General features: G+C 70.7%; 100 protein-coding genes, 2 pseudogenes and 1 riboswitch (1 of these 103 only partly in view). Of the genes and pseudogenes, 65 read left to right on the forward strand and 37 right to left on the reverse strand.

Features of this window, described 5'->3' with window-relative positions; translation table 11 throughout:
* The first annotated feature begins 206 nt into the window (after positions 1 to 206).
* The 9 genes from AN215_RS30690 (at position 207) to AN215_RS23080 (ending at position 7,283) form a co-directional block, all read left to right on the forward strand.
* Positions 207 to 893, forward strand: coding sequence for a TadE/TadG family type IV pilus assembly protein (locus AN215_RS30690; RefSeq protein WP_275521603.1), 687 nt, complete (start codon positions 207 to 209; stop codon positions 891 to 893).
* A gap of 7 nt (positions 894 to 900) precedes the next feature.
* Complete coding sequence (locus AN215_RS30695) at positions 901 to 1,407, forward strand: TadE family protein (RefSeq protein WP_079123333.1); 507 nt, start codon at positions 901 to 903, stop codon at positions 1,405 to 1,407.
* A gap of 66 nt (positions 1,408 to 1,473) precedes the next feature.
* Entirely contained in the window at positions 1,474 to 2,826 is a 1,353-nt protein-coding gene (locus tag AN215_RS23050; RefSeq protein ID WP_070011177.1) for a TadA family conjugal transfer-associated ATPase, read from the forward strand.
* Between the two features lie 136 nt (positions 2,827 to 2,962).
* A complete protein-coding gene (locus AN215_RS23055) occupies positions 2,963 to 3,907 on the forward strand; it encodes a type II secretion system F family protein (RefSeq protein WP_070011176.1) in 945 nt (314 codons plus the stop codon).
* Between the two features lie 10 nt (positions 3,908 to 3,917).
* Positions 3,918 to 4,817: a DUF5936 domain-containing protein gene (locus AN215_RS23060; protein ID WP_070011175.1), complete on the forward strand. Its 900-nt coding sequence runs from the start codon at positions 3,918 to 3,920 to the stop codon at positions 4,815 to 4,817.
* Positions 4,818 to 5,112: 295 nt separating this feature from the next.
* On the forward strand, positions 5,113 to 5,316 hold the full coding sequence (locus AN215_RS23065; RefSeq protein ID WP_070011174.1) for a hypothetical protein: 204 nt from the start codon (positions 5,113 to 5,115) through the stop codon (positions 5,314 to 5,316).
* A 35-nt stretch (positions 5,317 to 5,351) separates the two neighbouring features.
* On the forward strand, positions 5,352 to 5,903 hold the full coding sequence (locus AN215_RS23070; RefSeq protein WP_070011173.1) for a hypothetical protein: 552 nt from the start codon (positions 5,352 to 5,354) through the stop codon (positions 5,901 to 5,903).
* A 50-nt stretch (positions 5,904 to 5,953) separates the two neighbouring features.
* Entirely contained in the window at positions 5,954 to 6,526 is a 573-nt protein-coding gene (locus AN215_RS23075) for a hypothetical protein (RefSeq protein ID WP_245694658.1), read from the forward strand.
* Between the two features lie 25 nt (positions 6,527 to 6,551).
* Positions 6,552 to 7,283, forward strand: a complete 732-nt coding sequence (locus AN215_RS23080) for an OmpA family protein (RefSeq protein ID WP_420856174.1) — start codon at positions 6,552 to 6,554, stop codon at positions 7,281 to 7,283.
* 95 nt (positions 7,284 to 7,378) lie between these two features.
* Here AN215_RS23080 and AN215_RS23085 read toward each other — a convergent pair whose 3' ends face one another.
* Positions 7,379 to 7,558, reverse strand: coding sequence for a hypothetical protein (locus AN215_RS23085; RefSeq protein WP_070011171.1), 180 nt, complete (start codon positions 7,556 to 7,558; stop codon positions 7,379 to 7,381).
* Positions 7,559 to 7,877: 319 nt separating this feature from the next.
* On the opposite strand from AN215_RS23085, the gene AN215_RS23090 reads away from it, so the two are divergent.
* Genes AN215_RS23090 through AN215_RS23100 form a run of 3 tightly spaced genes read left to right on the forward strand, consistent with a single transcriptional unit; the run spans position 7,878 to position 13,545 of the window.
* Positions 7,878 to 8,309 carry a hypothetical protein gene (locus tag AN215_RS23090; protein ID WP_070011170.1) on the forward strand — a complete coding sequence of 144 codons (432 nt, stop codon included), beginning with the start codon at positions 7,878 to 7,880 and terminating at the stop codon, positions 8,307 to 8,309.
* The gene (locus AN215_RS23095; protein WP_070011169.1) at positions 8,306 to 8,875 is read left to right on the forward strand and encodes a hypothetical protein; all 570 of its coding nucleotides are present in this window, start codon (positions 8,306 to 8,308) and stop codon (positions 8,873 to 8,875) included. Before AN215_RS23090 ends, AN215_RS23095 begins: the two co-directional genes overlap by 4 nt.
* A complete protein-coding gene (locus AN215_RS23100; protein ID WP_070011168.1) occupies positions 8,875 to 13,545 on the forward strand; it encodes a putative T7SS-secreted protein in 4,671 nt (1,556 codons plus the stop codon). Before AN215_RS23095 ends, AN215_RS23100 begins: the two co-directional genes overlap by 1 nt.
* A 761-nt stretch (positions 13,546 to 14,306) precedes the next feature.
* Here AN215_RS23100 and mgrA read toward each other — a convergent pair.
* On the reverse strand, positions 14,307 to 15,359 hold the full coding sequence (mgrA, locus tag AN215_RS23105) for an L-glyceraldehyde 3-phosphate reductase (RefSeq protein WP_070011167.1): 1,053 nt from the start codon (positions 15,357 to 15,359) through the stop codon (positions 14,307 to 14,309).
* A 304-nt stretch (positions 15,360 to 15,663) separates the two neighbouring features.
* On the opposite strand from mgrA, the gene AN215_RS23110 reads away from it, so the two are divergent.
* The 4 genes from AN215_RS23110 (at position 15,664) to AN215_RS23125 (ending at position 21,290) form a co-directional block, all read left to right on the forward strand.
* Complete coding sequence (locus AN215_RS23110) at positions 15,664 to 16,464, forward strand: isoprenyl transferase (RefSeq protein ID WP_070011166.1); 801 nt, start codon at positions 15,664 to 15,666, stop codon at positions 16,462 to 16,464.
* 581 nt (positions 16,465 to 17,045) lie between these two features.
* Complete coding sequence (gene phoH2 / locus AN215_RS23115; RefSeq protein WP_070011165.1) at positions 17,046 to 18,368, forward strand: RNA 5'-3' helicase PhoH2; 1,323 nt, start codon at positions 17,046 to 17,048, stop codon at positions 18,366 to 18,368.
* Between the two features lie 479 nt (positions 18,369 to 18,847).
* Complete coding sequence (locus AN215_RS23120; RefSeq protein ID WP_070011164.1) at positions 18,848 to 19,540, forward strand: aggregation-promoting factor C-terminal-like domain-containing protein; 693 nt, start codon at positions 18,848 to 18,850, stop codon at positions 19,538 to 19,540.
* 217 nt (positions 19,541 to 19,757) lie between these two features.
* On the forward strand, positions 19,758 to 21,290 hold the full coding sequence (locus tag AN215_RS23125) for an AI-2E family transporter (protein ID WP_079123334.1): 1,533 nt from the start codon (positions 19,758 to 19,760) through the stop codon (positions 21,288 to 21,290).
* A gap of 21 nt (positions 21,291 to 21,311) precedes the next feature.
* Here AN215_RS23125 and AN215_RS23130 read toward each other — a convergent pair whose 3' ends face one another.
* Positions 21,312 to 23,360: an alpha/beta hydrolase gene (locus tag AN215_RS23130; protein WP_079123335.1), complete on the reverse strand. Its 2,049-nt coding sequence runs from the start codon at positions 23,358 to 23,360 to the stop codon at positions 21,312 to 21,314.
* Positions 23,361 to 23,539: 179 nt separating this feature from the next.
* Here AN215_RS23130 and AN215_RS23135 point away from each other — a divergent pair, with 179 nt between their 5' ends.
* The 7 genes from AN215_RS23135 to AN215_RS30910 all read left to right on the forward strand — a co-directional run bounded on the left by AN215_RS23135 (position 23,540) and on the right by AN215_RS30910 (position 30,105).
* On the forward strand, positions 23,540 to 24,385 hold the full coding sequence (locus AN215_RS23135) for a helix-turn-helix domain-containing protein (protein WP_070011163.1): 846 nt from the start codon (positions 23,540 to 23,542) through the stop codon (positions 24,383 to 24,385).
* Positions 24,373 to 24,696, forward strand: a complete 324-nt coding sequence (locus tag AN215_RS23140; protein ID WP_420856164.1) for a DUF397 domain-containing protein — start codon at positions 24,373 to 24,375, stop codon at positions 24,694 to 24,696. The genes AN215_RS23135 and AN215_RS23140 overlap by 13 nt, the downstream gene beginning before the upstream one ends.
* Before the next feature lie 180 nt (positions 24,697 to 24,876).
* The gene (locus AN215_RS23145) at positions 24,877 to 25,404 is read left to right on the forward strand and encodes a PadR family transcriptional regulator (RefSeq protein WP_070011162.1); all 528 of its coding nucleotides are present in this window, start codon (positions 24,877 to 24,879) and stop codon (positions 25,402 to 25,404) included.
* Positions 25,401 to 26,168, forward strand: coding sequence for an ABC transporter ATP-binding protein (locus tag AN215_RS23150; RefSeq protein WP_079123336.1), 768 nt, complete (start codon positions 25,401 to 25,403; stop codon positions 26,166 to 26,168). The genes AN215_RS23145 and AN215_RS23150 overlap by 4 nt, the downstream gene beginning before the upstream one ends.
* Positions 26,165 to 28,636: an FtsX-like permease family protein gene (locus AN215_RS23155; RefSeq protein WP_245694660.1), complete on the forward strand. Its 2,472-nt coding sequence runs from the start codon at positions 26,165 to 26,167 to the stop codon at positions 28,634 to 28,636. Before AN215_RS23150 ends, AN215_RS23155 begins: the two co-directional genes overlap by 4 nt.
* A gap of 174 nt (positions 28,637 to 28,810) precedes the next feature.
* Positions 28,811 to 29,797, forward strand: a complete 987-nt coding sequence (locus tag AN215_RS23160; RefSeq protein ID WP_070011161.1) for an SPFH domain-containing protein — start codon at positions 28,811 to 28,813, stop codon at positions 29,795 to 29,797.
* On the forward strand, positions 29,794 to 30,105 hold the full coding sequence (locus AN215_RS30910) for a type II toxin-antitoxin system antitoxin (protein ID WP_070011160.1): 312 nt from the start codon (positions 29,794 to 29,796) through the stop codon (positions 30,103 to 30,105). The genes AN215_RS23160 and AN215_RS30910 overlap by 4 nt, the downstream gene beginning before the upstream one ends.
* A gap of 52 nt (positions 30,106 to 30,157) precedes the next feature.
* On the opposite strand, the gene AN215_RS23170 is transcribed toward AN215_RS30910, so the two are convergent.
* Complete coding sequence (locus AN215_RS23170; protein ID WP_070031242.1) at positions 30,158 to 30,436, reverse strand: ANTAR domain-containing protein; 279 nt, start codon at positions 30,434 to 30,436, stop codon at positions 30,158 to 30,160.
* A gap of 429 nt (positions 30,437 to 30,865) precedes the next feature.
* Here AN215_RS23170 and AN215_RS23175 point away from each other — a divergent pair, with 429 nt between their 5' ends.
* Positions 30,866 to 31,210 (forward strand): hypothetical protein, encoded by a 345-nt coding sequence (locus tag AN215_RS23175; RefSeq protein WP_070011158.1) that lies wholly within the window; start codon positions 30,866 to 30,868, stop codon positions 31,208 to 31,210.
* 70 nt (positions 31,211 to 31,280) lie between these two features.
* Here the strand turns inward: AN215_RS23175 and AN215_RS23180 are convergent, their stop codons facing one another.
* The 3 genes from AN215_RS23180 to AN215_RS23190 form a co-directional block, all read right to left on the reverse strand.
* Positions 31,281 to 31,595, reverse strand: coding sequence for a DMT family transporter (locus AN215_RS23180; RefSeq protein ID WP_070011437.1), 315 nt, complete (start codon positions 31,593 to 31,595; stop codon positions 31,281 to 31,283).
* A gap of 12 nt (positions 31,596 to 31,607) precedes the next feature.
* Positions 31,608 to 31,672: riboswitch (guanidine-III (ykkC-III) riboswitch) on the reverse strand.
* Between the two features lie 83 nt (positions 31,673 to 31,755).
* The gene (locus tag AN215_RS23185; RefSeq protein WP_070011157.1) at positions 31,756 to 32,625 is read right to left on the reverse strand and encodes an alpha/beta fold hydrolase; all 870 of its coding nucleotides are present in this window, start codon (positions 32,623 to 32,625) and stop codon (positions 31,756 to 31,758) included.
* Positions 32,626 to 32,736: 111 nt separating this feature from the next.
* Entirely contained in the window at positions 32,737 to 33,363 is a 627-nt protein-coding gene (locus AN215_RS23190; protein ID WP_245694663.1) for a DUF4142 domain-containing protein, read from the reverse strand.
* A 299-nt stretch (positions 33,364 to 33,662) separates the two neighbouring features.
* On the opposite strand from AN215_RS23190, the gene AN215_RS23195 reads away from it, so the two are divergent.
* Together AN215_RS23195 and AN215_RS23200 are read left to right on the forward strand one after the other, a co-directional pair.
* Positions 33,663 to 34,217 carry a peroxiredoxin gene (locus tag AN215_RS23195; protein ID WP_070011155.1) on the forward strand — a complete coding sequence of 185 codons (555 nt, stop codon included), beginning with the start codon at positions 33,663 to 33,665 and terminating at the stop codon, positions 34,215 to 34,217.
* Between the two features lie 7 nt (positions 34,218 to 34,224).
* A complete protein-coding gene (locus AN215_RS23200) occupies positions 34,225 to 34,767 on the forward strand; it encodes an alkyl hydroperoxide reductase (protein ID WP_070011154.1) in 543 nt (180 codons plus the stop codon).
* A 128-nt stretch (positions 34,768 to 34,895) separates the two neighbouring features.
* Here AN215_RS23200 and AN215_RS23205 read toward each other — a convergent pair whose 3' ends face one another.
* The 5 genes and pseudogenes from AN215_RS23205 to AN215_RS23225 all read right to left on the reverse strand — a co-directional run bounded on the left by AN215_RS23205 (position 34,896) and on the right by AN215_RS23225 (position 42,812).
* Positions 34,896 to 37,115 (reverse strand): SpoIIE family protein phosphatase, encoded by a 2,220-nt coding sequence (locus AN215_RS23205; protein WP_079123498.1) that lies wholly within the window; start codon positions 37,113 to 37,115, stop codon positions 34,896 to 34,898.
* A gap of 234 nt (positions 37,116 to 37,349) precedes the next feature.
* Positions 37,350 to 37,979, reverse strand: a complete 630-nt coding sequence (locus AN215_RS23210; protein ID WP_070011436.1) for a class I SAM-dependent DNA methyltransferase — start codon at positions 37,977 to 37,979, stop codon at positions 37,350 to 37,352.
* 703 nt (positions 37,980 to 38,682) lie between these two features.
* A pseudogene (fomD, locus tag AN215_RS23215) lies at positions 38,683 to 39,426 on the reverse strand (cytidylyl-2-hydroxypropylphosphonate hydrolase); the annotation flags it as partial.
* A gap of 143 nt (positions 39,427 to 39,569) precedes the next feature.
* A complete protein-coding gene (locus AN215_RS23220) occupies positions 39,570 to 40,964 on the reverse strand; it encodes a class II fumarate hydratase (RefSeq protein ID WP_070011153.1) in 1,395 nt (464 codons plus the stop codon).
* 150 nt (positions 40,965 to 41,114) lie between these two features.
* Positions 41,115 to 42,812 carry a fumarate hydratase gene (locus AN215_RS23225; protein ID WP_070011152.1) on the reverse strand — a complete coding sequence of 566 codons (1,698 nt, stop codon included), beginning with the start codon at positions 42,810 to 42,812 and terminating at the stop codon, positions 41,115 to 41,117.
* Between the two features lie 247 nt (positions 42,813 to 43,059).
* Here AN215_RS23225 and AN215_RS23230 point away from each other — a divergent pair, with 247 nt between their 5' ends.
* The 3 genes from AN215_RS23230 to AN215_RS23240 all read left to right on the forward strand — a co-directional run bounded on the left by AN215_RS23230 (position 43,060) and on the right by AN215_RS23240 (position 44,932).
* The gene (locus tag AN215_RS23230) at positions 43,060 to 43,767 is read left to right on the forward strand and encodes a DUF1707 SHOCT-like domain-containing protein (RefSeq protein WP_070011151.1); all 708 of its coding nucleotides are present in this window, start codon (positions 43,060 to 43,062) and stop codon (positions 43,765 to 43,767) included.
* Between the two features lie 221 nt (positions 43,768 to 43,988).
* Positions 43,989 to 44,360, forward strand: a complete 372-nt coding sequence (locus tag AN215_RS23235; protein ID WP_070011150.1) for a WhiB family transcriptional regulator — start codon at positions 43,989 to 43,991, stop codon at positions 44,358 to 44,360.
* 122 nt (positions 44,361 to 44,482) lie between these two features.
* Entirely contained in the window at positions 44,483 to 44,932 is a 450-nt protein-coding gene (locus AN215_RS23240) for a GNAT family N-acetyltransferase (RefSeq protein ID WP_070011149.1), read from the forward strand.
* A 285-nt stretch (positions 44,933 to 45,217) separates the two neighbouring features.
* On the opposite strand, the gene glpX is transcribed toward AN215_RS23240, so the two are convergent.
* Positions 45,218 to 46,252 carry a class II fructose-bisphosphatase gene (gene glpX / locus AN215_RS23245; RefSeq protein ID WP_070011148.1) on the reverse strand — a complete coding sequence of 345 codons (1,035 nt, stop codon included), beginning with the start codon at positions 46,250 to 46,252 and terminating at the stop codon, positions 45,218 to 45,220.
* A gap of 214 nt (positions 46,253 to 46,466) precedes the next feature.
* On the opposite strand from glpX, the gene AN215_RS23250 reads away from it, so the two are divergent.
* Positions 46,467 to 47,171 (forward strand): DUF4245 domain-containing protein, encoded by a 705-nt coding sequence (locus AN215_RS23250; RefSeq protein ID WP_070011147.1) that lies wholly within the window; start codon positions 46,467 to 46,469, stop codon positions 47,169 to 47,171.
* A gap of 54 nt (positions 47,172 to 47,225) precedes the next feature.
* Here AN215_RS23250 and AN215_RS23255 read toward each other — a convergent pair whose 3' ends face one another.
* The 3 genes from AN215_RS23255 to xseA all read right to left on the reverse strand — a co-directional run bounded on the left by AN215_RS23255 (position 47,226) and on the right by xseA (position 49,544).
* A complete protein-coding gene (locus AN215_RS23255) occupies positions 47,226 to 47,819 on the reverse strand; it encodes a malonic semialdehyde reductase (protein WP_070011146.1) in 594 nt (197 codons plus the stop codon).
* 165 nt (positions 47,820 to 47,984) lie between these two features.
* A complete protein-coding gene (locus tag AN215_RS23260) occupies positions 47,985 to 48,320 on the reverse strand; it encodes an exodeoxyribonuclease VII small subunit (protein WP_070011145.1) in 336 nt (111 codons plus the stop codon).
* Positions 48,321 to 48,329: 9 nt separating this feature from the next.
* Complete coding sequence (xseA, locus tag AN215_RS23265; RefSeq protein WP_070011144.1) at positions 48,330 to 49,544, reverse strand: exodeoxyribonuclease VII large subunit; 1,215 nt, start codon at positions 49,542 to 49,544, stop codon at positions 48,330 to 48,332.
* Positions 49,545 to 49,688: 144 nt separating this feature from the next.
* Here xseA and AN215_RS23270 point away from each other — a divergent pair, with 144 nt between their 5' ends.
* Positions 49,689 to 50,789: a 4-hydroxy-3-methylbut-2-enyl diphosphate reductase gene (locus tag AN215_RS23270; RefSeq protein WP_079123337.1), complete on the forward strand. Its 1,101-nt coding sequence runs from the start codon at positions 49,689 to 49,691 to the stop codon at positions 50,787 to 50,789.
* Between the two features lie 167 nt (positions 50,790 to 50,956).
* On the opposite strand, the gene AN215_RS30700 is transcribed toward AN215_RS23270, so the two are convergent.
* Complete coding sequence (locus AN215_RS30700) at positions 50,957 to 51,811, reverse strand: DUF6542 domain-containing protein (protein ID WP_070011143.1); 855 nt, start codon at positions 51,809 to 51,811, stop codon at positions 50,957 to 50,959.
* 151 nt (positions 51,812 to 51,962) lie between these two features.
* On the opposite strand from AN215_RS30700, the gene ychF reads away from it, so the two are divergent.
* Positions 51,963 to 53,051 (forward strand): redox-regulated ATPase YchF, encoded by a 1,089-nt coding sequence (gene ychF, locus AN215_RS23280; RefSeq protein WP_070011142.1) that lies wholly within the window; start codon positions 51,963 to 51,965, stop codon positions 53,049 to 53,051.
* 227 nt (positions 53,052 to 53,278) lie between these two features.
* On the opposite strand, the gene AN215_RS23285 is transcribed toward ychF, so the two are convergent.
* Positions 53,279 to 54,199, reverse strand: a complete 921-nt coding sequence (locus tag AN215_RS23285) for an NADP-dependent oxidoreductase (protein WP_070011141.1) — start codon at positions 54,197 to 54,199, stop codon at positions 53,279 to 53,281.
* Positions 54,200 to 54,426: 227 nt separating this feature from the next.
* Positions 54,427 to 54,927 (reverse strand): DinB family protein, encoded by a 501-nt coding sequence (locus AN215_RS23290; RefSeq protein WP_070011140.1) that lies wholly within the window; start codon positions 54,925 to 54,927, stop codon positions 54,427 to 54,429.
* A 99-nt stretch (positions 54,928 to 55,026) separates the two neighbouring features.
* Between AN215_RS23290 and AN215_RS29390 the strand changes: the two are divergent.
* The 6 genes and pseudogenes from AN215_RS29390 to AN215_RS23315 form a co-directional block, all read left to right on the forward strand.
* Positions 55,027 to 55,122, forward strand: a pseudogene (locus AN215_RS29390) (XRE family transcriptional regulator); the annotation flags it as partial.
* Between the two features lie 387 nt (positions 55,123 to 55,509).
* Complete coding sequence (locus AN215_RS23295) at positions 55,510 to 56,766, forward strand: phospholipase D-like domain-containing protein (protein ID WP_079123339.1); 1,257 nt, start codon at positions 55,510 to 55,512, stop codon at positions 56,764 to 56,766.
* 444 nt (positions 56,767 to 57,210) lie between these two features.
* Positions 57,211 to 57,963, forward strand: coding sequence for a GntR family transcriptional regulator (locus AN215_RS23300; RefSeq protein WP_070011139.1), 753 nt, complete (start codon positions 57,211 to 57,213; stop codon positions 57,961 to 57,963).
* Positions 57,964 to 58,058: 95 nt separating this feature from the next.
* Positions 58,059 to 58,283 (forward strand): SPOR domain-containing protein, encoded by a 225-nt coding sequence (locus tag AN215_RS23305; protein WP_070011138.1) that lies wholly within the window; start codon positions 58,059 to 58,061, stop codon positions 58,281 to 58,283.
* A gap of 90 nt (positions 58,284 to 58,373) precedes the next feature.
* Positions 58,374 to 60,824 (forward strand): SpoIIE family protein phosphatase, encoded by a 2,451-nt coding sequence (locus AN215_RS23310; RefSeq protein ID WP_245694665.1) that lies wholly within the window; start codon positions 58,374 to 58,376, stop codon positions 60,822 to 60,824.
* A 310-nt stretch (positions 60,825 to 61,134) separates the two neighbouring features.
* Positions 61,135 to 62,928 (forward strand): SpoIIE family protein phosphatase, encoded by a 1,794-nt coding sequence (locus AN215_RS23315; RefSeq protein WP_070011136.1) that lies wholly within the window; start codon positions 61,135 to 61,137, stop codon positions 62,926 to 62,928.
* Positions 62,929 to 62,971: 43 nt separating this feature from the next.
* On the opposite strand, the gene AN215_RS23320 is transcribed toward AN215_RS23315, so the two are convergent.
* From AN215_RS23320 to AN215_RS23345, 6 genes are all read right to left on the reverse strand, one after another.
* On the reverse strand, positions 62,972 to 64,771 hold the full coding sequence (locus AN215_RS23320) for a serine hydrolase domain-containing protein (protein WP_079123340.1): 1,800 nt from the start codon (positions 64,769 to 64,771) through the stop codon (positions 62,972 to 62,974).
* Between the two features lie 426 nt (positions 64,772 to 65,197).
* A complete protein-coding gene (locus AN215_RS23325) occupies positions 65,198 to 66,100 on the reverse strand; it encodes a succinate dehydrogenase/fumarate reductase iron-sulfur subunit (protein ID WP_079123341.1) in 903 nt (300 codons plus the stop codon).
* A complete protein-coding gene (locus AN215_RS23330; protein WP_070011134.1) occupies positions 66,097 to 68,082 on the reverse strand; it encodes a fumarate reductase/succinate dehydrogenase flavoprotein subunit in 1,986 nt (661 codons plus the stop codon). The genes AN215_RS23325 and AN215_RS23330 overlap by 4 nt, the downstream gene beginning before the upstream one ends.
* 30 nt (positions 68,083 to 68,112) lie before the next feature.
* Positions 68,113 to 68,979 carry a hypothetical protein gene (locus AN215_RS23335; protein WP_420856163.1) on the reverse strand — a complete coding sequence of 289 codons (867 nt, stop codon included), beginning with the start codon at positions 68,977 to 68,979 and terminating at the stop codon, positions 68,113 to 68,115.
* An 80-nt stretch (positions 68,980 to 69,059) separates the two neighbouring features.
* Positions 69,060 to 69,365 carry a hypothetical protein gene (locus AN215_RS23340; protein ID WP_070011132.1) on the reverse strand — a complete coding sequence of 102 codons (306 nt, stop codon included), beginning with the start codon at positions 69,363 to 69,365 and terminating at the stop codon, positions 69,060 to 69,062.
* 286 nt (positions 69,366 to 69,651) lie between these two features.
* Complete coding sequence (locus tag AN215_RS23345) at positions 69,652 to 70,596, reverse strand: bifunctional helix-turn-helix transcriptional regulator/GNAT family N-acetyltransferase (RefSeq protein ID WP_070011432.1); 945 nt, start codon at positions 70,594 to 70,596, stop codon at positions 69,652 to 69,654.
* A gap of 278 nt (positions 70,597 to 70,874) precedes the next feature.
* On the opposite strand from AN215_RS23345, the gene AN215_RS23350 reads away from it, so the two are divergent.
* The 7 genes from AN215_RS23350 to AN215_RS23380 all read left to right on the forward strand — a co-directional run bounded on the left by AN215_RS23350 (position 70,875) and on the right by AN215_RS23380 (position 81,331).
* Positions 70,875 to 73,160, forward strand: a complete 2,286-nt coding sequence (locus AN215_RS23350) for an ABC transporter family substrate-binding protein (RefSeq protein ID WP_070011131.1) — start codon at positions 70,875 to 70,877, stop codon at positions 73,158 to 73,160.
* A 205-nt stretch (positions 73,161 to 73,365) separates the two neighbouring features.
* Positions 73,366 to 75,240, forward strand: coding sequence for a translational GTPase TypA (typA, locus tag AN215_RS23355; protein ID WP_070011130.1), 1,875 nt, complete (start codon positions 73,366 to 73,368; stop codon positions 75,238 to 75,240).
* Between the two features lie 294 nt (positions 75,241 to 75,534).
* On the forward strand, positions 75,535 to 77,175 hold the full coding sequence (locus tag AN215_RS23360) for a peptide ABC transporter substrate-binding protein (RefSeq protein ID WP_070011129.1): 1,641 nt from the start codon (positions 75,535 to 75,537) through the stop codon (positions 77,173 to 77,175).
* Between the two features lie 14 nt (positions 77,176 to 77,189).
* A complete protein-coding gene (locus AN215_RS23365; RefSeq protein ID WP_070011128.1) occupies positions 77,190 to 78,113 on the forward strand; it encodes an ABC transporter permease in 924 nt (307 codons plus the stop codon).
* A gap of 56 nt (positions 78,114 to 78,169) precedes the next feature.
* Entirely contained in the window at positions 78,170 to 79,210 is a 1,041-nt protein-coding gene (locus AN215_RS23370; protein ID WP_079123342.1) for an ABC transporter permease, read from the forward strand.
* A gap of 41 nt (positions 79,211 to 79,251) precedes the next feature.
* Entirely contained in the window at positions 79,252 to 80,271 is a 1,020-nt protein-coding gene (locus AN215_RS23375) for an ABC transporter ATP-binding protein (protein ID WP_171904301.1), read from the forward strand.
* Entirely contained in the window at positions 80,252 to 81,331 is a 1,080-nt protein-coding gene (locus AN215_RS23380) for an ABC transporter ATP-binding protein (RefSeq protein ID WP_070011127.1), read from the forward strand. The genes AN215_RS23375 and AN215_RS23380 overlap by 20 nt, the downstream gene beginning before the upstream one ends.
* Here AN215_RS23380 and AN215_RS23385 read toward each other — a convergent pair.
* Positions 81,295 to 82,278, reverse strand: coding sequence for a hypothetical protein (locus AN215_RS23385; RefSeq protein WP_070011126.1), 984 nt, complete (start codon positions 82,276 to 82,278; stop codon positions 81,295 to 81,297). The two genes, AN215_RS23380 and AN215_RS23385, sit on opposite strands and share 37 nt — an antisense overlap.
* A 491-nt stretch (positions 82,279 to 82,769) precedes the next feature.
* Here AN215_RS23385 and AN215_RS23390 point away from each other — a divergent pair, with 491 nt between their 5' ends.
* From AN215_RS23390 to AN215_RS23410, 5 genes are all read left to right on the forward strand, one after another.
* Entirely contained in the window at positions 82,770 to 83,816 is a 1,047-nt protein-coding gene (locus AN215_RS23390) for an ABC transporter permease (RefSeq protein ID WP_070011125.1), read from the forward strand.
* 86 nt (positions 83,817 to 83,902) lie between these two features.
* The gene (locus tag AN215_RS23395) at positions 83,903 to 85,696 is read left to right on the forward strand and encodes an ABC transporter substrate-binding protein (protein WP_070011124.1); all 1,794 of its coding nucleotides are present in this window, start codon (positions 83,903 to 83,905) and stop codon (positions 85,694 to 85,696) included.
* 128 nt (positions 85,697 to 85,824) lie between these two features.
* On the forward strand, positions 85,825 to 86,802 hold the full coding sequence (locus AN215_RS23400; RefSeq protein WP_070011123.1) for an ABC transporter permease: 978 nt from the start codon (positions 85,825 to 85,827) through the stop codon (positions 86,800 to 86,802).
* 10 nt (positions 86,803 to 86,812) lie between these two features.
* Positions 86,813 to 87,886, forward strand: coding sequence for an ABC transporter ATP-binding protein (locus AN215_RS23405; RefSeq protein ID WP_070011122.1), 1,074 nt, complete (start codon positions 86,813 to 86,815; stop codon positions 87,884 to 87,886).
* A 14-nt stretch (positions 87,887 to 87,900) separates the two neighbouring features.
* Positions 87,901 to 89,025 (forward strand): ABC transporter ATP-binding protein, encoded by a 1,125-nt coding sequence (locus AN215_RS23410; protein ID WP_070011121.1) that lies wholly within the window; start codon positions 87,901 to 87,903, stop codon positions 89,023 to 89,025.
* Positions 89,026 to 89,096: 71 nt separating this feature from the next.
* Here the strand turns inward: AN215_RS23410 and AN215_RS23415 are convergent, their stop codons facing one another.
* Positions 89,097 to 91,343, reverse strand: a complete 2,247-nt coding sequence (locus AN215_RS23415) for a S9 family peptidase (protein WP_070011120.1) — start codon at positions 91,341 to 91,343, stop codon at positions 89,097 to 89,099.
* Positions 91,344 to 91,562: 219 nt separating this feature from the next.
* Here AN215_RS23415 and AN215_RS23420 point away from each other — a divergent pair, with 219 nt between their 5' ends.
* From AN215_RS23420 to AN215_RS30705, 4 genes are all read left to right on the forward strand, one after another.
* Positions 91,563 to 91,757 carry a hypothetical protein gene (locus AN215_RS23420; RefSeq protein WP_070011119.1) on the forward strand — a complete coding sequence of 65 codons (195 nt, stop codon included), beginning with the start codon at positions 91,563 to 91,565 and terminating at the stop codon, positions 91,755 to 91,757.
* Between the two features lie 31 nt (positions 91,758 to 91,788).
* Positions 91,789 to 92,787: an N-acetyl-1-D-myo-inositol-2-amino-2-deoxy-alpha-D-glucopyranoside deacetylase gene (gene mshB / locus AN215_RS23425; protein WP_070011118.1), complete on the forward strand. Its 999-nt coding sequence runs from the start codon at positions 91,789 to 91,791 to the stop codon at positions 92,785 to 92,787.
* Complete coding sequence (locus tag AN215_RS23430) at positions 92,784 to 93,290, forward strand: DUF6113 family protein (RefSeq protein WP_253186453.1); 507 nt, start codon at positions 92,784 to 92,786, stop codon at positions 93,288 to 93,290. The genes mshB and AN215_RS23430 overlap by 4 nt, the downstream gene beginning before the upstream one ends.
* Before the next feature lie 129 nt (positions 93,291 to 93,419).
* The gene (locus AN215_RS30705) at positions 93,420 to 95,543 is read left to right on the forward strand and encodes a peptidoglycan binding domain-containing protein (protein ID WP_070031243.1); all 2,124 of its coding nucleotides are present in this window, start codon (positions 93,420 to 93,422) and stop codon (positions 95,541 to 95,543) included.
* A 72-nt stretch (positions 95,544 to 95,615) separates the two neighbouring features.
* Here the strand turns inward: AN215_RS30705 and AN215_RS23440 are convergent, their stop codons facing one another.
* Complete coding sequence (locus AN215_RS23440; RefSeq protein ID WP_070011428.1) at positions 95,616 to 96,431, reverse strand: transglutaminase-like and tetratricopeptide repeat-containing protein; 816 nt, start codon at positions 96,429 to 96,431, stop codon at positions 95,616 to 95,618.
* A gap of 164 nt (positions 96,432 to 96,595) precedes the next feature.
* Entirely contained in the window at positions 96,596 to 97,696 is a 1,101-nt protein-coding gene (locus AN215_RS23445) for a GNAT family N-acetyltransferase (RefSeq protein ID WP_079123345.1), read from the reverse strand.
* Between the two features lie 140 nt (positions 97,697 to 97,836).
* On the opposite strand from AN215_RS23445, the gene fdxA reads away from it, so the two are divergent.
* Both fdxA and dapC read left to right on the forward strand, forming a co-directional pair.
* Positions 97,837 to 98,163, forward strand: a complete 327-nt coding sequence (fdxA, locus tag AN215_RS23450; protein WP_027764481.1) for a ferredoxin — start codon at positions 97,837 to 97,839, stop codon at positions 98,161 to 98,163.
* A 114-nt stretch (positions 98,164 to 98,277) separates the two neighbouring features.
* Positions 98,278 to 99,390, forward strand: coding sequence for a succinyldiaminopimelate transaminase (gene dapC, locus AN215_RS23455; protein ID WP_070011116.1), 1,113 nt, complete (start codon positions 98,278 to 98,280; stop codon positions 99,388 to 99,390).
* 149 nt (positions 99,391 to 99,539) lie between these two features.
* Here the strand turns inward: dapC and AN215_RS30530 are convergent, their stop codons facing one another.
* Both AN215_RS30530 and AN215_RS23465 read right to left on the reverse strand, forming a co-directional pair.
* Positions 99,540 to 100,061, reverse strand: coding sequence for an ATP-binding protein (locus AN215_RS30530; protein WP_245694667.1), 522 nt, complete (start codon positions 100,059 to 100,061; stop codon positions 99,540 to 99,542).
* Positions 100,062 to 100,496: 435 nt separating this feature from the next.
* Positions 100,497 to 101,531, reverse strand: a complete 1,035-nt coding sequence (locus AN215_RS23465) for a VldE C-terminal domain-containing protein (protein ID WP_070011115.1) — start codon at positions 101,529 to 101,531, stop codon at positions 100,497 to 100,499.
* Positions 101,532 to 101,582: 51 nt separating this feature from the next.
* Here AN215_RS23465 and dapE point away from each other — a divergent pair, with 51 nt between their 5' ends.
* Both dapE and AN215_RS23475 read left to right on the forward strand, forming a co-directional pair.
* Entirely contained in the window at positions 101,583 to 102,662 is a 1,080-nt protein-coding gene (gene dapE / locus AN215_RS23470; protein ID WP_070011114.1) for a succinyl-diaminopimelate desuccinylase, read from the forward strand.
* A 161-nt stretch (positions 102,663 to 102,823) separates the two neighbouring features.
* Complete coding sequence (locus tag AN215_RS23475; protein ID WP_070011113.1) at positions 102,824 to 103,576, forward strand: LOG family protein; 753 nt, start codon at positions 102,824 to 102,826, stop codon at positions 103,574 to 103,576.
* Positions 103,577 to 103,619: 43 nt separating this feature from the next.
* On the opposite strand, the gene folP is transcribed toward AN215_RS23475, so the two are convergent.
* Positions 103,620 to 104,489 carry a dihydropteroate synthase gene (folP, locus tag AN215_RS23480; RefSeq protein WP_070011112.1) on the reverse strand — a complete coding sequence of 290 codons (870 nt, stop codon included), beginning with the start codon at positions 104,487 to 104,489 and terminating at the stop codon, positions 103,620 to 103,622.
* A gap of 187 nt (positions 104,490 to 104,676) precedes the next feature.
* On the opposite strand from folP, the gene AN215_RS23485 reads away from it, so the two are divergent.
* Together AN215_RS23485 and AN215_RS23490 are read left to right on the forward strand one after the other, a co-directional pair.
* On the forward strand, positions 104,677 to 105,120 hold the full coding sequence (locus AN215_RS23485) for a cell division protein DivIVA (RefSeq protein WP_070011111.1): 444 nt from the start codon (positions 104,677 to 104,679) through the stop codon (positions 105,118 to 105,120).
* A complete protein-coding gene (locus AN215_RS23490) occupies positions 105,110 to 105,715 on the forward strand; it encodes a DNA-3-methyladenine glycosylase I (RefSeq protein ID WP_070011110.1) in 606 nt (201 codons plus the stop codon). The genes AN215_RS23485 and AN215_RS23490 overlap by 11 nt, the downstream gene beginning before the upstream one ends.
* A gap of 38 nt (positions 105,716 to 105,753) precedes the next feature.
* Here the strand turns inward: AN215_RS23490 and AN215_RS23495 are convergent, their stop codons facing one another.
* On the reverse strand, positions 105,754 to 106,542 hold the full coding sequence (locus AN215_RS23495) for an enoyl-CoA hydratase-related protein (protein WP_070011109.1): 789 nt from the start codon (positions 106,540 to 106,542) through the stop codon (positions 105,754 to 105,756).
* A 308-nt stretch (positions 106,543 to 106,850) separates the two neighbouring features.
* On the opposite strand from AN215_RS23495, the gene AN215_RS23500 reads away from it, so the two are divergent.
* On the forward strand, positions 106,851 to 107,018 hold the full coding sequence (locus AN215_RS23500) for a DUF3117 domain-containing protein (protein ID WP_016469583.1): 168 nt from the start codon (positions 106,851 to 106,853) through the stop codon (positions 107,016 to 107,018).
* Between the two features lie 150 nt (positions 107,019 to 107,168).
* Here the strand turns inward: AN215_RS23500 and AN215_RS23505 are convergent, their stop codons facing one another.
* Positions 107,169 to 107,825: an O-methyltransferase gene (locus AN215_RS23505; RefSeq protein WP_070011427.1), complete on the reverse strand. Its 657-nt coding sequence runs from the start codon at positions 107,823 to 107,825 to the stop codon at positions 107,169 to 107,171.
* Positions 107,826 to 108,095: 270 nt separating this feature from the next.
* On the opposite strand from AN215_RS23505, the gene sigE reads away from it, so the two are divergent.
* The 4 genes from sigE (at position 108,096) to AN215_RS23525 (ending at position 111,429) form a co-directional block, all read left to right on the forward strand.
* Positions 108,096 to 108,800 carry an RNA polymerase sigma factor SigE gene (gene sigE / locus AN215_RS23510; RefSeq protein WP_070011108.1) on the forward strand — a complete coding sequence of 235 codons (705 nt, stop codon included), beginning with the start codon at positions 108,096 to 108,098 and terminating at the stop codon, positions 108,798 to 108,800.
* Positions 108,801 to 108,811: 11 nt separating this feature from the next.
* Positions 108,812 to 109,852: an anti-sigma factor family protein gene (locus AN215_RS23515; protein WP_070011107.1), complete on the forward strand. Its 1,041-nt coding sequence runs from the start codon at positions 108,812 to 108,814 to the stop codon at positions 109,850 to 109,852.
* 219 nt (positions 109,853 to 110,071) lie between these two features.
* Entirely contained in the window at positions 110,072 to 110,557 is a 486-nt protein-coding gene (locus AN215_RS23520) for a sec-independent translocase (protein ID WP_070011106.1), read from the forward strand.
* 218 nt (positions 110,558 to 110,775) lie between these two features.
* A complete protein-coding gene (locus AN215_RS23525) occupies positions 110,776 to 111,429 on the forward strand; it encodes a hypothetical protein (protein ID WP_070011105.1) in 654 nt (217 codons plus the stop codon).
* Between the two features lie 132 nt (positions 111,430 to 111,561).
* On the opposite strand, the gene AN215_RS23530 is transcribed toward AN215_RS23525, so the two are convergent.
* From AN215_RS23530 to AN215_RS23540, 3 genes are all read right to left on the reverse strand, one after another.
* Positions 111,562 to 112,749 carry an Mrp/NBP35 family ATP-binding protein gene (locus tag AN215_RS23530; RefSeq protein WP_079123346.1) on the reverse strand — a complete coding sequence of 396 codons (1,188 nt, stop codon included), beginning with the start codon at positions 112,747 to 112,749 and terminating at the stop codon, positions 111,562 to 111,564.
* A gap of 132 nt (positions 112,750 to 112,881) precedes the next feature.
* Positions 112,882 to 113,550, reverse strand: a complete 669-nt coding sequence (locus AN215_RS23535) for a DUF1003 domain-containing protein (protein WP_079123347.1) — start codon at positions 113,548 to 113,550, stop codon at positions 112,882 to 112,884.
* Positions 113,540 to 114,833, reverse strand: partial view of a magnesium transporter MgtE N-terminal domain-containing protein gene (locus AN215_RS23540; protein ID WP_070011103.1) — the 3' portion only. The gene runs 47 nt beyond the window's last position; only the last 1,294 of its 1,341 coding nucleotides appear in the window; its start codon lies beyond the right edge, outside the window; it ends in the stop codon at positions 113,540 to 113,542. Before AN215_RS23540 ends, AN215_RS23535 begins: the two co-directional genes overlap by 11 nt.

A 114,833-nucleotide genomic window follows, 5' to 3' on the forward strand; every position in this document is an offset into this window, starting at 1 on the left:
CTCCGGCGGGCTCCGGCCCGGGCGGGCGCGCGCTGCCGCCGGGCGGTGCGCCGGGTACGGGGTCCGGCGCGCAGCCGGGCACGGCGTCCGGCGGCCAGGCGGGCACGGCGTCGGGCGGCCAGGCGGGCAGGCAGGGGCAGGCGGCGCCGGGGCAGTCAGGCCCGGGAGCGCCACGCGCCGCGGCGGCACGTCCCGGCCCCGGAGGGATGCCGCCCCGTCCCCGGCACGCACCGGCCAGCGCGGGCACCGGCAGGGACGCGGCCGGCCGGCAGGCGCTGCCGCCCGGCGCGTCGAGCCGCACGCTCGGTGCTTCCCACGACGCGCCCAGGGCAGGCGACCACGGGGACCCGGACCTGGACGTGGACCACCGTGACCGCGACCACCGCAGTCCGCTCGAACACAACAGCGCGGCGCCCTTCCACACCCGTACGCGCGTGGGGCCGGTGGGACCCGAGGCCGGACGCGTACCGGGCAGGCCCGCGGCGCCGCCTGTGGACGACCTCGACGACGAGGGCGAGACGAGCGTCTGGGGTGAACGGGGCGCCGTGACCCTGGAGTTCGCCGGAATGGCACCCGTGGTGCTCGCCGTCCTGGCGGTCCTGTGGCAGTGCGTACTGGTCGGCTACACGTTCTCGCTCGCCGGCAACGCCGCCGACGAGGCGGCACGAGCGGCGACCGCGGCCGCCTCGACGGGCGACGCGGAGGGCGCCTGCGAGTCGGCGGCGACCAAGCACCTGCCCGACGAGTGGCGGGACAACTCGGCGGTCAGCTGCAACCTCGACGGCCATCTGTGGAAGGCCGACGTCGACCTGTCGGCACCCGTCCTCTTCCCCGGCGCGGGGAAGCTTCCCTTCAGCGTCACCGGCACGGCCGGCGCCGCGGAGGAGGGGTGAGCGCGGCATGAGGCGCCTGCGGTGGAGACGGACGGCACCGGGGCCGGTACCGGGCCGGACGGCAGCGGCAGGGGCAGCCGCGGAGGCGGTACGGCCTGCGACCAGGGTGGTACGGGCGCGCACGGCGCGAGCCGCACGCGTACGGACCCGCCTGCGGGGCGGCGCCGGACGCGAACGCGGCGCGTCCAGCCTGGAGCTCGCGGGGATGATGCCCCTGCTCCTGCTGGTGGCCATGGCCGCGATCCAGCTCGGCGTCGCGGGTTACGCCGTACAGCAGGCCGGTACGGGAGCCCGCGCCGCAGCCCGCATCGCGAGCCAGGAGGACATCGCCGAGGACTACGCGGCGTCGGGCAAGGCGGCCATGTCCGAGTGGACGGCGTCCAGGAGCAGTTTCGACCTCGGAGGGGGCGAGGACGAGGTACGGGTGACCACCACCGTCACCATTCCCTCCGTCGTCCCCGGCGTGGACGACTTCGGCGACGCGTCGCGCTCGGCGACGATGCCGCGCGACTGACCGGGCCGACGTGGAGCGACAACGCACAGCGACGTACAGCGACAACGCACGGAGAGGAGGCCGGAATTGAGTCTGCGGGCCCGCATGACCACGCCTGAGTCCCGGACGCGCAACGGGGTCGCCGCCGACGGCGGCACCGCCCACCTCGTGTCCGCCTACCGCACGAAGCTCCTCGAAGAGATAGACCTCGCGGAGATGTCCGCCCTTCCCTCGCATGAACGCAGGGCACGCCTGGAGCGCGTACTGGGGCACATCGTCAGCCGCGAGGGGCCCGTACTGTCCACGGCCGACCGGGAGTTGCTCATCCGGCGCGTCGTCGACGAGGCTCTCGGGCTCGGCGTGCTCGAACCGCTGCTGGAGGACGCCTCCGTCACGGAGATCATGGTCAACGGGCCGGACCAGGTCTTCGTCGAACGGTCGGGACGCGTCGAGCAGGTGCCGGTCCGCTTCGCCTCCGAAGAGCAGCTGATGCAGACCATCGAGCGCATCGTCTCGACCGTCAACAGGCGTGTGGACGAGTCGAATCCGATGGTCGACGCCCGGCTGCCCTCCGGCGAGCGCGTCAACGTCATCGTCCCGCCGCTCTCCCTGACCGGCCCCACGCTCACCATCCGGCGCTTCCCCCGGGCGTACGCGCTGCACGAGCTGATCGCGCTGGGCACCCTCGACGAGCACATCGTGGCGCTGCTGTCGGGCTTCATCCGCGCGCGCTTCAACGTGATCGTCTCGGGCGGCACGGGCAGCGGCAAGACCACACTGCTCAACGCGCTCTCCGGGCTCATCCCGGACCACGAGCGCATCATCACCGTCGAGGACGCCGCCGAACTCCAGCTCCAGCAGCGGCACATCATCCGGCTGGAGACCAGGCCGCCCAACGTGGAGGGCAGGGGTCAGGTCACCGTCCGCGACCTCGTGCGCAACTCGCTGCGGATGCGGCCCGACCGGATCATCGTCGGCGAGGTACGCGGCGGGGAGACGCTCGACATGCTCCAGGCGATGTCGACGGGGCACGACGGCTCGCTGGCGACGGTGCACGCCAACAGCGCGGAGGACGCGCTGATGCGCCTGCAGACCCTCGCCTCCATGTCGGAGGTGGAGATCCCCTTCGCGGCGCTCCAGGACCAGATCAACTCCGCCGTGGACGTGATCATCCAGCTGGCGCGCTTCCCCGACGGCTCACGGAAGATCGTGGAGATCTCCCTGCTCGCCTCGCACGGCCGCGAGGTCTTCCGCATCGCCTCGGTCTCCCGGTTCGGCGCCGAACCCGTGTCCGCGGACGGCAAGGTGCACGGGAGCTTCGAGCATCTGCCCGTACCGCGGCGAGCGGCCGAACGGCTTCACATGGTGAGCGAGACCGTGCCGCCGGTCTTCGGAGTCGCGGACGACGCGGACCAGCTGACCACGAGGGAGGCGGTGTAGCGGCCCGTCGGCGACGAATACGACGCACGGGCCCACCGGAGACACGGCACGTACTCGGCACGTACCGCCGGAGCACCGGCAACCGGACCACGGACCACGGACCACAGGACTCAGGACCAGGACCCAGGACCACGCCATGGACACCACCGCACAACTCGCGCTCGGCGCCTTCCTGCTGGCCGGCGCGCTCGCCGTCGCCGCGGTCATGGCGTTCGCGTCGGGACGCGCGCAGAACAAGGAATACCTCAAGCGCCTCTCCGAAGAAGCGGCCGGCCGCGAGCTGCCGCCGGGCCGCCGACGCGCCTTCACCGGCGTCGACAAGCGGCTGCGCGGCACCCGGCTGGGCAACCGGGTGCAGAGCGGCCTGGCCGCGACGGGCCTCGACATCTCGCCCGGTGAGTTCACCGTCTACGTCGGCGCCGTCGTCGCCGGGCTGTGGCTGCTCGCCGCCTCCGTGCTCGCCCCGTTCTTCGGGCCGATCGCCGCGGTCCTCGGACTGCTCGCCGCCGGTGCCTTCCTCAGTCACCAACGGCAGCGCCGTACCGAGCAGTTCATCAACCAGCTGCCCGAGCTGTCCCGCATCCTCGCCAACGCCACCTCCGCCGGGCTCGCTCTGCGTACCGCGCTCGCCATGGCGGCGGACGAGCTGGAGGCCCCGGCGGGAGAGGAACTCACCCTCGTCAACAACCAGCTGGCCGTCGGCCGGTCCGTCGAGGACGCCCTGAACGAACTCGCCGAGCGTCTGCCGTCGCGTGAACTGGTCGTGCTCGTCACGACGTTGGTGCTCGCCAACCGGGCGGGCGGCACGCTCGTGGCGTCGCTGCGCAACCTCACCGACACCCTCGAGGAGCGCAAGGAGACCCGCCGCGAGGTACGCACCATGCTCGCCGAAGTGAACGCGACGGCCTTCACCGTGCCCGTACTGGGCCTGGGCGCGATGCTGATGATGAACTCGATGATGCCCGGCGCCCTCGCCCGCGTCACCGGCTCGGCGATCGGTCAGCTCGCGATCATAGGAGCCGTCGGCCTTTTCGCCGCCGGCTTCTTCGTCATCCGCCGCCTCGGCAAGATCGAGATCTGAGGAGGAGACCGTGAGCGCCTTCCTGCCCTTCCTCCTCGCCGCCGTCGCCGGCCTCGCCGTGTACGGGGCCATCGCGGGCATCCGCATGTACCGCGCCGACATCGAGCTGCCCAGCGACCTCGCCGTCGCGCTGGAGGTCGGCGCGACGCGAACGACCGCACGCGAGGCGGCAGTCGACCGCCTCGGCATGCCCCTGGCGCCGCTCGTGCTGCGTCTGATGGGCGAGGAGCGCGTCAACGCCAAGCGCAAGAAGATCGACCGGGCCGGCAACCCGGGAGGCCTGACCATCCACCGTTACGCCGCACGGCGCGCGGCGTACGGAGTCTTCGGCGTCGTCATGGCGATCGTCGGACTGGCCGCCGACAGCTGGCTGTTCGCGTTCATCGTGCTGGCCTTCGGCTTCACCGCCGCGGAGCTCGGCATCCGGCAGGCCGTCCGCGACCGCAAGCGTGTCATCGAGCGCACCCTGCCGGACTTCCTCGACGTCCTGGCCGTCGTCGTCTCCGCGGGTCTCAGCTTCCGGCAGGCGATGGAGCGTGTCGCCGAGCACTACGAGGGGCCGTGGGCCGACGAACTGCGCATCACGCTGCGGCAGATGGACCTGGGCGTCAGCCGCCGTGCGGCTTTCGACGAGCTGCGCAGGCGCAACGAGAGCGACCAGGTCGACCAGTTCGTCACCGCCCTCCAGCAGGGCGAGGAACTCGGCGCGCCCATCGCGGACACGCTCATCCAGATCGCCACGGACATGCGGCGTACGGACGCGCAGAACGCCCGCCGCCAGGCGGCCAAGACCGTGCCCAAGGCGACGATGACGACCATCGCCTTCCTGCTGCCGGGGACACTGCTGCTGATCGTCGCGACCTTCGTACTCGGCTCGGACACCGACTTCGGTTCCGTACTGAACGGGTGACGGGATGAAAGCCGAACTCCCGGTTCTCACAACGGATTCCGCCAAACTCCGCCCGCGTTCCGCCGACCCCTTCGACGGGGGCGGCCGATGTGGCACAGTCTGCATCCGGACAACAACGGTGGGCGACGCAGCGGAAGGGAAGCCGGAATGACTGGTCGTCGGCTCGTCACCGCCCTTTCCGGCTGCCGCGCCGCGGCAGCCCGTTTCACAGGCACCAGGACGGTGCAGAACTACAGCAGACGGGCCGGGGGCCTGCCGTCGCGCCCCAACTCGGCCATCAGCGAAGGAGATCGTGATGTCGAAGGCCATGCACCGGTGGCGCCACCGCGTCGCGGAGCGTTTGCGCGGCCGCTGGTCGGACAGCGGCGCCGGAGCGATCGAATACGCGGGCATCGTGATCATCGTCGCCGGGATCATCCTGGCGGTCCGGGGGCTCGGGCTGGACACCGCGATCTCCGGGGGGATCGCGAAGGCGGTCAACAGCATCCTGGGTGGCTGAGGAGACGGCTCGGGCACCGGGACGAGGGGGCTACGGTGATCCTCTACGGAGCCGTGATCACAGGCCTGCTCTTCCTCGCCTTCGCCTTCTTCGCCGTCGCCCAGGCGGGGACCGTACGCAACGGGGGGCAGTCGGCCGCGGACGCGGCAGCGCTCGCCGCCGCCCAGGACGACCGGGACGAGCTCTTCGAGGACTTCCTCGACGCGATTCTCGAGGGCAAGAGCCTGGAGGACATCCTCGACGGTCTCGGGTCGCTCTTCGGTGACGGCTGCGGCGAGGCCGAGTACTTCGCGGACCGCAACCGCTCGGACGTCCTCAGCTGTGACGGGGTCAGCGAGGACGGGCACAACGGCTACACGGTGAAAGTCCGCACCCGCTTCGACACCGGGGACACGGTGGTCCCCGGCGCGGACAACAAGAAGGCCGAGGCCAGTGCCACCGCCGTCATCAAACCCCGGTGCGAGCTCGTCGAAGACGGCAAGCTGATCGAAATCACCTGTGACGGCGAGGACTTGACGATCGACCCGGACGACATCGACCTCGATCTGGAACCGTCGGACCTCTTCTCGGTGGTGCTGGTCGACTGATGAGCGGACGACGAACAGGGGACGAGCTATCCATGACCATTCGGCGCGCCATGAGAGCCCGCAGAGGGACGACTGCGGCGGCGATCACCACCGGCCTGGTGCTTGCCGTGGCCGGCTGCAGCGGCGGTGACGGCGGCGGGGACGAGGGCAAGAACTCGGGCGACGCCTCCCAGAGCGAAGACAGCGGTGACACGGGCGCCGGCGCGGAAGAGACGAACGAAGTGCTGGCGCAGGTCAAGGGCGGCAAGGGCGGAAACTTCACCCTGACCATCAACTCCGCGAAGCGCGACGACTCCGGATTCACCACCATCAAGGGGAAGTTGAAGAACGAGGGCCCTTCGGTCGTCGTCCTGCCGGGATGGGCCAGCGAGGAGTCCGAACTCAAGAACAACGGCCTTTCGATGGCCGGGGCGACGATGGTCGACAAGAAGGGCAAGAAGCGCTACTTCATCCTCCGGGACACCAACGGGCACTGCCTCTGCACCAGATTCACGGGCGGCCTGGACCAGGGCGAGACATCCGAATGGTTCGCTCAGTTCCCCGCTCCGCCCGCGTCGACGGCCTCGGTCGACTTCCAGGTGGCGGACATGCCGAGCGCGACCGTGAAGCTGTCAGGTGAGTGACGAGATGAAGCTGCCCGCGGGCCACTTGCTGCGCACCGTCCTGTGCACATCCGCCTCCGCCGTGCTGCTGACGGCACTCAGCGCCTCCGGCGCCCGGGCGGACGACCCCACGCCGGAACCCACGGTCAAGGTTCCCAGCGGCCCGACATCCCTCCCCGGCGCCGACGACCCCACGACCATCCCCACCACCGCCCCCTCCCTTCCCGGCGAGGGCGGCGCGCCCGCACCGGACTACAGCGAACCCCCGGACAACATCGGGGACTCCAAGCCGCCGGTGAAGATCGACGCGCAGGCGGCGGGGCTGAAGCTGGCGGACGGTGCGAAGCTCGCTCCGTCCAAGGTGCTGGACATCAAGTTCGTCACCGAGGACCTGAGCGGTGAGGAACGCCGCGAAGACAGCACGGAGAAGACGAAGTTCACCCTCCAGGCGGAGGTCCTCTTCCCGAAGGACAGCGCGAAGCTCGACGGCAGCGCGCAGACCCGTATCGCGGAAATCGCCGACGAGGTCGGCTCGCAGAAGGCGCAGGAGATCAACGTCTTCGGCTTCACCGACGACCTCGGCTCCTACGAGCACGGGAAGACGCTCTCCAGGAAGCGCGCCGACGCCGTACAGAAGGCGCTGGCAGAGGAGTTGGACTCGACGGTCACCTTCAACGTGCGCGGCTACAGCGAGGACTATCCGATCGCGGACAACAAGTCCGAGGAGGGCCGCAAGAAGAACCGCCGGGTCGAGGTGTCCTTCCCCCGTCAGGACTGACAGCCGCCGGGGCTGACCTCCGCCAGGACTGACGAAGGGCGGGCACGGCGTTCAGCCGGCCCGCCCGATCGAGCGAGTTGCGAGATGCGTGAGGCTCAGGCCGCCCGTGTGACAGCTGCCTGCACGGCGTGCTTCCAGTCCGTACGCAGACGGTCAAGCTCGGCGAGATCCGCCTGCGACCAGATCGTACGGCCCGCCACATACTGACGGATGGCCTCGTTGGCGTCGGCGATGGTCTGCCCGCCGGAGACCGGCGGCTGGGAGGTCGAGGACATGTGTCCAGATTAGGGCCTGGCACTGACAGCTAACGGCCGAATAGCGGGCGATTTAGGTCACGTGACGCCGGCTCAGCTCATGTAAACCTCTCAAGGGCCGACTGTCCCCAGCCTTCCCCACTCCGCCCGTGCCGGCTCTGACCGGCGCCTTCGTCCCATGAGCACGGGCCGCACCACCGTCCGCACGCGCGGGCCTCGCCGCAGGCGCCCGCACGGGCAGTGACCCATGCCTCACAGAACGGGTGTCCTGCAGGTGTGTCCGTGACCGTGTGTACGGTTCTGGGTACTGCCGGACGTATGGGACGGGGGAGTTGTACGGATGTCGGGGGGAACGGCAGCGGACGGCCGGGTGGACCACGTACGGGACGAAGCGGCGGCGATGGTGGGGGAGTTCCGTCGCCGCCTCGTTCTGGTGCCCCTGCACGACGGCGGGCTGATGTCGGCGGAGCTGGGCGGTCTGCGCTGGATATACGCGTTCACTTCGCAGGAGGCCCTGGCCGCGTTCGCCCGCGGACGGGGTGTGGGCGGCGATTGGGAGTTCCGGACGCTCTACGGGGCGCGGCTGCTGGACGAGGTGATCCCGTCCCTGGACTTCTGGTGCGGTGTCGCACTCGACGTGGGCAGCGAAGGCGGGGAGTTGCTGCCGCCGGTGCGGGGGATCGTGCCGGAGCGAGCCGCCGTGGAAGCGGCGATGGGGGAGCCCGCGACAGGGTCTGCCGCGGTCGTGCCGGGAGAGGGGGCTGAGGCATGAGCGGGGGTTACGAGTTCGACCCGGAGGCGGCGAAGCGCGTCGAGAAGGGTCTGAAGGACGCCATCGCCGAGTTCGAAGAGGTCGGGTACTTCTCGATCACCAGCCAGCAGGGTCAGGGCTTCTCCAGCATGTCGATGACCGGGCTGGCGATGGGGGACGCCCAACTGGCCTCCGCTTTCGGAGACTTCTGCGACCGCTGGGGCTGGGCGGTGAAGGAGAAGATCCACGACGCGAACCAGATGGCCCTCGGGCTGGGCCTGAACGCCGGGCTGTACCACGAGCAGGAGGAGTACGTCGTCGGCAGCCTGAAGGAACTGACGGCGGCAGCGACGGCGAACAACCCGGCAGACGCCTCGGCGGCGGCCGAGGGTGCCGCCGGCAAGTCGTGGGAGCAGATTCAGAGGGACTCCGCGCAGAAGGCCGTCGAGGACAAGCCCGTGGACTACTCGCTGCCCGACTTCGACGAGATGGGCGACCAGTGGAAGCAGGTTGGCGACGACGGCGGCGGTGACGCCCAGGGTGGCGGCGACGCCGGGCAGCAGCAGGGCAACGGGGGCAGGAACTGATGGGGGACTGGATCGGCAGCGCCGGCGAGGCGATCGGCGACGGTGTCGAGTGGGCCGGAAACAAGGCCGCGGACGGCCTGGAGCAGATGGGCGGCGGCGCCGTCTCGGAGGCGATCCGCGACGGGAGCGAGTGGACCGCCGACCGTCTGGGCGCCGAGGTCTCCGAGCGCGAGCTGGGCACGACCGAGGACCCCAAGGAGCTGATTCACGGCGAGGTCAAGGAGCTGACCGAGACAGCCGAGCATCTGCGGGACTTCTTCCGCGCGTTCGAACGGATGGGCACCGGCATGCGGGGCCTGGACGCCGGCTCCTGGCGGGGCGAGGCGGGCGAGAAGTTCCGGGAGAAGTTCGAGCCGCAGCCGAAGTTCTGGATCAAGGCCGCCGATGCCTGCGAGTCCGCGGCCAAGGCTCTGGTGACGTACGCGTCCACGGTGGAGTGGGCGCAGGACCAGGCGCGCGAGGCGATAGCCGCGTACAAGAAGGCGAAGGACACATCCGAGAAGGCAGTCACCGCCTACAACAAGCGCGCGGACACCTGGAATCGCGTCAACGAGTCCGGAGGCGATCCGGGGCCCCGTCCCGAACCGTTCTCCGACCCGGGCAAGGAGGGAATGACGCGGGCGCAGCACCTCCTCTCGGAGGCCCGCCGCCAGCGCGACTCGGCGGCACGGGACGCGCAGCAGACGATGTCCCGGCTGGTGCGGGACGCTCCGGCCGAGCCGGGGCTGATGGACCAGCTGAAGGCCGGCGCCAGGGACGCCAACGAGGCGATGTCCTTCAACACCATGCATGCCCTCTCCGGCGCCGCGCAGGGCCTGGTGGGGACGCTTCAACTGGCCCGGACGCTCGACCCGATGAATCCGTACAACCTGACCCACCCCGGCGAGTACGCCAAGAACGTCAACGGAGTCCTGACCGGCCTTGCCGCCACCGCCGCCCACCCGGAGCGCATCGTCAGCGCCGTCAAGAACGCCAACTGGCGCGACCCGGGGGAGATAGTCGGGAAGGTCCTGGTCGAGCTGATCGGCGGCAAGGGCGCAGGCGGCGCGGTCAAGGGCGGTCTGAAGGGCGGGCTCAAGACCGGGGCCAAGCAGGGCCTGAAGGAGGGCGCCGAGCAGGGCGCACGCAAGACGGTCAAGGAGCGCCTGAAGGACCTGGGCCGGCAGCTGAACTGCAAGGTCCTGCGCAATGAGCCCGTGGACATGGCCACCGGCCGGATGGTCCTCCAGGAGACCGACGTCTCGCTCCCCGGCTCCTTCCCGCTCGCCTTCACCCGCACCTTCGAGTCCGCGTACCGCCTCGGCGGCTGGTTCGGCGCCGCCTGGGCCTCCCCGCTCGACGAGCGCCTGGAGATCGACTCCGAGGGCGTGGTGTATGTCGCCGCCGACGGCAGCGTCCGCGCCTACCCGCATCCGGCGCCCGGCGTCCCGGTCATCCCGCGTGAGGGCCTGCCCTGGCCGCTGGACCGCGCCGTCGACGGCTCGTACACCCTCACCGATCCGGTGACGGGCCTCGTGCGCGGCTTCTCCGCCCCGGAAGACGCACCACCGGGCGGCGACGGCATCGCCCGTATCGCCGCCCTCGCCCACGACTCCGGCGGCTGGGCGTCCTTCGAGTGGGACGCGGACGCGGGCACCCCGCTGTCGGTCAGCCACTCCGGGGGTTACGAACTGACCTTCACGTGCGACGGGGAGCGTGTGACGGCCCTGCATCTGGCGGGGGCCGCAGCCGACGGCTCGGGACAGCTGCTGAAGTCGTACGACTACGACGAGGCAGGCCATCTGGTGGCTGTCGCCGACTCCACCGGAGCGGCCCTCCGCTACGGCGTGGACGAGCACGGCCGGATCGTCTCCTGGACGGACAGCAACGACCGCTCGTTCTCGTACACGTACGACCAAGAGGACCGCTGCGTCTTCCACACCGGCGAGGCGGGCCACCTCCGCGCCACCTTCGAATACCGGCTGCCCTCGGACGTCCCCGGCCACCACGTCACCCGCGTCACCGACTCCCTCGGCCACCGCCAGCACTTCCTCGTCGACAGCCGGCTCCGGATCGTGGCGGAGACCGACGCCAACGGGCATACCACCCGCACCACTTACGACGCCCGGCACCGCCCGCTCACCGTCACCGATCCGCTCGGCGGCACCGTCGAATACACCTATGACGACGACGGGCGGACGCTGCGGGTCGTGCTGCCGGACGGCGGCGAAGTCGCCGTCGACTACGACGAGTCGGGGCGCCCCGTCCGCAGGATTGCGGCGGACGGGGCCGAGTGGCACTACGCACGGGACGAGCGAGGTCTGGTCACCGCCGCCACGGACCCGGCCGGCGCCACGACGACGTACGGCTACGACGACCGCGGCCATCTTGCCTCGGTGACCGACGCGTCGGGCGCGACCAGCCGCGTCCGCTGCGACCGTGCGGGGCTGCCGCTGTCGGTCACGGACCCTTCCCCAGCCTCCGGCCGGGGCTCCCCCAATGGCGGCACGACCACGTATGTACGGGATGCGCTCGGGCGTCCCGTCACCCTCGCCGACCCGTCCGGCGCGACGACACGCCTTTCCTGGACGCCGGAGGGCCGCCTGGTCCGGCGCGAGGACCCGGACGGGGCCGTGGAGAGCTGGACGTATGACGGGGAGGGCAACTGCCTCACCCACACCGACGCCGTCGGCGGTGAAACCCGCTACGAATACACGCACTTCGACCTGCGCACCGCCCGGACCGACCCGGACGGCGTGCGCCACACCTTCGCCTACGACACCGAGCTGCGCCTTGTCGGGGTCACCAGTCCCCAGGGCCTGACCTGGAATTACACGTACGACGCCGCGGGACGCCTCATCTCGGAGACGGACTTCGACGACCGCACCGTCCAGTACGGCCACGACTCGACCGGCGGCCTTGCCTTCCGCACCAACCCGGCCGGGCAGACCGTCAGTTTCACGCGCGACGCGATGGGCCGTATCACCAGGAAGAACGCCGACGGCGACGCGACCGACTTCACGTACGACGCGGGCGGCCGCCTGATATCCGCCACCGGCCCGGACGCCGGCCTCGTGTGCCGCCGCGACAAGCTCGGCCGCATCAAGACCGAGGCGGTGGGCGGCCGGGTCCTGTCCCACGACTACGACGCGCTCGGCCGCCGAACCCGTCGCACGACCCCGTCCGGCACGGTCACCACGTACGGGTACGACGCCGCCGGAAACCGCACCTCGCTCACCACCAACGGCCACACGGTCGCCTTCGACCACGACGAGGCGGGCCGGGAGACGGTCCGCCGCATCGGCGGCGGGGAGTTGGCCTTCACCAGCCTCTGGGACCCGGCGGGCCGTCTGGCCTCCCAGACGGTGCACGGTCCCACCGTCGGCACGGTGCAACAGCGCAGCTACAGCTACCGTCCGGACAGCCATCTGATCGGCGTCGAGGACCAGTTGAACGGCCCGCAGCGCTTCGCTCTCGACCGCGTGGGCCGCGTCACGGCGGTCACCGCCGAGGACTGGTCGGAGTCGTACGCCTACGACGAGGCGGGCAACCAGACATCAGCCGACTGGCCGGCCCAGCACGCGAGTTCCGATGCCCGGGGGCAGCGCAGCTACGCGGGCACGAAACTCCTGTCGGCCGGCTCCGTCCGTTACGAGTACGACGACGCCGGACGCGCTGTGCTGCGTCAGAAATCCAGGCTTTCGAAGAAACCGGACACCTGGCGCTACGCCTGGGACGGCGAGGACCACCTCACGTCGGTGACCACCCCCGACGGCAGCCGCTGGCGCTACCTGTACGACCCCTTGGGCCGCCGGACAGCCAAGCAGCGCCTCTCCCCGGACGGTGAACAGGTCCTGGAACAGGTGGACTTCACCTGGGACGGCTCGACGCTGATCGAGCAGACCACCGCCGCCCCGGGCCTGCCCGACCCGGTCACGCTGACCTGGGACCACGACGGTCTGCGCCCCCTCACTCAGACGGAGCGCATCACCAACGCTTCGACCCAGGCGGAGATCGACTCCCGATTCTTCGCGATAGCCACGGACCTGGTGGGCACGCCGACCGAACTCCTCGACGAGTCCGGCGCGATCGCCTGGCGCACGCGCAGCACCCTGTGGGGCACCACGACCTGGAACGCGGACGCGACGGCCCACACGCCGCTGCGCTTCCCGGGTCAGTACGCCGACCCGGAAACGGGCCTCCACTACAACTTCCACCGCCACTACGACCCCACCACGGCCCGCTACCTCTCCCCGGACCCCCTGGGCCTGGAACCGTCCCCCAACCCGACCACGTACGTCCACAACCCCCACACGTGGGCGGACCCGCTGGGGCTTGGTCCATGCAAGCCAGACGGTTTCTCCGATCTGGGCGAGAGTCGCTTTGAATCTCCTGGAGGCTTGGTATACGGCCCTGGGTCGAGGCACGGTCACCGCTTGACACACGTGATGGATCACGCATCTCCGAACCCATCAAAACCGGCCCACAGCGTGTTCAAGAACCCCAGTCAAGAGGAGGTTCTGGCGCTTATCGATGAGGGATGGGGAAAACGGGGGACACCTGACCCCAATGACCCTGGAAAGTACATTGTGCCGATAGGTAGAGAGGTTGGAACTGCCGGAGAAACCAATCTCAGGATCGTGGTCGAACCCGGAACCCAAAAGGTGATTACCGCATTCCCCCAAGCGTGAAGGGACGCAAGGAAGTGATTCAGTGCCCACGATGCGGCCAGGGGTGGGTTGTTTCTTGTCGTGTGAAAGGGCGACAAGAAGTGATCAAGGTGTGCGAAGAGTGCGATAACGTTTGGGAGGGTAGGGAGCCTCAGAATACGCCCCCTTTTGTACTGTTGGATAACTACTTGGCCGCTCTTGGGCTGGAGCCGCTGTGGGACAGTCTGGAAGTGCTGGAGGAAGAATGACACCGGCGTCGCGGGCCTGCTCCCTACATGACGAGTGGATTCCGGGTCGATCACGGACGGATGCCCGTCCCGGCTGGGTGAGCTGCCCGCCAGTTGAGATGAGGCGGCCGGGGACATAGTGCACGTGCCTACCCGGGCCAGCGCTCGACTCCAGGGCCCCGATCGCCATAAGACCCCAGCCACGTCAAGCCGGTGCTCATCCGCGGGGTCGCTCTTCGGGGTACGAGGCCGTGGGTACCGCCGGGGCGAACCGCCCCTGAACCCCGGGCGGGGCCGCCGGGAAGAGTGTGGAAACGACACATCGGCAAGGCAGTTGGTGCCCGGATGAACCGCTGACAGGGGCTAGGGTGGGAACCCCCCCTCGGGCCGGTCCGTATCCCCCTACGGACCGGCCCGCTTTACGTTCAGGCCCTGGCGGCCCCGGGTCAGCCGCGGTCCGGGTCCGCCGGGACCCGGACCCCCCGGGCCCGTCCCGGCAGCACCGCAGGGGCCGCCCGCCCGCCGCGGCCCGGCCCGCCCCGCCAGGGGCGTCCGTCAGCTCTCGCTGCTCCGGGCCCAGATGTTCGTGCCCGGCTCTGAGACCGCGTACGAGTCGATCTCCCGCAGCTCGTCCGCCGTCAGCTCCGGCCCCTCCAACGCCGCCACATTCGCCTCCAGTTGGCGCACGCTGCTCGCACCGATGAGCGCGGACGTCATCCGCGGGTCCCGCAGCACCCACCGCAGCGCCAGCTGCGCGAGCGACTGGCCGCGGCGACGCGCCACGTCGTCCAGTCCGCGCAGCCTGCGCTGCACGTCCTCCGTCAGGAGCCCGGGGTCCAGCGACGTGCCCTTTGAGGCGCGCGAGCCCTCAGGGACGCCCTGCAGGTACTTGTCGGTGAGCAGGCCCTGCGCGAGCGGGGCGAAGGAGATGCAGCCCATGCCCTCCGACTCGAGGGTGTCGAGCAGGCCGTCCTCCTCCGTCCAGCGGTTCAGCATCGAGTACGAGGGCTGGTGGATGAGCGCGGGCACGCCCATCTCCCGCAGCAGGGCGGCGGCTTCGCGCGTACGCCGGGAGTTGTACGAGGAGATGCCGGCGTAGAGCGCCTTGCCCTGCCGCACGGCGGAGGCGAGAGCCCCCATCGTCTCCTCCAGCGGGGTCCGCGGGTCGAAGCGGTGGGAGTAGAAGATGTCGACGTAGTCGAGGCCCATGCGCCGCAGCGAGGCGTCCAGCGACGACAGCAGATACTTGCGGGAGCCCCAGTCGCCGTAGGGACCGGGGTGCATGGGGTAGCCCGCCTTGGTCGAGACGATCAGCTCGTCGCGGTACGGACGGAAGTCCTGGTCCATCAGCTTGCCGAAGTTCTGCTCCGCGGAGCCGGGCGGCGGACCGTAGTTGTTGGCCAGGTCGAAGTGGGTCACACCCAGGTCGAAGGCGCGGCGGAGGATCGCGCGCTGCGTCTCCAGCGGGCGGTCGTCACCGAAGTTGTGCCACAGGCCGAGGCAGATCGCCGGGAGCCTCAGGCCGGAGCGGCCGGTGCGCCGGTACTCCATGGAGTCGTAGCGGGCGTCGTCGGCACGGTACGGGTGGAGGGAGGAGTCGTCCGTCATGGCACCTTTCCTATCAGCAGCCTGGCGGAGGTCTGCCCGGCGGAGGCCGTCCGATGTCCGGGCTGCGCATTCCGCTCCGCATGACCGCCCCCTTACCCGCACGCGCGGTCCCGGTCCGTGGGAATCGACCAGTGGGAACCACTGGGAATCCGGCCAGTGGGAAATCGCCCCGTGGGCACCGGCTCCGTCGGACCCGCCCAGGGCGACGAGGTGAGGGGCGTACGGAGTCCGGTCCGTGGAGATCGCGCGGACAGCGGCCCGACGGCCCGGCTTCGTCCAGGGGCTTCACCCGCAGTAAGGTTCAATGGTCCCGGACTCGCCGAAGGAGGGGCTGGCCATCTACAACAAGCTTCGCAACCTGGTGTACAGGCTCTATGCCCGCCGGGTGGAGTACCGGCTCGACACCGACCAGGTGCCCAAGCACATCGGTGTGATCCTCGACGGGAACCGGCGCTGGGCGCGGGCTTCGGGCGGCACGGCGGAGCAGGGCCACCAGGCGGGCGCGGAGAAGATCCGTGAGCTGCTGGGATGGTGCGAGGAGACGGACGTCAAGGTCGTCACGTTGTGGCTGCTCTCCACGGACAACCTCAACCGCGCGGAGAACGAGCTGCTGCCGCTGCTCGGCATCATCGAGGACACCGTGCGCGACCTGGCCGACGCCGGCCGCTGGCGGGTGCACCACGTCGGCCAGCTCGACCTTCTGCCGGACCGTACGCAGCAGGTGCTGAAGAAGGCCGAGGAGAAGGCCGGCCACGTCGACGGCGTTCTGGTGAACGTGGCGGTGGGCTACGGCGGCCGTCAGGAGATCACCGACGCGGTGCGCTCGCTCCTCGCGGACCGTGCCGCCGGCGGCACGAGCCTGGACGAGCTGGCGGAGACGCTGACCGTCGAGGACATCTCCAAGCACCTCTACACCCGGGGCCAGCCCGATCCGGACCTCGTCATCCGCACCAGCGGCGAGCAGCGGCTCTCCGGCTTCATGCTCTGGCAGAGCGCCCACTCGGAGTACTACTTCTGCGAGGTCTTCTGGCCGGCCTTCCGCAAGGTCGACTTCCTGCGCGCCATCCGCGACTACGCGGCCCGTCACCGGCGCTACGGGAACTGAGCCACCGGCGCCGCGGGGCCCGATCCACCGCGCCGCGCGAACTGACCGACCGGCGCCACGGGATGATCCACCGGCGTTGCGGGACGGACCGACCGGCCGGCGTCACGGCACGGATCCAGCCACCGCACCCATCCTGCCACCGTCGCTAAGCGAGGCGCTGCGGGACCGGTCCGCGCCCCTCGCGCACCCCGGGCCCGCCCCCGCACCCCCTTTCACGCCCCGGCGTACGGGCACAGGCAGCGCCCCGTACAGCGCACCGGGCGGGCCGCGCCACCTGAGTGTGCCGATGAGCAGCACTTCTTTCCCCGGTAGGGGTTGCCGAGGTCACCCTGGCGGGGCGCTCCGCATATGCCATTGCATGCTTGCGCTCAGCCGGGGGAATATCACCTCATGGCTGGGTGCCCTCCACAGGCCCCGGCGCCGGGAGGCCCGATTGCAGACCACGGACCGCCGCAGGAACTCTGCGGCGACTGGGATGTCGCGGAGGGCCGGTCTCCGGCCCGCCGCGAGCGGGTCCGGACCGGTCTCTTCCCTTGCGACGCCGTCGCACCCCGACCTCTTCCGAGGGGGTTCGTCCACCCGTGGTGACAAGCAAGAAGCGCAACGATTCCGACCGGCGCACGTATGTCATCGACACCAGCGTGCTGCTCGCAGACCCGATGGCGATGGACCGTTTCGAGGAGCACGAGATCGTGCTGCCCGTCGTCGTCGTGACCGAGTTGGAGGCAAAGCGGCATCACCCGGAGCTGGGCTACTTCGCCCGGCAGGCGCTGAGGCGGCTGGATGAATACCGTGTGAAGCACGGCCGTCTGGACGCCCCCATCCCGATCGGCGATGTGGGCGGCTCGCTCCGCGTCGAACTGAACCACTCGGACCCGGGCGTTCTCCCCGCCGGATTCCGTCTGGAGGACAACGACTCCCGGATTCTCGCCGTGGCGAGGAACCTGCAGGCGGAGGGGTTCGACGTCACCGTCGTCTCCAAGGATCTGCCGCTGCGCATCAAGGCGTCGTCCGTCGGACTTCACGCGGAGGAGTACCGCGCGGAGCTCGCCATCACCGAATCCGGCTGGACGGGCATGTCGGAGCTCACGCTGCCCGGGGAAGACATCGACGAACTCTTCGCCGCCGAGAGCGTGTTCGTGGAGGAGGCGTCCGAATACCCCGTCCACACGGGCCTGGTGCTCCACTCCGAGAAGGGCAGGGCGCTGGGGCGCGTGACGCCGCAGGGCCGCATCAAGCTCGTACGCGGTGACCGCGAGGCGTTCGGCATCAAGGGCCGCAGCGCGGAGCAGCGCATCGCTCTGGACCTGCTGCTGGACCCGGAGGTCGGCATCATCTCCATGGGCGGCCGTGCCGGTACGGGCAAGAGTGCGCTCGCGCTCTGTGCCGGGCTGGAGGCCGTGCTGGAGCGCCGGCAGCACCGGAAGGTGATGGTCTTCAGGCCGCTGTACGCGGTGGGCGGCCAGGACCTGGGCTATCTGCCGGGCACCGAGGCCGAGAAGATGAACCCGTGGGCGCAGGCGGTCTTCGACACGCTCTCCGCCGTCACCAGCCGCGAGGTCATCGACGAGGTCGTGGAGCGCGGCATGCTGGAGGTGCTGCCGCTGACGCACATCCGCGGCCGTTCGCTGCACGACGCGTTCGTGATCGTGGACGAGGCGCAGTCGCTGGAGCGGAACGTACTGCTGACCGTGCTCTCGCGGATCGGCGCCGGGTCGCGGGTCGTTCTCACCCATGACGTGGCGCAGCGGGACAATCTGCGCGTGGGGCGGTACGACGGAGTCGTGGCCGTGGTCGAGAAGTTGAAGGGGCACCCCCTCTTCTCGCACATCACACTCACCAGGTCCGAAAGGTCACCGATTGCAGCTCTTGTGACCGAGATGCTCGAAGAGACGCATATCTGACGGGAGTTGTCCGCTTCTGCGGGTGTTGGGCGCCGGCTGTCCTCAAGGGCGGTCGGCGTCAATGCTGTTCAGCGGTGTGTGCGCCGACGTTCGCTCGTACGAGTGGTTGTGAGGGCGCGGCAGCCTAGCCCTCCGGAGCGGCGCGCGCGCGTGTTTCCGGTCAACGTGACAGCCAAACCACGTGTGACCTATCCCACTCAGCGTGGAATTGCCTCAGCTGCTCGCGTCCGGCAGGGTGTGGGTTCTGTCAGGCCCCGCATACGGCACACCGGCACCAGAGATGGTGCTGCACCACAGAGCAGTTCAGAACTGAAAAGCAGTCAGCGCCGTATGCCGCCCGAGTACCACGCGGTCCCTCCCAGCCCAAGGAGGGTCCGACGGGCCCGCACCTCCGGTGACCATGTTCCGAGGAGGTCTGTGCCAGGGGCACGATCAGCGCCCGCGCGGTCACTCAAGCGGGCACGTTGGAAGGAAAACGTGTGACTCGGATCTCCGTCCGGGGATTCGCAGTGGCGTCCGCCACCGCGGTCACCACCGTCGGCGCAGTCGTCGGTGTGGCCTCCGGCAGCCAGCAGGGTCAGACGACGAACGATGTCGAGGCCACCGCTGCAGACTCGACGCTCCTCGAAGACATACCGGCGGGTCAGCAGGCCCGGGTTCAGACCGCTTCGCTGACGCAGCAGGCGGACACCATGTCCGCAGCCGCGCACGCGGAAGCGAAGAAGTCCGCCGAGACTGAGGCGCGCAAGCAGGCAGCCGAGGACGCCGCAGCCAAGAAGGCAGCCGCCGAGAAGGCAGCCGAGGAGCGCGAAGCCAAGGCGGCCGCCAGCCGTTCCTCCGCCCGTGCCGACGCCGGTGACTTCCCCACCCAGAGCTCGTACTCGGTCGCCGAAGTCAAGTCGATGGCGCAGAAGATCGTCGGCGGAGGCAACTTCCAGTGCTTCTCGCAGATCGTCGAGAAGGAGTCGGGCTGGAACTACCAGGCCAGCAACCCGAGTTCGGGTGCCTACGGGCTCATGCAGGCGCTGCCCGGCTCCAAGATGTCATCGGCCGGAGCCGACTGGCGCACGAACCCCGCCACCCAGATCAAGTGGGGCCTGAACTACATGAACGACCGGTACGGCAGCCCCTGCGGTGCCTGGGACTTCTGGCAGGCCAACAACTGGTACTGAGCGGCGCGGCCGTCGCCGTGACCCGGCGCTGAGCCGGACAACTTCACAAGCTTCCAAGCTCACCCCCGGTCCGTACGTCAACGGGCCGGGGTGAGCTTGTGCCGTGACCGCGTGGTGAACATCGCCGCGCCCGCTGGGCGGAAGCAACCCGCACGCCGGTAACGTCGTCACTCAACGGCAGCGGAACATGTGGGTTCGCGGGGGTGGAGGAAGCACGATGACGAGCAGGGTGGACAGGCTCCGCGACAGCGTGGCCCGCATGGCGTCGCGCATCGCGGCGCGGCGCGAGGAGCAGCTCGCGAAGGAGGCGGCGATCACCAAGCCGGGCGCCGGGCCGGGTTCGCAGCCGGAGAGCCCGTCCGCCTCCCCGCCGGCGGAACCGCCAGGTCCGCCCTCCGGGCCGCCGTCCGGTGCCGGGAGCGCGGGGGGAGGCGGCGGCGTGCGGCCGGCACCGTCCACCGCGGTTCCATGGGGCGTACGGGTCGCAGCCGAGGCCGGGTGGCGGCTGCTGGTGCTCGCCGGTGTCATCTGGGTGCTGATACAGGTGATCAGCTCCATCAGCCTGCTCGTGCTGTCGTTCTCCGCCGGTCTGCTCGTGACGGCGCTGCTGCAGCCGACCGTCGCCCGTCTGAGGCGGCACCGCGTCGGACGCGGGCTGGCCACCGCGATGACCTTCATCACCGGCTTCGTGGTGATGGGCCTGATCGGCTGGTTCGTGGTCTGGCAGGTCACGGAGAACCTGCCGACTCTCACCGAGCGCGTGCAGGAGGCCATCGAGGAGGGCAAGCGCTGGGCGATCCAGGGCCCGTTCCACGTGTCCGAGGACCAGGTCAACGACGTCGCCAAGAATTTGAGTCAGTGGCTCGGGGACAACAGCCAGGAAGTCACCTCCGCGGGGCTCGAAGGCGTCACCGTCCTGCTGGAGTTCCTCTCCGGTGCGGTTCTGACGATGTTCATCACGCTCTTCCTGCTCTACGACGGGCGCGGGATCTGGGAGTGGTTCCTGAAGCTGGTGCCGGGCGCCGCGCGCGACGGTGTCGCCGGTGCCGGGCCGCGGGCCTGGGTGACGCTGACCGGGTATGTGCGCGGGACCGTGATAGTCGCCATGATCGACGCGATCTTCATCGGCGTCGGCATCTACATCCTCGAAGTGCCCCTTGCGGTGCCGCTCGCCGTCCTCATCTTCATCTTCGCCTTCGTCCCGATCGTGGGTGCCGTCGTCTCGGGTGCTCTGGCGGTGCTGGTCGCGCTCGTCACCAACGGGCCGATCACGGGGCTGCTCGTTCTCGGCGTCGTGCTTCTCGTGCAGCAGATCGAGAGCCACGTGCTGCAGCCCTTCATCCTCGGGCGGCTGGTGCGTGTCCATCCGCTGGCGGTGGTGCTCGCGGTGACGGGCGGCAGTCTCATCGCCGGGATTCCCGGTGCCGTCGTGGCGGTGCCCCTGGTGGCGGTGATCAACACGGCCGCGGGCTATCTGCGGGCGTACTCGGAGGCGCAGCGGGCGGGGGGAGCCGCGCTTCCCGCGGGTGCGGGCGTGGGCGGTCCCGGTGGCGGCGTCGGCGGCGACTCCGGACCGGGCCCCGGAAAGTCCGGCACGGGCAAGTCCGGCACGGGCAAGTCCGGCCGGGTTTCGGAGACTTCGACTGAGCCGGGCGCGTCTCCGACGGAGTCCGCGGCCGAACCGCCGCCTCCGGAGGCCGGTTCGGGGCGTGGGACGGACCCGGAGGGCCCCGGAGGTCCGCAGAAGTAGACCGTGCCCGGGGCGGCCGGCTCAGTAGGGCGCCTTCCGCTTCTCCATGTACTGCCGGAGCCGGTCGTAGTCCGCCGCGGCCCAGCCGTCCGGCGGTGCGACGGCGATCCACGCCTCGACCGAGCCGGTGCCGTACCGGTGCCCGTGCGGTGCGTCCACGTCGTAGGAGACGGCCAGGTCCACGGTCGTCTGCCAGAAGGTGACGAACGGGAACCAGCCGACCTCCTCGGTGATGTCCGGGCCGAGCGGCGGGCTCAGCCACCGCGGACGCTCCAGGGCCAGGTCCCAGGACCACCAGACGATCGGGTCGGAGGCGTTCTGCAGATAGACCACCCGCGGCCCTCGCCACGGTCCGGGCGGGCGGGCCAGGTCCTTCGCCGGCCACTGCGCGAAGCGGAAGTGCCTGCCCTGCTCGTACTGCGGGCGCCACACCGGGCTGCCGGCGTCGCGGTGCGCCGTGATCTCCCGGCGGACCGGTGAGAAGCCGGGCGAACCGGCCAGCACCGCGCCGTCCACCTTCGACAGCAGGTCGTCCGGCCCGTCGAAGGCAGCCTCGATGCCGTACGCCCCCAGGCTCTCGCCGAACACGACCAGTTCGGGACGGCTGCCCGCCGGTTCCTCCAGCCAGCGGGCCCGTACGGCCTTCATCAGCGCCCGGTTGGCGCGTCCGGCCTGCTCCTTGTCGACGACGAACGACAGCCAGCTGGGCAGATACGAGTACTGCATCGCGACGATGGCCGTGTCGCCGCCGTGGAGATACTCCAGCGGCTCGGCGTCCGTCGAGTTGACCCAGCCCATGCCGGTCGTGCCCGCGACGGCCAGCACCTCGCGGTCGAACCCGCCGGCACGCTCCAGCTCGGCGACGGCCAGTTCCGCGCCCGCCTCGTAGGCCTCGGCCCCGGCCGTACCCAGCCCTTCGAAGGCGCGCCTGCCCACGTACACCCGCACGGGGTCCTCGGCCGGGCGGTGCGTGACCTCGCGTATCCGGCGGGCCGACGGCGTCGAACCGGTGAAGTTGCGGCCCTCGTAACCCAGTTCGCGCCAGCTGATCAACGAGCGGGGGCTGCCGGAGACGAAGCGGGAGCCCGACTGGACGATGCCTTCCTTCGTGCCCCGGTCGGTGCTCTCCGACATATGAGACACGACGTCCACGACGCCGCGGTCGAAGACGATGTCGCGGGTACCCACGAGGACCGCGGTCGCGCTGATCAGGAGCCCGGCGACGACGGCGACGGGGCGCGGCACGAAGCGGCACAGGCCCTGTATCAGCGTCCGCGTGCCCAGACGGACGGCGCGCGCCAGGAGGAGAAGCACTGCGCACAGGGTCAGCGCCATGAGGCTGATCATCATCGAGTGCCAGGTCAGCGTCTCGGGCAGATCCTGCAGGGCCCTCAACTCCCGCTGCATGCGGGCGCTTTCGGAGAGGGCGAGGACGGTCAGCCCGCCGGCGGCGACGTAGTACGCCTGCCAGGCGTGCGCCCGGGCGCGCTCACCCGGCGGACGGGGGAACCGACGCCGACGTACGAACCGGCGCTGTGCCGCTGCGAGAACGGGGCGGGCGAGACGGGCGAGCAGCGCCCCGATCGCGTAGCCGATCGCGGCGGTGATGCCTCCGATGACGCCCTGCAGGAACCAGGGACGCGGCACGAGGGACGGCGTCAGGGAGAGCCAGAAGAAGACCGTGGCGAGGCACGTCGCACTCAGGTCGGGCCAGCGCCGTACGACCCAGGAGGGCTCGGGATGCTGCCAGTACGGGCGCCGGGCGACGGTGAGGGAACGGGAGGCAGCGTGTCGCAGCGTCCGGGGGAGCGCGGAGTCGCGGAAGCGCCGGGGACGGGACGGGGCCGGGGGCGGTGACGAGCCCGGAGACAGGGGGGACGGCGGCCGGGAGGTGGGTCCGGTCGGCGCCGGCTCCCGCTCACGGCCGGGTCCCGTGAGCGGGACGGTGGCTGTGTCCGTGGCTGTGGCGGTGGCGGTGGCGGTGGCTGTGGTCGTGGCCGTGTCCGTGCCGGTGCTTGTGCCCGTCCCCGCCTCGTCCGGACGCGGTCTCTGCGCCGTCGTGTACCCCATCGTCCGCCCCCACCCCGTACCGGATTCTGGTCACCGCTACGGCTGACGCATCAGCGGGGGGAGGGGGTTGAGTGCGCATATCCGTCCCGAAAAGGGGTTGTTCACAACAACGGCGCCCGATAGGGCTGGCGGGCAGCACGTCATCGCAGGCAGAACCGCGGAAATCAGGGGGAATCGCGATGCCCGCACGCAGGTCCGGCCACGGGCGCAGACCGTCGGCCCGGCTCGTACTGGCGGCGGAGACGGCACGTCTCAGGCAGCGGTCGGGCCGTTCGCTGGGCGACCTGGCGGACCGTACGGAGTACGGCAGCACGTATCTGGGGCAGCTGGAGAGCGGCGAACGGCTCGGCACACCCGCGGTGTTCGCCGCCCTGGACGAGGTGTACGGCACCGGCGGCCACCTCGGCGAGCTGTGGGAGCTGGCCCGGGGCGCGGTCTTCCGGGAGCGGTTCAGGCGGTTCATGGAGCTGGAGCGGAGGGCGTCGGCCCGTCACGAGTACGCGGCGGCCACGGTCCCCGGTCTCTTCCAGACCGAGGAGTACGCGCGTGAGCAGCTGCGTACGGCGCGGCTGGGCAACGAGCAGGAGCTGGAGGAGCAGGCCGCCGCGAGGATGGGGCGGCAGACCCTGCTCGCGGGCGGGAACGCGCCGCATTTCCGTGCGGTGCTGGACGAGGCCGTACTGAGGCGGCGGCTCAGCGACGCGGCGGCGTGGCGGAGGCAGCTGGAGCGGCTGCTGGAGGTGTCGGAGATGCCCCGGATCACGCTCCAGGTCCTGCCGTTCGCGTCCGGGCTGCAGCATCTGCTCGGCAGCTCGCTCACGCTGCTGTGGATGCCGGACGGCGGGGCGGTGGCCTACACCGAGGGCTGCTGGTCGGGGGAGCTGGTCGAGGAGCCCGAGGACGTGGACAGGCTCCGCCTCTCCTGCGACGTGCTGCGGGACGCGGCGCTTCCGGCGGGGGAGTCCGCGGCGTTCATCGAGCAGGTGATGGAGGGCATGGAGGGAGACGCACCGTGGATACCGTGACCGGAGGCGCGGGCACCCGCGCACAGCCGCCCGCGCCCACGACCGCCGGCGTGCCCCCCGTCCCCGTCCCTGTCCCCGCCCGCGCGCCGGCGCCGGGCCGCACGGTCTGGCGCTCCTCCAGCCGAAGCAACGCGGAGGGCGGCAACTGCGTCGAAGTCGCCCACGGTTCCTGCGGTTCCGGCGCCGTCCCCGTGCGCGACAGCAAGTGCCCGGGCGGACCCGGGCTGCTCTTCGGTACGCAGGCCTGGTCGGTCTTCGTCGACGCCCTCAAGGCGGGCGGTCCTGCGGAGCGGTTCCCGCGGCGGCCGTGACCGGGCTGCGGGCCGCCGGGCGCCGCCCGCAGCCCGGTCACGGGGCTCGGTCGGGCCCAGCCGGGGTCAGGCGGTCAGGGACCCGTACAAAGGTCCCGACCTGTTGGTCTTTCCGCAGGTAGGAGGCCATTTACAGAGTTCTATACACGGGATGTATACCCGTGTTGTATAGTCCCCGCCATGTCCATCAGCCACACGCTGCTCGCCCTTCTGGAAGAGTCCGGCCCCCGGCACGGCTACGACCTCAAGCGGTCCTTCGACGAACGCTTCGGGCACGACCGCCCCCTGCACTACGGGCAGGTCTACTCGACGATGTCGCGCCTGCTGAAGAACGGTCTCGTCGAGGTGGACGGGATCGAAGCGGGCGGCGGCCCCGAGCGGAAGCGGTACGCCATCACCGACGCGGGCATCACCGACGTCGCCGATTGGCTCTCCCGCCCCGAGAAGCCGGAGCCGTACTTGCAGAGCACCCTCTACACCAAGGTCGTGCTCGCCCTCCTCACCGGGCGTGACGCCGGCGAACAGCTCGACACCCAGCGCGCGGAGCACCTGCGCCTGATGCGGGAGCTCACCCGGCGCAAGCAGGGCGGCGATCTGGCGGACCAACTCATCTGCGACCACGCGCTCTTCCACCTCGAAGCCGATCTGCGGTGGCTGGAGCTGACGGCCGCACGGCTCGACAAGCTGGCCACGGAGGTACGGAAATGACGTCAACGGCATCGACCGCGTCCGCGGGGTCCCCGCGGGGTGCGGCGTCGACGGCGGAGTCCGCCGCACAAGGAGCCGGTACGGCTTCGGAGTTCCTGCTCTCTGCGAGCGGGCTGTACAAGACCTACGGATCGACGGCCGCCCTCGACGGCGCCGACTTCGCGATCCGCCCCGGCGAGATCGTGGCCGTCATGGGCCCCTCGGGGTCCGGCAAGTCGACGCTGCTGCACTGCCTCGCCGGCATCGTCCCGGTGGACGCGGGCACGGTGACGTACGCCGGCCGGGACCTGGGCGCCATGAACGACGCACAGCGCAGTGCCCTGCGCCGCGCGGACTTCGGCTTCGTCTTCCAGTTCGGACAGCTCGTGCCCGAACTGACCTGCCTGGAGAACGCCGCGCTGCCGCTGCGCCTCGCCGGCGTCGGGCGCAAGGAGGCCGAGGCCCGCGCCGGGGGCTGGCTTGAGCGCCTGGAGGTCGGGGACGTACGGCGCAAGCGGCCCGGCGAGGTCTCCGGAGGCCAGGGCCAGCGGATCGCCGTCGCCCGGGCCCTCGCGGCCGGACCGCGTGTGCTCTTCGCGGACGAGCCGACGGGCGCACTCGACTCGCTCAACGGCGAGCGTGTGATGCAGCTGCTGACGGAGGCCGCACGGGAGACCAAGGCTGCGGTCGTCCTCGTCACGCACGAATCGCGCGTCGCCGCCTACTCGGACCGCGAGATCGTCGTACGCGACGGCCGTGCCCGGAGCATGGCGGGGGCGCTGTGAGCACCGCGGGCACGCGCGAGGAGCAGCGCGGTGACGAGCGGACCCAGCACACCGGGGAGGCCGGACCGGCACGACCAGCCGGACCGGCCTGGCGGACAGGAGGAACCGGCGCCGCTGCGGGAAGGCGTGGCAGCGGCGCCGCCGGTCCCCGGGAATGGGCGCACGATCTCGCTCTGGGAGCACGCTTCGCCACCAGCGGCGGGCGGCAGGGCTGGCTCCGTACGCTGCTGACGGCGGTCGGCGTCGCGCTGGGCGTGGCGGTGCTGCTGCTCGCGGCGGCGGTGCCGGAGATCATCAGTGGCAACGACGCCCGGTCGGAGGCCCGTTCGGGCGCGTTCAACACGGCCTCCGGGAAGGCCCAGCCCAGTGAGTACTCGGTCCTCGGCAAGGACGCCAACAACCGGTGGAACGGCTACCAGTTGTACGGGCGGCTGCTGCAGGCCGACGGGTCCAGCCCGGCGACTCCCCCCGGGCTGGACCACATACCGGCACCGGGCGAGATGGCTGTCTCTCCCGCGCTGAAGAAGGTGCTGGACTCCCCGGAGGGCAAGGAGCTGCGCGAGCGGCTCGACGCGAAGGTCGTGGGCACGATCGGGGACGAGGGCCTGCTGGGTCCCTACGAACTTGCCTTCTACAAGGGCGCGGACGACCTGTCGGTGCCGGGCGGCGCCGTCCGGGTCGACAAGTTCGGCAGCCCGCTGGACGAAGACCCGATGGACCCCGTACTGGTGCTGCTGGTCGTGGTCGCGTGCGCGGTGCTGGTGATGCCCGTCGCCATCTTCATCGCCACCGCCGTGCGCTTCGGCGGCGAGCAGCGGGACGCGAGACTCGCCGCACTGCGGCTCGTCGGAGCCGACATCGCGAGCGCCCGCCGGATGGCGGCGGGGGAGACGCTGGTGGGGGCACTGGTGGGGCTGCTGCTCGGCGGCTGGTTCTTCCTGCTGGGAAGGGCTTTCATCGGCCGCTTCGAGATTTTCCGGATCAGCATCTTCCCCGAGGACGTCACTCCGGGCTTCTACCTGGGGCTGCTGATCGTGGTGGGTGTGCCCGTGACGGCCGTGGCGGTGACCATCTTCGCGCTGCGCGGGGTCGCCATCGAGCCGCTGGGCCTGGTGCGCAAGAGCGAGCAGCGTAAGCGGCGCCTGTGGTGGCGGCTGCTGCCGCCCGTGGCCGGCGCGGCGCTGCTGATCCCGCTGGCCGGTGGCCTGGAGACCGGCGGCACCGTCAACGAGGTCCAGGTGAGCTCCGGTGTGGTGCTGCTGCTCAGCGGCATCGTGCTGCTGCTGCCGTGGCTGGTGGAGCGCATCGTGGGACGGCTGCGCGGCGGACCGGTCGCCTGGCAGCTCGCGACCCGCCGGCTTCAGCTCGGCAGCGGCAACGCCACCCGCGCGATCAGCGGCATCACCGTCGCCGTCGCGGGAGCGATCGCGCTCCAGATGCTCTTCTCCGTGGCCGAGAACTCGCAGTCGAGTGAGTCCCAGGCGAGCCGGTACAAGAGCCACGTGGACATCTACGGGCCGCACACCACCCTCGCCGACACAGAGGCCCTGACCGCTGACTTGAGACGGTCCCAGGGCGTCAAGAACGCGCACGGCTACCTGCAGTCGTGGGTGGAGGCCAAGGGGATCGAGGACGGCGTCGGCATCACGGTCGGCAGCTGCGCGACGCTCCGCGCTGTGGCCCGCATCGACGAGTGCCGTGACGGCGACTCCTTCCTCGTCCGTACGCCGAAGAGCGTCAGCGAGGAGCAGGGCGGCGCCACCCCGCCGCCGAAACGCGGTACGCCCTTGATGCTCGACAAGGCCCCGGACGACGGCGGCAGGAGCAATTACACCTGGCAGGTGCCCGGTTCGGCCCGAACGGTCATGGGCATCGAGTTGCCGAACGGCGGCTCGCTGGACGGGTTGATGGTCACGCCCTCGGTGCTGGCCGAGAAGCGCCTGGACTCCCCGTCGTTCCAAGGCACCGTGGCGATGGAACGGAACGCGAAGGCCCTGGAGGCCCTCCGTACGACCGTCTTCCACACGGACCCGTCCTACAGCCTGTGGGAGAACGCCGACCAGGAGACGGCCGACCAGATCGGCGCCATCAAGAACGCGGTGCTGGCGGCGTCCATGGCGGTGCTGCTGCTCATCGGCGCCAGCATGGCCGTCTCGATGCTGGAGCAACTGAGGGAGCGCAAGCGGCAGTTGTCCGTGCTGGTCGCCTTCGGAACCAAGCGCTCCACGCTCGGCGCCTCGGTGCTGTGGCAGACGACGGTGACGGTGGTGCTCGGCATCGGGATGGCGGTGTTCTTCGGACTCGGCCTGGGCTGGGTGCTGTTGCGAATGCTCGGCGACGCGAGAGCCGACTGGCTCGTCTTCCTGCCGTCCGCCGCCGCGGGCGCCGGGGTGATCGCGCTGGTGACGCTGATCAGTCTGCCGTTCCTGTGGCGGATGATGCGTCCGGACGGGCTGCGTACGGAGTGACCGGACGAGCCGCCCGCCCGGCACGGCCCGGAGGGCGGCTCCCACAAGCACACGGTTCCGGCCGGGCCCCCATGCTGGCCGGGACCGTGTTCTCATGTTAAAGTGATATCACTTTGCTAGACGGACGACATCAGTCGCCCTCCGCTCATCCGATCCGTAGACGGGGGAATCCCTATGTCAGAGCAGGACCCGGTACCGAACACGCCACACACGCCGAACACACCGCCCGCCGGCGCGGAGCCGCAGGACGTTCCCGAGATGCCCGACCCGGAGGTCCGCGAGATCGCCGCGCACAGCATCCCCGGGGGCCTCGCCCTCCTCCTCGGCCTGATCGGCTTCCTGCTGGGCGTGGCGGGCATAGTCTTCGGCGGAAGCCTCGCCTCGGGCGGCTCCACCGGATCCGGCGCGACGCTGATCGTCGTCGGCGTCCTCGTGCTCATCGGCTCGGTCTTCGCGATGTGCGGCCTGAACATGGTGGCTCCGGGTGAGGCCCGCGTCGTCCAGCTCTTCGGGCGCTACACCGGCACGATCCGTACGGACGGCCTGCGCTGGGTCAACCCGCTGACGAGCCGCAGAAAGATCTCGACGCGTGTGCGGAACCACGAGACGGCCGTGCTGAAGGTCAACGACGCCTACGGCAACCCGATCGAGCTGGCGGCGGTCGTGGTCTGGCAGGTCCGGGACACGGCGCAGGCGACCTTCTCGGTGGACGACTTCGTCGAGTTCGTCGCCACCCAGACCGAGGCGGCCGTGCGGCACATCGCCATCGAGTACCCCTACGACGCACACGACGAGAACGGTCTCTCCCTGCGCGGGAACGCCGAGGAGATCACGGAGAAGCTCGCCGCCGAGCTGACCGTGCGCGTGGAGGCGGCGGGCGTGAAGATCGTCGAATCGCGGTTCACGCACCTCGCCTACGCGCCCGAGATCGCCTCGGCCATGCTCCAGCGGCAGCAGGCGGGCGCGGTGGTCGCCGCCCGCAAGACGATCGTGGAGGGCGCCTGCGGCATGGTCGAGGACGCCATCACCCGTATCGCGGCACAGGACTTCGTCGAGCTGGACGAGGAGCGCAGGGCCACGATGGTCAGCAACCTGCTGGTCGTCCTCTGCGGTGACCGTTCGCCGCAGCCGGTCATGAACACGGGGACGCTCTACCAGTGACGGACCCTCCTGAACGCGAGACGTCCGCGGAGCCCGCGGAGTCCGGGCCGTCGTCAGGCGGCGCGGACGGCGGGCCCGCGGGGGCTCCGCGCGAGCGGGCGGGCAGAGCCGGGCGGCAGCGCAAACAGGTGCTGCTGCGACTCGATCCCGCCATGTACGAAGCGATCGCCCGCTGGGCCGCGGACGAACTGCGCTCCACCAACGCCCAGATCGACTATCTGCTGCGCAAGGCGCTCGCGGACTCGCGTCGGCTTCCCCGCGACGCCCGCCCGCACCCGCGCAGGGGCCGTCCGCCCCGCGAGGAGTGACCGGCGCCCGTCGTCCGCCCTCAGATCAGGGCCGGCCCGCGCAACACCCCTTCTACGGAAGGACGTTGCGCAGCGCACACGTGATCGCGGCTCTTATGGCCTCGGGCGGGGACTGGGAGTGGCTCTCGGCCACCGCCAGTACGGTTTCGGCCACCGCACGCAGTTGCGTTCCGGAGCTGCGTGCGACCCCGGTGAGGATGCCGGCCGCCACCTGTGCCGTGCAGCCGTGCGCGGCCATCAAGGCGCCCTGAGCCCGGTCGATCACGTCCTGGGCCGAGTCGGCGCCGAGCAGCCGGCCAGTCTCGTCCCCACATTGCTCTGCACAGTTCACAGTTGCCTCAATTCTGTGCACAGGGGAAACCGGGTGGCCGAAAGAGGCACCCGTTGCCGTGAAGACAATCACAGAGTGTGCCCCCGCAGCCACCCTGAGGGGTCTCGGCTTGACTTCCGGCGGACCGTCGCACTCACGAACGGCGCGAAAGGCGCGCCCTGTTGGTGTTTGTCCGCTCCGCTCCGCTGCCCGCCCGCCCTCGTCCCGTACGCATCCCGTACGGATTCCGTACGCATGGGGAGAGCCGGGGCCCGAGCACGCGAAGGCGTCCTCGTCGCGGGTGCAGACCCGCGTGTGAAGGGCATGACAGACTCGACGGGCAGCCCCCGGCCGGCCGGGAGCACCCCCGGTCAGTGCTCTGCGCCGGGACGGCTCCGGCCGCGCGACTCCTGCCGGGGGTCACCGCGGCTCCCTGGGCAAGGAGGACACGTGGGCGGGGAAGATCCGCACATCCATGTCGAGTCGAAGGTCGTCCGCGGCGACGCCGCTGTCCGCAACGTGATGGCGTCCACCTTCGGTCTGGCCGGTGACCTGCCGAGCGTCGTCACCACCGGATGCGGGCTGCAGGTGCCGTTCGCGATGACCTCTTCGCGTCCGGGCAAGGTCACCTGCCTCGCCTGCTGCGAGCACGCCCGGCGTGAACACCTGCGCTTCGCGGAGGAGATCGAGAGCCTGAGCGGCATGCCCGGGTCGGCCATCGGTCCCGCGCAGGGCAAGCAGGCCGCGGACAGGCACCGCGGCCTCGCCGAGATGTTCCACACCGGGGAGAGCTGAGCCCGGCCCGCCGGTCAGCATGCGCCACGACGGCCGCGGGTCCCAGGCCCGCAGGTCCCCAGCCAGGCCCTCAGTGAAGGAGCTTCAGGCCCGCCACACAGCCGACGAGCCCGGCCAGCAGGAGCAGCTTGACGGGGGAGACGGCTTCGCCGCCCGAGAGCATCGCGTACCCGGCGGTCAGCGCGGCCCCGACGCCGACCCACACCGCGTAACCCGTGCCCACCGGCAAGGTGCGCAACGCGAAGGACAGCCCGGCCATGCTCAGCACCAGGCCGACGGCGAACACGACCGAGGGCACGAGGCGGGTGAAGCCTTCGCTCTTGCCCAGAGCGGTCGCCCAGACGGCTTCGAGCAGGCCTGAGACCAGCAGAACGAGCCACGCCATGACGATCATCCCTCGATGCCGTCTTGTCATGGCCGGGTACGGCAACCCTCGTCCGGAGAACCGGTTGTGGTCTCGCTTGCCACCGTCTCACAGCCGGGCGTGCGCCGGGGAGCCCACGCCCTGTCCGGCGAACGCCGCGTGACGAGGGGCCGGACGCCCGTCAGCCGGCGTCGTCGAGGACCTCGCGCAGCCTGTGCGCGAAGGCCTCGGGCTGCCCGGCGTAACCGAACTCGCCGCCCAGGAAGCCGCCGTGGTGGCTCGGGAACAGCGTCACCTGCTGCCCGAGCAGCCCGGCCGTCGCAACCGAGGTGCGTCCCGTGAACGTGTCCAGGGACTCCTCGCCCACCGCGATCACGACCCGCGTCCGTGCGGCGGCGAGCGCGCGGACGTCGGGCCGGTGATCGCTGATCGCCCAGGACCGGTCGGAGAGCAGCGGGTCGTCGCGGGAGCCGTCGTCCTCGGCCGGCATTCCGAACGCGGCGGGCTCCGGCGCGGGTTGGGCGAAGTAGTCGTCGGTGAACTCGCCCCGCCACGACGTCATCGCGATGAAGGCCGCCATGCCGGCACCCCAGCCCTTCGCCTCGTACGCGTCCCGGAACCCGGCCCGTGCACGCTCGGCGGCACGGGCGTCGGGAAGGACCGGGATGAGCGGCGGCTCGTGCGCCACCAGGACGGTCACGTCACCGGGGTGGGCCGCCACGAGCGCGAGCGCGGTCACCGCACCGCCGCTGCTCGCGAACATCTCGACCGGGCCGGCGTCCAGCGCCGCGATGAGGGCGTGCACGTCGGCGGCCTGTGTCCCGGGCTCCTGGTCTGTCCGGCCGTCGCTGCGGGTGCTGCGGCCGAGGCCGCGAGGGTCGTAGGTGACCACGGTGCGGTCGGGGAAGTGCGACGCCAGCGTGCTGAAGCCGGCGGCGTCCATCGGCTGGCCGATCATGAGCAGCGGAGGGCGTCCGCCGGCGGTGGGCAGCGGGCCGTGGACGTCGAACGCCAGGCGGGCCCCGGGAGTCTCGAGCAGCTGCGTGTTCATACGAGGGCCGACCCCGTACGTGCCGGGAACTCATCGGAGCACCCGCCGCGCGACGCTGGGAAAAGGCCTTACGGTCCGGTCCGGGCATCCCGCTCCCCGGACCGGCCCGGCTCACTCCACGTCGTTCATCTCCTCGAACCTCACGAGCCCCGTGTCCTCCAGGACCGTGATGTGGTCGAGGACGATGGCGTTCGCCCTGGTCGCCAGCGACCGCACCATCGAGTTCTCGGTCTTGTCGCGGACGATGCTGATGAGGCCGAAGACCACCCCGTGCTGCTTCCGCAGGTGCTGGACGAGGACCTTGTCGAACTCCTTGCCCTCGGCGATCTCCATGTCGTTCAGGTACTCCTTCTGGGAGCCCGTCGGCTGGGTCGGCAGCGAGACCTTCATCGCGCGCCCGGCGCTGACGGCCCGCCTGTCCAACTCCGTGTGCCCGTCGACGAGATGGTCGCCCGCGATCCGTACGGACTTCGTCGTGCCCCGTTCCTGGGCGGAGCGGCCGGCGGGCAGTTCCCACAGGCCGGCGGAGCGCACCTTGCGGATGAAGTCGCGGTCCAGCGGGGTCAGCGGCCCGTACTCCGTCTTCCAGGTTCCCTTGCCGTCGTCCTGCCACCCGGACCTGGCGAGCGCGCTGGACCGGTTCCCCTCGAACCAGGTCGAAGGCATCACCAGCGCGGCGAGCGTTGCTGCGAGCGCGAGTACGACCAGAACTGTGCCGATCGCCCGTCCCGAAGTCATGGCGGACCGCATCCGCCCCCCTCTCCACAACATCTCCGAAGTGCGACGAACCTTAGTGAACTGTGTGAGGACGTGGTCGAAGCTTCGTCCGACCTGACAAGAACCGCCCCTCCACCGCCCCGATACCGCTACATCCGGGCGGTTCCGTGCCCGTTCGGACGTCCTCGGCTGGCCGGCCGGCCCCCCGGGGCCCGGCCGCCGCGATTTTTGTGATCATTGAGCGCTGTGGCACTGTGGGTCGCGACCAACCACCAGGAATGCCCCGCAAATTGGGCATTCCTTCGCGCAAGGAGTGCACGTTGCTCACCGTAGGTGACAAGTTCCCCGAATTCGAACTCACGGCCTGTGTCTCGCTGGAGAAGGGCAAGGAGTTCGAGCAGATCCACCACAAGACCCATGAGGGCAAGTGGAAAGTGGTCTTCTTCTGGCCCAAGGACTTCACCTTCGTGTGCCCGACCGAGATCGCCGCGTTCGGCAAGCTGGAGGAGGAGTTCGCCGACCGGGACGCACAGATCCTCGGTGTCTCCGGGGACTCGGAGTTCGTGCACCACGCCTGGCGCCGGGAACACGACGACCTGCGCGATCTGCCGTTCCCGATGCTCGCGGACTCCAAGCACGAGCTGATGCGGGACTGCGGCGTGGAGGGCGCGGACGGCTTCGCGCAGCGCGCGGTCTTCATCGTCGACCAGAACAACGAGATCCAGTTCACGATGGTGACCGCCGGGTCCGTCGGCCGTAACCCCAAGGAGGTCCTGCGGGTGCTCGACGCCCTGCAGACCGACGAGCTGTGCCCCTGCAACTGGACGCAGGGCGAGTCGACCCTCGACGCCGCCGAGCTGCTGGCAGGGGCGTGAACGGTCCATGGCTCTGGAAGATCTGAAGTCGGCGCTTCCCGCGTACGCCAAGGACCTGAAGCTCAACCTCGGCTCCGTCATAGGCAATTCGCAGCTTCCGCAGCAGCAGCTGTGGGGCACGGTGCTGGCCTGTGCCATCGCGGCACGTTCGGGCATCGTGCTGCGCGCACTCGAGCCGGAGGCCAGGGAGAACCTGAGCCCGGAGGCGTACGAGGCGGCCAAGTCCGCAGCCGCCGTCATGGCGATGAACAACGTCTTCTACCGCACCCGGCATCTGCTCTCCGACCCGGAGTACGGCACCCTGCGCGCAGGTCTGCGGATGAACATCATCGGCAACCCGGGCGTGGAGAAGGCGGACTTCGAGCTGTGGTCGCTCGCGGTCTCCGCGCTGAACGCCTGCGGCCAGTGCCTCGACTCGCACGAGCAGGTGCTGCGCAAGGCCGGTGTCGGCCGCGAGACCGTCCAGGAGGCGTTCAAGATCGCGGCCGTCGTGCAGGCCGTGGGCACGACCCTGGAGGCCGAGGCACAGCTGCGGGCGGAAGCGGTCTGACGGGCGGCCCTGCGGCATACGGTGCCGGGCGGGCCCGGGAGACCGCGGTGGCGGCTCCCGGGCCCTTCGCATGTACGGGCCGGGGCGGGGCGGCCCGAAGTCCGGGGCCCCCGGGGACCCCGGCCACCTCAGTTCACGGGCAGTTCGAACCACACGACCTTGCCGGTGGACAGCCGCGTGGCACCCCACCGCCGTGCGAGCCGGTTGACGAGATACAGCCCGCGGCCGCCCTCGTCCGTCGCCCGCGCCTGCCGCAGCCGCGGCAGCTGCGGCACGTCGTCGCCGACCTCGCAGCGCAGCGTGTCCGTACGCAGCAGCCGCAGCGTGATGGGGCGTTCGGCGTACCGCACCGCGTTCGTGACCACCTCGCTGACCAGCAACTCGACCGAGTCCGACAGCTCCTCCAGATCCCAGCGCGCCAGCGCGCGCCGCGCCAGCCTGCGGGCCTGTCCGGCGGTCTGCGCACGCGGGTCGAGGAACCAGTACGCGACGTCGCTCGGCGCGATCCCGTCGAACCGTGCCGCGAGCAGCGCGATGTCGTCGTCGCGGTCGCCCGGGCCGAGGATGTCCAGCACCTCGTCGCACAGCGGCTCCAGCGGAGCCGAGGCGTCCGGACGGGTCAGCCGGGCCGTCGCCGTGAGCTTCTCCCGCAGGTGCTCGATGCCGGTCCACACGTCCCGCTGGCGCGACTCGACCAGCCCGTCGGTGTAGAGCAGCAGCGTGGCACCCGCCGGGGCGTCCAGCTCCACCGCCTCGAAGTCGACACCGCCGACGCCGATCGGAGCGCCTGCTGGTATCCGCAGCACCTCCGCCCGGCCGTCGCGGTGCAGCAGCACGGGCGGCGGGTGGCCGGCGTTGGCGATGATGATGCGGTGGGCGACCGGGTCGTAGACCGCGTACAGGCACGTCGCCATTCGGTCGCTGCCGAGGCGCTGCGCCTGCTCGTCCAGGTGGTGCAGTACCTCTTGCGGGGGAAGGTCGAGTCCGGCCAGGGTCTGCGCCGTCGTACGTAGCTGGCCCATGATCGCCGCGGACGTCATGGAGTGGCCCATCACGTCGCCCACGACGAGGGCGACCCTGCTGCCGGGCAGCGGGATCGCGTCGTACCAGTCGCCGCCGACGCGCGCCGTCTCGGCCGCCGGCAGATACCGGCTGGCGAGATGGCAGCCGGTCGGCTGCGGCAGCTCGTCCGGCAGCATCGTGCGCTGCAGTTCGTCGGCGATGTACGCCTCACGCCCGTAGAGCACCGCCTTGTCGACGCCCAGCGCGGTGTGCGTGGCGAGCTGAGCCGCGATCAGCAGATCGTCGGGCTCGAAGGGGGCACGCTCCGGGCCGCGCAGGAACACCGCGGCGCCGATGACTCTTCGCCGTCCGCGCAGCGGAGCGAGTATGGCGCGCTGCCCGGAGGGCACGTCGGGCCCGCTGCCGATCAGTTCGGGAAGGGCGTCGCGGGCGGCGGGCGCGTCGGCGAAGACGGGACGCACGCCTCGCAGCACCTCGGCCAGCGGGCCCCCGGAGAGCACCTCGACGTACTCGGCGGCGCCCGCGGTGCCGTCCGAGACGGCGGCGTGCGAGGGGCCGGTGGCGGCGGCACCCGGGCCTGCGGCCGCGGCGTCGCCGTCAGGCTGCTGCCTGCCGTCGGCTGCGGAGGCCGCGGCCACCATGGCGTGCGGGTCGTCGGGAATGCGGTCGCTGCGCCGCAGCCGCAGCATCAGGGGCCCGGTGGGACGTTCGTCGCCCACCGGCAGCGGGTCGCGCAGATAGACCAGGATCGCGTCGGAGTACGCGGGGACGCTCGCCCGGCACAGTCCGAGCACGGTCTCGTCCAGATCCATGCCGCGAGCGATGCGGCGGGTCGCGGCGCCGACGAAGCGCAGGCGGTCGCCTCCGCGCCGCTCGCGCTCGGCGGCGTCGCCGTTCCCGGCTGCGACGTCACGTGCGGAAGGGGGACCGGAGGCCGGGGCCGGCGGTGCGGTGGGCGGTACGTCGGCGGCGGTCATGTCGCCGGTGGTCGGATGAGACACGGCACCGCTCTCCGCGGTCGGGGGTTGGGACGGGGCACGGGACGGCCGCTTGGACGCGGATCCCGGCCCGCCGTGGGACGGTTCGGGTACGGCGCGCCCTTGGCCGCCGCCCCTCCCGCCGGAGCCCCTGGAGGCTTCGGCGGTCTGCTGCTTCGGAGTGTGCCCTGCGCCCGGCCGCGGCCGCGAGCCGGGGCGCACCTGCTCCACCTCTTCCCCGCCGGCGTACGCCCCGGAGAGCGCGCCGTCGTGCGAGGTACGTGACACACCTGCGGCCGTTGTCCTTCCGGCGGACCGTGCCGGGGGACCCGCGGCGGCCGGACGCATGGCCGGACCGCCGCCGCCCGTACCCGCGGACTCGTCACGCGCTTCGCGCGCACCGGTCCCCCCGGGCCGCGCGGAACGGCCCGCCGGGGTCCCTTCCGTCGCGGGCGTGCCCACGGGCGGGAGCGGCGGCACTGCTGTGCTGGTCGCAGGCTCTTGGTGCTCCGTCACGCGTTCGGTTTCCATCCATCCGGGGCCGCGCCTCTCGCGCGCGCAGCGCTCACTGCCCTCCGCCCCCTACGGTCGCCGTCGGCACTGCAGGAAGAGCTGGATCTCGGGCGGTACGTCCGTGCTGGCCGGAGCGTAGGCATAGGCGTCCTCCCCTGCGATCTCGAAACCGCCCTCGTGCACGACCTGGCGCAATTCGTCCCGCAGATAGCCGGATACCCGGATCGTGTTGCCCAGGAACGGCAAGGTGAAGTCATCGACATCCGCTTCCACCATCGACATGGCCATCGGTGCGCCTTCCCGCAGTTGCTGGTGCAGCATGCGCAGCGCGTAGGGAATTTCGGCCCGAGGCAGCATCAGGAGGGAGAAGTAGGCGGCGACACCGTCGAAGGGCCCGAGTTCGTACCTCTCCACCTCGTAGATGTCCATGCGGCGGAATTCGGCGTCCGGCACGTTCGCCTCGGCGAGTTTCACCATGCCAGGTGACAGGTCGATTCCGGTGACCTGGTGCCCCGCCTCGACGAGCTGACGGGCGGTCGGCAGGCCCGTGCCGCAGCCCAGGTCCAGGATGTGCGAACCGGCGGGCAGTTGCTCCGCGAGCCACGCACCCGAGGCGATCTGGCCCTCCTTGTGGGGGAAGGCCTCGTCGTAGCGGTCACCGATCGCGTCGAACGCGGCAGCCTGCCCTATCCGGTCCATGGTGTTCCAGTCGAAGTCCTTGTAGGCGCGTGCCTTCGACCGCGGGGGGCGTGCCGCCCCTTCCGGAGTGGGGGGACCTCCGCCCTCGTTCTCCGCCCCCGAGCGGCTCTCAGAGCCCTCCGGCCTGGGAGAACCAGGGGTTCCGTCCGTGCTGCTCACGCTGGAGCTCCTCTCTGGCCACGCGCCAAATCCCCGAGGGGGGAGGGGAGTTGTTGCAGCAGTGCGCCTACGGAGGTTGATCCTACGTTTGCAGTATGGGGGCGCAGCAAGGGGGAACGAGAGGTCGAAGCGGGTGCGTGTCGTCCGATACTTCCGGCACGTCCACGCAAGTACGGAACACGACGCGCTCGGCGGGGCCCGATGGGGCTGTTTCCGGCCCGGACCGCGGCCGGATCCGCACGGGTGGTCCGGCTGCCGGAGCCAACGGACCCGGCACGCACCGGATTCCGGACGGCCGCCGGTCCGGAGCCGGGACCGTTCACGAGTGGCGCCGTTCGCCTCGCCGGTGCCGGGCCGGGCCGCCGTTCGCCCCGGCGCCGACCGTCTCCGGGCCGCCGGTCTCCGCAGCGCCCGCGCCAGGAACGGCCCCGTCCGGGACGACCTCGTCCGGGACGACCTCGTCCGGGACGGCCCCGCCCGGGGTGTCCAGGGTCCGGCCGTCCGCGTACGCGCCGAAGAGTGCCGGTCCCGGCCCGCCCGGCGGCGGACTGCCGTCCCAGTTCTGCGGGAGCAGCGGCACCGGCCAGTTCGGGTCCGGACGCCAGTCCTCCCAGCCGTCGCGGAACGGCGACGCCCACGAGCCGATCAGCTCGACCACCGAACGCCCGGCCTCGTGTACCCGTGCTGCGAGCTGATCGTCGACGAGGCCGGCGTGGCGCGCCGCCGCGAACTCGTCCTCGTCGCGCCACTCCCAACTGCGGTCCGGATAGACGGCGATGTCGAGGAAGTGGTCCTCGGAGTCGATGCCGCCGGCCCAGCGGCGCCGCGGCTCCTCGAGGTTCACGTACCAGTTCTTGAACCGCCAGTCCCGCTCCCAGAACAGCCACACGGACCAGGGCTCGTCCGGACGGGCGAGCTTGAGCACTCCCGTACCGAACCAGCGCGAGAGCACGGTCCTGCGCGGCTTCGTGTAGCGGGTGGCCAGCGGTTCGTGGTGCACGGGCGTGCCGTCCGCGATCTCCGGCTTCACGCAGACCGTGCCCGGTGCCACCCAGGCGGCGAGCAGGTCCGGGGTGTCGCGTACGACGGTGACAGGGCGGCAGATGTGGGGAAGCCCCGTCCCGTTCGCGCGGTAGCGCCACAGGATGCGGGTGCCCGGCGCCCAGTGGTCCGCGGCGCCGCCGGCGGTGCCGCCCCCGCTGCCGCCGCCCAGGCGCCTCCGGCCGTCTTCGTCGCCGTCGCCGTGTGCGCCGGCCGCTCCCGCCGCGCCTGCCGTCTCCGCTGTCATGCGCAGATCCTAGGCGCGCCCGGCACCCGCCGCCGTGAGCCGAGGCCGAACGAGCCACCGCCCCCGGACCGCCCGGAGAAGGCCCGCCGGCCCGCCGTGCGGGAACGCCCGTACCCACGTCCGGGACGACGCCTGAATCCCACTCAGGGCCGTGTCATACGCAGGACGTCGAGCGCCGCGTCCAGCTCCTCGAGGGTCAGGTCGCCGCGCTCCACGTGGCCCGCCTCCAGGACCGCCTCCCGGATGGTCTTCCGCTCCGCGAGCGCCTTCTTGGCCACCGCCGCCGCGTTCTCGTACCCGATGTGCCTGTTGAGCGGAGTGACCACGGACGGGGACGACTCCGCGTACTCCAGGGCCCGCTCCACATCGGCCGTGATGCCGTCGACCGTCCGTTCCGCGAGCAGCCGGGAGGCATTGGTGAGCAGCCGGACCGACTCCAGCAGGTTCTTCGCCATCACGGGCAGCATGACGTTCAGCTCGAAGTTCCCAGAGGCCCCCGCGGTCGCGATGGTCGCGTCGTTGCCCGTGACCTGCGCGGCGACCATCAGCACCGCCTCCGGGATCACCGGGTTCACCTTGCCGGGCATGATCGAGGAGCCCGGCTGGAGGTCGGGAAGCGCGATCTCGGCCAGGCCGGTGCGGGGGCCGGAGGCCATCCAGCGCAGATCGTTGCAGATCTTGGTGAGGCTCACTCCGACCGTACGGAGCTGGCCCGAGGTCTCCACCAGCGCGTCCCGCGCGCCCTGCGCCTCGAAGTGGTCGCGGGCCTCGGTCAGCGGCAGCCCGGCGGCCGCCGCGACCCGGTCGATGACGGCGGCCGCGAAACCGGGCGGCGTGTTGATGCCGGTGCCCACGGCCGTACCCCCGAGGGGGAGTTCGGCGAGCCGCGGCAGCGAGGCCCGCAGCCGTTCGGCGCCGTGGCGGACCTGGGCGGCGTAACCGGCGAACTCCTGCCCCAGCGTGACCGGTGTCGCGTCCATGAGGTGCGTGCGCCCGGACTTCACGACCCCCGAGAACTCCTCGGCCTTGCGCGCCAGCGACGCTTCCAGCACCCCGAGCGCCGGGATCAGGTCACGGGTGACCGCGGCGGTTGCGGCGATGTGGATGGACGAGGGGAAGACGTCGTTGGACGACTGGCTCGCGTTCACATGGTCGTTGGGATGTACGGGCGCTCCCAGCCGTTCGGTGGCGAGCGTGGCGACGACCTCGTTCATGTTCATGTTCGACGAGGTGCCCGAGCCCGTCTGGAAGACGTCGACGGGGAACTCCGCGTCCCAGCGCCCCTCGGCGACGTCCTCGGCGGCGGCCCGCACAGCCTCCGCCAACTTTGGCTCCAGCACGCCCAGCTCGGCGTTGACCTGGGCGGCCGCCGCCTTGATCCGGGCCAGCGCCTCGATGTGGGCACGCTCCAGGCGCTGCCCGCTGATGGGGAAGTTCTCCACCGCGCGCTGCGTCTGCGCCCGCCACTTCGCGTCGGCGGGCACCCGGACCTCACCCATCGAGTCGCGCTCGGTCCGGTACTCCTGGCTGTCGCTCATTCCTGTGCACCTCCGTACGGGGCAGCGTCCCCGCAGCGCGAGGACATTCCCGGCGCCGCCGGGTACCCCGCAAACGCGGTGCGCAGTACGCGGACGGGGCTGCGAACCCGGTCCCGCCGGACTCCGTCCGCCGGCGGGTTGCCGCTGCGGCTACGAGCCCGCGCGTACCGGGATCGAGGTGACGAAGGGCTGCGCCGGGCCGGGGTCGGTGAAGAAGTCGTTCCCCTTGTCGTCCACGACGATGAACGCGGGGAAGTCCTCCACCTCGATCCGCCAGACCGCCTCCATGCCCAGCTCCTCGTACTCCAGCACCTCGACCTTCTTGATGCAGTCCTGCGCGAGCCGCGCCGCCGGGCCCCCGATGGAGCCCAGGTAGAAGCCGCCGTGCGTGGCGCACGCCTCCGTCACCTGCGGGCTGCGGTTGCCCTTCGCGAGCATGACCATCGAACCGCCGGCGGCCTGGAACTGCGCCACGTACGCGTCCATGCGGCCCGCCGTCGTCGGTCCGAAGGAGCCGGACGGGTAGCCCTCGGGCGTCTTGGCCGGACCGGCGTAGTAGACGGGGTGGTCCTTGAGGTACTGCGGCATCTCCTCGCCCGCGTCGAGCCGCTCCTTGATCTTCGCGTGCGCGATGTCGCGTGCGACGACGAGCGTGCCGGTCAGCGACAGCCGGGTCTTGACGGGGTGTCCGGACAGCTCGGCGAGGATCTCGGGCATGGGACGGGCGAGGTCGATGCGTACGGCGAGGTCATCGTCTGCCCCCGCGCCCTCGGTGAGCTGCTCCTCCGTCGTCTCCGGGAGGAAGCGCGCCGGGTCCGTCTCCAGCTGCTCCAGGAAGACGCCCTCAGCGGTGATCTTCGCCTTGGCCTGACGGTCCGCGGAGCAGGAGACGGCGACGGCGACCGGGCAGGAGGCCCCGTGCCGGGGCAGCCGCACCACCCGCACGTCGTGGCAGAAGTACTTGCCGCCGAACTGCGCGCCGATGCCGATCTTCTGGGTGAGTTCGAAGACCTGCTGCTCGAGTTCCTTGTCGCGGAAGCCGTGCCCGGCGGGCGAGCCCTCCGCGGGAAGCTCGTCCAGGTAGTGGGCGGAGGCGTACTTCGCGGTCTTCAGCGCGTACTCGGCACTGGTGCCGCCCACCACGATCGCCAGGTGGTACGGCGGGCAGGCGGCCGTGCCGAGCGAACGGATCTTCTCCTCCAGGAACTTCATCATGCTCGCCTCGTTGAGGACGGCCTTCGTCTCCTGGAAGAGGAAGGACTTGTTGGCGCTGCCGCCGCCCTTGGCCATGAAGAGGAACTTGTAGGCGTCGCCGTCCGCCGCGTACAGCTCGATCTGCGCGGGCAGGTTCGTGCCGGTGTTCTTCTCGTCCCACATGTTCAGCGGCGCCATCTGCGAATAGCGCAGGTTGAGCTCGGTGTAGGCGTCGTAGATGCCGCGGGAGAGGGCCTCTTCGTCGCCGCCGCCGGTGAGGACCTGCTGGCCGCGCTTGCCCATCACGATGGCCGTGCCGGTGTCCTGGCACATGGGCAGCACGCCCGCGGCCGAGATGTTGGCGTTCTTCAGCAGGTCGAGTGCCACGAAACGGTCGTTGGCGCTCGCCTCCGGGTCGTCGAGGATGCGGCGCAGCTGCGCGAGGTGTTCCGGCCGCAGGTAGTGCGAGATGTCGTGCATCGCCTCGGCGGCCAGCCTGCTCAGCGCCTCCGGCTCGACCTGCAGGAAGGTGCGTCCGTCCGCCTCGAAGGTGCGCACTCCCTCCGCGGTGACGAGCCGGTACGGGGTGGTGTCCTCGCCCAGCGGGAGCAGATCCGTGTACGTGAAGTCCGGTCGGGACGGGCTGGCGGCCATCGGTGGGGTCTTCCTCTCGTACGGCTCGTACGGCTCTCGGCCGGGTGCAGCGCGGCGCCGCGCCCATCAGAGTAGAGCGCCGCGACCCAGCCGTGTGGGTGAGGTCGGCCTCAGTGCCGGCCGGGAGCGCCGGGAGCAGCAGGGAACGGCCGGGAACGGCACCGGTGTCGCCCGAGGGCGCCGCCGTGGCGCATTGAAGCCTCCGCCGGTCTAGTCGCGATCTATCGCGTTTGGGTAGGCTGCTGATGTGACTGATTCTCCGCTGGAAAAGAAGCCCGGGACCGCCCCGGAGACCAAGCCCGCGGTCAAGGACGCCGACGCGGCGGCGGTCTCCGTGCGCGCCTCGGACGCCGACCGCGACCGGATCGCCGACATCCTCCGCGAGGCCCTTGCGGAGGGACGCCTCGACGCGGAGGAGCACGCCGAGCGCATCGACGCGGTGTACGGCGCCAAGACGATGGGCGAACTGGAGCCGCTGGTACGGGATCTGCCCGCGGGCCGTGCGGGCTCCGAGGCGGCGCCCGCGTCCGGGCCCGACCGGTACGAGTGGACGGCCCCGGCGCAGGGGGCGCTCGCGAAGGACGACGTCGTCGCCATCTTCAGCGGCAGCACCCGCAAGGGCCGCTACCGGGTCCCGGGGAAGATCAACGCCTTCGCCTGTTTCGGCGGCATCGAGATCGACCTGACCGAGGCGGTGTTCGAGCAGCAGCACGTGCAGATCAACGCCACCGCGGTCTTCGGCGGGATCGAGATCCGCGTCCCCGAGAACATCACGCTCCGGCAGAAGGGCACCGGGATCTTCGGCGGATTCGAGGTACGCACCACGGAAGCCGAAGATCCGCGCGCTCCGGTCGTGCTCGTGCAGGGAGCCGCGATCTTCGGCGGCGTGGAGGCGAAGCCCAAGCTGGGCAAGCGCCTGCGGGATCTCCGCGACCGTCTGCGCAAGGAGCTCTGAGTCTGCGCGTACGGCGGGTGCGGGCACACGGAACCGACGGGGGACGCGAGGGGCGGCGTGCGGATCGGCGGGCAGAGAACCCGCCCGCATTCCTACGGTATGCATACCGGTGCACACAGCGGGTAGAGCCTGGGCATCGTTTCCCGTACGGCGGCAGCGCGAACTGCCGTGCGCAGCAAGTCGGGTGAAGAGGCCCCCCGTCGTCCCGTCAGGAGTAGACCGTGCTGCAACCGCCGCATCAGTCCCTTCAGGCAGCCGCCCCCGTTCCCGTGCAGCGGACTTCCGCGCGCGAGGACGAGGAAGGCCCCTGGCACTCGGAGGCAGTCTGCCGCCGGGATGAGGCGGGACTCTTCTTTGCCCCGTCGAAGGAGCCCACTGCGGCGAGGCTCTCGCGCGAGCAGGCCGCGAAGCGGGTCTGCGCCCGCTGCCCGGTGATGATCGAATGCCGCGAGCACGCCCTGGTCCTCCCCGAGCCGTACGGCGTGTGGGGCGGGCTGACCGCCGCCGAGCGGCGGGTCGTGCTCGCCCGGCGCCGCAGGCGGGAGGCCGCGGCGGCGGCCGGCGATGCGGGGCAGGTCCCCCGCATCGCCTGAGCGGCACACGGACGTCACGTCACCTCCGTCCGGCGGCCGCGCGTCCCCGTACCGGAACGCGCGGCTGCGTGCGCATGCCGGGTTCACGTGTCCGAAACAGGCTCGCGGCACAATCGCGCCGCATGAGAATCGAGCAGGTCGCCTGGGCGGACCCGGACGCCGTCGCCCTGCGCGCCCGACAGCGCGTCGAGATCGCCGAGCGGTACGGCACTCCGGACAGCGAGCCCGGGACCGCTCCCTCGGAAGAGGACGTCGTGGCGTTCTTCGTGGCGTACGAGCACGGCGGCACCGCCGTCGGATGCGGGGGTCTCCGCGAACTCGGCGACGGCGCGGGCGAGATCAAGCGCATGTACGTGACCCCGCCCTGGCGCGGTTCGGAGTTCGCGTCCCGGCTTCTGCGGGTGCTGGAGGACCGGGCGCGCGGCGAGGGCTGGAAGCGCCTGCGCCTGGAGACCGGGGACCGTCAGCCCGAGGCCGTCCGCTTCTACACGCGCTCGGGCTACGAGCGGATCCCGAACTTCGGCGCGTACGCCGGAGTTGAGGCCTCCCGCTGCTTCGAGCGCGAGCTGTGACGGCCCCGGCCGCCAGGCCCGGCGTACCCGCTCGCCGTGTGCAGCCCACCCTCCCGGCGGGCTGTGCCCTGTCGCGCCGCCCCGCACGCACTCCTCGTCGCTGCTCCCCCGCGGGGCCCGGCTGGAGTGACCCCCGGTCCCGCTGGACTTCGTCCGGGTGGTCCCCCGCCACCGTTGCTTTGCCCCCCGCTACCGGTGGGTGAGGTCCCCGTGGATTCGCCGGGAGGAGTGCCCCGGCACGCTCCGGAGACGCTCCTTGGCGGCCGGAACCGGCCGGTCACCGCCCTAGCGTGCGCGGTCGAAGTCGACGGCGCTGTACGCGCGCAGCTTCGAGAGCTTGTGCGTCGAGTCGATCATCCGGATCGTGCCGGACTTCGAGCGCATGACCAGTGACTCGGTGAAGGCCCGCTCGCCCCTGTAGTGCACGCCGCGCAGCAGATCGCCGTCGGTGATCCCGGTGGCGACGAAGAAGACGTTCTCCCCGCTGACGAGGTCCTCGGTGTGCAGCACACGGCCCAGGTCGTGTCCGGCGTCGAGCGCGCGCTTCTTCTCCTCGTCGTCCTTCGGCCACAGCATGCCCTGGATCGTGCCGCCCAGGCACTTGATCGCGCAGGCCGCGATGATGCCCTCCGGGGTGCCGCCGATTCCCAGCAGCAGATCGACGCCGGTGCCCTCGCGCACGGCCATGATCGCGCCCGCGACGTCGCCGTCCGAGATGAACTTGATGCGGGCGCCGGCCTCCCGCAGCTCCTTGACCATGCCGTCGTGGCGGGGACGGTCGAGGACGACCACGGTCACGTCGTCCGGCGTGCAGCCCTTCGCTTTCGCGACGCGGCGGACGTTGACCGCGGGGGGTGCGGTGATGTCGACGAACTCCGCCGAGTCCGGGCCCGTGACGAGCTTGTCCATGTAGAAGACGGCGCTGGGGTCGAACATCGTCCCCCGCTCCGCCACCGCCAGGACCGACACGGCGTTCGACATGCCCTTGGCGGTGAGTGTGGTGCCGTCGACCGGGTCCACGGCCACGTCGCACTCCGCGCCCGTGCCGTCACCGACCCGCTCCCCGTTGTAGAGCATCGGCGCCTCGTCCTTCTCGCCCTCGCCGATGACGACGACACCGTTCATCGAGACCGTCGAGACGAGGTGGCGCATCGCCTTCACGGCCGCGGCGTCCGCGCCGTTCTTGTCGCCGCGGCCCACCCAGCGGCCGGTGGCCATCGCACCGGCCTCGGTGACCCGTACGAGTTCGAGGGCGAGGTTGCGGTCGGGGGCCTCGGGGCTGACGTCGAGCGGGGAGGGGAGGTGCTGATGATCGGTCATCGGGGCACACCTTTCTGCTCGGCTGTGACACGGCGGCCGGGCGACAGAGGGTGCTTCGAGGGTACCCAGCATCCGTCAGGGTGAGCAGAGGGCCCCACGGATGAGCGGATAGGCAGGGCCCCGGGGCGTCGGCTCGGCGCCCGTGCCCGCCCCGTGCCGCGGACCGGAGGGCGAGGGGAGGCGGAGGGTACCCCCGGCCCGGGCGCTCTGCGGCATGAGCGACGATGGGTACGTGGCAGCAGAAGCGGAACAGCCGGTCAGGCGGCAGGACAACCGGACGGTGCGGGGCATCGTGCCCGCGATGGCCGTCGTACTCCTCGCGGCGTTCGTGATCTACCTCTTCATCCCGCACGACGAGAGCGTGGACCCGGTCAAACCCGTCAGCTACAAGGTCGAGCTGGACTCCGCCCGCCGCGCCGCGCCCTACCCGGTGCTGGCGCCCGAAGGGCTCTCCGCCAAGTGGCGCGCCACGTCGGTGCGGTACGAGGGCGGCGGCGCCGACGGCCGCGTCTGGCATCTGGGCTTCATCACGCCGGACACCCAGTACGCGGCGGTCGAGCAGAGCGACGCCCGCCGCCCCGCGAAGTACATCGAGGACGTCACGCAAGGTGCCCGGAGGACCGCGGACACGGTGCGTGTGCGCGGCGAGGAGTGGACGCGGTACGAGGGGGAGAAGTACGACGCGCTTGTACGGCGGTCCGCGGCCGGCGGCTCGGAGGGCTCCGAAGGCTCCGGTGACGACGGGAAGGCGGGCCGCGGCGGCAAGGCGGCCGGGGGTCGTCCGTACACCACCGTCGTGACCGGGACCGCCTCCTTCGAGCAGCTGCAGAAGATGGCAGCCGCGCTCAGCCCGGGTGCCGAGGGTGCCGAGGGACGGAAGGACGCCGGGAGCGGGGCCGGCAACGCCGGCAAGGGCTGACCCCCCTCGTCCGGCCCGCCCGCTGGCCCGTCAGCCCCGCCGCCCCTGGCTCACTCAGACCGTCGTGACCGCGTCCTCGTACGTGAGACGCGGCAGGCGCGGCTTGTACGCCTCCTCGCCAGGCCTGCCGATGTTGACCACCAGCAGCGACTTCTGCCTGCCGTCGCCGAAGAACTCCTTGTCGACACCGTGCCGGTCGAAGCCGCTCATCGGCCCCGCGGCCAGCCCCGCGGCACGGACTCCGACGATGAAGTAGCCCGCCTGAAGCGTGGCGTTGAAGGTGCCCGCGGACTCGCGGGCTTCGGCCTCGGAGAAGAACGTGTCCTTCACGGAGGGGGCGTGCGGGAGGAGTTCGGGCAGCCGCTCGTGAAATTCGAGGTCGACGGAGAGCACGGCGGTCAGCGGTGCTGTGGACGTCTTCGGCTTGTTCCCCTCCGACATGTGCTTCACCAGGCGGCTGCGCGCCTCGGGCGAGCGGAACAGGGTGATCCGTAGCGGGGACTGGTTGAACGCCGTCGGGGCGTACTTGACCAGTTCGTACACCGCCCTTATCTGCTCGTCGCTCACCGGTTCGTCGGAGAAGGTGTACGCGGTGTGCGCCTCACGGAAGAGCAGGTCCTGGGCGGTCGGGTCGAGGGCCAGAGTCATGTGGGGATGCCTTGCCTTTGCGCGCTGTCATTCGAACGGAACGGTTCACCGCAGGCGGGAACCTCTTGCGTCCCCCATCAACAAGCGGACGCCGCGCAATCTTCCACCGCGCGGGCTGCGCCGGGCGGCCTCTCCCGGGCGTCCTCACGCGCGGCCTGGACCTGCTCACCGCGCGTCGTCGGAACCCTCAGCGTCCTCGGCCTCCTCCGGGCCGTCGGCCTCCGGCCCGGCTTCCGGATCAGCGTCCTCGCCCGCCTCGGCCTCCGCCTCCAGCACGGCGTCCAGACGGGCCCGGGCGCCCTCCAGCCACTCGCGGCAGACACGGGCCAGCTCCTCGCCGCGCTCCCACAGCGCCAGCGACTCCTCGAGCGTCGCCCCGCCTGCCTCCAACTGCTGGACCACGCGCACCAGTTCGCCCCGGGCCTGCTCATAGCTGAGCGCGGAGATCACCTGCTCCCTGTCCGTCTCCACGCCCGATTCCGTCTCAGTCTCCGAGGTCATACGGCAACCCTAAGCGTCCGGTCCGACGGTGACGCCGAACTCCCCTTCCGCGACCCGGGCCCGCAGCTTCTCGCCCTCCGAGATCTCCTCCGGCGCCCGGACGACGCCGCCGTCCTCACGCTGCAGCACCGCGTATCCCCGCTTGAGCGTGGCCGCCGGGGAGAGCGCGACGACACGGGCGCGCGTGTGCGCGAGTTCGTCCTCGGCCCGCTCCAGACGGTGCCCCAGCGTGCGCCGGGCGCGCGCCAGGAGGAAGCCGATCTCCTCCGCGCGCTCCTCGGTCATCGCGTGCGGATCGGCCATCGCCGGCCGGCTCATGAGGTCGGCGAGGCCTCTTTCCTCCCGGTCCAGGAAGGAGTTGACCACCCGGTACGCCCGGGCCCTCAACTCCCGTACGCGCTCGTGCTCCTCGCCCACATCGGGCACGACGTCCTTCGCGGCGTGCGTCGGGGTGCGGGAGCGCAGATCGGCGACGAGGTCGAGCAGCGGGGAGTCCGCCTCGTGCCCGATCGCGGAGACCAGCGGTGTACGGCAGCCGGCGACCGTGCGCACGAGCTGCTCGTCGGAGAAGGGCAGCAGGTCCTCCATGCTGCCGCCGCCGCGGGTGACGATGATCACGTCGACGTCGGGGCGCCCGTCCAGCTCCCGCACCGCCTCGATCAGCTGGGGCACGGCCCGTACGCCCTGAACTGCCGTGTGCCGTACCTCGAAACGGACAGCGGGCCACCGCTCGCGTGCCGTGTGCAGCACGTCCCGCTCGGCGTCCGAGGCGCGGCCCGTGACGAGGCCGACGCGGTGCGGAAGGAACGGCAGCGGCCGTTTGCGCTCGGCTGCGAACAGCCCTTCGGCGGCAAGGGACTTCTTCAGCTGCTCCAGCCGCGCCAGCAGCTCGCCGATCCCGACCGGCCGGATCTCGGAGGCCCGCAGCGACAGCGTGCCCGCCCTTCCGTACCAGACGGGCTTTGCGTGCACGACCACCCGCGCGCCCTCGGAGACGACGTCCTTCACCCGGTCGAAGACGTCACGGAAACAGGTGACGCTGATGGAGACGTCGCGCGAGGGATCCCGCAGGGTGAGGAACGCCACGCCCGCGCCCGGCCGCGGCGAGAGCTGGATGATCTGCCCCTCCACCCACACCGCGCCGAGCCTGTCGATCCATCCGCCGATCAGCCGGGAGACCTCACCGACCGGAACCGGCGCCTCGGGAGAGGTGATGAGAGCCATACGAGGACCCTAGCGGCCGCCGCCGAAAGCGGTACGTGCGTGCGCGGCCCCGTGAGCCGGGCACACGCGCAAACCACCGGAGTCCGTGCCTCCGCACGCCGCCCGCCACGCGGCGCCCGCCCGTTGCGCCCTTACGATGGACGCATGTCTGCAACGCCCTCGCGCCCGTCCGCTGCCGACGCCCCCGAGACCTCCGCCACCGACAGCGCCACCGACAGCGCCACCGACAGCGCCACCGAGAGCGCCGCCGAGACCGGCACCGAGACCGGCTCAGGCGACCGCCGCCGCGTGCTGCTCGCCGCTCCCCGGGGCTACTGCGCGGGCGTGGACCGCGCGGTCATCGCCGTCGAGCAGGCCCTGGAGCAGTACGGCGCCCCCGTCTACGTACGCCACGAGATCGTGCACAACAAGTACGTGGTGAAAACCCTGGAGAAGAAGGGCGCGATCTTCGTCGAGGAGACCGGTGAGGTCCCCGAGGGCGAGATCGTGATCTTCTCCGCGCACGGTGTTGCCCCCGAGGTCCACAAGGAGGCCGAGCGCGGCAAGCTGGCGACGATCGACGCCACGTGCCCGCTGGTGACGAAGGTGCACAAGGAAGCCGTGCGCTACGCCAAGGAGGACTACGACATCCTCCTCATCGGCCACGAGGGCCACGAGGAGGTCATCGGCACGAGCGGCGAGGCGCCGGAGCACGTGACCCTCGTCGACGGCCCGGACGACGTCGCGAACGTGGATGTCCGCGATCCGGAGAAGGTCGTGTGGCTCTCGCAGACCACTCTCTCGGTGGACGAGACGATGGAGACCGTCGACGCCCTCAAGGGCCGCTACCCGAATCTGCTCTCCCCGCCCAGCGACGACATCTGCTATGCGACGCAGAACCGTCAGACGGCCATCAAGCAGGTCGCGAAGGACGCCGACTTCGTGCTGGTCGTCGGCTCCCCGAACTCCTCCAACTCCGTACGCCTGGTGGAGACGGCCATCGCACACGGCGCCAAGGACGGCCGCCTGGTCGACGGCGCGGAGGAGATCGACGAGTCCTGGCTGGAGGGCGCCACCACCATCGGGCTCTCCTCCGGCGCATCCGTGCCGGACGTCCTGGTCGACGGCGTACTGGAGTGGCTCGCGGAGCGGGGCTGGGAGGACGTGGAGATCGTCCAGCCGGTGGAGGAGCGCATGCAGTTCTCCCTGCCGAAGGAGCTGCGGCGCGACCTGCGTGCGGAGGCGGCTGCCCGCATGACGGGCTGACGACACGGAGGGCGGGGCGTCGGCCCCGCTCCCTGGAACGGGCGGCTCCTGAAAGGGCCGGTGCTGAATCGGGCCGGTCCTGTGCTGCGCGGTTCTGAACTCCCCGTTCCCGGACCGGTTCGGAACGGCCCGGCGGTTCGAAAAGCTGCGCCCGGCGCGGCCGCTTCTCAGCGGCCCTCGGCCTCAGCGGCCTCCGCGTCCTCGGCCTCCGCGTCCTCCGCCTCCATGAGCGCCCGTACGCGCGACTGCTGAACCATCAGCGCGATCTTCCGAACGGTGACGATGAGCACGGCGACGAGTGTGCCCGCGTACAGCCAGGCCGCGTTGACGGCCAGCACGGGGAAGAGGTTCGTCAGACGTTCCATCAGGCTCTGGCTGCCCGAGCCGCTGCTGATGATGAAGAGCCCCGCGACGAAGGCGAGCGGCACGGCGACGGGCCCCGCGAACAGGTCGGTGGGGCGTACCCACGCCGCGCAGGCCACGGAGACGACGATGAACGCACACCCGTAGGCGATGGCCGAGCCGTCCAGCAGCCACCTGCCGGCAGCTCCGGCCAGCAGCATCAGCACCACGCCGAGGAGCCCGCTGCCCAGGGCGGTGAGGCGGGCGCGGGGCAGCCAGGAGAACGCGTCGGTCAGCGGTGCGGGGATGAGCGGGAAGCGCAGCTGTGCCTGGTAGAGCGCCGCGGCCTCCTGCCGTACGGCGCCGGCGCCGCCCCGTCTGCGCGGTTCACGCGGCGCGGAGACGGCACCGTCGGCAGAGCCGTTCGCGGAGCCGGAGCCGAAAGCGAAACCAGAGCCGGGGCCGGGGCGGGGGCCCGTGACGGAATCGGGCGTCTGACCGGGGGCGGCGGAGGCGACCCCGGAGTCGGCCGCCGGTGCGGCGGCAGCGGCGGCCGCCCGTGCTTTGGTCCCGCGCCGGCGACGCTGCCGGCGCCCCTGGTTCTGCGACTGCCCCTGTTCCTGCCCGGGCCCCTGACCGGGGCCTTTCCCACCCGTATGAGCGCTGTGCTGCTGTTCCACGGCTCCAAAGTAGGCCGCGTCACCGCTGTTCACCGGGGACGGACACGCATTGGCCGTCAGTTCGAGCCGTAGACTGGTGGACCGGCCGGGACGCGCTCCGCACGGCCCACATGCTCTGCACACCTCAGATCTCGCTACGGGAAGTCGTCAAGTGTCGCTCACGATCGGAATCGTCGGCCTGCCGAACGTCGGCAAGTCGACCTTGTTCAACGCCCTGACCAAGAACGAGGTGCTGGCGGCCAACTATCCGTTCGCCACGATCGAGCCGAACGTCGGCGTGGTCGGGGTGCCGGACCCGCGCCTGGGCACCCTGGCCGAGCTGTTCGCCTCGGAGAAGGTGCTCCCCGCCACCGTCGACTTCGTCGACATCGCGGGGATCGTGCGCGGCGCGAGCGAGGGTGAGGGGCTGGGCAACAAATTCCTGGCGAACATCCGTGAGTCGGACGCGATCTGCCAGGTCATCCGGGCCTTCCACGACGACAACGTCGTACACGTCGACGGCAGGATCTCGCCGAAGGACGACATCGAGACGATCAACACCGAGCTGATCCTGGCCGACCTGCAGACCATCGAGAAGGTGCTGCCCCGGCTGGAGAAGGAAGCCCGGGTCAAGAAGGACAAGCAGGGCGAGGTCAAGGCCGTCCAGGAGGCCAAGGACATCCTCGACCAGGGCCGCACGCTCTTCTCCGCCGGTCTCGCGCAGGGCAGCGAGGCCGCTGCACCCCTGCACGAGCTGCATCTGCTGACCACGAAGCCGTTCATCTACGTCTTCAACGTCGACGAGGACGAGCTGACCGATGAGGACTTCAAGGAAGCCCAGCGCGCGCTCGTCGCCCCCGCCGAGGCCGTCTTCCTCAACGCCAAGCTGGAGGCCGACCTCGCCGAACTCGACGAGGAGGAGGCCCTCGAACTCCTCCAGACCGTCGGCCAGGAGGAGCCCGGCCTGGCGACCCTCGCCCACGTCGGATTCCGCACGCTCGGACTGCAGACGTACCTGACGGCGGGCCCGAAGGAGTCCCGCGCGTGGACGATCAAGAAGGGCGCCACGGCCCCGGAGGCCGCCGGCGTCATCCACACGGACTTCCAGCGGGGGTTCATCAAGGCGGAAGTCATCTCCTTCGACGAGCTGGTCGCGGCGGGCTCGGTGGCCGAGGCCCGTTCGAAGGGCAAGGCCCGCATGGAGGGCAAGGACTACGTGATGCGCGACGGCGACGTGGTGGAGTTCCGCTTCAACGTCTAGCCGGCTCCTCGAGGGCGTCCGGGGGCGAGCGCCATGCTCTCTCCGTCACCGGTTCCGATGCCGGGCGACCAGGCGGCAGGAGCAGCCCCCGGGGCCTCGTGGCTGCCTTTGTGGCGACGAGCCTGCTCGACCTGTACCGGCGCTCAATGCACGCACGAGCGCCGGTACAGGTCATGCGGGTAGGGGCTGTGCCTCGCCCCGCACCCAGCCGAGCCTCATCGCGTGCTTCAGACCGTCAGAACGATCTTTCCGCGGGTGCGCCCCGCCTGACTCAGCCGCCATGCCCGCGCCGCCTCAGCCAGCGGAAGAGCCTCTTCCACATGCACCTTGAGCTTGCCGGCGTCCGCGAGTTCCGTGAGGAAGGCCAGGTCGTCCGCGTCCGGGCGCACCCACACGTAATGTCCGCCCTTCTGCGTCACCTCGCCCTCGGCGACCGAGGCCACCCGGTCGGCCCGCTCCACGAGGGACAGCGAGACGTCGACGGCGCCGCCGCCCACGAAGTCGAGGGCGGCGTCGACGCCCCCGGGTGCCAACTGCCGTACACGGTCGGCCAATCCGTCCCCGTAAGTGACCGGCTCGGCCCCGAGGGAGCGCAGGAACTCGTGGTTGCGCTCGCTCGCCGTGCCGATGACCCGCGCTCCGAGCGCGACTGCGATCTGCACACCGAGAGATCCGACGCCGCCTGCCGCGGCATGGATCAGCACCGTGTCCCCGCTCCCGGCGGCGACACGCTTCAGCGTCCGGTAGGCGGTGAGCCCGGCCAGCGGCACGCCTGCCGCCTCCTGCCAGTTCAGCGCGGCGGGCTTCTTCGCCAGCGTGCGCACGGGCGCGGAGACCAGCTCCGCGTATGTGCCGTTCTGCGCCCAGTCCTTGCGGACGTATCCGTAGACCTCGTCGCCCGGGGCGTATTCGCCCGCGTCGAACCCCGTACGTTCCACGACCCCGGCCACGTCCCAGCCGGGGATCAATGGGAACCCGGCGTCCATGACCGGGTCGAGCCCTCCGGCGGCGAGCTTCCAGTCGACCGGATTGACCCCGGCCGCCTTCACCCGGACCAGCACCTCGCCGGGCGCCACCTTCGGCTCGGGCAGGTCGACGACCTTGAGGTCGTCGGCGGCCCCGTAATTCTCCAGTGCGATTGCCTTCATGACTGCTCCAACCCCGACCGGGCGTCGATCAATTCCGCGGCCGGCCATCGGGGTTCCGGTTCTGACGGCGATGTGGTGCCAGGGTGCGGGGACCGTGGCGGGCGGGTCGTGGGATGTCCGCGCTCTCGCAGGTGGTGACTGGGTGTTCGGCGTTCGGCGCTGCCATGTGTGACGGGTGACGGGTGGCGTGGGCCTGCTTCGCCGGCCGCCCTCGGGAGTCCGGTGAGTCAGCGCCCGGTCGTAGCGTCGATCAGCTCGCGGAGGATGTCCGCGTGGCCGGCATGGCGGCCCGTCTCCTCGATCATGTGGGTGAGTGCCCAGCGGACGCTGGGAGCGGGCCGTTCCGGCCGCCGCCGGGTGACCGGTTCGCCGAGGTCGGTGCATCCGTCGAGAACCCCGTTCGCACGTTCGACGGTCTCCCTGTAGCGGGTGACCACCTCGGCCACGCTGTCCTCCGGCGCGGCGTGGAACGTCGCCTGCCAGTCGGTGACCTTCTCGCCGAGGAAGGTCGCGCGCTCGACGCAGGTGAGGTGGTTGAGCAGGCCTAGCAGGTTCGTGCCCGACGGTACGCCCGCCGTACGGACCTGGGGTTCGGGGGCGCCGGCGACCTTCGCGGACATCGAGTTCCGGAGGTAGTCGAGGAATCCGCGCAGGACCTCGGCCTCGCTGCTGCCGGTCCGGGGCGGCGGGGTGTCGCGGCGGCGGCCGCGGCGGGAAGCGGTGGGCATGGTGATCTCCTCCGTCGGTGAGCGTCTCGCGCCCGGTCAGTCTCACCGGGCCCGTCGCGATCTGGCACGAGAATTTGCCGTTGCGGCAAGGTGATCCCCATGGACGGCGGAACGGGAGACGTACTCGACGCGGCGGGGCCGCGGCTGCGCGCGCTGCGTCGCGACCGCGGGATCACCCTCGCCGACCTCTCGGCGGCCCTTCGTGCCTGGACCCTCGTGCCCGGCGGCGCCTCGCCCCACGTGCCCTGTTACGACCCGGCGAGAGCGACTCAGCGACCCCACCGGCTGCGCTCCCGAACCGATGGGGTCTGCGTCATCACGTGGCCCGGACCAGGCAACAACGTCCCCATCGGGTAGCCCGCACACCGCAGTTCACACACACGCCCGGCCACCGCCGACGGAGGCCGGGCAGTGCCGCTTCGGCCGTACCGGCGAGCGATGCCGGCCTCCCGATTCCCGCCATGGACCCCACACCCGCCATTCACACCGCATGAGTACAGTCCGCGCCGCGGGCACCTCGATTCCGGCGATCCGGGGCCGTGACCGCGATCCACCGTCCCCGTACCGGCAGGCAGGTGACCCATGACGACCGCTCAGGAAGACGTCCAGCCCGAGCCGGAGCCCGAGCGCCCGGACCTGGGGCGGTCCGGTCCTCAGCCGCCGGAGACCGGTCCGGCAGCCCGGCAGGAGAGCAAGCAGCGAATACGGCGCCGGCTGGAACGTCTCATCGGAATCGCCGCCACCGAGGGGAACTCCCTTGTCCCGCTGCGCAACGGCGACGAGATCTTCACCGCGATGCTGGAACGGATCCGCAATGCGGAACACACGGTGGACATGATGACCTTCGTGTACTGGCGGGGTGACATAGCCCGCCGGTTCGCGGAGGCGCTCGCCGACCGTGCCCGTCAGGGCCTGCGGGTGCGGCTGCTGCTCGACGGCTTCGGCAGCAGGTACATCGAGAAGGAGCTGCTGGAGATGATGGACCGGGCCGGCGCCCAGGTCTCATGGTTCCGCAAGCCGCTGTGGGCCTCCCCTTTCAAGCAGAACCACCGCTGCCACCGCAAGGTCCTGGTCGTGGACGAGAAGACCGCCTTCACCGGTGGTGTGGGCATCGCGGAGGAGTGGTGCGGCGACGCCCGTAACGAGAAGGAGTGGCGCGACACCCACGTCGAGGTGCGCGGACCAGCAGTGGACGGCATCGCCGCCGCCTTCGCGCAGAACTGGGCCGAGTGCCACGACGAACTCTTCGACGAGCGCGACCGTTTCGTCGAACCCGCCCCCGCAGGCGACGCCGTCGTCCAGGTGGTACGCGGCTCGGCCGGCTTCGGCTGGCAGGACATGCAGACGCTCCTGCGCGTGGTCCTGGAGTCGGCGTGCGAGCGCGTCCGCATCGCCACCGCCTACTTCGCACCCGACGAGTACTTCGCCGGGATGCTCTGCCGGACCGCGCAGCGCGGCGTGGAGGTCGAGATAGTGCTCCCCGGCCCGCACGCCGACAAGCGCGTCTGCCAGCTGGCGGGCCAGCAGTTCTACGACGAACTCCTCACCTGCGGGGTGAAGATCTGGCAGTACCAGCCGACGATGATGCACGCCAAGATCGTCACGGTCGACCGGACCGCCGCCCTCCTGGGCTCCACCAACTTCAACCGGCGCTCACTGGACCACGACGAGGAAGTCATGCTCGCCGTACTGGACGAGACCTTCACCGCCACGCTGGACGAGCACTTCGAGCAGGACACGGCGGTCAGCGAACGCATGAAGCCGGGCCGCTGGAAGAGGCGCCCGGCGACGCAGCGCCTGAAGGAGGCCTCGGTCAGCCCCATCCGCCGCTTCCTGTGAACACGCCGGTACGGAGCCGCCCGTGACGGGACACGACGGCCCGCAGGCACTCAGCCTGGCCCGCCGCTGTCGTTCGGCAGTTCACGACCGGAAACCACTTCGGCCATTACTCAATTCGGGAATGGAATCCGCGGTCCCGCCCCCGCACTGAAAACACGTTCCGCGGGCGGGTGCCGGGAAAGGGAAAGAAGCCGGCCCGCAGTTCGCGGCACCGGCTCGCGGCACTCCTGCCCGCAGATACGGGCCCCGAGATGTGAATGATTCACGCCGCGTGTGGAGGCTCTGAGCAGCTACTCATCACATCGGGTGAAACTCTGGGCGTCAGTTGCGAGCCGCAACGGTGAGTTGCGAAGCTGTTGCCCATTGTCAGCTTCACTGCCTGCCGTGGCCCTTTTCCGAGAGGGCACCGGCGGTACTGGCCTTTTGAGAACGGGGAGGGCACTCGTGCCATTCGGTGAACAGCCCGCCTACCTCCGCGTCGCCGGTGATCTCCGCCAGAAGATCATCGGTGGTGCCCTTCCGCCGCACACCCGGCTGCCCTCCCAGGCCCGCATCCGCGCGGAGTACGGCGTCTCCGACACCGTCGCCCTTGAGGCCCGCAAGGTACTGATGGCCGAGGGCCTGGTCGAGGGCCGCTCCGGCTCCGGCACGTACGTCCGGGAGCATCCCGTCCCGCGCAGTGTCGTCCGCAGCGGATTCCGGGCCCTCGGTGATTCCACGCCGTTCCGGCAGGAGCAGTCCGACGAGGACGTGAAGGGCACCTGGGAGTCGCGCAGCGAGCAGGAGGACGCCAGCCCGCTCACGGCCGAGCGGCTGCGCATCGAGCCAGGCGAGCGCGTGATGCGGACCAGGTACCTCTTCCGGGTGGACGGCGAGCCCGTGATGCTCTCCACCTCCTGGGAGCCCCTCTCGCTCACGGGCCGCACGCCGGTGGTGCTGCCCGAGGACGGGCCGCTGGGCGGCAAGGGCGTGGTGGAGCGGATGGCCGCCATCGACGTGGTGGTGGACAACGTCGCGGAGGAGGTCGGCGCCCGCCCCGGGCTTGCCGAGGAGATGATCGATCTGGGGGGTGTTCCCGGGCATTCCGTGCTGGTCGTGACCCGTACGTTCTTCGCCGGCGGGAGCCCCGTGGAGACCGCGGAAGTGGTCGTCCCGGCCGATCGATTCCGCGTCTCGTATCACATGCCCGTGAAGTGACCGCGCGCTTCCGCATGCGAACGTGTGGCCGAAATCGATGCCTCGTTGTACCAAGTCGAATGCGCTGAGTGAAGGCCGGGCGTAAGCTCCGGCATATGCGAAGCGTAAGCGGTGACGGCGACACTGTGCTGCCCTGGCACGTCATACGGGAGGACGGCCACGGCAATCGCTATCGCGTGGGCAGCTATGCCACCCGTACGGAAGCACAGCAGGTAGCCGACCGGCTCGGCGGGAGCGGAGGCCGCGCGAAGGGCGGCAGCGAGAGCGACGGCAGCTATCTGGTCGAGCCTCTGGGATGCGCGAGCGGCGAGTACGCCTGACTGGGCCCAAAATCGGAAGCAGGGACTCTTCGTTCCCGCCTGCCCGGAAGGACCGGGCCGGTCAGCTACCCGATCAGGGACGTGGGCGGTGTGAGCACAGGACCCTCCGAGGGAGTGGCCTCGATCCTCGACACCCTCCGAGTCGGCACGGTCATGCTCGACGGCAAGGGAAAGATCCTGCTCTGGAACCCGATGACGGAGGAGATCCTCGGGTGGCGGGCCGACCAGGTCGTGGGCAGCCGCATCCAGGACTTTCTCGAGGACGGGTACGACGAGGGCGAGCGGCTCCGCGACGAGGCGCTGCGCAACGAGGGCCGCTGGCGCGGGTCGATGCGCATCCTGCACAGCGACGGTCACCGCGTCGCAGTCGAGGGCCGTGTCACGCTCCTGCACGACACCCAGAACCGCACGGTCGTCATCGCCAACATCGTCGAGACCAGCCGGATCCGCGCCGTCGAGCACGATCTGGCCGCGCTCGACGCGCTCTTCGCGTCCTCGCCGCTCGGGATCGCCCTCTTCGACAAGGACAAGCGCTTCGTACGCGTCAACGAATCGCTGGCCAGGCTCAATCAGCTCGCTGCCGAGGAGCACACCGGCAGGACCGTCCACGACGTACTGCCCTCATGGATGGCCGAAGAGGTCTCCGCCGTGCAGTCGACGGTGCTGGAGACCGGAGAGCCCCTCGTCGACGTCGTGATGCCCGCACCGGAGGGGCCGGGCTCGCGCTCCGTCTCGTACAGCAGGCTCACCACCGACAAGGGCGAAGTGCTCGGTGTCAGCACCGTGTTCATGGACATCACCGAGCGGCGCGAGGCCCTGGAGAAGATCGAGGCCGCCCGTGAGCGGCTGGCCCTGCTCGACGACGTCGGCGTCGGACTCGCGGACCGGTTCGACGTCACCGCCATCTCCCAGGCCCTCGCCTCGTCCCTCGTCCCCCGCCTCGCCGACTACGCAGGCGTGATGCTCATCGGTGCCGCGGCACACGGCGGCGACCTGCCCGACATCGAACTCCTCACCGGCACCCCGCTGTTCCAGCTCGGCGTCGCCGCGCGCCATGAGGGCCCGACGGTGAACCGGATGCTCCGCGTCGGCCAGGACGTCCCCTTTCTCGCCGACTCCTTCTTCGGCCGGACGCTGGCCAGCGGCGTACCGCACATCGCGTCCTCACCGCGCGAACTCCTCGCCGCCACCTACCCCGGCGACCCGAAGATGCAGGCGGCCCTCGATCTGAAGGTCCACTCGCTGATGGCCGTGCCGCTGCGCGCCCGCGGCGTCGTGCTCGGGCTGCTGGTCGTCAGCCGCGCCGAGGGCCGTGAGCAGTTCGGCAGGGACGACATAGCACTCGCCATGGAACTGGCGGACCGCGCGGGCGTCTCGCTCGACAACGCACGCCTGTACGCACGTGAGCGCGCCGGTGCGCTGATGCTCCAGCGCAGCCTCCTGCCGCAGAAGGTGCCGGAACCGCCCGGAGTGCAGGTGGCCTACCGCTATGTGCCCGGCAGCAGCGGTACCGAGGTCGGCGGCGACTGGTTCGACGTGATCCCCCTCGCCGGGGGCCGCGTCGCCTTCGTCGTCGGCGACGTCATGGGGCACGGACTGCACGCGGCAGTGACGATGGGACGGCTGCGCACGGCAGTACGCACGCTCGCCGGGCTCGACCTGCCACCCGACGAACTGCTGCGGCGCATCAACGACTTGGCGGACGACTTCGTCCAGACTTCCGACGACCCGCTCATCGCCACCTGTGTCTACGCCGTCTACGACCCCTCCACACGCCGGTGCAGTCTCGCCAAGGCCGGCCATCCGCCGCCGTTGCTGCTGACCGAGGCGGCGGACGGAAGCTGGGTGGCCGACACCCTCGAACTGCCTTCGGGCGCACCGCTCGGAGTCGGCGGCGTCCCCTTCGAGACCTTCGACCTGGAAGTCGTCGAGGGCTCGGTGCTCATCCTCTACACCGACGGCCTCATCGAAGCGCGCGGCGAGGACATCACCCAGGGCATCGACCGCCTCTGCGGGATGCTCTCCGGGGGCCCCGCGCGGCGGGACCCTGACACCCCGGCGACGCTCGAGGCCGCCTGCGACAGCGTCATCGACGACCTGGAGAGCAGGACGGCCTCCCAGCCCAACGACGACGTCGCCCTGCTGATGGCGAAGCTCGGCGGACTGCCCCAGGGCAGCGCCGCCTCCTGGACCTTCCCCGCGGAGAGCTATGCCGTACGCAGGGCACGCGAGGTGGTGCGCCGGACCCTGCACGAATGGGGGCTGGACGCACTGGAGGACACCACCGTGCTGCTGGTCAGCGAACTGGCCACGAATTCGATGCGGTACGCACACGGGCCGATCGGCGTCCGTATGGTGCGCGGCAGTTCGCTGCTGGTGGAGGTCTCAGATCCGCTTCCGGATCCGCCGCGTGAACGCAGCGCCATGCCCGACGACGAAGGCGGGCGCGGCATCCGGCTCGTGGCCAGGGAGGCGCGCCGCTGGGGCACGCGGCACGGGCCGATGGGCAAGACCGTCTGGTTCGAACTCGCCCTTCCCTGAACGCGGTTCGAGAGCACGGCGGCGCGCGGTTCCGCCCGTCCGCCGTCGGATCCGCACTCGCTCCGCATCCCTGCTCCTGCCGTGCGCCCTCGAAGAAGATGGTTCGAACAGGTGCAGGCGGGTTAGGAGACAGATGTCCCTGCCGGATGAGGCCAGGGGGGATTGCACGGAGGTGTGAGGCCGCACGTCATTGTCACAAGCGAGGGAACGACGAATTTCGTGCGGCGATGGGGAAGAGCGTGTTCCGGCTGGCTTACGCCTGCCACACTGCTCAGAACCGGTGCCACACTGGTCACGGGAAGGGGCGGCGTTGAGCGATATCCCTGTGGAGGCGGCAGGCAAGCCCGACGATGTCCGCCGCGCCCTCGCTCTTCTCAACGCGGCGGGTGCCCGTATCGGCAACTCGCTCGACTTGGAGACGACCGCCCGCGAGCTGCTGGACGTCGGCGTCCCGCAGTTCTGCGATCTCGCGTCCGTGGACCTGTACATGGACGTTCTCGCCGGCGACGAACCGCGCCCCGTCGGCCCGGGCGACGGCAGCGGCGAGCTGCGCCGCGTCGGCTTCGCGAGCTCGGTCTCGGAGGCGCCTCCGTCGCTCACCCGTGACGGCCAGACGGGCACGACCGGTTCGAGCCCGGTCACCGTCGGAGCGACCCACTGCTATCCCTTCAGCACGCCGTGCGCGCAGGCGCTGCGCAGCGGGCGCGTACAGCACATACCGGGGCAGGACGGCACGGTGCCCGTCCAGTTCGGTGCCGTCGTGCAGTCGACGCTCGCGGTGCCGATGGTCGCCCGCGACAGGGTGCTGGGGCTCGTGCAGTTCTCCCGGGTCAAGGGCAGCGAGCCGTTCGGGGAGCGGGACGCGGCACTCGCCGCCGAACTGGCCTCGCGCGCTGCCGTGTGCATAGACAACGCACGTCTCTATCGGCGCGAGCACGAACGGGCGTTGATACTTCAGCGCAGCCTGCTGCCGCCCGGTGATCCCGAGGCGGCCGGCCTCGACATAGCGTGCCGCTACCTGCCCGGCAATCCGGCGACCGAGGTCGGCGGCGACTGGTTCGACGTCATCGAACTGCCCGGGCACCGCACCGCCGTCGTCGTAGGCGACGTGATGGGCCGCGGGCTGCGCGCAGCGGTCGCCATGGGTGAACTGCGCACCGCCGTACGGACGTTGGCGCTCACCACCGACATGGAGCCCGCCGAGGTGCTCGGCGCGCTGGACGAGATAGCCCGCGGGCTCGGCGACGCACCGGGCTCGCAGCGCGGCAGCGACGACCTGGCGGAGGTCTATCTCGCGACGTGCATCTTCGCCGTCTACGACCCCGTGTCCCGCCGCTGCACCATCGCCAACGCCGGCCATCTGCCGCCCGTCCTGGTGGAACCGGACGAACCGGCCCTGCTGCTGGAGGTCCCCAAGGGCGTGCCCCTAGGAGTGGGAGGCGAACCCTTCGAAGAGATCGAGATGGAGCTCCCCGACGGCGCGATGATCGCGCTGTACACGGACGGTCTCGTCGAGTCGCGCGAACACCCCATCGACGAGGGCCTCAGCTCACTGCGGGACGCCCTGACCAACGCCACCGAGTCCCTTGAGAACGTCGCCGACCAGGTGCTGACGACCCTCAACGTCCACCACGGCGAGGACGACATAGCACTGCTCGTCGCCCGCGTGCAGGGCCTCCCGGACGGCGCGGTCGGCGACTGGACGCTCTCCGCCGAGCCGCGCTCGGTCGCCCGCGCCCGCGAGCTGACCCGCGACCAGCTCTCCGCGTGGGAGCTGGGCGCCCTCGCGGACACCGCCGAGCTGCTGGTCAGCGAGCTGGTGACGAACGCGCTGCGGCACGGCGAGGGCGAGATCCGTCTCCGGCTGCTGCTGGACCGCACGCTCGTGTGCGAGGTGTGGGACTCGGGCCTGGTGCAGCCACGCCGGCGCCGCGCCCATGTGACGGACGAGGGCGGCCGGGGCCTGCAGCTGGTCGGTCTGCTCAGCGCGGGCTGGGGCAGCAGGCGTACGTACCGCGGCAAGACCGTCTGGTTCGAACTGGGCCGCCCCGGCGAGAACGCCAAGCCCGCCGACCCGGCAGAGGCGCTGCTCAGCCTCTTCTGAAACGGGACGGACGGCGGGCGGGGCGGGCGTCGCGTGGCCGGGCTCAGTCCTCGGAGAGTTTCCAGCCGTCGGCCTTGATACGGGCGTTGTCGCGCGGCCGGAGGCTCATGAAGACGGGACGCGTGCCGCTGAGGACGCGGATGTCGTCCAGGTAGATTCCCCGGCCCTGCTGCTCCTCGTCCGTGACGTAGCGCCAGCGCACGGCGGTCACGCCGGCCGGCAGCTCGCCCCCCGCGTGCAGCCAGCGGCGCGCCGAGAACCCTGCGAAGTCGCCCTCGCTGTCCCAGCGGTGGCGGCCGGCGCGGAGCTTCAGCGGGACCGGGGTCCAAGCGGAGTCGTCGCCGGGGCGTGCGTCGGTCGTGGCCTCCACGGTGCACACGTCCGTGGACTGGGTGTCGTACCAGAGCCGGAACCGCAGCGAGGCGTCGTCCCGCACGGGCTCCTTCAGCGGGACCCGCAGGGTGGCGGTGGTCTCGTCGCGCTGCCCCGAATACCAGGCGGCGCGTGCGACAGCCGGGCGCACCGGCACGGCGCGGGCCAGGTGGCGTGCGGGGGCGCGGCGGTAGTCGCTCACGGTGCCCCAGTCGCGGGTGGGATGGACCCGGTTGGTCAGCAGCACGAAGAGCGTGCCCGCGACCGGGTCGGCCACCAGGCAGGGCCCGGTGTAGCCGGTGTGCCCGGTGGTCACGGGCGTGGACAGGGCGTCCATGAAGAAGCGCTGGTCGAGCTGCCAGCCCAGGCCGCGTGCCGCCTCGGCGCCCATGCCCGGGTTCTCGTTGGTGATCATGGCGCGGACCCAGTCCTCGCCGAGCACCCGGTGGCCCCCGTAGGTGCCGCCGTTCAGCACCATCTGACCGAAGACGGCCAGGTCGGCCGCCGTGGAGAAGACGCCCGCGTGGCCCGCGACCCCGCCCAGGTAGTACGCCTTCTCGTCGTGCACGGAGCCGCGCACCATGCCCCGGCCCGTCCACGGCATGTACTCGGTGGCGGCGATCCGCTCCAGCTTGGACTCCGGCGGGTTGTATCCGGTGTCGGTCATGCCCAGCGGCTCGGTGATCAGCTCGGCGACGAGCTCGTCGAGGCCCTTGCCGGTGATCTTCTCCAGGAGGGCGCCGGCGGTGATGAGACCGAGGTCGGAGTAGGTGTAGTGCTCGCCGGGCGGGTTCTCCAGCGGCTCCGCGTAGATGGCGCCCATCCGTGCCGCGTTGTCGGGGTAGGGCTGGAGGTCCATGTCGGCCTTCATGCCCGAGGTGTGGTTGACCAGCTGCCGCACGACGATGGGGGACTTGGCCGGATCGCTCGCGTCGAAGGGCGGCAGGTGGCGGGCGACGGGGTCGTCCAGGTCGAGCTTCCCCTTCTCGGCCAGGCTGACCAGCACGACCGAAGTGAAGAGCTTCGAGACCGACGCCATGTCGAAGATCGTGTCCTTGCGCATCGCCACCCACTGATCGCGCGGCAGCTCCACGGCGCTCCCGGTTGCCGCGTCCCAGCGGGCGTAGCGCAGGGCATGGCCGCGCGCCGCGTGCTCCACGACCACGCCGTCCCTGGCGGCCAGCAGCACGAATCCCGGGTGCGACGGGTGGGGGCGGTCGGGGCCCGGCCGCATGTACTCCTCGGCTGCAGGCACCATCCGCTCGACCTCGGCGCGGAGCAGGCCCGCGCGCTGCGGGCTTCCCGGGCGCAGCTTGCGGGGGCGGAAGCGGAGATCGTCCGGTGTGACCGTCGGCGGCCCGTCCGGGCCGGGCCCGTACGGTGTCGCGGCGAAGGCGGGTGCTGAGCTCGGGCCCACTCCGGAGGCGAGTGCGACGCTTCCCACGGTGCCGAGGAACTGCCGGCGTCTCATTCGGTGCATCCCCTGTGCTCGTACGGATGTGGTGTCGGTGACTGGTGGCCGTGACTGGTGGTGGTTCCGGGCGGGAACGGCGCGTCCGGACACTCAGCAGCGTATCCAGCGCAGGGCGACAGTGAGCGGTCCTGTGGAGATGCCGTTGGTCCGACCAGTGGCGGTCATGTGACACGGAGAGGCGGCCGGCAGAGCCCGGCGCAAAGGGCGGTAGCCCCGGAAAAGCCCGGAAGCACGCGGAAACGAGGGGGAAAGGCGCGCAAGCGGTGAAGGCCGCGCAAACGGTCCGAAGGGGCGCATCGGGGGCGCGCGGTCGCACGCCCCCGTGACGCATTTCTCAGGGGCCCCGCCGCTCGGCGGCGGCAGGGCCCGGGCACGGCACCGCTCGGTCGTGGGACCTCGGGCGGGGCCGTCAGGCGGGGCGGCTCAGGCCCCGTTCCTTCGGCGGATCTTGTTTCCGAGCCAGACGATCGGGTCGTACTTGCGGTCGGCGGCACGCTCCTTGAGCGGGATCAGCGCGTTGTCGGTGATCTTGATGCCCTCGGGGCAGACCTCCGTGCAGCACTTGGTGATGTTGCAGTAGCCCAGACCGTGGTCCTCCTGCGCGCTGGACTTGCGGTCCAGCCCCGACTCCTCCGCGGCGTCCAGCGGGTGCATGTCGAGCTCGGCCTGCCGCATCAGGAAGCGGGGACCGGCGAAGGCCTGCTTGTTCTCCTCGTGGTCGCGCACCACGTGGCACACGTCCTGGCACAGGAAGCACTCGATGCACTTGCGGAACTCCTGAGAGCGCCCGACGTCCTCCTGCTGCATCCGGTACTCGCCCGGGCCGAGGTCCGCCGGAGGCACGAAGGAGGGGATCTCGCGGGCCTTGGTGTAGTTGTACGACACGTCCGTGACCAGGTCCCGGATGACGGGGTTGGCCCGCAGCGGCGTGATCGTGATCGTCTCCGACCGCTCGAACACGGACATCCGCGTCATGCACAGCAGCCGCGGCCGGCCGTTGATCTCCGCGCTGCACGAGCCGCACTTGCCCGCCTTGCAGTTCCAGCGGACGGCGAGATCCGGTGCCTGCGTGGCCTGGAGCCTGTGGACGATGTCGAGAACGACCTCGCCCTCGAAGACCTCGACCTTGAAGTCCTCCAGTGCGCCGCCGTCGAGATCGCCGCGCCAGACCTGGAAGTCCGCGATGTAGCTGGTCCCGGTCGAGTCGGGGGCGCCGCCGCTGACGGCGCCCGGCGTACCGGTGCCCTCGGCGGTGCCTCCTGCGTCGTGGGCACCGGGACGCGTGTGCGTACCCGTGCCCTCGCCCGCGTGCGTCTCGGCGCTCATTCGGCTGTCAGCTCCTCGTCCGTCAGGTACTTGATCAGCTCCTCCTTCTCGAAGAGCCCCAGCAGATCCGGCCGGATCGGCGGCATGTCGCGGCGCCGCAGATCGATGCGGCCGCGGTCGGCGCGCTTCGCGGCCTCGCCCGGCTGGGTGGAGGCGTCGACCGACACGGGCTCGTCGGCGAGCGTGCAGACGAGGTTGGAACGCCGCCACTGGCGGTCCATGTCCGGGAAGTCGTCGCGTGTGTGGCCGCCGCGCGATTCCGTACGTGTCAGCGCCGCACGCGCCACGCACTCGCTGACCAGCAGCATGTTGCGCAGGTCGATGGCCAGGTGCCAGCCCGGGTTGAACTGCCGGTGCCCCTCGACACCGGCGTACGTCGCGCGTACGCGCAGCTCAGCCAGACGCTCCAGGGCCTGGGTCATCTCCTCGTCACGGCGGATGATGCCGACGAGGTCGTTCATGGACTGCTGCAGGTGCTGGTGGAGCGTGTACGGATTCTCCGCGGGCTCCCCTTCCGGCACCTCCGCGGCGCTGAAGGGCCGCAGGGCCTCGTCCGACGCGCTCTCGATCTGCTCCTCGCTGACGACGGGCCTCCCGTCGCCCTTGAGCGACGCGGCGTACTGCGCGGCGTGCAGCCCCGCACGGCGGCCGAAGACGAGCAGGTCGGACAGGGAGTTGCCGCCGAGCCGGTTCGAGCCGTGCATGCCGCCGGCGACCTCGCCCGCCGCGTACAGGCCCGTCACGCCGATCGCCGCGGCCGTGTCCGGGTCGACGTCGACGCCGCCCATCACGTAGTGGCAGGTCGGGCCGACCTCCATGGCTTCGCTGGTGATGTCCACGTCCGCCAGCTCCTTGAACTGGTGGTGCATGGACGGCAGCCGGCGCTTGATCACGTCGGCCGGCATGCGTGTCGACACATCGAGGAAGACACCGCCGTGCGGTGAGCCGCGGCCTGCCTTGACCTCTGCGTTGATGGCCCGTGCCACCTCGTCGCGGGGGAGCAGCTCGGGGGGACGCCGGTTGTTCTCCGGGTCCTCGTACCAGCCGTCGGCCTCGGCCTCGGACTCGGCGTATTTCTCCTTGAAGACGTCCGGGATGTAGTCGAACATGAACCGCTTGCCCTCGGAGTTGCGCAGGACGCCGCCGTCCCCTCGCACCGACTCGGTGACGAGGATGCCCTTCACCGACGGCGGCCAGACCATCCCCGTGGGGTGGAACTGGACGAACTCCATGTTGATCAGCGAGGCCCCCGCCAGCAGCGCCAGCGCGTGCCCGTCGCCCGTGTACTCCCAGGAGTTCGACGTCACCTTGAAGGACTTGCCGATGCCTCCGGTGGCCAGCACCACGGACGGGGCCTCGACGACGAAGAAGCGGCCCGACTCGCGCTCGTAGCAGAAGACGCCGGAGACGGCTTCCTCACCCGGGGCGCCGCCCTCGACGGGCGACTTGAGGATGCGCGTGACGGTGCACTCCTGGAAGACCTTCAGCCGGGACTCGTAGTCCCCGGTCTCCTTGTAGTCCTCCTGCTGCAGCGCGACCGTCTTCTGCTGGAGCGTACGGATCAGCTCCAGACCCGTACGGTCGCCGACGTGCGCGAGGCGTGGGTACTCGTGGCCGCCGAAGTTGCGCTGCGAGATGCGGCCGTCGGCTGTGCGGTCGAAGAGCGCGCCCCAGGTCTCCAGCTCCCAGACCCTGTCGGGAGCCTCCTTGGCGTGCAGCTCCGCCATCCGCCACTGGTTGAGGAACTTGCCGCCGCGCATGGTGTCGCGGAAGTGCACCTCCCAGTTGTCACCCGGGTTGGCGTTGCCCATGCTGGCGGCGATGCCGCCCTCGGCCATCACGGTGTGCGCCTTGCCGAACAGGGACTTGCAGATCACTGCCGTGCGCAGCCCCTGTTCGCGTGCCTCGATCGCAGCCCGCAGACCCGCACCGCCGGCACCGACGATGACGACATCCCACTGCTGGCGTTCGACTTGCGTCATTTGTCGTGCATCCCTCTCGAAGAAGCGTGGTCAGAAGAGCTGCGGATCGGTGAAGGCACCGGTCGCCAGCAGGTACACGTAGAGGTCGGCGAGGCCCACGCTCAGAAGTGACGCCCACGCGAGCTCCATGTGACGGCTGTTGAGCTTTCCGACCCAGCCCCACATGCGATACCGCACCGGATGCTTCGAGAAGTGCTTGAGCCGCCCGCCGACGATGTGCCGGCAGGAGTGGCACGAGATGGTGTACGCCCAGATCAGCACGATGTTGATGAGGAAGACCACGGTGCCGAGGCCCATGTGGCCCCACTCGTAGTCCGCGTTGCGGAAGCCGAGAATGGTGTCCCAGGTGAGGATGACCGCGACCCCGACCGCCGCGTAGAAGAAGTAGCGGTGGATGTTCTGCAGGATGAGAGGGAAGCGCGTCTCACCGCTGTAGCTCTTGTGGGGCTCGGCGACGCCGCAGGCCGGGGGAGAGGCCCAGAAACCGCGGTAGTAGGCCTTGCGGTAGTAGTAGCAGGTGAGCCGGAAGCCCAGCGGGAAGATCAGGATGATCAGCGCGGGCGAGAGCGGCCACCAGTCCCCGAACAGCGCCCAGTTGGGGCCGCCCTGCATCTTCTCGCAGCTCTCGGCGAGACACGGGGAGTAGAAGGGCGAGACATAGGGCGCGTGGTAGTAGTCGGCGTCCGCCAAGGCCCGCCACGTCGAGTAGACGACGAAGAGGAACAGGCCGAACGCGGTGGACGCCGGCGCGAGCCACCAGCGGTCGGTGCGCAGATGACGCTCCGCGATGGCGGCGCGCGTACCGGTACGCACGCCGCCCGTGCCGCCGGCGTCCGGCGGCCTGCTCGTGCTCTCCGTGCTGCTCGTATTCGGTTGGGGTCGGGTGCCAGTGGCCAACGGTTTCTCCGGTAGGGGCGACTTGTCAGTTGGGGCTGCCTCTTGAGCGGCCGGTCCGGCTCAGCTCGGGGGCGCGGGGCTCACGGCGCGTGCCGGTCCTTGGCGCCCACCCCCTCGTCATCGACGTCCGACCACAGGCCGTGGTCGTAGGGCTTGTCAGGGATCGTGACCATCTCGGGATGCGCCGCGCCGGGCGCCCCGGCGGCCGGCGAAGCGGCACGGAGCAGGGCCAGGGACTCCCGCAGATGCTCGGCGTCGCTGCGTACGCGCCTGACCTCGAGGCCGCTGCCGAGGGTGTTCTCCAGGCGGGCGACGGTCCGGGTGAGTTCGTCGAGGCAGCGCTGGGCCGCCGTCAGGTCGTCGTGAAGTGACGTGTGAGGTGACATGACGTGCCTACCTCCGCTGGTCGTGGCGGCTGGCTTGTGTACATGAGCGGCTTGCGTGCCCAGGTGAGATGGCGAGTGTCGCTCTTCACACTCCCCCTTGTGAAGGGCGCTGCACGGGTTTACCCCGTGCGGGGCATGATCACCAAGTTCCGTCACCCGGACGGGTAGCAGCGGCTCCCCGCAGCCCACAAAAGAGAACGTCCGGCCGGACCATGCCCCTGATCGGCGGGGGAGGGGCCGCGTTCCGGAGATCCGGAACGACGGGCCCCGGAGGCGGCCCCGGACGTCACAGCTTCAGCCGCCAGTCCTGGCCGGTCAGATCGTGGCCGAAACTGTGGTGCCGCGCCTCGCCGACCAGCTCGAACCCGGCCCGCTGGTAGATGCGCCGCGCCGCCGCCAGTACGTCGTTGGTCCACAGCACCAGCTCCCGGTAGCCGGCGGCCCGCGCGAAGGCGACGCACTCGCCGACGAGCCGGTCCCCGAGCCCGTGCCCCCGCGCCGACGGGTCGACGAGCAGCAGCCGCAGCCGGGCGGTGTCCTGTGCGTCCTGTGCGTCCCGGGCGTCGTCCCGTACGCACATGACGCAGCCCGCCCGGCGCCCGTCGAGCTCCGCGATCCACGCCGCCTCCCGCGCCGGGTCGTGGCCGCCGGCGAACTCGGCGACGATGCGTGCGACGAGCGCCTCGTACGTCGCGTCCCAGCCGAACTCCGCCGCGTAGACGGACGCGTTGCGCTCGATGATCCAGCCCATGTCACCCGGGACCGGCGCCCGGACCCGTACCCGCGCGGCGCCGCCCTCCCGCGTCGCGCCGCCGTCCCGCGCGGCGGCGCCTGCCAGGATTCCGCGGGCCGTGGTGAGGCTCTGCGCCAGCAGCTCGCGCTCCGCTTCCGTCATCCCGTCCAGCATCGACTCGACCGCGCTCTGCGATCGCTCCTCCAGGAGCCGGGCCGCCTCCCGGCCCTCCGCGGTCAGCTCGACCTTCACGCGCCGGGCGTCGCGCTCCGAGGTGCGGCGGGTGACCAGCCCCCGCTTCTCGAAGCGCGCGAGCATACGGCTCAGCTGGCCGGCGTCCACGGAGAGCTCCGCACGCAGATCGGCGGCGTCGGTCCGCGCCGCGTGCACCAGCTCGTAGAGGACCCGCGCCTCGGTGAGGGTGTAAGGGGTGTGGAGGTGGCGGCTGTAGTCGAGCGCGCCGATGAGGTTGGTGTAGAAGCGGTTGAACTCCCGCATCTCCTGGACGGTCCGAGCGGCCACCGCGCATCCCCATTCCTTTGACTGAGTCAAAGATATGCCTCTCCGCGGGCCGCTGTCTCCCCCCTGTCGCGGGCTCTGTGCTCCGCCCGGGTGGCTTGCCGTGCGACGCGGCCGAGCCTCCGGGCCACGGCACACGGCCTCCCCTTCAGTGGGCGATAGATGTGATGAAACGCCTATGCCGCCGAACGTGCCCACGCAGGCACCGAGCCGCGTGTACGCACAGTCGGACCCCGTCAGCCCCGGAGGTCTCAGACATGCCAGCCGCGCAAGCTCTCGACGCAGCCACCCGGCGTTCACTCGCACTCCTCCTGGCAGGCGCACTGATCCCGCTCGCCGGGTGCACATCCGGCGACGACGGTGGCCCCAGTTCCGAAGGAGGCGGCAGCGGCGCCTCACGCGACGTTCCGCATCTCGACCGCGAGCAGGTCGCGTCGGGAGGCACTCTGCACTGGGCCGTCGACTCCCTGCCGCCCACGCTGAACGCCTTCCGGCCCAAGGCCGACGCGACGACCGAACGCATCACGGGCGCCACCCTTCCCTCCCTCTTCACGCTCGACGCCGCGGCACGGCCGCAGCTCAACCCGGACTATGTGGAGGCCGCCGACGTCACCTCCGAGGAGCCGCGCCAGACCGTCGTCTACAGGCTCAACCCGAAGGCGAAGTGGAGCAGCGGACGGTCGATCGGCGTCGCCGACTTCAAGGCCCAGTGGAAGGCGCTCAGCGGCAGGAAGAAGTCGTTCGACGCCGCTCGCAACGCCGGATACGACCGGATCGGCAAGGTGACCAAGGGGAAGAACGCGCGCGAGGTGAAGGTCGTCTTCCGTAAGCCGTACGCCGACTGGAAGTCCCTGTTCACGCCCCTCTACCCGCGGTCGGTCATGGCCCGCGCCGACGACTTCAACCACGCCGCGCACAGATCGCTTCCCGTCTCCGCGGGCCCCTTCCGCGTCGAGAAGATCCACCGGGGCGACACCTCGGTCAAGCTCGTACGGAACAAGAAGTGGTGGGGGGACGACGCCAAGCTGAAGCGGATCGTGCTGCGCGTCGTCCCGCGCGACGAACGCAAGGAGGCGCTGCGCCGGGGACAGCTCGACCTGGCCGAGGTCGACGTGGCGACCGTGCGCAGCATCGTCCGGGCGCACAAGGGCGGGGAGGAGGACGCCAAGAGCCGGAAGGGCAATGAGCAAGGACGCAAGTCCGCCGAAGAGCTGCGTGCGCAGGCCGAGCGGGACGGGAAGCTGCGCCACCTCGCCGTACGCCACGCATTCGAACCGGCGTACACGCAGCTGGCGCTGAACGGCGCGGAGGGTCCGCTCTCCGACGAGCGTGTACGCAGGGCCGTCGCCCGGGCCATCGACCGCGAGGCGATCGCGAAGCGCGCGCTTCGCGGCACGGGACTGCCCGTGAAGGCGCTCGGCAGCCACCTGCGGATGATCGACCAGGACGGATACGCCGACAACAGTGACGCGCTCGGGGAGCAGGACGTGGAGTCCGCCCAGTCGCTCCTCGCTGAAGCGGGCTGGAAGGACGGCGGTGCGCGTTCGGAGTCCACCGCCGGCGCGGACGCGAAGAAGGGTGACCGCGGCAATAACGCGGAGGGCGACAAGAACGACGGCGGCAAGGACAGCAAGGACAGTGACGGCGGCAAGGACAGCAAGGCCGGCAACGACGGCAAGGACTCCAGCGGCGACAAGAACGACGGCGACAAGAACGCCCAGCAGAGCAGTGCCCAGAACCGGGCCGCAGGCGCCGCACCCGGCGTCGCGCCCGTCAGCGTCCAGGAGGCCGCCCGGCTCGCCGCCCAGCCCTTGACGCTCTCGCCGGCCACCGCCGGACAGCGTGCCTCGCTCATGACGCAGGCGGCCCGGCTCCAGCTGCGCAAGGCGGAGGCGAGCGGTTCCGAGGGCAAGGTGCGCAAGGCACGTGCCGCAGTGAAGCAGGCCACGCGCGCACGCGCCGACGCCGACGAGCTGCGGCTGCTCTCCGACGGTGGCGCCAAGGTGCAGCGCACGAAGGCGGGCAAGCCGCTCACGCTGCGCCTGGTGCTCCCCAAGGGGCCCGGCTCGGACTCGATCAGGGCCACCGGTACCCGGATCGCCAAGGCGCTGACCCGTATCGGCGTACGTACGCAGGTCAAGCAGGTTCCCGACAAGGACTACTTCCGCAAGCACATCGCCACCGGCGACTACGACCTGGCCATCTACTCCTGGCCCGGCACCGCCTACCCCGCGACCGACGCGCGTCCGATCTTCGCCAAGCCGGCGGCCGCCGCGGACGGCTCGCTGCTCGTCGAGCAGAACTACACGCGCGTCGGGACCAACCAGATCGACCAGCTCTTCGACCAGGCGTCGAAGGAGCTCGACGACGGCGCGCGTAACGACCTCATCAAGCGGGCCGACGCCCGGATCTGGGCGGCGGCGGGCTCGGTGCCGCTCTATCAGCGGCCGCAGCTCGTCGCGGCCGGCGCCAAGGTCGCCAACGCCGGTGCCTTCGGCTTCCAGACCCCGCGCTACCAGGACATCGGCTTCGAGAAGGAGTGACGCCGGGCGAAGGCGACGGCCCGGCACCGGGTCCGGGCTGAGGCCCGGCCCCAGGCCCGGCCCCCGGACAGGGCGGAAGGCGTCCCCCGGGTGGCCGGGCCTTACCATGGTTGACGGAGCCGCGGCGAGATCAGCCCGGCAGGGCGCGTGAGGAGCAGCTGCGCACCCGTGCCCACCCACGATCCGGGAGAAGCGTCAGTCAGCCATGCCCACGCGCCACGACATCCGCAACGTCGCCATCGTCGCCCACGTCGACCACGGGAAGACCACCCTCGTCGACGCCATGCTCAAGCAGGCAGGGACATTCGCCGCGCATCAGCTGGAGTCGGTCGACGACCGGATGATGGACTCGAACGACCTTGAGCGCGAGAAGGGCATCACCATTCTCGCGAAGAACACCGCGGTCAAATACCACCCCAAGGGCGGCGACTCCGTCGTCATCAACATCATCGACACCCCCGGCCACGCCGACTTCGGCGGCGAGGTCGAGCGTGGCCTGTCGATGGTGGACGCCGTGGTGCTGCTGGTGGACGCGTCCGAGGGGCCGCTGCCGCAGACCCGGTTCGTGCTGCGGAAGGCCCTGGAGGCGAGGCTTCCGGTCATTCTGTGCATCAACAAGACCGACAGGTCCGACGCCCGCATCTCCGCCGTCGTCGACGACACCTACGACCTCTTCCTCGACCTCGACGCGGACGAGGAGCAGATCGAGTTCCCCATCGTCTACGCGTGCGCGCGGGACGGCGTCGCGTCGCTGACCCAGCCCGAGGACGGCACGGTGCCCGGCGACAGCGGCAACCTCGAACCGTTCTTCACCACCCTGCTGGAGACCGTCCCGGCGCCGACGTACGAGGAGGACGCGCCGCTCCAGGCACACGTCACCAACCTCGACGCCGACAACTTCCTGGGCCGGATCGCGCTGCTCCGCGTGAAGAACGGCACTCTGAAGAAGGGCCAGACCGTCACCTGGCTCAAGCGCGACGGCTCTGAGCAGAACGTGCGCATCACCGAGCTGATGATGACGGACGCGCTGACCCGCAAGCCCGCCGAGGCCGCCGGCCCCGGCGACATCTGCGCGGTCGCGGGCATCCCCGACATCATGATCGGCGAGACGCTCGCCGACCCGGAGAACCCGGTCGCGCTGCCTCTCATCACCGTCGACGAGCCGGCGATCTCGATGACGATCGGCACGAACACCTCGCCGCTGGTCGGCAAGGGCGGCAAGGGCCACAAGGTGACGGCCCGGCTGGTGAAGGACCGGCTGGAGCGCGAGCTGATCGGCAACGTCTCGCTGCGCGTCCTGCCGACCGAGCGCCCCGACGCATGGGAGGTGCAGGGCCGCGGCGAGCTGGCCCTCGCGATCCTCGTCGAGACGATGCGCCGTGAGGGCTTCGAGCTGACGGTCGGCAAGCCCGAGGTCGTCACGCGGGAGATCGACGGGAAGCTGCACGAGCCCGTGGAGCGGATGACGATCGACGCACCCGAGGAGTTCATGGGCGCCATCACGCAGTTGATGGCCACGCGCAAGGGGCGTATGGAGACGATGACCAACCACGGGTCCGGCTGGATCCGCATGGAGTGGATCGTCCCCGCCCGCGGCCTGATCGGATTCCGCACGGAGTTCCTGACCGAGACCAGGGGCACGGGCATCGCGCACAGCCTCTTCGAGGGGCACGAGAAGTGGTTCGGCGACCTGCGTACGAGGCGCAGCGGCTCGCTGGTCGCGGACAGGGCGGGCTCGGCGACGCCGTTCGCGATGATGAATCTCCAGGAGCGCGGCACGATCTTCATCGAGCCTGGCACCGAGGTCTACGAGGGCATGATCGTCGGCGAGAACTCGCGTTCGGACGACATGGACGTGAACATCACCAAGGAGAAGAAGCTCACCAACATGCGGGCGGCGGCCGCCGACACCACGGAGAACCTGGTGCCGCCGCGGAAGCTCTCGCTGGAGCAGGCCCTGGAGTTCTGCCGCGAGGACGAGTGCATCGAGGTCACCCCGGACACCGTTCGCATCCGCAAGGTGGAGCTCGACCAGAAGGCGCGAGGGCGCGCGGCGTCACGCGCCAAGCACGAGCGCTGAGCGGCCGAGCGCGAGCGCCGGGCGCCGAGCGCTGATACGGGCGGCGGGCTGTCCGGCCCGCCGCGGCGTCGCGGAGCGGCGGTCCCCCGGAGTCCGGTCACCCCACCGGACGTAAGGGGGGCCGCCGTTTTCTTTTGCGTCAATTTCCCTTGTGAGGCCCTGGAATGGGCCACGGCAGCCGGGCGTTCCTGCGCGAATCGCGCCGCGGCGCCGCCGGGCCGGCGAGATGAAGATGCGACGAGGGTGTTATCTGGTCCGCAAGGCAGTACGTCGGCGGTACCGAGGAGGCACCCCATGCGTGGAGCCACGCGTGTCACGTGGGCATTCGGCTGTGCGACGGTCGTCACCCTGGCGGCTGCGGGGTGCGGCGGCGGAGGGGGCGGCGGCGCTGCCGCCGGCTCGGACGCCGGCATCGTACGCGCCTTCTGGACCGACCCGCAGAACCCGCTCGAACCCGCAAACACCAACGAGGTGCAGGGCGGCAAAGTCCTGGAGATGACCTTCCGCGGACTCAAGCGCTACAACCCGCGGACGGGTAAGGCCGAGAACGCCGTGGCGGAATCGATCAAGACCGACGACCAGCAGAACTTCGACATCACCCTGAAGAAGGGCTGGAAGTTCTCGGACGGCACTCCCGTCACGGCCAAGTCCTTCGTCGACGCCTGGAACTACGGCGCTCTCGTCACCAACAAGCAGGTCAGCTCGTACTTCTTCGAGTACATCGACGGCTACGACGACGTGCACCCGGAGAACGAGAGCGCGAAGCCCAAGGCGAAGAAGATGTCCGGCCTGAAGGTGACCGGCAAGAACAGCTTCAAGGTGAAGCTCAACCAGAAGTTCTCCCAGTGGCCCGACACCCTCGGCTACGCGGCCTTCTCGCCGCTCCCCGGGAAGTTCTTCACGGACCACGAGAACTGGCTGAAGAAGCCCGTCGGCAACGGCCCGTACAAGGTCGACTCCTACACCAAGGGGCAGTCCATGCGGCTGTCGGTCAACAAGGAGTACGCCGGCCCGGACAAGCCGAAGAACAAGGGCGTCGAGCTGAAGGTCTACACGGACCAGAACACCGGCTACACGGACCTGCAGGCCGGGAACCTGGACGTCTTCGACGAACTGCCCGCGGGTCAGCTCAAGAACGCCGAGCGCGACCTCGACGGGCGCTACATCAACCAGCCGGCCGGAATTCTGCAGACCCTCTCCTTCCCGCTCTACCGGAAGGAATGGCAGACCGAGAAGGCCAAGCAGGTCCGCGTGGGTCTGTCGATGGCGATCAACCGCAAGGAAGTGACCGAGAAGATCTACCAGGGCACCCGCAAGCCGGCCGGTGACCTCACTTCTCCCGTTCTGACGAAGTCGGGCGGCTACGAGCCCGACATGTGCGGCGAGGTCTGCCAGTACGACCCGAAAGAGGCGAAGAAGCTGATCGAGGACGCGGGCGGGCTCCCCGGCGGAAAGGTCACGCTCACCTCGAACGTCGACACCGGCTCGCACCGGCAGTGGATGGACGCCGTGTGCAACAGCATCAACAACACGCTCGACAAGAACGACGCGTGCACCGTCAATCCGGTGCCCACCTTCAGCGAATTCCGCAAGGACATCGCGGGGAAGAAGCTGAAGAGCATGTTCCGTACCGGCTGGCAGATGGACTATCCGCTGATCCAGAACTTCCTGCAGCCGCTGTACTACACGGACGCCTCCTCCAACGACGCGGGCTACTCCGACAAGCGCGTCGACAAACTCATCGACGAGGCCAACGCCGCCGGTGAGGAAGAAGCGGTGGGCAAGTTCCAGAAGGCCGAGGAGATCGTGCTCAAGGACCTCCCCGCCATTCCGCTGTGGTACCAGGACGGCAACGCCGGCTATTCGGAAAGGGTGAGCGACGTGCGGCTCAATCCCTTCTCCGTCCCGGTATTCACCGACATCAGAGTCAAGTGAGAGAGTGAAATAACGTGGGGCGCTACGTCATCAGACGACTGCTCCAGATGGTCCCGGTGTTCCTCGGGACGACGTTCCTCATCTTCGTGATGGTGTACGCGGTGGGCGACCCGGTCAACGCGATGTTCGGGGACCGGGCGCCCGACCCCGCCACCGCCGCGCAGCTGCGCGCCCAGTTCAATCTCGACAAGCCGGTGTGGATGCAGTACGTGCTCTACCTCGGCGACATCTTCACCGGTGACTTCGGCAACGCCTTCAACGGACAGCCCGTCACCGAGCTGATGAGCAGGGCGTTTCCGGTGACGCTGCGGCTCGCGGTCATCGCGATCGTAATCGAGATCATCATCGGCATCGCCCTCGGGGTGGTCACCGGCCTGCGGCGCGGCCGGCCCGTCGACAGCTCGGTGCTGATGCTCACCCTGCTGGTGATCTCGGTGCCCACCTTCGTGACCGGCACCCTCGCGCAGTACCTGCTGGGCGTGAAGTGGGGCTGGATCCCGCCGGCCGTCTCACCCGAGGCGCCTGTCGGCGAACTGCTGCTGCCCGGGCTGGTGCTGGCGCTGCTGTCGCTGGCATACGTCACGAGGCTCACACGGGCCTCCATCAGTGAGAACGCCCGCGCCGACTACGTACGCACCGCACTGGCCAAGGGGCTGCCGCGCCGCCGCGTGAACACGCGTCACCTGCTGCGCAACTCGCTGATCCCGGTCGTCACCTTTCTCGGCACGGACGTCGGGAACCTCATGGCGGGGGCACTGGTCACCGAGCGGATCTTCAACATCCAGGGAGTCGGCTTCCAGCTCTGGCAGGGCATCGTGCGCCAGAACTCGCCGACGGTCGTCGGCTTCGTGACGGTCCTCGTGATCGTCTTCCTGCTCGCCAATCTGATCGTCGACCTCCTCTACGCCGTGCTCGACCCGAGGATCCGTTATGGGTGAAACCGCCGGCACCGCATACGCAAGCAGCACAGCGACCGACGGACGGGAGGCGGCCCATGGCTGAGCGCGCACCCGAGAGCCCGTCCGCCCCCGGAGAACCCACCGCCGTGACGGGCGACGCGCCTGCCGGAGCTCCCGCGGGGTCCGGCACGGAAGCCGCCGTGGGCGCCGCGGGCCTGGCGCCGGCCCCGGCCACGGACCCGGCGGCACCGCCCTCAGCACCCCAGGAGCCCGCACCGGGGGAGCGGGCCCGCAGTCTCTGGTCGGACGCCTGGCACGACCTGCGCCGCAACCCCGTCTTCATCGTCTCGGCACTGCTGATCCTCTTCCTCGTGCTGATCTCGCTGTGGCCCGGCCTCATCGCCACCCGGAACCCGCTCTCGTGCCGCCTCGACAGATCCCTCGACCCGGCGTCACCGGGCCACTGGTTCGGGTTCGACGCGCAGGGCTGCGACGTCTACACGCGGGTGGTGCACGGTGCGCGTACGTCCGTGACCGTCGGCGTCTGCGCCACCCTGGGCGTGGCCGCCGCCGGCAGCGTCCTCGGCGGGCTCGCCGGCTTCTTCGGCGGCTGGTGGGACGCGTTGATCTCGCGGCTCACCGACATCTTCTTCGGCATCCCGATCATGCTCGGCGGGCTGGTCTTCCTGTCGATGACCGGCAGCCGGTCGGTGTGGACCGTGGTCGCCTTCATCGTGCTGCTGGGCTGGCCGCAGATCGCCCGTATCGCACGCGGCTCGGTCATCTCGGCCAAGCAGAACGACTACGTACTCGCCGCACGTGCCCTCGGCGCGGGCAACGCCCGGATGCTGGTGCGGCACATCCTCCCCAACGCGGTCGCGCCGGTGATCGTGACGGCGACCATCGCGCTCGGCACGTACATCGCCCTGGAGGCGACCCTCAGCTATCTGGGCGTCGGGCTGCAGCCGCCCACCGTCTCCTGGGGTGCGGACATCTCCGACGCCTCGCAGGGGATGCAGTTCCGCAACGCGCCGCACATCCTGCTGTATCCCGCCGCCGCACTGAGCCTGACGGTGCTGGCGTTCATCATGCTCGGCGACGCCGTGCGCGACGCCCTCGACCCCAAGCTGCGCTGAGGGAGGCGTACGTGACACGGACTCAGCCGGACCGCGGGCCGCTGCCGGGCACCGGCACGGGTGCCCACACCTCGCCGCTGCTCCACGTACGGGACCTGCGCGTGGAGTTCCGTACCCGTGACGGCGTCGCCACCGCCGTCGACGGTGTCAGCTTCGCCGTGGAGGCCGGTGAGACGCTGGCCGTGCTCGGCGAGTCCGGCTCCGGCAAGTCCGTGACCGCACAGGCCGTGATGGGCATCCTCGACTCTCCGCCGGGACGGGTCACCGGCGGCCGGATCCTCTTCGACGGACGGGACCTGCTGAAGGTGTCCGCGGAGGAGCGCCGCTCCGTGCGCGGCGCCCGCATGGCGATGATCTTCCAGGACGCGCTGTCCGCGCTGAACCCCGTGGTCAGCGTCGGCCGGCAGCTCGGTGAGATGTTCCAGGTGCACCGCGGGGCCTCCCGCAAGGACGCCTGGGCCAAGGCGGTCGAGCTGATGGAGCGCGTACGGATTCCCGCCGCCCGAGCACGCGCCGGCGACTACCCGCACCAGTTCAGCGGCGGCATGCGGCAGCGGATCATGATCGCCATGGCGCTGGCCCTCGAACCGGAGCTGATCATCGCGGACGAGCCGACCACCGCCCTGGACGTCACGGTCCAGGCGCAGGTGATGGACCTGCTGGCGGACCTGCAGAGCGAATACCGGATGGGCTTGATCCTGATCACGCACGACCTGGGCGTCGTCGCCGACGTGGCCGACAGGATCGCGGTGATGTACGCGGGCCGGATCGTCGAGACCGCTCCGGTCGGCGACCTCTACCGGGCGCCCGCGCACCCGTACACCCGGGGCCTGCTGGACTCCATTCCCCGCCTCGACCAGAAGGGGCAGCAGCTCAACGCGGTCAAGGGGCTGCCCCCGAGCCTGCTGAGCGTCCCGCCCGGATGCAGCTTCCACCCTCGCTGCCCCGCGGTCCGCCCCGTCTGCCACGCCGACGAACCCCCGCTGTACGAGGCCGGGGCGGGCCGGGCCAGCGCGTGCCACTTCTGGAAGGAGCTGCTCGATGACGAGTGCGCCGAGTGAGAGCCCGGCGCCCGCGGGCCCGGCGCCGCACGGACCGCGTGAGGCGATCCTGGAGGCGCGGGATCTGGTCAAGCACTACCCGCTCACCCAGGGCGTCGTCATCAAGCGCCAGGTCGGCGCGGTCAAGGCCGTCGACGGTGTCTCCTTCGAGCTGAGGCGCGGCGAGACCCTCGGGATCGTGGGGGAGTCGGGCTGCGGCAAGTCCACCGTGGCGAAGCTGGTGACGAGCCTGGAGGCGCCCACCTCGGGGAGCATCCGCTTCAAGGGCGAGGACGTCACGCGGCTGAGCGGCAGGGCACGTAAGGCCCTGCGCCGCAACATCCAGATGGTCTTCCAGGACCCCTACACCTCGCTGAACCCCCGAATGACGGTCGGCGACATCGTCGGCGAACCCTTCGACATCCATCCCGAGGCGGCGCCCAAGGGCGAACGGCGGCGCAGAGTACGGGAGTTGCTGGACGTCGTCGGGCTCAACCCGGAGTACGTCAACCGGTATCCGCACCAGTTCAGCGGCGGCCAGCGGCAGCGCATCGGCATCGCGCGGGGGCTCGCCCTGCGGCCGGAGATCATCGTGGCTGACGAGCCGGTCTCCGCGCTGGACGTCTCGGTGCAGGCGCAGGTGGTCAACCTGATGGAGCGGCTCCAGGACGAGTTCGACCTCTCGTACATCTTCATCGCCCACGACCTGTCCGTCGTACGGCACATCTCGGACCGGGTCGGAGTGATGTACCTGGGCAAGCTGGTCGAGACCGGCACCGAGAGCGAGATCTACGAGCACCCGACCCACCCGTACACGCAGGCGCTGCTGTCGGCCGTGCCCGTACCGGACCCGGCAGCGGAAGCGGGCCGCGCGCGCATCGTGCTGGACGGTGACGTGCCCTCGCCCGCGAACCCGCCCTCGGGCTGCCGCTTCCGTACCCGGTGCTGGAAGGCGGACGAGAGGTGCGCGAAGGAAGAGCCGCCGCTGCTCGTCCCCGGGGCGGGGCCGGCCGAAGGGCCCGCACGCCACCCCTCGGCGTGCCACTACGCGGAGGAGAAGGCCCGGATCGTGCCGGAGTGAGGCTCGCGCCCGTCGGCGTCCCCGTGGCGTGCGGCGAGGGCGAGCAGCACACCCAGGGCGGCGAGGATCTCGAACACCGCGGTGCACAGCCACAGTTGGTCGCGTGCGGCTAGCTGTCCGAAGCCGCCCAGCAGCCCGGACTTGGCAGCGAAGGAGAGGCGGAAGAGACCGAGCCCGAGCAGCGGCCCGCTCACCGTCATGCCCAGCGGCCGTGAGTGCGGTGCGCGGGTGAGGGCGGCGCCGGCGGCGTAGAGGGAGACCAGGGCCAGGGCGCTGCCGTACCAGCTCTCGGGTACGGCGAGCAGCGTGGCCAGCGCCCTGTCGCCGGTGAAGTGCTGTGAGTAGAGCTCCCAGCCCTGCTCCGTCGCCGAGTGGATCTCCCAGGAGACCAGCACCGCGGCCACCAGGGTCAGAAGCACGCACGCGGCGACGCCGCCGGCGCGGGTGGGACGTGCCGGCGCCTCGTCGCGGGTGGTGCCGGTGCCGGGGGAGCCGGGCGGCACGCCGCGGCGGCCGGCCACCGCCAGGACGATCACCGCGGCGGCGATCACGAGCATGGCGATGGCGCTGAAGAGGACCTTCAGCCGCAGACCGTCGGAGACGCCGCTCTGGACCCAACTGGCGTTGAGATTCCACAGGGTGGGGACGCGCAGCAGGATCGTCAGCACGCCGGTGGAGACGAGGATGCCGCGGGCGGCCGAGGAGACCACGACGGTCACGGTGCAGACGGTGTAGAGGACGAGCAGTGTGGGCTCCACGAACGAGCTGGCCCATATCCCGTCCTGCGCGCGGAAGATGAGGCCCGACCACATCCACCACGCGTCGGTCACGTCCGTGGCCTTGCTGAAGTCCCGGACGATCCAGGCGAGATCGAGCACCGCGAGCCCGGCCAGCAGCGCGGCGCCGGCCCGGCGCGCGCCGGGTCTCAGCGTCCTGTCCTGGCTCATCTGGATCCCCCGCGGTGCGGTTTCCCGTGCGCCGCTCGGCTCGGGACCGGACGGCGGCGTCGGAGCGTCGGACAAGTTTACTGTGGCGTCCGGCGGAGCCTCGCGGCGCCTCATGGGAGCCCTCCGCGGCCGGGCCGGGGACGGCATGGCCCCGCCCCCGGCCCGGCGTTACGGCACCCGCACGGCCGTACGAAGTTCAGAGTGGCGGGTCCGTATATCGGAGCTGCGACGACTGAGTTGCGGTCGCGTTAACGCGTTTCAAGGCTCCATATGACGATATGTCTGATAGCCGCGGAGCCCGTCAAGCACGTTGTGACCTCAATCTGCAAAACCTTCGCTCAAGATGCGCTGAGGGTCCACATGCTGCCGCCGATACCCCTTGACTGGGCAGTTATTCACTTGCAAAGTCTCCTCAACCCATGGCACGGACTGACAGCGTGCCAACGCATGGATCTATCCGCATAGATGACGAGCGCGGGGGCGCAGACACGATGACAAGTCCATCCCAGGCCGCGATCGCCGGGGCAGAGACCCCAGATCCCGACGGCGTCGGCCTGACCTCCGAGCCGTCCGGTGGCCAAGAGCCCGCCAAGGACCAGCTCGTGGGCCGTTCTCCCGGCCAGCTCATGTGGATGCGCTTCAAGCGCGACCGCACGGGCGTCGTCTCGGCCTTCGTGGTTCTCACGATGTTCGCGATCGCGGCGCTGGCCCCCGTCATCTCCTGGCTGTACGGCAAGGACCCCTGGACCCGTTACGGACAGATCGAGCCGGGTCTGCTGAACGACAACGGCTACCCGGTCAAGCCCAACGGCGGCATCGACGGCGAGTACTGGTTCGGCCTGGAGCCGGGGCTTGGCCGCGACGTCCTCACTCAGCTCGTCTACGGGATGCGCACGTCGCTCTCGCTGGCGGTGATCATCACGATCCTGTCGGTGCTGCTCGCCATCGTGATCGGCGTGGCGGGCGGCTACATGGGCGGCAAGACGGACTACTTCCTCGGCCGCCTCACCGACCTGATGATGTCGTTCCCGAACCAGCTCTTCTTCGTCGCCTTCGTTCCCGTGGTCGGCGCCCTGGTGGTCAGCCCCCAGGACGAGATGCCGACCTGGCTCCGCGCGTCGGTGCTGATCTTCGTGATGTGGCTGCTGGGCTGGATGACCCTCGCGCGACTGCTGCGCGGTCAGGTACTGACCCTGCGGGAGCGGGAGTTCGTCGAGGCGGCGAAGGTCGCGGGCACTCCGCCCTGGCGGATCATCCGCAAGGAACTCCTGCCGAACGTGGTCACGCCGATCCTCGTGCAGTCGACGTACATGCTTCCCAACTTCGTGACCGCCGTCGCCGGTCTCTCATTCCTCGGCGTCGGCATGCCGGCCTCCACACCGGACTGGGGCCGGATGTTCGCCACAGGTGCCGAGGTCTACCAGAGCAACATCACCTACATGTTCTTCCCCGGCGTCGCGATGGTGGTCTTCATCGTCGCGTTCAACCTGCTCGGGGACTCGGTCAGGGACGCCTTCGACCCGAAATCGGGACGTTGAAGACCGAGCAGCGGGGGGTGCTGCCACCCCAGCACCGCATGAGTCAGGCAGCAACACACAACCGACAGGCAGGTGCTACCACCACCATGAGCAGATTCAGGATGCGTACGGCGCGCGTCTCCGTCGTGGGGCTCGCCGCGGGCGCTCTCATCCTCACAGGGTGCAGCAGCGGCGGCGGCGGCGACGCCGGAGACGTGAGCAAGGACGACGCCGCGAAGCAGCAGGTCAGGTACGACTTCGGTGACGCTGCGGCCTCCAAGGGTCCGGCGGAGCCGGTCAAGGGTGCCAAGAAGGGCGGCGACCTGACCGTCTACCAGCGCGACAGCTACGCGCACCTCGACCCGGCGCAGATGTACGTCAGCGACGAGGGCACGATGTCGACGCTCATCCACCGTCGTCTGACCTCTTATAAGCGTGACAGCGCCGGCAAGTACACGGTCGTCGGCGACCTCGCCACGGACAGCGGCCAGGCCTCGAAGGACCAGAGGACCTGGAAGTACACGCTCAAGGACGGGATCAAGTGGGAGGACGGCTCCCCGATCACGTCCAAGGACATCCGGCACACCTTCGAGCGGCAGTTCGCGCCGTTCATCTCCGAGGGCCCGGTCTTCATCCAGCAGTGGATGGCCGGCAAGAGCGGCACCGGCTACCGCAAGCTGCTGCCGGACGGCCCGTACAAGGGTGACCACCTGCCGGACAAGGTCCTTGAGACCCCGGACGACAAGACGGTCATCTTCCACTTCAAGGACCCGCAGCCCGACCTGCCCTACGCGCTGGGCATGGCCGGCTACGCCGCGGTCCAGGAGAAGGGTGACACGAAGGAGAAGTACGACAAGAAGCCCGTCTCCTCCGGGCCGTACAAGATCGCCTCCTTCAAGTCCGGCAAGAGCATGAAGCTCGTGCGCAACGAGGAATGGGACGCGAAGACGGACCCGGTTCGTCACGCCTACCCGGACGCGCACAACATCCAGTTCGGTGTCTCCTACGAGGCCTCGACCAAGCGCCTGGTCTCCGACAGTGCCGAGAACCAGACCGCGGTCAGCTACACCAACCAGGTCGACGCCTCCAGCATGCAGTCGGTGCGCTCCGACCCGAAGGTCAAGGACCGCTCGCTCTCGGGTTACCAGCCCTACGTCGGCAAGATCTCGCTGAACATGGACCGGCTGAAGGACAAGAAGGTCCGTGAGGCCATCGCGCACGCGCTGCCCGCGCAGTCGCTGGTGCAGGCCTTCGGCGGCAGCGGCGGCGGTGAGCTGGCGGGCAACTACCTGAGCCCGACGGTCGCGGGGCACACCGAGTCCGACCCGTACGGCAAGGTCGAGAACCCGCAGGGTGACGTGAAGAAGGCCAAGCGGATTCTGAAGGAGGCCGGCAAGACCGGCCAGAAGCTCACCTTCGCCTTCCAGAACTCGCCCGAGTGGCAGGACTACTCGATCGCGGCCAAGGACAACCTGACCAAGGCCGGGTTCGACGTCCAGCTCAAGGACATCGTCGCGGACACGTACTACGACCAGATCGGCAAGGTCAAGAACAAGTACGACATGTACCACTCCTCCTGGGGTGCCGACTGGCCGAGCGCCGGCACCGTCATTCCGCCCACGCTGGACGGCCGGCAGGTGCAGGACGGTGCGTCGAACTACTCGCACTACAACAACCCGGAGATGAACAAGGAGATGGACCGCATCTCCAAGATCAAGGACCCGGACACGGCCGCGAAGGAGTGGGGCAAGCTCGCGGACAAGATCCTCAAGGAGGACCTGCCCGACGTTCCGCTGATGTACTACAAGCAGATCCAGCTGTACGGATCGAAGGTCGGTGGCGCCGTGAACAACGCCGTCATCAGCAGCATCGACCCGACCCAGCTGTACGTGAAGAAGTAACAGCGCGCACGGCGCGGCTGTCCGCGCCGGCCGTGGTGCCCTCCCCACCGGGGTCTCCCCGTGGGGAGGGCACCACGGACCCGTTCCCCCACCACTGAATCCGCTGCCCACGAGAGCTGCGTTCCGTCATGCTTCGTTTCCTAGTCCGCCGGTCCCTCGGCGCGATGGTGATCCTGCTGATCATCAGCGCAGTCACCTTCTTCCTCTTCTACGCCGTACCTCGGGATCCGGCGATGCTCGCCTGTGGCAAGAACTGCACACCGGACGCCCTGGCAGTCATCCGGAAGAACATGGGCATCGACGAGCCCGTCCCGATGCAGTACTGGCACTTCATGGTCGGGATCTTCGCCGGCCGTGACTTCGCCGCAGGCGCCTGCCCCGCACCTTGCTTCGGCTACTCGTTCGCGAACCAGGACCCGGTCTGGAACACCATCCTCGACCGCTTCCCGACCACCGTCTCGCTCACCCTCGGCGGCGCGGTCGTGTTCCTGACCATCGGCCTCGGCGCCGGCATGATCGCCGCCTGGAAGCGCGGCACGCTTGCCGACAAGCTGTTCAGCACCGGTTCTCTCGTGCTCAGCTCACTGCAGATCTACTTCGTCGGCCCGCTGGTGCTCGCACTCCTGGTGTTCAACCTGGGCCTACTGGACCAGCCGACGTACGTTCCGCTGTCGGAGGACCCGGCGGGCTGGTTCATGGGCCTGCTCATCCCGTGGATGGTGATCCAGATCATCTTCACGGCCAACTACACACGTCTGTCGCGGTCTTCGATGATCGAGCAGCTCTCCGAGGACCACGTCCGCACGGCGAGGGCGAAGGGCATGTCGGGGAAGTTCGTCTTCTTCCGCTACGCGTGGCGCGGTTCGCTCATCCCCATCGTGACCATCTTCGGCGTGGACCTCGGCTCGCTGCTCGGCGGGGCGATGATCACCGAGTGGACGTTCTCGCTGCCGGGCCTGGGCAGGCTCGCGGTCGAGTCCGTGCAGAACACCGACCTGCCCATGGTGATGGGCGTGATGCTCTTCTCGGCAACCTTCATCATCCTTCTCAACGTCATCGTGGACGCCGCATACGCATTCATCGACCCGCGCGTGCGGCTGGCCTAGGAGTACCGCTGTGACCACCCTGACCCAGGAAGCGGACGTCCCGGCTCCGCGCGATGCGGCCCCGTCCGGCGCGTTCCTGTCCGTACGCGATCTGTATGTGCACTTCGACACCGAGGGCGGCACCGTCAAGGCCGTCGACGGTCTCTCCTTCGACCTGGAGCGGGGACGCACCCTCGGCATCGTCGGCGAGTCCGGCTCCGGCAAGTCGGTGACGAACCTGTCCATCCTCGGGCTGCACAACCCGAAGAAGACGGACATATCCGGTGAGATCCTGCTGGAGGGGCAGGAGCTGACCACCGCGCGGGAGAAGACGCTGGAGTCGCTGCGCGGCAACAAGATGGCGATGATCTTCCAGGACCCGCTGACGGCGCTCTCGCCGTACTACACGGTGGGCCGTCAGATCGCCGAGCCGTACCGCAAGCACATGGGCGTCTCCAAGCGTGAGGCGCATCTGCGGGCGGCCGAGATGCTCGACAAGGTCGGCATTCCCAACGCCAAGCTGCGCGTCGACGACTACCCGCACCAGTTCAGCGGCGGCATGCGGCAGCGCGCCATGATCGCGATGGCGCTCGTGTGCAACCCGGACCTGCTCATCGCCGACGAGCCGACCACGGCGCTCGACGTGACCGTCCAGGCGCAGATCCTCGACCTGCTCAAGGACCTCCAGCAGGAGTTCGGTTCGGCGATCATCTTCATCACCCATGACCTGGGTGTGATCGCCAACGTCGCCGACGACATCCTCGTCATGTACGGCGGCCGCGCAGTGGAGCGCGGAAGCGTCGCCGAGGTCCTGCGGGCACCCCAGCACCCCTACACCTGGGGCCTGTTGAGCTCGATGCCGCGCCTGGCCGGCGACGTCAACGAAGAACTGGTCCCGATCAAGGGCACACCGCCCAGCCTGCTCGCGCCGCCGCCGGGCTGCCCCTTCCACCCCCGGTGCGAATACGTGGACGAGGTGGCCGGCGGCAAGTCCTGCTCCGGCGACCGGCCCCGGCTGCCGGAGGGACGCGGCGCCGCCTGCCACCTGACGGGCGAGCAGAAGAAGACCTTCTTCATCGAGCAGATCAAACCCCGGCTGGGCTAGGGAGAATCACAGCAATGAGCGAAGAACTCACCCTGACCAAGCCGCAGGACGACGTGCCGGCGTCGGGCGAGCCCCTGATGAAGGTCGAGGGCCTGACCAAGCACTTCCCGATCATGGGCGGCTTCCCGTTCAAGCGGCAGGTGGGCGCGGTCCAGGCCGTCGACGGCATCGACATGAGCGTGATGCCCGGCGAGAGCTTCGGTCTCGTCGGAGAATCGGGCTGCGGCAAGTCGACGACGGGCCGCCTGCTGACGCGGCTGCTCGAGCCCACGCGCGGCAAGATCTCCTACCGCGGCCGCGACATATCGCACGCCAGCCGCAAGGACATGGCGGCCGTACGCTCCGAGATCCAGATGATCTTCCAGGACCCGTACTCGTCGCTGAACCCGCGGCAGACCGTCGGCTCCATCATCGGCAACCCGATGGAGGTCAACGGGATCAACCCGCCCGGCGGACGCGAGAAGCGCATCCGGGAAATGCTGGAGACCGTCGGGCTCAACCCGGAGCACTACAACCGCTTCCCGCACGAGTTCTCCGGCGGCCAGCGGCAGCGCATCGGCGTCGCCCGGGCCCTCGCGCTGGAGCCGAAGCTGATCGTGGCGGACGAGCCCGTCTCCGCTCTGGACGTCTCCATCCAGGCCCAGGTCGTCAACCTGCTCCAGCAGGTGCAGCGCGACATGGGCATCGCCTTCGTCTTCATCGCGCACGACCTGGCGATCGTGCGGCACTTCTCGCAGCGGCTCGCGGTGATGTACCTGGGGAAGATCGTCGAGGTCGGCGACCGCGAGTCCATCTACCAGCGGCCCCGCCACCCGTACACGCACGCGCTGCTGTCGGCCGTGCCGGAGGCGAGGCTGGACGACGGCGAGGAGGACCAGCGTGAGCGCATCCGCCTCGCGGGCGACGTGCCCTCGCCGATCAACCCGCCCTCGGGCTGCCGCTTCCGTACGCGCTGCTGGAAGGCGCAGGACAAGTGCGCCACGGAGGCCCCGCCGCTCGTGCAGATCACGGGCAACGCCGCGGGCCATCTGACGGCGTGCCACTTCCCGGAGGAGGGGTCGACGACGGCCCGGGAGCAGGACGTGGTCCTGGACTCCGCGCTCCGGGCGATGGAGTCCGGCGGTCCGGCCGGGGACTGAGCCACCGCAGCGAGGCCTCAGGGGCGCCGCCGTGACCAGTTCGCGGCGGCGCCCCTTCGCCGTACCCGGCCCTACGGCTGGGCGACGCCCAACGTCCGTTTGAGGAACGCCACTTGGAGCAGGAGCAGGTTCTCCGCGATCTGCTCCTGCGACGTCATGTGCGTGACGCCCGACAGGGGCAGCATCTCGTGCGGCCGTCCTGCCGCGAGGAGCGCGGAGGAGAGCCGGAGGGTGTGCGCGGCGGCCACGTTGTCGTCCGCCAGGCCGTGGATCAGCATGAGCGGACGGTGCTGTGCGGCAGCGCCGGACAGCCCCTCGTCGGTGACCACGGAGGAACGCGCGTACACCTCGGGATCCTCCTGCGGCATGCCGCAGTAGCGCTCGGTGTAGTGGGTGTCGTACAGCCGCCAGTCGGTGACGGGCGCGCCCACGACAGCCGCGTGGAAGACGTCGGGACGGCGCAGGGCGGCGAGCGCGGCGAGGTAACCGCCGTACGACCAGCCGCGGATGCCGACCCGGGTCAGGTCGAGCGGATGGTCCGCCGCGAGCGACCTCAGGGCCTCGATCTGGTCGTCGAGCGTGACGTCCGCGATGTTCCGTGAGACCGCCTTCTCCCACGCGGGCGAGTGGCCCGGCGTGCCGCGGCCGTCGGCGACGACCACCGCGAAGCCCTGGTCGGCGAACCACTGCGAGGTGAGCCAGGCGTTGTGCGCCGCGACCACACGCTGACCGTGCGGGCCGCCGTAGGGGTCCATGAGGACGGGGAGCGGGCCGTCCCCGTCCCGGTGACCCGTGGGCAGCAGGAGGCCCGCCGGGATGCGCCGTTCACCGGTGCGCAGCAGGCGCGGTGCCGCCGTGAGCGCGGGCGCCTCGGCGTGCGAGGGAACGACGTCCAGAGGCTTCAGGGGCAGTGCCCGGCCCTGTCCGCCCATGCGCAGGACGGCGACGCGCGAACCGGCGTGCGTGAGCGAGGCGGTGGAGAGCACGAGGGTGTCGCCGCCGCGCACGGCGGAGGCGATGTGGGGCGCCCTGAGGATCGCGTCACCGTCACCGTCACCGTCGGTGTCGGCCTCGGCCAGCCGCTCGATGCCGCCACAGGAGCCGTCGTCGGCGAAGCGTGCGAAGTGGACGCCGATGTCGCCGACTTGGGCCTCTCGCTCCTCGCCGCCGGTCCCGGCCACGCTCCCGCCGGCACCGCGCCCCGCGCCCGCCGAGGCGGAGAAGAGCACCCCGTCCGCGCCGACGTCGAGCACCGCCCGCACGTGCAACGACGCGTCGGTGAAGTCGTGTTCGCCCACCCTCAGCACCCGCGCACCTGACGAGTCCTCGATGCGCACGTGCCGCCCGTCCGGCGTCCAGGCGGGCACACCCGCGAACAGCTCCAGCCAGTCCGGGTCCTGCTCCGTGTGCAGCGTGCTGGTCGAGCCCGTGTCCGGGTCGACGCGCAGGTGGAGCTGCGTGCGCTGGTCGCGTGACTGCACGAGCAGCAGCGGCGGTCCTCCGGGCGACCAGTGGACGCGGGCGAGATACGGGAAGCGCCCGCGGTCCCACTCGACTTGCAGACGCTCCCCGCCGTCCGCGTCCGTCAGATGCAGCGTGACGTCGGCGTTGGGCGTGCCCGCTGCCGGATACGGCACCTCGGAAGGCTCCCGCTCCGGATTCGCCGGGTCGGCGATCCACCACCGCTGAACAGGGGAGTCGTCGGCCCGGGTGACGAGCAGCCGCTCGCCGTCCGGAGCCCACCAGAAGCCCCGGCTGCGGTCCATCTCCTCCGCCGCGACGAATTCGGCCAGGCCGTAGGTGATCCGGTCGTTCTCCGGGGACGCGATCGCGCGGTCGCCGCTGCCGTCGGTACGTACGACGCGCAGTGCGCCGCCCGAGACGTACGCGACACGGGTGCCGTCGGGGGAGGGGCGGGGATCGACGACGGGCGAAGGAGTGTCCAGCTCGCGGCAGTCGCCCGTGCGCAGATCTGTCACGAACAGACGGCCCGAGAGGGCGAAAGCCGCACTTTCGACCGTCATGTCGGTGGCATATCCGACGATTCCGGCGGAGCTCTCACGGCTGCGTTCACGGCGGGCGCGTTCCTCCGCCGACAGCTCCTCCGCTGCGCCCCCCAGCAGCCTCGCCGGGTCGGCGGCGACGTACTCCCGCTGACCGGAGGGATCGCGCACCCACAGGAGATTCGCCCGGTCAGTGCCCTCGCGGGAGCGGAGGAAGACCACGCGCGAGCCGTCCGGAGCGACGGTGAAAGCACGCGGGGCGCCCAGGGTGAAGCGCTGGGTGCGTGCGTACTGACGGGGGAAGGAAGTGACCATGCGGCAGAGCGTAGAGCCTGGCGGGCGCTTGCCGCGGTGGCCGGAATCGAATATGCGCCCCTCGTCTGCACCTGTGCACCTGGCCCGTGCCGTCTGACGGGTAGTTATGATCCATTGCGCGAGACGGGAGCCGGGTATGCAGCCGGTGGCCCGCTCGTGTCATGGGCTCATGCTGTCCGGATCCGTCGCCCGACCGCGCGTACTTGGAGGTGAACCGCCGTGGCACTCTCGATTTCGGCGGTCGTGCTGCTCTTGATCATCGTCCTGCTGCTCGTCAAGAAGTCCGGGCTGAAGGCCGGGCACGCCGTCGTGTGCGTGCTGCTCGGGTTCTACCTGGCGGGCTCGTCGATCGCCCCGACGATCAACGACCTGACGACGAACGTCGCAGGCATGCTCGGGGACATCAAGTTCTGAGGCGTTCGAGGGGAGCCGTAGGGTCAGGGGCATGAGCGCAGCTCCTGACCGGCGTCTGCTGCTGGTGCACGCGCACCCGGACGACGAGTCCATCAACAACGGCGCCACCATGGCCAAGTACGCCGCCGAGGGCGTCCACGTCACGCTGGTGACATGCACTCTGGGCGAGGAGGGCGAGGTCATCCCCGCCGAACTGGCGCACCTCGCGCCCGGACAGCCGCTGCCGGGGCAGCCGCCGCCCGGCCGGCAGGGCCCGGGACGGCAGAACCCGGAGCCCCGGAGCGGGAACGCTCAGCCGGAGCAGCCGCCCGGAGATATCACGCCGCTCGGACGTCACCGCATGGGTGAACTCGCCCGCGCCATGCGCGAACTGGGCGTCACCGACCACCGCCTCCTCGGCGGCCCCGGCCGCTACCGCGACTCCGGGATGATGGGCCTCTCCACGAACACGCGCCCCGGCTGCTTCTGGCAGGCCCCCATCGACGAGGCGGCACTGCATCTGGTGCGGGTCGTCCGCGAGGTGCGTCCGCAGGTGATGGTCACGTACGACCCGGACGGCGGCTACGGCCACCCCGACCACATCCAGGCGCACCGCGTGGCCATGCGCGCCGCCGAACTGGCCGCCGACGCGGGCTTCGCCCCCGGCGCGGGCGAGCCGCACGAGGTGGCCCGCGTCTACTGGAACTGCGTGCCCCGCCCGGTCGTCGAGGCGGACCTGGCACGGCTGAGGGAGGATCTGCGGCACCCGTCCTCGCCGTACGCCGCGGTGGCGCAGGCGGAGGACGTGCCGGGTCTGGTGCGGGACGAGAGCTCAGTCGACGCCGTCGTCGACGGACGGTCCCACGCGGAGGCGAAGGCCGCGGCCATGCGTGCGCACGCCACCCAGATCGCCGTCCACGGCGACACGTTCGCCCTCTCCAACGGCCTCGGCCAGCCCTTGATCAGTACGGAGTACTACCGCCTGGCGCATCCCGCGCGAGACCATGCCGGCGGCATCTCGGAGGACTTGTTCGCAGGAGCGGGTGCATGAGCGGCGATCGTGACGAGGACAAGCGCGGCAAGGAGCGCCCGCAGCCCGGCAAGGGCAAAGGCGGCCCCGGCGCGGGCGGAGTGCCACCCGCCGGGGGAGGGCGGCCGGAGCAGCCGCCGTGGCCCGCACGGGTGCCCGCGTCACGTACGGCACGCGTGGGCATCTACCTCGTGCTGCTCGTGTTGGGTGTGCTGACGGCGGCGGCCGGCGCGCTGGTGCAGAGCGGCTGGTTCCCGGGCGGTCTGCTGCTCGCGCTGGCGGGTGCCGTCGGACTCTTCTGCGGCGGCGCCAAGTTGTGCCGTACACGGATGGGAGCGGCCGCGCCCGGAGCCGGCTGGGTGGTCACGGCGTTTCTGCTGACTTCCCCGCGCGCGGAGGGCGACTTCGTGTTCGGTGCGGGTGCCGGTTCGTATGTCTTTCTACTGGGCGGGGTGCTCGCCGCTGTGATGTGTGCCACCATCGCGCTGCCGGCACCGCCAGTGCCAGGGCACAAGTACCGCTGATGGGGCCGCTGTCCAGGGGATTACGAGGGAGAGGGTCCCGCGGCGGCGACCCCAAGTAAGCTGGTGCGCGCCGGCGAGCCGTTCTGGGACAAGCATGATGGACGGCGAATCCAACCGGGAGTACCTGCTTTGAGTCGTGAAACTGACCGTTCGTCCTCCGGGCCGCAGGGCCGCGGCGGGTCGTCGTACCCGCCTGGTACCGGCCCTTACGGCCCCGGCGCCACGGGCGACTCCGCCGATTCGGAGGAGACGGCGTCCGACGCGCAGCGGCCCGAGGACCGCAAGACCGAGACGACGCTGACGACGCGCATCCGCATCAACATCCCCGGATCGCGGCCGATTCCGCCCGTGGTGATGCGCAAGCCCGTGAGCGAAGGCGACTCGGGCGCTGCCGGCGCGGCGGGCGGCACGGACCAGAACGGGCCCTCGCCGGCCGACGACGCGCACCCGCTGCGCGCCCCCGGCGACGGCGCCCCGGGCACCGGTCCCGGTGCCGCACCCGGCGCGGGCGCTGGATTGGCCGGTGCCCCCGGCCCGGGTGCCCCCGGTCCGTCGCGCGGGTCCGAGGAGACCTCCGGCAACGGTGAGTTCAAGCAGGAGACCAGCGACTGGTTCGCGCCCCGCAAGGCCAAACCGGGCGCGGGCGCAGGCGCGGGCACCGGCGCGGGAACGGGCGCCATGCCCCGTCCGGGCGGCCCCGCGGACTCCGGCGCGACGCCGGGTGCGGCGGAGCCGCCGTACGGCAGCAGCGCACCGTACGGCCTCGAAAACCCTTACGGCGTGGGCGATTCGTACGGTTCGGGCGATCCGTACGACACGGGCTCCTACCCCCTGCCGCGTACGGACACCCCGCCCGGCGGCACGCCCGCCCCCGGCTCTCCCGTGGACCCGGACGCCGGCGCGGGCCTGCGACAGGACGGCCCGACGACCGGTCCCGTCAGCGGTGACATGCCGCTGCCGCCGCAGCCCGGCCAGGGCGCCGCGCCGCCCGAGTCACCGGTGACCTCCACGCTCGGACTGGGCACCGGGGTCGCGCCGTTCGCACCCGGCGGCACCGGCGAGGAGATGCTCGCCCGCGAACCGGGCGGCCCTGACGGGCTCCCCGCCTACGGTGGGCCGAGCGGCGCCGGCGGCGCCGCGGGCGCCGGGGTGGCGGACGAGCAGGACGGCGACCGCATCGTCAGCGACACCCTCATGAGCCGGGCTCCACGCCTGGCCGACGAGGAGGGCCCCGGAACCGCCGGTTCGCCCTTCGAGCGCGCGTCCGCTCCGTCCGCCCGCGACGAGGACGGGCCCCCCGCGAGCCGTTCGAAGCTGATGCTCGCCGGGGCAGGCGTCCTCGGGATCGTCGGAATCGCGTACGGCGCCGGTCTGCTCTTCGACCACGCGGACGTGCCGAACGGCACCACCGTGCTCGGCGTCGGCATCGGCGGAATGAGCCGCCACGAGGCCGTCAACAAGCTGGACGCCGCGTTCGGCGACCGTACGACTCAGGCGTTCACCGTCGTGGCGGGGGACCAGCGGGCCAAGCTGAAGCCGAGCGTCGCCGGCATGACGCTCGACACCGAAGCCACCGTGCGAGGCGCCGCCGGACGGGACTACAACCCGGTCACCGTCATCGGCTCGCTGTTCGGCGCCGCCCGGGAGGCGGAGCCCGCGCTCAAGGTGGACCAGGAGAAGATGGCGTCGGCGCTCCAGCAGGTCTCCCAGGAGACCGGTGTCGGCGGGGCTCCCAAGGACGGGATGGTCAAGTTCGTGGACGGCAAGGCCGTCGGCGTACCGGGCAAGACGCACAAGGGAATCGACGCCGACAAGGCCGGCGCGAAGCTGGAGGACGCGTACCGCACGCGCGCCGCGACCGGGAACAACAGCCCGGTCGAACTGCCGGTCTCCCAGCAGCAGCCGAAGGTCGGCAAGAAGGAGATCGCCAGGGCCATCCGGGACTTCGGCAAGCCCGCCATGTCAGGACTTGTGACGATCAAGGCAGGCAACGCCTCGATCCAGTTCAGCCCCGAGAAGTCGCTGCCGAAGTTCCTGTCCATGAAGCCGGTCAACGGCACGCTGGTCGACACCTACGATCTGCCGGTCCTCAAGCAGCTCTACGGCACGACGTTCGACGGCGTGAAGATCACCCGTGGCGACGGCAGCAAGACGGCCGTCACGCCGCAGGACGTGGCGGGTGCGCTGCGCCTCGCGCTCAAGGAGACCAGCCCCGCCAAGCGCGTACAGGAGATCCAGCTCAACGCTCAGTGAACCGGCTGCAGGACGGACCGGCGGCCGGGCGGGGCGGGCCCGCCGGCGTCCTTGCGGCCCGCCGGCGAGCGGTCAGTTGAGCCGTGCCCTTGCGGCCCGCGCCGCCTTGCGCACCTGCTCCGCCTCTCCGGGCTCCATGGCCTCGATCGCCGAGGCGTACTCCTCCAACTCCGCCGCACCGCCGAGGAAGTCGCCCCGTTCGACGAGCAGCCGTGCCCGTTCGTGACGCAGCCGCGCCGGACGGTGGGGAAGGAGCAGGGAGAAGTCCAGCGCCCAGAGCTGTACGCCCGACTGCTCGGGCCGGATCGCCGCCCAGGCGCGGATGTTGTTGAGGATCCGCAGCACGATCTCCAGCGGCCCCGCCGGGTGCAGCGTCGCGGCGGACAGCGGCGTCCGCGTGCCCGTCGCACCGGCGACGAGCAGCTCCAGGTCACCGGCGGAGAGCAGACGGCCGCCGTTGTACGGGTCGGCGAGGGCATGGCTGCCGGCGGGATCACCGAACCCGATCACGAAGTGGCCCGGCAGCCCCACCCCGTACACCGGTGCTCCGGCACGCCGCGCGACCTCCATCCAGACGACCGACAGCAGGATCGGCAGGCCACGGCGGCGGTGGAGCACGGACTGCAGCAGGGAGGACTCCAGCCGCCGGTAGTCCTCGGGGAGGCCGTGGAAGCCGAGTTCCCGCCCCAGCAGCTCTTCCAGCGCGTGTGCCCACTGCTCGGGCGTACGGGACGCGGCGTACGGCAACAGCCCGGCGAGGCGGTCGAGTTCGATCTCCGCCTCCAGAACCGCCTGTTCGTGTCCGCCCGGTTCGTGTCCGCCCGGTGCGGTGCGGCCGGTGTGCGCCGTGGCGGCCTCGACGCCGATCAGCAGGCAGAGCAGCGCCAGATCGGGCCGCTCCTCGCGTGCGGCCTCCGCGAACCGTTCGCGGTTGCCGCGGTCGCCGTCGTGGCTGTCGTTGCCGTCGCCATCGCCGCTTCCGCCGCCGCGCTCGCCGCTTCCGCCCGCGCCGGGCCCGCGGCCTGTCCCGCTCTCCTCACCGGCCAATGCGATCAGTGCTCCGGGGCGCGGCGGTAGTGGTAGGCGTGGTGATCGGCGAAGCCCATCCCGTCGTACAGCGCACGGGCGGCGTCGTTGTCGCGCTCGACCTGGAGGTACGCGGCCGAGGCGCCCTCCGCGAGGGCTGCCCGCGCCAACTCCGCCATCACCGCGGTGGCCAGCCCCTGCCGGCGGTGTCCCGGTGCGACCTCCACCGCGGCGAAGCCCGCCCACCGCCCGTCGATCACGCACCGTCCGATCGCTGCCGCGCCCGCCTCCGGTGCGCCCCCTCCGGGTGCGACCTCGCCGGGTGCGCCCGCGTCGCCGGGCACCGTCGCGAACCATACGGACGGCCCGCCCGTCAGCACCCTCGTTGCGGAGTGCGGCATTTCGGCGGCCCGCCGGTAGAGCGAGAACCAGTCCGCACCGGGTGCGCGGCCGAGCAGCACGCGGCCGTCCGGTTCGCGGTCGGCCAGCGGGGCCAGGGCCGCGATCCGCAGCAGCGCGTACCGTTCACCGCTCCATCCGCGCTCCTCCAGCTCGGCCGCGAGGAGTTCGTCGGTGTGCTCACCGCCCGTGGTGACCTGCACGCGAGGCACCAGCCCGCGCTCCTCGTACCACCGGCCGGCCAGCGTCAGCGCCTCAGCCCGCGGCAGTCCGGGATCGCCCAGCGGCAGTACGGAGTTGGCGCGCGCGGTGAAGCCCTCGCGACGGCTCCCCGCGCCCCGTTCGAAGCGACCCTCACCGGCCGGCCCGGGCTCCGCGCTCGCCCTGAGCGTCCAGCCACCCAGGCGTTCCGTCTCCACGGCGGGCCATCCCCGCGACGCCACCTCGACGAGTTCCCGTACGCTCGCAGACGGGATGCCGCGCCGCCGGGCGGGTGTGCCGGGGACGACCTTCGCGGCCACCAGCGCCGATTCGTCGAGCGTCACGCGCTGCCCTCCGCGGCGGGTGATGTGCAGCACACCGTGGTCCCAGGATGTGAGAACGCCGACTGTGTCGGTGAAGGTGGCGTGCCGTCCCCCGGCCCCGGTAAGGGACCGTACAGAAACACGTTTCCCCACGTCAGACGCGGTAATTCGGACTTCGAGGCGTCCGCCCGTGGTGAATTCCACTGCTCTACCCGCCCCTCCTGTTCGTATCGGTACCGGGAACGGAGATACTAGGACGGGCATCGACGACGCCGCGCTCCCGCGCGCCCAGCGGCGGACCCCCCGACACGGGTCCGCCGGCCCAATTGAGGAGGAACGACAGCGTGACCTACGTCATCGCGGAGCCTTGTGTCGACCTTAAGGACAAGGCCTGCATCGAGGAGTGCCCCGTCGACTGCATCTACGAGGGCCAGCGGTCCTTGTACATCCACCCGGACGAATGCGTCGACTGCGGTGCCTGCGAGCCGGTCTGCCCGGTCGAGGCCATCTTCTACGAGGACGACACTCCCGAGGAGTGGAAGGACTACTACAAGGCGAACGTCGAGTTCTTCGACGAGCTCGGTTCGCCCGGCGGAGCCAGCAAGCTCGGGCTGATCGAGCGGGACCACCCGGTCATCGCCGCGCTCCCTCCGCAGAGCCACGACGAGTGACACCGCCGCGGTACGGGTGGTCCCCCTCCGCGGTCAGTGGTCCCGCACAGCCCGGCCGGTTGCTCCGGCGGGTGTGCGGGACCGCGTGTTTCAGAGCAGAAAGCGAGTCATCCCGTGGCCCCTTCCGCCGGGTCCTCCGTCTCCGCGCGGCTCCCTGAGTTCCCCTGGGACAGGCTGGAGCCGTACAAGGCCGCTGCCGCGGCGCACGACGGCGGCATCGTCGACCTCTCCGTCGGCACCCCCGTCGACCCCGTCCCGGATCTGATCCGGCAGGCCCTCACCGACGCCGGCAACAGCCCCGGCTACCCCACGGTGTGGGGCACGGCCGAGCTGCGTGATGCCGTCACCGGCTGGTGCGGACGCCGCCTGGGAGCGTCCGGCATGACGCACAGGAACGTGCTGCCGGTCGTCGGCTCCAAGGAGTTCGTCGCATGGCTGCCCACCCAGCTCGGTCTGGGGCCGGGGGACCGCGTGGCGTATCCGCGGCTGGCGTACCCGACGTACGAGGTGGGCGCACGCCTCGCCCGCGCGGAGCCCGTCGTCTACGACGACCCGACAGCTCTCGACCCGGAGGGTCTGCGTCTGCTGTGGCTCAACTCCCCGTCCAATCCGACGGGCCGGGTCCTGGACGCCGGGCAGCTGACCCGTACGGTCGCGTGGGCGCGCGAGCACGGGGTGCTGCTGGTCAGCGACGAGTGCTACCTGGAACTCGGCTGGGACACGGATCCGGTCTCGGTGCTGCATCCCGACGTCTGCGGCGGCACGTACGAGGGTGTCGTCGCCGTCCACTCGCTCTCCAAGCGCTCCAACCTCGCGGGCTACCGCGCGGCGTTCGTCGCCGGTGACCCGGCGGTGCTCGGGGAGTTGCTGCACATCCGGAAGCACGGCGGGATGATGGTCCCCGCTCCGGTGCAGGCCGCGACCGTGGCGGCGCTCGGTGACGACACGCACGTCGCGCAGCAGCGCAAGCGTTACGCCGCCCGGCGCGCCGCCCTGCGCACGGCCCTCGAAGGCCGGGGCTTCCGCATCGAGCACAGCGAGGCGTCGCTCTACCTCTGGGCGACGCGGGACGAGCCGTGCTGGGACACGGTCGGCGACCTTTCCAAACTCGGAGTGCTCGTCGCGCCGGGCGACTTCTACGGCACCGCGGGGGAGCGTTTCGTACGGGTCGCCTTCACGGCGACGGACGAGCGCGTCTCGGCGGCCGTGCGGCGGCTGGAGAGCTGAGGCGTCCCGCCGGAGAGGAAGCAGGAGAACGCGGCAGGAGAACGCGGCAGGAGAAACGGGGACGGCGAGCGCGGAAGGAAAGCGCGGAAGGTCGCGGAGAGAACTCTCCGCGACCTTCCGCATGCGGTGCGCTGTGCGCGAAGCCGGTGTCAGAGGCCCGCGATCGAGGCGGTGCCAAGGCCCTTCGGCAGAACCTGCCCGTCCAGCAGACCGCCCTTGACCGGAACGGTCTTCTCAAGGGTGCTGGGCTGAGTGGTCTTCCCCGTCACCTGCTTGGCAGGGAGCTGCTTGGTCGGCAGGTTCTCGGCCTTCGGAGCCTGCTTCTGCAGACCCTCGGCGGCACCGGTGGTGGTTTCGCCCGCGAACTGCCTGGTCTCCGGTGCGACCCGGTCGGTGTCGTTGCCGACGGCCGTGACGCCGGAGCGGGCTGCTCCGGAGGTGTTGTCGAGCGGGGTGCTGCTGCTCATCGGGGTGAGAGCCTGAACGCCCTCCGTGGCGGTGCCGCGGACGGTCTGGCCGGCGGCCTGGTCCAGCTTGCTCAGCCCGCCCACATCAGCGGTCGAAGGCAGTTCGGCGGCACTCGCCGCACCGGCCGCACCTACGACGGAGGCGGCGCCAGCGGCTGTCAGCAGCACGGTCTTGGCGATCCGGCGCGTGAGAGGGAGGGACATGTTGCTCCTTTGACGGAGAGATCTACTGCTACGGAAAACGTGATGCAAACCCGGCCGGGCAATCGCCGGGCCGGGCGCTGTGCCTATCGCCTCGGGGAGCCGGAAAGTTGCGGGCCGCCGGAGTAAAGGATTGGCAATGCGTCGCGTCGTACGTTGTGCCGAACAAGCCTTCCGTGCCTGCTCTTCACGGCTGCCGAAACGTCAAACCCCTGCAATGACGGGGGGTTTGCGTGGCTCGCGCGGGACTGCGGAGACACGGCCCGCCTCTGGGCGGCGTCCACTCCGGTGCGGCGAATTCCCCCGAATGTGAGGCCCGCCCCAGGGTTGGCGAGCCGCGCGCCGTGCACGCCGCGCGAACTGGCCCTGTCCGCGGGCTTGTCGGGGAGACGGCCCAGGAATCACGGAAGTGAGGCGAGCGGAGCCGCAGCTCCGGTGCTACTTACCTTTCGACAGCCGTACGCTGACGGCCTGTTCGCCACCCGCCCCGCTTCCGGAGTCCTCGCGGGGGCGCCAGCCCTCCTCCGAACTGGACGCGTCCCAGATGCGGTTGCGGTAGGTGATCTGCTCGATGTGCAGCTCCGAGGCGTTCGCCACCGCCCAGTGCGCCAGCTCCCAGCCGCGCTGGCCGCGCCGCACCGGGATGCGTACCTGGGACGACTCGTCGCCGGCCGCCGCGCGCGACACCTCGTCCGACGCCCGGAGGGCCGCCTTCCCGTCCTCGGCCCCGGGCTGCCGCGGCCGCTCGGGAGACCCGTCCAGGCCGGCCTTACCGGTGGACGGCGCGGGTGTCCCGGCCTCCTGTCCGGGCAGCACGCCGTTGCCGAACTCCCGTACCAGGCGCTGCCGTAGCTGCGTGGCGCTGCCCGCCTTGCCGTCGCCCCCGGCCGGTCCGGTGGTGCAGTTGAACGCGGCCGCGCGCCGGCCCGTGAGAGCGGCGGTCAGCAGCGACGCGTGCGTTTCGTGCTTCGCGTACGCCTGCGGGTAGCCGCTGCGCTGTACGCGCTGCGCGGCCACCGTCAGCGGCAGCCGGGAGTAGCCGGGGATCTGCACGAGATGGTCGTAGAACTTCCCCGTGGAATACACAGGATCCTGGATCTGGCGCACGCTTCCCCAGCCCTGCGAGGGACGCTGCTGGAACAGGCCGAGCGAATCCCGGTCCCCGTGTTCGATGTTGCGAAGCGCGGACTCCTGCATGGCCGTGGCCAGCGCTATCGTCACCGCCCGCTCCGGAAGTCCGCGCTGGGACGCCACCGCTGTGATCGTGGCGGCGTTCGCGGCCTGTTCGGGCTTGATCTCGTAGTCCTGCGGCTTCTCGCCTGTGGCTCTGACGGTGCACCGCGCGGGTCCCGTGCTGCTTGTGACGTACTGCGTCGCCACGTAGCCGGCTATGACCAGCAGAACCGTGCACGCCGCCGCGGTGCGAAGGACTCGCGCGCGGGACTTCTGGGGAGAGGATTCCGAGGGGGACACGGGCACAAAGGTAGCCGGTTTGCCAAGTCCCCCCGCCCGTAGGCTGGGTTCATGCTGAAAAACGGACTCGACCTGCACCAGGACGCCGCCCTGCTGACGGCTCAGCTCGTGGACACGCCCTCGGAGAGCGGGGACGAGCGGCCTCTGGCCGACGCGGTCGAGACCGCCCTGAGTGCGCTGCCGCACCTGACCGTGGACCGCCACGGCAACAACGTCGTCGCCCGCACCGGTCTCGGCCGGTCCGAACGCGTCGTCCTCGCCGGGCACATCGACACGGTCCCCATCGCGGACAACGTGCCCTCACGCCTCGACGAGGACGGCGTGCTGTGGGGCTGCGGCACGAGCGACATGAAGGCGGGCGTGGCGGTGCAGCTGCGCATCGCCGCCACCGTGCCCGAGCCCAACCGGGATCTGACCTTCGTCTTCTACGACAACGAGGAGGTCGACGCGCATCTCAACGGCCTCGGTCACGTCGCCGAAGCACACCCCGACTGGCTCGCCGGTGACTTCGCGGTGCTGCTCGAGCCCTCCAGCGGCCAGGTCGAGGGCGGCTGCCAGGGCACCCTGCGCGTGCGGCTGCGTACCTCCGGCGTACGTTCCCACTCCGCGCGGAGCTGGAAGGGCGACAACGCGATCCATGCGGCCGCGCCGATCCTCGCCCGGCTCGCCTCGTACGAACCGCGGCGCAAGGTGATCGACGGGCTGGAGTACCGGGAGGGACTCAACGCCGTCCGCATCGAGGGCGGGGTCGCCGGGAACGTGATCCCCGACGCCTGCTCCGTCACCGTCAACTACCGATACGCCCCCGACATCGGCGAGGACCAGGCCCTGGCACACGTACGGGAGGTGTTCGCGGGGTGCGGCGAGTGGGATCTGACGGTGGACGACAGCTCGCCCGGGGCCCTGCCGGGGCTCTCGCACCCCGCGGCGAAGGCGTTCACGGACGCCGTCGGCGGAGAGCCGATGCCCAAGTTCGGATGGACGGACGTCTCCCGTTTCAGCGCGCTCGGCGTCCCGGCCGTGAACTACGGCCCCGGCGACCCGAACCTGGCGCACAAGCGCGACGAGCACGTGGACACGGCGAAGATCCTCCACTGTGAGGAACGCCTCCGTGCCTGGCTGACGTCCTGAACGCAGGGACGTCCTGAGTCCGCTCCACGGCCCGGCCCCGCCCCACGGCCTGAACCCGCCGTACACCTGGCCGCCCGCGGGGGTGCGGCTGTCTGTCACGTCTGTACGGGCTCTCCGTGCGTACGCTGAACCGGAATGACCGCAGTCGGAGGGAGCGTGGGATGACCAGCCCGGAGCGAGAGCGAGCACGGAAGCCGCGCGAGCAGCGTCTCGGCCCGGTGGTGCGCCGGCGCAAGCAGATGCAGGCCGAGACGACCGACCAGCGGCTGCTGGACACCACCGGACCTTCGGACTGGGTGCACCAGGACCCCTGGCGGGTCATGCGCATCCAGTCGGAGTTCGTGGAGGGCTTCGGCGCCCTCGCGGAACTCGGCCCCGCCATCAGCGTCTTCGGCTCGGCCCGTACGCCCGTCGACTCGCCGGAGTACGAGGCGGGTGTGCGCATCGGGCGCGCGCTGACGGAGGCCGGCTTCGGAGTGATCACCGGTGGCGGACCGGGGGCGATGGAGGCCGCCAACAAGGGGGCGCTGGAGGCGGGCGGCACGTCGGTCGGGCTCGGCATCGAGCTGCCCTTCGAGCAGGGGCTCAATCAATATGTCGACATCGGTGTCAATTTCCGCTATTTCTTCGTGCGCAAGACGATGTTCGTGAAGTACGCACAGGGCTTCGTCGTGCTGCCGGGCGGCCTCGGCACGATGGACGAGCTGTTCGAGGCGATGACTCTCGTGCAGACCAGGAAGGTCACGCGCTTCCCCATCGTCCTCTTCGGCAGTTCCTACTGGCAGGGCCTCGTCGACTGGCTGCACGGCTCGGTCGTCGCACAGGGCAAGGCGTCCGCGCGCGACATCGAGCTCTTCCACGTCACGGACGACATCGAGGAGGCCGTCGCGGTGGTCACGAAGGAAGCCGGCTGACGGCGCGGGTACGGCGCCGCCGGCACGGGCGCGAAGGGCCCGCTCAGGCGAGCCCGCGCCGCGCCACGGCGGGCGGCCGGTGCCCCGCGATCGACGCGACCATCTCCAGCACCTGCTTCGTCTCGGCGACCTCGTGGACGCGGTAGACGCGCGCACCGAGCCAGGCCGAGACCGCGGTGGTGGCGAGCGTGCCGGTCAGCCGCTCCTGCACCGGCCTGTCCAGGGTCTCGCCGACGAAGTCCTTGTTGGACAGCGATACGAGCACCGGCCAGCCGGTCCGGGTCATCTCCTCCAGGCGGCGGGTGGCTTCGAGTGAGTGCCGGGTCGACTTGCCGAAGTCGTGCCCCGGGTCGATGAGGATGGCGTCCCTGCGCACGCCCAGACCGGCCGCGCGTTCGGCCAGGCCGAGCGTCACGCGCAGGATGTCGGCCACCACACCGCCCTCGTCCGGGTAGCTCACCCGATGCGGGCGCGTGCGCGGCTCGGCGCCGCCCGCGTGTGTGCACACCAGGCCCGCGCCGTGGCGGGCGGCGACCTCGGCCAGGGCGGGATCGACCCCGCCCCAGGCGTCGTTGATCAGATCCGCGCCCGCGGCGCAGACGGCCTCTCCGACCTCGTGGCGCCATGTGTCCACGCTGATCACGATGTCCGGGTGGCGCCTGCGTACCTCTTCGACGAAGCCGGCGGTACGCCGCACCTCCTCTTCGGCCGTCACCTCGTCCCCGGGGCCGGCCTTCACGCCACCGATGTCGATGACCGCCGCGCCCTCGGCCACGGCCTTCTCCACCCGCTCCAGGGCGGGCTCGTCGCGGAAGGTGGCGCCGCGGTCGTAGAACGAGTCCGGCGTCCGGTTCACGATGGCCATGATCACCATCTCGTGCGGCCCGAACTCCCGCTTCCCCAGGCGCAGCATCGCCATCCTCTCGCTCGGCCCTCTCACTCGGCACAAGGGGCGGCACGGGCCGATTCCCCCGGAGGCGACCTTAACGGGCTGTGGAGAGCGCATCCCTTCGAGGCCTGCCGGTTGTGTCAGTGCGGCGTGGCACGATCAGGGAGCATAGGAAGCCTCAGTCATCCGGACGGACATCGGGGAGTTGGCCGTGTTCTGGTTCCTGCTGATCTCGCTCGCCGTGGTGGTCGCCGCGGTGACGCTCGCCGTGGTGGGCAGCACCGGGGAGGGGCGGGGCGGCACCGCCACCGGCGGGCTCGCGGACGCGCCGCCCGACCAGCTCGACGAACCCCTGCCGGCCGGCCGTCCGGTCAGCCGCGTCGACGTGGACGGGCTCCGGCTGCCGGTCACGGCGCGTGGATACCGGATGCAGCAGGTCGACGACGTACTGGACCGGCTCGGTGCCGAGCTGGCCGAGCGTGACGCCCGTATCGCGGAGCTGGAGTCGGCGCTGGCCGGTGCCCAGGCGGCGGCGATGGGGCGGGGCGAGCCGGGCGGGTACGGCGGACCGGGCGCTCCGCGGTCCGGAGAGCTCGGCGAGTACGGGCCGGGGCCGCTCGCGCAGGATTCCCCGGAGCGCGGCGATGGGCGTTGAGGGCGGTGCGCAGCCGGGTCCCGACGGGGCGCTGCGCTGCCCGTGGGGCCTGTCCGCCGAGGACTATGTCGCGTATCACGACAAGGAGTGGGGCCGCCCCGTCCACGGCGACGACGCCCTGTACGAGCGGCTGTGCCTGGAAGCGTTCCAGTCCGGGCTCTCCTGGCTGACGATCCTCCGCCGCCGCGAGGGCTTCCGCGCCGCCTTCGCGGGCTTCCGCATCGCAGAGGTGGCCGCCTTCACGGAGGAGGACGAGGCGCGGCTGCTCGGCGACACGGGGATCATCCGCAACAGGGCGAAGATCCAGGCGGCCGTCGCCAACGCGAAGGTCGCCGCCTCGCTCGGGGAGGGCGGCCTGGATTCGCTGGTCTGGTCGTTCGCCCCCGATCCGGAGGGCCGCCCCGCGCCCCGTACGCACACCGAGATCCCCGCGGTGACCGACGAGTCGAAGGCGCTCGCGAAAGACCTCAAGAAGAAGGGCTTCCGCTTCGTCGGGCCCACGACGGCGTATGCGCTGATGCAGGCCTGCGGCCTGGTGAACGATCACCTGGCGGACTGCTGGGCGCGCGGTGAGATGCGTGCGGGGGCCGGCTGACCGGCGGAGGAGACCCGGGGCCGGGCCGGCCCCGGGCGTCAGCGGCCCCTGAAGCGGGGCTTCTCCTTCTTCACGAACGCCTCGACGGCGGCCTGGTGATCCTCCGACGCGCCTGCGCGGATCTGGAGTTCGGCCTCCTTCCGCAGCGTCTCGGCCAGCGAGTGGCCGGCGCCGTAGGCCAGCGACTCCTTGATCGCCGCATAGGCGCGCGTGGGTCCCTGGGCGAGTTCGCGTGCCACGGCGGTGGCCTGCTCGGCGAGTTCGTCGTCCGGCACGACCCGGTGTGCGAGACCCAGCTCCAGTGCCTCGCCTGAGCGCACGCTCCGCGGGAAGAGCAGCAGGTCGGAGGCGCGGGCGGGGCCGATCAGCCGCGGCAGCGTCCAGGAGATCCCGGAGTCCGCGGTCAGCGCGATCCCGGCGAAGGAGGTGTTGAAGGCGGCCGACTCTGCGAGTACACGGTGATCGGCTGCGAAGGCGAACCCGGCGCCCGCGCCGGCGGCGACCCCGTTCACGGCTGCCACGACCGGTTTCGGCATGCCCGCGATGGCGAGCGTGATGGGGTTGTAGTGCTCTTCGACGGTGCTGAGGGCGCTGCCTCCGCCCTCCTGCAGCGCACCGATGTGTTCCTTGAGGTCCTGGCCGACGCAGAAGGCGCGCCCGTTTCCGGTGAGCAGCACTGCCCGTACGGCCTCGTCCTCGGCGGCGGCGCGGAGGGTGTCGCGCAGAGCCGACTTCAGCTCGGTGTTGAGGGCGTTCATCGCATCGGGGCGGTTGAGGGTGACCGTCGCAAGACCCTCGGTCACGTCATAGAGCACGGTGTCCGACATGGGCCAAGCATGGCCCAGAACACCGGGGCCCCGACAGGGCGTCCCGCCGCGCTCCCACGGGTGGGGGGTGCGCACCGGAGCGGCCGGGGAGGGGCTCAGCCAATTCACGGGCGGGGTGAAGCGGAGCAGTATCGCAGCTTCGTCGACGGATTGAGTGGTTTTGTGCGAGAGCGAGTCACAAGTGATGCGACCTCTTGTTGGTCATCGGGTCCTGCCATGCGGGATAATGGCCGGGAAGCAATGTGTTCGATGCCGGTGACACGCGCGTTGTCGGCTGCGATCAGCTGGTTTCAGGAAGGGGAACGAGCATGGCGGCCATGAAGCCGCGGACGGGTGACGGCCCGCTCGAGGTGACCAAGGAGGGGCGGGGCATCGTCATGCGCGTTCCGCTCGAAGGCGGTGGGCGACTCGTCGTCGAGCTGACCCCGGATGAGGCGACTGCGCTCGGTGAGGAGCTGAAGAAGGTCTGCGGCTGACGCCCGGCAGCGGGGCCGCCCCGCCCGCGGCGGACCGAGCGAGTCATCGGTGGGTTTCCACGGCCCCGGAGCACATCGTGCTCCGGGGCGGATGTGTCTGGCAGCGGCACACGGGAAGCGGCGCACCGGCTCGCCCGCCCGGCTCGTGCTTCACTGAGCGCGCTTGACCGCGCAGAGCAGACCGTCCCCCACCGGCAGCAGCGACGGCACGAGCGCGGTGCTCTCCCGTACGGCGCCCAGGAGTTCGCGGAGCTTGCGCACCTCGGCGGGCTGTGCGGCGGAGTCGACCGTACGGCCGCCTGCGAAGACCCCTTCGAAGCAGACGAGACCGCCGGGCCGCAGCAGGCGCAGCGCCTCGGCGAAGTAGTCGAGGCACTCGGCCCGGTCCCCGTCGCAGAAGACCAAGTCGTAGCCACCGTCGGCAAGGCGCGGCAGCACGTCCAGGGCGGAGCCCGGAATGAACCGCGCGCGGTTGCCGGTGAAGCCGGCGGCACGGAAAGCCTGCCGCGCGGTCTGCTGCTGCTCGGGGTCGGTGTCCACCGTCGTCAGTACGCCGTCGGGCCGCATCCCGGCCAGCAGGTGGATGCCGGAGACGCCGGTGCCGGTGCCGATCTCGGCTACGGCCTTGGCGCCGGCGGTCGCGGCCAGCAGACGGAGCGTGGCACCGGTGGCGGCCGACACCGCGCGCACGCCGGCCTGCTGAGCCCGCTGCCGGGCCCAGCGCAGCGCCGCGTTCTCGGCGTCGTCGACGAGCTCGGCGCCGTAGGCATCGGCGAATGCCCAGCTCGACTGCGGATTGCCGGTAATGGCCCTCTCCTGTCCCCGTCCTCCACGCCACGGTGACTGTATCCGTTGCCCCGGGAACCCGCTGATGGGACCGAGCGTTGTACCGGGGTGGAAGGTGCAGGGGGTGCCGTGCAATTGCGATCGACGACTGTGCAGCGGGAAAAGCAGCAGGACCGGGAGCCGGTCAAAAGTGCTTATCCGGAGCTAACGGGCGAGGTGGTTAGGGTTGGTGTTCCACTGGACACCACCAGAGCCGACAGGGGAGGTGCGGCTGCTGTCCGGGACCGTGGAATGCTAAGGCGTTTTCGCAGGTCGGCGGACGAGCCGAAATCCGTGACTGACACCGCTGACCAGGTCCGCCCTGCCGAATCCGCGACCACGGCGACTTTCGACACCGATGCGGAGAGCCAGGCGTGGACCCCTCCCTCCTGGGAGGAGATCGTCAGCACGCACAGTGCACGGGTCTACCGCCTCGCATACCGCCTCACCGGCAACCAGCACGACGCCGAGGACCTCACGCAGGAGGTCTTCGTCCGCGTCTTCCGCTCCCTGTCGACGTACACGCCGGGCACGTTCGAGGGCTGGCTGCACCGCATCACCACGAACCTCTTCCTGGACACGGTGCGCCGCAAGCAGCGCATCCGGTTCGACGCCCTCGCCGACGACGCCGCCGAGCGTCTCCCCAGCCGTGAGCCCACGCCGCAGCAGCACTTCAACGACACCCACTTCGACGCGGACGTGCAGCAGGCGCTGGACACCCTCGCACCGGAGTTCCGCGCCGCCGTCGTGCTCTGCGACATCGAGGGACTGTCGTACGAAGAGATCGCCGCCACGCTCGGCGTGAAGCTGGGCACCGTGCGCAGCCGTATCCACCGCGGCCGCTCGCAGCTGCGCAAGGCGCTCCAGCACCGCTCTCCCGAGGCCCGCGCCGAGCAGCAGCGCGCGCTGACAGCCGCGGCCCCGGCCGCCGGGGGCGGGGAGGTCGGTGCCGCGTGAGTGGCACGGGCATGCGTGGCACAGTGCCGCAGCCGGAGAGAGAGCTCACTCAGACCGAGCAGCATCTCGGCGACCGTCTCGCGGCGCTCATCGACGGGGAGCTGGGACATGACGCACGCGAGCGCGTGCTGGCGCACCTCGCGACCTGCCGGAGCTGCAAGACGGAGGCGGACGCGCAGCGCCGGGTGAAGAACGTCTTCGCGGACACCGCACCCCCGCCCCCTTCGGACGGACTGCTGGCGCGGCTTCAGGGCCTGCCTGCCGCCGGCCCGGCCGACGGGCCGTTCGACGGCACGCCCTCCGGCGGCGACGGTGCCCGGCTTCCGGGCAGCGGTTCCCGCGGGGCGCTGTCCGACCCGTCGCAGCCCATGGCGAATGCGGAGTCCGGCGGCTCTGTATGGGCGTTCGACCAGCTGCGCGGAGGCCGCGGCGGAAGCGCGCTCTCGCCTGGCCGCGGATTCCGGATACACGAAATGGAGCGGCTCTCCGCGCGGGGCCGCCGCTTCGCTTTCGCCGCGGCGGGCGCAGTCTCGCTGGCGGCGCTCGCCCTGGCAGGCGGCGTGGGCACTGCCGGCACGGCCGGGAGCGGGTCCTCCGCCGCGAAGGGCGACGCCGGCGCTGCCTCTGCCAGCTCCGTCCGTACGGCCAACGCGACCGGCGGCAGCGACAGGGACCGACGTCGCCGTGACGCGAGCGCCATGCGCACCGAAGTGAGCGGCACGGTCCTCAGCGCGAGCACGACGGCCGGTGACAGCAGCGGCGCGGCGCTCAAGGCGGGCCACGGCTCGGGCCTGCACCGCGGTGCTCCCTGGGCGGCTCCCACGGCACCTCCGGCGGAGGGCGAGCGGGCCGGCACCTCCCACCCGCTGCTGCGTGAGGCCTTCCTCTCGTCCCTGGCGCTTCCCACGCCGCCTTCGGCCGCGACCGGCGCATACGGCTTCGGGGCCGAGTCGTATGCCGGGCTTCCCGCGGACGCGTTCCCTGGCGGCGCCATCCGGAAGAGCGCGCCCTCGCCCTCCGCGGTGACCACGGCGGCTCCGCCCCGGCGCTGAGCCTGAGGGGCCCCGAGGGGCGTCGCGTGACGCTGCTCGCACCGCAGCGGCTGAATTGCCGCCGGGCGAGCGGGAATTGCCGGTGATCGGGGCACGACGGCACCAACAGGACCGTTCGTACGGATGCCGAGGTGGGCTCCCACCGTGGCCCGCACTCCGGGTACCGTGAGAGCGGGCCGTGGCACTGCCCGCGAACGATGAGGATGAGGGAGCTGCAAGGTGTTCTTCGACATAGGACCCCTAGAGCTGGTCGCGCTCGTCATCCTTGCTGTTCTCGTCTTCGGGCCGGAGAAGCTGCCCAAGGTGATCCAGGACGTGTCCGGATTCATCCGCAAGGTGCGTCAGTTCTCCGAGAACGCCAAGGACGACATCCGCTCCGAGCTGGGGCCGGAGTTCAAGGACTTCGAGTTCGAGGATCTGAACCCGAAGAACTTCGCCCGCAAGCACCTGCTCGACGGCGACGAGCTGGGCGTCAAGGAGATCCGCAACAGCTTCGACTTCCGTGACGACATGGCGGAGGTCACCGACGCGGTCAACGGCACCAAGAGCGTCGGCGCACGCGGCAGCGGCGGCAGCGGCAGCCGTACGAGCCTGAGCAAGGGCGGGGCGGCCACCGGCCTGGACACGTCCGATCCGCTCAGCAAGGAGAGCCCCCGGAAGCGCCCGAAGGACGAGCCACCGCCCTTCGACGCGGACGCGACCTGAATCTTTCGGGTCACATACCGCGGCACATCGCGCATCGCCCGCATCATCTGCCTCACGCGGGTCACCTGAGAGGCGCATCTCACGTCCCTGATGAAGGGCCGTTTTTTGGTCATGCCCGAAACGGCGGACCCGGGTGGCTATCCTCCCTGTGTCCGGGGTTCGCCGTCCGAGGGGGGCAGGCTGCCCGTGGCACAGGGCATTGAGGAGGCGTCGCACAGATGGAGACGACGAGTCGGGTGGCTGGTGAACCCGGGCCCGCCGCACCGGAAGAGACCGGTGCCGAGCGGGCTGTGGACGGGTTCCTGACGGCTTCCTTCCCGTGGTACGGCCTCGATGAGGCGTTCACCGGACCACGCTGGCTGATGCAGGTAGGTACGACGGCGGACGGCACCGTCGAGCACGGTTCGACGGGGCACGGCGAAGTGCCCTCACTCAAGGTCGAGGCCAATCCGGCCAACCAGCGCTTCGCGGTCGCCGTCACGGTCGCGAGCCGGCCGGTACGGCGCAGCGCGGACGGCACCGGGGTGCTGGAGGCGACATCCGTGTCGACCGCGGCATGGCTCGCCGGCTCGGGGCTGTTGTCGTGCACGTGGCCGCAGGAGATGGAGCGCGGACTCCGGCAGGACTGGCTCGACCAGCAGACGGTCGTGGCCTGGGAGCTCGCCGACGACCTGGGCGGTGCCGGATGGTCCACGCTGACCCTGCCCGTGGACGGAGTCCCCACCGACTTCCACTACCGCGAGTCCGAGTACGGGTGGGTGCTCGCCGGAGCGGCACAGGAAGGCGTGCACATCGGAGCGTACGGGCGCGGCATGAGCGCGTACGGGCTGGGTTTCGCCGTCGTCAAGGACATCACCAGCTACCAGCAGTGACCCGCGCCCAAGGCGTGTGAGGCAAATCACGAGGGGCGTCCCCCACATCGGGGACGCCCCTCGTGCGCGTACGCAACCCTTGCCGGCCTTGAGGGCCTTGCCGGGCCCGCGGCTTCCGCTGGGCGGCCGCCGTCAGAACTTGTTGGTCGGCGTGAGCCCCAGCGACATGCCCGACAGACCGCGCTGACGTGCGCCGATCTTGCCGGCGATGTCGCGCAGAGCCGCGCCCGCCGGCGAGTCCGGGTCGCTGAGCACGACGGGCTTGCCCTCGTCGCCGCCCTCACGCAGCCGCAGGTCGATCGGGATGCCGCCCAGCACCGGCACCTCGGTGCCGGTCGTCTTCGTCAGTCCCTCGGCAACCCGCTGCCCGCCGCCGGTGCCGAAGACGTCGACCATCTCGTCGCAGTGCGGGCAGGGCATGCCCGACATGTTCTCGATGACGCCGACGACCTTCTGGTGCGTCTGCACGGCGATGGAGCCCGCGCGCTCCGCGACCTCCGCGGCCGCCTGCTGCGGGGTGGTGACGACCAGGATCTCCGCGTTGGGCACGAGCTGGGCGACCGAGATCGCGATGTCGCCGGTGCCGGGCGGCAGGTCGAGCAGCAGCACGTCCAGGTCGCCCCAGTAGACGTCCGCGAGGAACTGCTGGAGGGCGCGGTGGAGCATCGGACCGCGCCACACCACGGGGGAGTTGCCGGGCGTGAACATGCCGATCGAGATGACCTTCACGCCATGAGCCGAGGGCGGCATGATCATGTCCTCGACCTGTGTCGGCCGGCCGTCGGTGCCCAGCATCCGCGGTACGGAGTGTCCGTAGATGTCGGCGTCGACCACGCCCACCTTCTGGCCCTCGGCCGCCAGCGACGCGGCCAGGTTGACCGTCACCGAGGACTTGCCGACTCCGCCCTTGCCGGAGGCCACGCAGTAGACGCGGGTCAGCGAGCTGGGCTGGGCGAAGGGGACTTCACGTTCGGCTTTGCCGCCGCGCAGCGACGAGGCGAGCTCGCGGCGCTGTTCGTCACTCATCACGTCGAGTTCGACGGAGACGCGGGTGACGCCCGCGACGCCCTGGACGGCCTCGGTCACGTTCGCGGTGATCGTCTCGCGTAGGGGACAGCCGGAAACCGTCAGATAGATCCCGACGTCGACGGCGCCGTCGGGTGCGATACCGATGGACTTCACCATGCCGAGGTCGGTGATCGGCCGGTGGATCTCCGGGTCGTCCACCGTCGCCAGCGCGGCACGTACTGCGTCCTCGGTGGGAGGGGTCGCAGAGGGATCCCCCTCCCGTACGGACTCTGGGGGAGTGTCGGTAGCCATGCGGAAATGGTACGGCCGCCCGGCGGAGCCCCCGAAGCCCCGGGGTGCGGGGAACCGGCGGAGACAACCGGCGGAACCGAGGTCATGGACGGTCCGGAGCGCCCGGACACCGGAAGGCCCGTATGGCGTGCATCACATGCCGGGCGGCGGACCTCCGGTTCGGGTCACGGTCTGCTCGGCGTCGCGGTCCATCCGACCCGTCTGCTCCAGGTCCTTGACCAGCTCCTGCAGTTCCGAACGGATCCAGTCACGGGTGGCGACCTCACCGAGACCCATCCGGAGCGACGCGATCTCGCGGGTGAGGAACTCGGTGTCGGCGATGCTGCGTTCGTTCTGCTTCCGGTCCTGTTCCAGATTGACCCGGTCCCGGTCGTCCTGCCGGTTCTGAGCGAGCAGGATCAGCGGCGCCGCGTACGACGCCTGCAGCGACAGGGCGAGGGTCAGGAAGATGAAGGGGTATTCGTCGAAGCGCAGCGGCGCCGGCATCACCACGTTCCAGATGATCCAGACCGTGACGACGAACGTCATCCAGACGATGAACCGTCCCGTGCCCAGGAAGCGCGCGATCTCCTCCGACAGCCGGCCGAACGCGTCCGGGTCGTACTCCGGGAGCAGCCTCCGCCGCGGGGCGCGCGGCACGTCCAGACGACCACGCGTGCTGCGCTCCCGCTCGCGCTCGCGGGCCACTTCCAGTTCCCGGTCCCGCTCGCGTTCACGTTCCCTCTCCAGATCGCGTTCGCGGTCGCGCCACCGGTCGCGGCTCCTCTCCCGCTCCCGGTCCTTGTCCCGTTCAGCCGCCATACCGTACGACTCCCTCCGCTCGCGGTCCGCCGGCAATGGGCAACCGCTGCGCGGCCTCCTCACGCCAGTCGTCCGGCAGCAGATGGTCCAGGACGTCGTCGACGGTGACGGCGCCCAGCAGATGCCCGCCCTCGTCCACCACCGGTGCTGCCACGATGTTGTACGTCGCCAGATAGCTGCTCACCGCCGGCAGCGTGGTCTCCGGCGGCAGCGGGCGCAGATCGGTGTCGACGATCGAGCCGACGAGGGTGAACGGCGGGTCCCGCAGCAGTCGCTGGAAGTGGACGAGCCCCAGATACTTCCCCGTCGGCGTCTCGTCGGGCGGCCGGCAGACGAAGACCTGCGCGGCCAGCGGGGCGGACAGGTCGGCGTTGCGCACGCGCGCGAGCGCGAGCGCCACGGTGTCGTCGGGCTGCAGCACGATGGGCTCCGTCGTCATCATGTTCCCGGCGGTGCCCTCCTCGTACGACAGCAGCCGCCGTACGGGCGCCGCGTCCTGGGGCCGCATCAGCTGGAGCAGCCGCTCCTTGTCGTGCTCGGCGAGCTCGGAGAGCAGGTCGGCGGCGTCGTCGGGGTCCATGGCCTCCAGTACGTCCGCGGCGCGTTCGTCCGGCAGCTCGTCGAGGAGCTCGACCTGGTCGTCGGTGGGAAGCTCCTCCAGTACGTCGGCGAGGCGGTCGTCGTCGAGCGCGGCCGCGACCTCGACCCGGCGCTTCGGGGTGAGATGGTGGACGGTGTTGGCGATGTCCGCGGGGCGCATGCGCTCGAAGGTGGCCAGCAGAGTCGCCGCTCCCTGTTCCCTCTCCTCGAGAGCGAAGCCGGTCACCGCCGACCACTCGACGGTCAGGGCTTCGCCCCGCCGCCGGAGCGCGCCTCCCTTGCCGCGCCGCAGCCGCCGCACGAACACCTTGTCGATCTGCCAGTCGCGCCTGGCCGGCAGCTGCTGAATTCCGACGTCGAGGACGGTGACCTGCTCGCCGGTCTCCACCAGGGACACCTGACGGTCCAGCAGCTCACCCAGGACGAGGGTCTCGGACGGGCGCTGTTCGAAGCGCCGCATGTTCACGACTCCGGTGGTGATGACCTGGCCGGACTCCACGCCCGTCACCCGCGTCATCGGGAGGAACACCCGTCGCCTGCTTACCACTTCGACCACCAGGCCGAGCACGCTCGGCGGGCGCTCCCGCTGCGGGCTGCCCGCTCCCGGGGCGGGCTGGCCGCGCAGCATGACGACGACGTCGCGCACCCGCCCCACCTGGTCGCCGTTCGGGTCGAAGACGGCG

Source organism: Streptomyces abyssalis, assembly GCF_001751365.1.
Lineage (GTDB): Bacteria > Actinomycetota > Actinomycetes > Streptomycetales > Streptomycetaceae > Streptomyces > Streptomyces abyssalis.

Bases quoted from the DNA above. Each gene is read 5' to 3' on its own strand.
- AN215_RS30690 (WP_275521603.1), top strand. From the start codon at position 207: ATGCCGCCCCGTCCCCGGCACGCACCGGCCAGCGCGGGCACCGGCAGG.
- AN215_RS30695 (WP_079123333.1), top strand. From the start codon at position 901: ATGAGGCGCCTGCGGTGGAGACGGACGGCACCGGGGCCGGTACCGGGC.
- AN215_RS23055 (WP_070011176.1), top strand. From the start codon at position 2,963: ATGGACACCACCGCACAACTCGCGCTCGGCGCCTTCCTGCTGGCCGGC.
- AN215_RS23065 (WP_070011174.1), top strand. From the start codon at position 5,113: ATGTCGAAGGCCATGCACCGGTGGCGCCACCGCGTCGCGGAGCGTTTG.
- AN215_RS23075 (WP_245694658.1), top strand. From the start codon at position 5,954: ATGAGAGCCCGCAGAGGGACGACTGCGGCGGCGATCACCACCGGCCTG.
- AN215_RS23085 (WP_070011171.1), bottom strand. From the start codon at position 7,558: ATGTCCTCGACCTCCCAGCCGCCGGTCTCCGGCGGGCAGACCATCGCC.
- AN215_RS23090 (WP_070011170.1), top strand. From the start codon at position 7,878: ATGTCGGGGGGAACGGCAGCGGACGGCCGGGTGGACCACGTACGGGAC.
- AN215_RS23095 (WP_070011169.1), top strand. From the start codon at position 8,306: ATGAGCGGGGGTTACGAGTTCGACCCGGAGGCGGCGAAGCGCGTCGAG.
- AN215_RS23100 (WP_070011168.1), top strand. From the start codon at position 8,875: ATGGGGGACTGGATCGGCAGCGCCGGCGAGGCGATCGGCGACGGTGTC.
- mgrA (WP_070011167.1), bottom strand. From the start codon at position 15,359: ATGACGGACGACTCCTCCCTCCACCCGTACCGTGCCGACGACGCCCGC.
- AN215_RS23110 (WP_070011166.1), top strand. From the start codon at position 15,664: ATGGTCCCGGACTCGCCGAAGGAGGGGCTGGCCATCTACAACAAGCTT.
- AN215_RS23125 (WP_079123334.1), top strand. From the start codon at position 19,758: ATGACGAGCAGGGTGGACAGGCTCCGCGACAGCGTGGCCCGCATGGCG.
- AN215_RS23130 (WP_079123335.1), bottom strand. From the start codon at position 23,360: ATGGGGTACACGACGGCGCAGAGACCGCGTCCGGACGAGGCGGGGACG.
- AN215_RS23135 (WP_070011163.1), top strand. From the start codon at position 23,540: ATGCCCGCACGCAGGTCCGGCCACGGGCGCAGACCGTCGGCCCGGCTC.
- AN215_RS23145 (WP_070011162.1), top strand. From the start codon at position 24,877: ATGTCCATCAGCCACACGCTGCTCGCCCTTCTGGAAGAGTCCGGCCCC.
- AN215_RS23150 (WP_079123336.1), top strand. From the start codon at position 25,401: ATGACGTCAACGGCATCGACCGCGTCCGCGGGGTCCCCGCGGGGTGCG.
- AN215_RS23160 (WP_070011161.1), top strand. From the start codon at position 28,811: ATGTCAGAGCAGGACCCGGTACCGAACACGCCACACACGCCGAACACA.
- AN215_RS23180 (WP_070011437.1), bottom strand. From the start codon at position 31,595: ATGGCGTGGCTCGTTCTGCTGGTCTCAGGCCTGCTCGAAGCCGTCTGG.
- AN215_RS23185 (WP_070011157.1), bottom strand. From the start codon at position 32,625: ATGAACACGCAGCTGCTCGAGACTCCCGGGGCCCGCCTGGCGTTCGAC.
- AN215_RS23190 (WP_245694663.1), bottom strand. From the start codon at position 33,363: ATGACTTCGGGACGGGCGATCGGCACAGTTCTGGTCGTACTCGCGCTC.
- AN215_RS23200 (WP_070011154.1), top strand. From the start codon at position 34,225: ATGGCTCTGGAAGATCTGAAGTCGGCGCTTCCCGCGTACGCCAAGGAC.
- AN215_RS23205 (WP_079123498.1), bottom strand. From the start codon at position 37,115: ATGCGTCCGGCCGCCGCGGGTCCCCCGGCACGGTCCGCCGGAAGGACA.
- AN215_RS23210 (WP_070011436.1), bottom strand. From the start codon at position 37,979: ATGGACCGGATAGGGCAGGCTGCCGCGTTCGACGCGATCGGTGACCGC.
- AN215_RS23220 (WP_070011153.1), bottom strand. From the start codon at position 40,964: ATGAGCGACAGCCAGGAGTACCGGACCGAGCGCGACTCGATGGGTGAG.
- AN215_RS23225 (WP_070011152.1), bottom strand. From the start codon at position 42,812: ATGGCCGCCAGCCCGTCCCGACCGGACTTCACGTACACGGATCTGCTC.
- AN215_RS23240 (WP_070011149.1), top strand. From the start codon at position 44,483: ATGAGAATCGAGCAGGTCGCCTGGGCGGACCCGGACGCCGTCGCCCTG.
- glpX (WP_070011148.1), bottom strand. From the start codon at position 46,252: ATGACCGATCATCAGCACCTCCCCTCCCCGCTCGACGTCAGCCCCGAG.
- AN215_RS23250 (WP_070011147.1), top strand. From the start codon at position 46,467: ATGAGCGACGATGGGTACGTGGCAGCAGAAGCGGAACAGCCGGTCAGG.
- AN215_RS23255 (WP_070011146.1), bottom strand. From the start codon at position 47,819: ATGACTCTGGCCCTCGACCCGACCGCCCAGGACCTGCTCTTCCGTGAG.
- AN215_RS23260 (WP_070011145.1), bottom strand. From the start codon at position 48,320: ATGACCTCGGAGACTGAGACGGAATCGGGCGTGGAGACGGACAGGGAG.
- xseA (WP_070011144.1), bottom strand. From the start codon at position 49,544: ATGGCTCTCATCACCTCTCCCGAGGCGCCGGTTCCGGTCGGTGAGGTC.
- AN215_RS23270 (WP_079123337.1), top strand. From the start codon at position 49,689: ATGTCTGCAACGCCCTCGCGCCCGTCCGCTGCCGACGCCCCCGAGACC.
- AN215_RS23285 (WP_070011141.1), bottom strand. From the start codon at position 54,199: ATGAAGGCAATCGCACTGGAGAATTACGGGGCCGCCGACGACCTCAAG.
- AN215_RS23290 (WP_070011140.1), bottom strand. From the start codon at position 54,927: ATGCCCACCGCTTCCCGCCGCGGCCGCCGCCGCGACACCCCGCCGCCC.
- AN215_RS23295 (WP_079123339.1), top strand. From the start codon at position 55,510: ATGACGACCGCTCAGGAAGACGTCCAGCCCGAGCCGGAGCCCGAGCGC.
- AN215_RS23305 (WP_070011138.1), top strand. From the start codon at position 58,059: ATGCGAAGCGTAAGCGGTGACGGCGACACTGTGCTGCCCTGGCACGTC.
- AN215_RS23320 (WP_079123340.1), bottom strand. From the start codon at position 64,771: ATGAGACGCCGGCAGTTCCTCGGCACCGTGGGAAGCGTCGCACTCGCC.
- AN215_RS23325 (WP_079123341.1), bottom strand. From the start codon at position 66,100: ATGAGCGCCGAGACGCACGCGGGCGAGGGCACGGGTACGCACACGCGT.
- AN215_RS23330 (WP_070011134.1), bottom strand. From the start codon at position 68,082: ATGACGCAAGTCGAACGCCAGCAGTGGGATGTCGTCATCGTCGGTGCC.
- AN215_RS23340 (WP_070011132.1), bottom strand. From the start codon at position 69,365: ATGTCACCTCACACGTCACTTCACGACGACCTGACGGCGGCCCAGCGC.
- AN215_RS23345 (WP_070011432.1), bottom strand. From the start codon at position 70,596: ATGCGGGAGTTCAACCGCTTCTACACCAACCTCATCGGCGCGCTCGAC.
- AN215_RS23350 (WP_070011131.1), top strand. From the start codon at position 70,875: ATGCCAGCCGCGCAAGCTCTCGACGCAGCCACCCGGCGTTCACTCGCA.
- typA (WP_070011130.1), top strand. From the start codon at position 73,366: ATGCCCACGCGCCACGACATCCGCAACGTCGCCATCGTCGCCCACGTC.
- AN215_RS23360 (WP_070011129.1), top strand. From the start codon at position 75,535: ATGCGTGGAGCCACGCGTGTCACGTGGGCATTCGGCTGTGCGACGGTC.
- AN215_RS23370 (WP_079123342.1), top strand. From the start codon at position 78,170: ATGGCTGAGCGCGCACCCGAGAGCCCGTCCGCCCCCGGAGAACCCACC.
- AN215_RS23380 (WP_070011127.1), top strand. From the start codon at position 80,252: ATGACGAGTGCGCCGAGTGAGAGCCCGGCGCCCGCGGGCCCGGCGCCG.
- AN215_RS23385 (WP_070011126.1), bottom strand. From the start codon at position 82,278: ATGAGCCAGGACAGGACGCTGAGACCCGGCGCGCGCCGGGCCGGCGCC.
- AN215_RS23390 (WP_070011125.1), top strand. From the start codon at position 82,770: ATGACAAGTCCATCCCAGGCCGCGATCGCCGGGGCAGAGACCCCAGAT.
- AN215_RS23395 (WP_070011124.1), top strand. From the start codon at position 83,903: ATGAGCAGATTCAGGATGCGTACGGCGCGCGTCTCCGTCGTGGGGCTC.
- AN215_RS23400 (WP_070011123.1), top strand. From the start codon at position 85,825: ATGCTTCGTTTCCTAGTCCGCCGGTCCCTCGGCGCGATGGTGATCCTG.
- AN215_RS23410 (WP_070011121.1), top strand. From the start codon at position 87,901: ATGAGCGAAGAACTCACCCTGACCAAGCCGCAGGACGACGTGCCGGCG.
- AN215_RS23415 (WP_070011120.1), bottom strand. From the start codon at position 91,343: ATGGTCACTTCCTTCCCCCGTCAGTACGCACGCACCCAGCGCTTCACC.
- mshB (WP_070011118.1), top strand. From the start codon at position 91,789: ATGAGCGCAGCTCCTGACCGGCGTCTGCTGCTGGTGCACGCGCACCCG.
- AN215_RS23430 (WP_253186453.1), top strand. From the start codon at position 92,784: ATGAGCGGCGATCGTGACGAGGACAAGCGCGGCAAGGAGCGCCCGCAG.
- AN215_RS30530 (WP_245694667.1), bottom strand. From the start codon at position 100,061: ATGTCCCTCCCTCTCACGCGCCGGATCGCCAAGACCGTGCTGCTGACA.
- dapE (WP_070011114.1), top strand. From the start codon at position 101,583: ATGCTGAAAAACGGACTCGACCTGCACCAGGACGCCGCCCTGCTGACG.
- AN215_RS23475 (WP_070011113.1), top strand. From the start codon at position 102,824: ATGACCAGCCCGGAGCGAGAGCGAGCACGGAAGCCGCGCGAGCAGCGT.
- folP (WP_070011112.1), bottom strand. From the start codon at position 104,489: ATGCTGCGCCTGGGGAAGCGGGAGTTCGGGCCGCACGAGATGGTGATC.
- AN215_RS23490 (WP_070011110.1), top strand. From the start codon at position 105,110: ATGGGCGTTGAGGGCGGTGCGCAGCCGGGTCCCGACGGGGCGCTGCGC.
- AN215_RS23495 (WP_070011109.1), bottom strand. From the start codon at position 106,542: ATGTCGGACACCGTGCTCTATGACGTGACCGAGGGTCTTGCGACGGTC.
- AN215_RS23500 (WP_016469583.1), top strand. From the start codon at position 106,851: ATGGCGGCCATGAAGCCGCGGACGGGTGACGGCCCGCTCGAGGTGACC.
- sigE (WP_070011108.1), top strand. From the start codon at position 108,096: ATGCTAAGGCGTTTTCGCAGGTCGGCGGACGAGCCGAAATCCGTGACT.
- AN215_RS23515 (WP_070011107.1), top strand. From the start codon at position 108,812: ATGCGTGGCACAGTGCCGCAGCCGGAGAGAGAGCTCACTCAGACCGAG.
- AN215_RS23525 (WP_070011105.1), top strand. From the start codon at position 110,776: ATGGAGACGACGAGTCGGGTGGCTGGTGAACCCGGGCCCGCCGCACCG.
- AN215_RS23530 (WP_079123346.1), bottom strand. From the start codon at position 112,749: ATGGCTACCGACACTCCCCCAGAGTCCGTACGGGAGGGGGATCCCTCT.
- AN215_RS23535 (WP_079123347.1), bottom strand. From the start codon at position 113,550: ATGGCGGCTGAACGGGACAAGGACCGGGAGCGGGAGAGGAGCCGCGAC.